Source organism: Pseudomonas sp. LBUM1655, from assembly GCF_059716085.1.
On record NZ_CP166801.1, the window covers coordinates 1,046,573 to 1,160,538 of the forward strand.

Annotated in this window: 105 protein-coding genes and 1 pseudogene (2 of these 106 running past the window's edge); 53 read left to right on the top strand and 53 right to left on the bottom strand. The window is 59.1% G+C overall.

Annotated features, from left to right (window positions below; all coding sequences use genetic code 11):
* Positions 1-988, top strand: partial view of a sulfate adenylyltransferase subunit CysN gene (cysN, locus tag ACA074_RS04530; protein WP_187676797.1) — the 3' portion only. 911 nt of this gene lie to the left of the window's left edge; 988 of the gene's 1,899 nt are visible here — the last part of the coding sequence; its start codon lies beyond the left edge, outside the window; it ends in the stop codon at positions 986-988.
* Positions 989-1,185: 197 nt separating this feature from the next.
* Here cysN and yihG read toward each other — a convergent pair whose 3' ends face one another.
* From yihG to ACA074_RS04545, 3 genes are read right to left on the bottom strand one after another with little or no spacing between them, the layout of a single operon-like run.
* Positions 1,186-2,091: a 1-acylglycerol-3-phosphate O-acyltransferase, YihG family gene (gene yihG / locus ACA074_RS04535; protein ID WP_497678512.1), complete on the bottom strand. Its 906-nt coding sequence runs from the start codon at positions 2,089-2,091 to the stop codon at positions 1,186-1,188.
* The gene (gene pta, locus ACA074_RS04540; RefSeq protein ID WP_489879224.1) at positions 2,092-4,191 is read right to left on the bottom strand and encodes a phosphate acetyltransferase; all 2,100 of its coding nucleotides are present in this window, start codon (positions 4,189-4,191) and stop codon (positions 2,092-2,094) included.
* 60 nt (positions 4,192-4,251) lie between these two features.
* Complete coding sequence (locus ACA074_RS04545; RefSeq protein WP_187676800.1) at positions 4,252-4,578, bottom strand: DUF3565 domain-containing protein; 327 nt, start codon at positions 4,576-4,578, stop codon at positions 4,252-4,254.
* On the opposite strand from ACA074_RS04545, the gene ACA074_RS04550 reads away from it, so the two are divergent.
* The 3 genes from ACA074_RS04550 (at position 4,547) to ACA074_RS04560 (ending at position 6,900) form a co-directional block, all read left to right on the top strand.
* A complete protein-coding gene (locus tag ACA074_RS04550) occupies positions 4,547-5,032 on the top strand; it encodes an FKBP-type peptidyl-prolyl cis-trans isomerase (RefSeq protein WP_187676801.1) in 486 nt (161 codons plus the stop codon). The two genes, ACA074_RS04545 and ACA074_RS04550, sit on opposite strands and share 32 nt — an antisense overlap.
* A 124-nt stretch (positions 5,033-5,156) precedes the next feature.
* Complete coding sequence (locus ACA074_RS04555; RefSeq protein ID WP_187676802.1) at positions 5,157-5,639, top strand: glutathione peroxidase; 483 nt, start codon at positions 5,157-5,159, stop codon at positions 5,637-5,639.
* 157 nt (positions 5,640-5,796) lie between these two features.
* On the top strand, positions 5,797-6,900 hold the full coding sequence (locus tag ACA074_RS04560; protein ID WP_187676803.1) for an NADH:flavin oxidoreductase: 1,104 nt from the start codon (positions 5,797-5,799) through the stop codon (positions 6,898-6,900).
* A 126-nt stretch (positions 6,901-7,026) separates the two neighbouring features.
* Here the strand turns inward: ACA074_RS04560 and ACA074_RS04565 are convergent, their stop codons facing one another.
* Together ACA074_RS04565 and cysZ are read right to left on the bottom strand one after the other, a co-directional pair.
* Positions 7,027-8,226: a glycosyltransferase family 4 protein gene (locus ACA074_RS04565; protein WP_497678513.1), complete on the bottom strand. Its 1,200-nt coding sequence runs from the start codon at positions 8,224-8,226 to the stop codon at positions 7,027-7,029.
* A gap of 40 nt (positions 8,227-8,266) precedes the next feature.
* Positions 8,267-9,019 carry a sulfate transporter CysZ gene (cysZ, locus tag ACA074_RS04570; RefSeq protein WP_187676805.1) on the bottom strand — a complete coding sequence of 251 codons (753 nt, stop codon included), beginning with the start codon at positions 9,017-9,019 and terminating at the stop codon, positions 8,267-8,269.
* Positions 9,020-9,330: 311 nt separating this feature from the next.
* On the opposite strand from cysZ, the gene trxB reads away from it, so the two are divergent.
* Positions 9,331-10,293: a thioredoxin-disulfide reductase gene (gene trxB, locus ACA074_RS04575; RefSeq protein ID WP_497616475.1), complete on the top strand. Its 963-nt coding sequence runs from the start codon at positions 9,331-9,333 to the stop codon at positions 10,291-10,293.
* Positions 10,294-10,395: 102 nt separating this feature from the next.
* Here trxB and ACA074_RS04580 read toward each other — a convergent pair whose 3' ends face one another.
* The 6 genes from ACA074_RS04580 to ACA074_RS04605 all read right to left on the bottom strand — a co-directional run bounded on the left by ACA074_RS04580 (position 10,396) and on the right by ACA074_RS04605 (position 13,402).
* Positions 10,396-10,734: a HopJ type III effector protein gene (locus ACA074_RS04580; protein WP_497678514.1), complete on the bottom strand. Its 339-nt coding sequence runs from the start codon at positions 10,732-10,734 to the stop codon at positions 10,396-10,398.
* Complete coding sequence (locus ACA074_RS04585) at positions 10,727-11,023, bottom strand: DUF1244 domain-containing protein (protein WP_187676807.1); 297 nt, start codon at positions 11,021-11,023, stop codon at positions 10,727-10,729. Before ACA074_RS04585 ends, ACA074_RS04580 begins: the two co-directional genes overlap by 8 nt.
* Before the next feature lie 68 nt (positions 11,024-11,091).
* Positions 11,092-11,463 (bottom strand): dihydroneopterin triphosphate 2'-epimerase, encoded by a 372-nt coding sequence (gene folX / locus ACA074_RS04590; RefSeq protein ID WP_053117178.1) that lies wholly within the window; start codon positions 11,461-11,463, stop codon positions 11,092-11,094.
* Entirely contained in the window at positions 11,464-12,024 is a 561-nt protein-coding gene (gene folE, locus ACA074_RS04595) for a GTP cyclohydrolase I FolE (protein ID WP_187676808.1), read from the bottom strand.
* 21 nt (positions 12,025-12,045) lie between these two features.
* Positions 12,046-12,756, bottom strand: a complete 711-nt coding sequence (folM, locus tag ACA074_RS04600; RefSeq protein ID WP_497616479.1) for a dihydromonapterin reductase — start codon at positions 12,754-12,756, stop codon at positions 12,046-12,048.
* A gap of 70 nt (positions 12,757-12,826) precedes the next feature.
* Positions 12,827-13,402, bottom strand: coding sequence for a putative antibiotic biosynthesis monooxygenase (locus ACA074_RS04605; RefSeq protein ID WP_305441452.1), 576 nt, complete (start codon positions 13,400-13,402; stop codon positions 12,827-12,829).
* Between the two features lie 187 nt (positions 13,403-13,589).
* On the opposite strand from ACA074_RS04605, the gene ACA074_RS04610 reads away from it, so the two are divergent.
* Positions 13,590-14,549, top strand: coding sequence for a MerR family transcriptional regulator (locus tag ACA074_RS04610; protein WP_401267918.1), 960 nt, complete (start codon positions 13,590-13,592; stop codon positions 14,547-14,549).
* 3 nt (positions 14,550-14,552) lie between these two features.
* Here the strand turns inward: ACA074_RS04610 and ACA074_RS04615 are convergent, their stop codons facing one another.
* Both ACA074_RS04615 and ACA074_RS04620 read right to left on the bottom strand, forming a co-directional pair.
* Complete coding sequence (locus ACA074_RS04615) at positions 14,553-15,158, bottom strand: hypothetical protein (RefSeq protein ID WP_187676812.1); 606 nt, start codon at positions 15,156-15,158, stop codon at positions 14,553-14,555.
* Positions 15,159-15,212: 54 nt separating this feature from the next.
* Positions 15,213-15,689, bottom strand: a complete 477-nt coding sequence (locus ACA074_RS04620; RefSeq protein ID WP_187676813.1) for a PAS domain-containing protein — start codon at positions 15,687-15,689, stop codon at positions 15,213-15,215.
* Positions 15,690-15,842: 153 nt separating this feature from the next.
* Here ACA074_RS04620 and ACA074_RS04625 point away from each other — a divergent pair, with 153 nt between their 5' ends.
* Entirely contained in the window at positions 15,843-16,298 is a 456-nt protein-coding gene (locus tag ACA074_RS04625) for a flavodoxin (RefSeq protein WP_497678515.1), read from the top strand.
* Here the strand turns inward: ACA074_RS04625 and ACA074_RS04630 are convergent.
* Entirely contained in the window at positions 16,288-17,175 is an 888-nt protein-coding gene (locus ACA074_RS04630) for a LysR family transcriptional regulator (RefSeq protein ID WP_401267915.1), read from the bottom strand. The two genes, ACA074_RS04625 and ACA074_RS04630, sit on opposite strands and share 11 nt — an antisense overlap.
* A gap of 98 nt (positions 17,176-17,273) precedes the next feature.
* Here ACA074_RS04630 and ACA074_RS04635 point away from each other — a divergent pair, with 98 nt between their 5' ends.
* The 9 genes from ACA074_RS04635 to ACA074_RS04675 all read left to right on the top strand — a co-directional run bounded on the left by ACA074_RS04635 (position 17,274) and on the right by ACA074_RS04675 (position 31,409).
* Positions 17,274-17,660, top strand: coding sequence for a CidA/LrgA family protein (locus ACA074_RS04635; protein ID WP_497678516.1), 387 nt, complete (start codon positions 17,274-17,276; stop codon positions 17,658-17,660).
* Positions 17,650-18,336, top strand: coding sequence for an LrgB family protein (locus tag ACA074_RS04640; RefSeq protein ID WP_497678517.1), 687 nt, complete (start codon positions 17,650-17,652; stop codon positions 18,334-18,336). Before ACA074_RS04635 ends, ACA074_RS04640 begins: the two co-directional genes overlap by 11 nt.
* Before the next feature lie 131 nt (positions 18,337-18,467).
* Positions 18,468-19,250: a class II aldolase/adducin family protein gene (locus ACA074_RS04645; protein ID WP_187676818.1), complete on the top strand. Its 783-nt coding sequence runs from the start codon at positions 18,468-18,470 to the stop codon at positions 19,248-19,250.
* A complete protein-coding gene (locus ACA074_RS04650) occupies positions 19,250-20,152 on the top strand; it encodes an alpha/beta fold hydrolase (RefSeq protein WP_187676819.1) in 903 nt (300 codons plus the stop codon). The genes ACA074_RS04645 and ACA074_RS04650 overlap by 1 nt, the downstream gene beginning before the upstream one ends.
* A 159-nt stretch (positions 20,153-20,311) precedes the next feature.
* Complete coding sequence (locus tag ACA074_RS04655; RefSeq protein WP_497678518.1) at positions 20,312-21,223, top strand: SDR family oxidoreductase; 912 nt, start codon at positions 20,312-20,314, stop codon at positions 21,221-21,223.
* Between the two features lie 523 nt (positions 21,224-21,746).
* Entirely contained in the window at positions 21,747-23,540 is a 1,794-nt protein-coding gene (locus ACA074_RS04660; protein WP_489879216.1) for a DUF1302 domain-containing protein, read from the top strand.
* A 23-nt stretch (positions 23,541-23,563) separates the two neighbouring features.
* On the top strand, positions 23,564-24,931 hold the full coding sequence (locus tag ACA074_RS04665; protein ID WP_187676822.1) for a DUF1329 domain-containing protein: 1,368 nt from the start codon (positions 23,564-23,566) through the stop codon (positions 24,929-24,931).
* 139 nt (positions 24,932-25,070) lie between these two features.
* Positions 25,071-27,626, top strand: a complete 2,556-nt coding sequence (locus ACA074_RS04670; protein ID WP_497678519.1) for a LuxR C-terminal-related transcriptional regulator — start codon at positions 25,071-25,073, stop codon at positions 27,624-27,626.
* A 288-nt stretch (positions 27,627-27,914) separates the two neighbouring features.
* Positions 27,915-31,409 carry a dermonecrotic toxin domain-containing protein gene (locus ACA074_RS04675; RefSeq protein ID WP_497678520.1) on the top strand — a complete coding sequence of 1,165 codons (3,495 nt, stop codon included), beginning with the start codon at positions 27,915-27,917 and terminating at the stop codon, positions 31,407-31,409.
* Between the two features lie 28 nt (positions 31,410-31,437).
* On the opposite strand, the gene ACA074_RS04680 is transcribed toward ACA074_RS04675, so the two are convergent.
* Positions 31,438-32,226: an IclR family transcriptional regulator gene (locus ACA074_RS04680; RefSeq protein ID WP_489879213.1), complete on the bottom strand. Its 789-nt coding sequence runs from the start codon at positions 32,224-32,226 to the stop codon at positions 31,438-31,440.
* A 165-nt stretch (positions 32,227-32,391) separates the two neighbouring features.
* On the opposite strand from ACA074_RS04680, the gene hmgA reads away from it, so the two are divergent.
* The 4 genes from hmgA (at position 32,392) to ACA074_RS04700 (ending at position 37,174) form a co-directional block, all read left to right on the top strand.
* The gene (gene hmgA, locus ACA074_RS04685; protein ID WP_187676826.1) at positions 32,392-33,696 is read left to right on the top strand and encodes a homogentisate 1,2-dioxygenase; all 1,305 of its coding nucleotides are present in this window, start codon (positions 32,392-32,394) and stop codon (positions 33,694-33,696) included.
* Positions 33,697-33,699: 3 nt separating this feature from the next.
* Positions 33,700-35,004: a fumarylacetoacetase gene (gene fahA, locus ACA074_RS04690; RefSeq protein ID WP_401267889.1), complete on the top strand. Its 1,305-nt coding sequence runs from the start codon at positions 33,700-33,702 to the stop codon at positions 35,002-35,004.
* Positions 35,005-35,016: 12 nt separating this feature from the next.
* Positions 35,017-35,652 (top strand): maleylacetoacetate isomerase, encoded by a 636-nt coding sequence (gene maiA / locus ACA074_RS04695; RefSeq protein ID WP_401267886.1) that lies wholly within the window; start codon positions 35,017-35,019, stop codon positions 35,650-35,652.
* Between the two features lie 151 nt (positions 35,653-35,803).
* Positions 35,804-37,174: an MFS transporter gene (locus tag ACA074_RS04700; RefSeq protein ID WP_497678521.1), complete on the top strand. Its 1,371-nt coding sequence runs from the start codon at positions 35,804-35,806 to the stop codon at positions 37,172-37,174.
* Positions 37,175-37,225: 51 nt separating this feature from the next.
* Here ACA074_RS04700 and ACA074_RS04705 read toward each other — a convergent pair whose 3' ends face one another.
* Positions 37,226-38,029: a transglutaminase family protein gene (locus ACA074_RS04705; protein WP_497616500.1), complete on the bottom strand. Its 804-nt coding sequence runs from the start codon at positions 38,027-38,029 to the stop codon at positions 37,226-37,228.
* Between the two features lie 185 nt (positions 38,030-38,214).
* On the opposite strand from ACA074_RS04705, the gene ACA074_RS04710 reads away from it, so the two are divergent.
* Complete coding sequence (locus tag ACA074_RS04710; RefSeq protein WP_497678522.1) at positions 38,215-39,234, top strand: Leu/Phe/Val dehydrogenase; 1,020 nt, start codon at positions 38,215-38,217, stop codon at positions 39,232-39,234.
* A 145-nt stretch (positions 39,235-39,379) separates the two neighbouring features.
* On the opposite strand, the pseudogene ACA074_RS04715 reads toward ACA074_RS04710, so the two are convergent.
* Positions 39,380-39,634: pseudogene (locus ACA074_RS04715) on the bottom strand (YebG family protein); the annotation flags it as partial.
* Between the two features lie 337 nt (positions 39,635-39,971).
* Here ACA074_RS04715 and ACA074_RS04720 point away from each other — a divergent pair.
* The gene (locus tag ACA074_RS04720) at positions 39,972-40,472 is read left to right on the top strand and encodes a phosphate-starvation-inducible protein PsiE (protein WP_187676832.1); all 501 of its coding nucleotides are present in this window, start codon (positions 39,972-39,974) and stop codon (positions 40,470-40,472) included.
* Here ACA074_RS04720 and ACA074_RS04725 read toward each other — a convergent pair.
* On the bottom strand, positions 40,469-40,786 hold the full coding sequence (locus ACA074_RS04725) for a DUF3509 domain-containing protein (protein WP_187676833.1): 318 nt from the start codon (positions 40,784-40,786) through the stop codon (positions 40,469-40,471). The genes ACA074_RS04720 and ACA074_RS04725 overlap by 4 nt on opposite strands.
* Before the next feature lie 244 nt (positions 40,787-41,030).
* Positions 41,031-42,407, bottom strand: coding sequence for an L-serine ammonia-lyase (locus ACA074_RS04730; RefSeq protein ID WP_497678523.1), 1,377 nt, complete (start codon positions 42,405-42,407; stop codon positions 41,031-41,033).
* A 135-nt stretch (positions 42,408-42,542) separates the two neighbouring features.
* Here ACA074_RS04730 and ACA074_RS04735 point away from each other — a divergent pair, with 135 nt between their 5' ends.
* Entirely contained in the window at positions 42,543-43,490 is a 948-nt protein-coding gene (locus ACA074_RS04735; RefSeq protein WP_187676835.1) for a LysR substrate-binding domain-containing protein, read from the top strand.
* 200 nt (positions 43,491-43,690) lie between these two features.
* Entirely contained in the window at positions 43,691-44,095 is a 405-nt protein-coding gene (locus ACA074_RS04740) for an HPF/RaiA family ribosome-associated protein (protein WP_401267877.1), read from the top strand.
* Positions 44,096-44,165: 70 nt separating this feature from the next.
* Here the strand turns inward: ACA074_RS04740 and fecA are convergent, their stop codons facing one another.
* The 3 genes from fecA to ACA074_RS04755 all read right to left on the bottom strand — a co-directional run bounded on the left by fecA (position 44,166) and on the right by ACA074_RS04755 (position 48,007).
* Positions 44,166-46,499, bottom strand: coding sequence for a TonB-dependent Fe(3+) dicitrate receptor FecA (gene fecA, locus ACA074_RS04745; protein WP_497678524.1), 2,334 nt, complete (start codon positions 46,497-46,499; stop codon positions 44,166-44,168).
* Between the two features lie 90 nt (positions 46,500-46,589).
* Positions 46,590-47,522 carry a FecR domain-containing protein gene (locus ACA074_RS04750; protein ID WP_497678525.1) on the bottom strand — a complete coding sequence of 311 codons (933 nt, stop codon included), beginning with the start codon at positions 47,520-47,522 and terminating at the stop codon, positions 46,590-46,592.
* Positions 47,519-48,007 (bottom strand): sigma-70 family RNA polymerase sigma factor, encoded by a 489-nt coding sequence (locus ACA074_RS04755; RefSeq protein WP_489879203.1) that lies wholly within the window; start codon positions 48,005-48,007, stop codon positions 47,519-47,521. Before ACA074_RS04755 ends, ACA074_RS04750 begins: the two co-directional genes overlap by 4 nt.
* Positions 48,008-48,184: 177 nt before the next feature.
* On the opposite strand from ACA074_RS04755, the gene ACA074_RS04760 reads away from it, so the two are divergent.
* The 6 genes from ACA074_RS04760 to ACA074_RS04785 all read left to right on the top strand — a co-directional run bounded on the left by ACA074_RS04760 (position 48,185) and on the right by ACA074_RS04785 (position 54,584).
* Positions 48,185-48,490: a DUF3649 domain-containing protein gene (locus ACA074_RS04760; RefSeq protein WP_305441490.1), complete on the top strand. Its 306-nt coding sequence runs from the start codon at positions 48,185-48,187 to the stop codon at positions 48,488-48,490.
* Entirely contained in the window at positions 48,487-50,073 is a 1,587-nt protein-coding gene (locus tag ACA074_RS04765) for a PepSY-associated TM helix domain-containing protein (protein WP_497678526.1), read from the top strand. Before ACA074_RS04760 ends, ACA074_RS04765 begins: the two co-directional genes overlap by 4 nt.
* Positions 50,073-50,399, top strand: coding sequence for a DUF3325 domain-containing protein (locus tag ACA074_RS04770; protein ID WP_187676841.1), 327 nt, complete (start codon positions 50,073-50,075; stop codon positions 50,397-50,399). The genes ACA074_RS04765 and ACA074_RS04770 overlap by 1 nt, the downstream gene beginning before the upstream one ends.
* Before the next feature lies 1 nt (position 50,400).
* Positions 50,401-50,967, top strand: a complete 567-nt coding sequence (locus ACA074_RS04775; protein ID WP_401267868.1) for an RNA polymerase sigma factor — start codon at positions 50,401-50,403, stop codon at positions 50,965-50,967.
* Positions 50,964-51,953, top strand: a complete 990-nt coding sequence (locus tag ACA074_RS04780; protein WP_497616517.1) for a FecR family protein — start codon at positions 50,964-50,966, stop codon at positions 51,951-51,953. The genes ACA074_RS04775 and ACA074_RS04780 overlap by 4 nt, the downstream gene beginning before the upstream one ends.
* A gap of 201 nt (positions 51,954-52,154) precedes the next feature.
* On the top strand, positions 52,155-54,584 hold the full coding sequence (locus ACA074_RS04785) for a TonB-dependent siderophore receptor (protein WP_497678527.1): 2,430 nt from the start codon (positions 52,155-52,157) through the stop codon (positions 54,582-54,584).
* A 143-nt stretch (positions 54,585-54,727) separates the two neighbouring features.
* On the opposite strand, the gene ACA074_RS04790 is transcribed toward ACA074_RS04785, so the two are convergent.
* Positions 54,728-55,603 (bottom strand): helix-turn-helix domain-containing protein, encoded by an 876-nt coding sequence (locus ACA074_RS04790; RefSeq protein WP_401267861.1) that lies wholly within the window; start codon positions 55,601-55,603, stop codon positions 54,728-54,730.
* Positions 55,604-55,742: 139 nt separating this feature from the next.
* On the opposite strand from ACA074_RS04790, the gene ACA074_RS04795 reads away from it, so the two are divergent.
* On the top strand, positions 55,743-56,645 hold the full coding sequence (locus ACA074_RS04795; RefSeq protein WP_187676846.1) for a DMT family transporter: 903 nt from the start codon (positions 55,743-55,745) through the stop codon (positions 56,643-56,645).
* 19 nt (positions 56,646-56,664) lie between these two features.
* Here ACA074_RS04795 and ACA074_RS04800 read toward each other — a convergent pair whose 3' ends face one another.
* From ACA074_RS04800 to ACA074_RS04815, 4 genes are all read right to left on the bottom strand, one after another.
* Positions 56,665-57,174, bottom strand: coding sequence for a DUF2165 family protein (locus ACA074_RS04800; protein ID WP_489879197.1), 510 nt, complete (start codon positions 57,172-57,174; stop codon positions 56,665-56,667).
* A 148-nt stretch (positions 57,175-57,322) separates the two neighbouring features.
* On the bottom strand, positions 57,323-58,297 hold the full coding sequence (locus ACA074_RS04805) for a 2-hydroxyacid dehydrogenase (RefSeq protein ID WP_497616525.1): 975 nt from the start codon (positions 58,295-58,297) through the stop codon (positions 57,323-57,325).
* A 684-nt stretch (positions 58,298-58,981) separates the two neighbouring features.
* Positions 58,982-59,356 (bottom strand): DUF6124 family protein, encoded by a 375-nt coding sequence (locus tag ACA074_RS04810; RefSeq protein ID WP_497678528.1) that lies wholly within the window; start codon positions 59,354-59,356, stop codon positions 58,982-58,984.
* A gap of 412 nt (positions 59,357-59,768) precedes the next feature.
* Positions 59,769-60,737 carry a LysR family transcriptional regulator gene (locus tag ACA074_RS04815; protein WP_103305180.1) on the bottom strand — a complete coding sequence of 323 codons (969 nt, stop codon included), beginning with the start codon at positions 60,735-60,737 and terminating at the stop codon, positions 59,769-59,771.
* 193 nt (positions 60,738-60,930) lie between these two features.
* Between ACA074_RS04815 and ACA074_RS04820 the strand changes: the two genes are divergently transcribed.
* The 4 genes from ACA074_RS04820 (at position 60,931) to ACA074_RS04835 (ending at position 65,919) form a co-directional block, all read left to right on the top strand.
* Positions 60,931-62,430, top strand: coding sequence for an efflux transporter outer membrane subunit (locus ACA074_RS04820; protein WP_497678529.1), 1,500 nt, complete (start codon positions 60,931-60,933; stop codon positions 62,428-62,430).
* A gap of 208 nt (positions 62,431-62,638) precedes the next feature.
* On the top strand, positions 62,639-64,831 hold the full coding sequence (locus ACA074_RS04825; RefSeq protein ID WP_497678530.1) for an FUSC family protein: 2,193 nt from the start codon (positions 62,639-62,641) through the stop codon (positions 64,829-64,831).
* On the top strand, positions 64,821-65,021 hold the full coding sequence (locus ACA074_RS04830) for a DUF1656 domain-containing protein (protein WP_007914106.1): 201 nt from the start codon (positions 64,821-64,823) through the stop codon (positions 65,019-65,021). Before ACA074_RS04825 ends, ACA074_RS04830 begins: the two co-directional genes overlap by 11 nt.
* A 25-nt stretch (positions 65,022-65,046) precedes the next feature.
* On the top strand, positions 65,047-65,919 hold the full coding sequence (locus ACA074_RS04835; RefSeq protein ID WP_497616533.1) for an efflux RND transporter periplasmic adaptor subunit: 873 nt from the start codon (positions 65,047-65,049) through the stop codon (positions 65,917-65,919).
* A gap of 112 nt (positions 65,920-66,031) precedes the next feature.
* On the opposite strand, the gene ACA074_RS04840 is transcribed toward ACA074_RS04835, so the two are convergent.
* From ACA074_RS04840 to ACA074_RS04850, 3 genes are all read right to left on the bottom strand, one after another.
* Positions 66,032-67,033, bottom strand: coding sequence for an SEL1-like repeat protein (locus ACA074_RS04840; protein ID WP_497678531.1), 1,002 nt, complete (start codon positions 67,031-67,033; stop codon positions 66,032-66,034).
* A gap of 241 nt (positions 67,034-67,274) precedes the next feature.
* Entirely contained in the window at positions 67,275-68,099 is an 825-nt protein-coding gene (locus ACA074_RS04845) for an SDR family oxidoreductase (protein ID WP_497678532.1), read from the bottom strand.
* 35 nt (positions 68,100-68,134) lie between these two features.
* Positions 68,135-68,599 carry a multidrug transporter gene (locus ACA074_RS04850; protein WP_187676855.1) on the bottom strand — a complete coding sequence of 155 codons (465 nt, stop codon included), beginning with the start codon at positions 68,597-68,599 and terminating at the stop codon, positions 68,135-68,137.
* A 163-nt stretch (positions 68,600-68,762) separates the two neighbouring features.
* Between ACA074_RS04850 and ACA074_RS04855 the strand changes: the two genes are divergently transcribed.
* A complete protein-coding gene (locus tag ACA074_RS04855; RefSeq protein ID WP_497678533.1) occupies positions 68,763-71,621 on the top strand; it encodes an RHS repeat domain-containing protein in 2,859 nt (952 codons plus the stop codon).
* A 73-nt stretch (positions 71,622-71,694) separates the two neighbouring features.
* Here ACA074_RS04855 and ACA074_RS04860 read toward each other — a convergent pair whose 3' ends face one another.
* From ACA074_RS04860 to yaaA, 13 genes are all read right to left on the bottom strand, one after another.
* On the bottom strand, positions 71,695-73,146 hold the full coding sequence (locus ACA074_RS04860; protein ID WP_489879190.1) for a mannose-1-phosphate guanylyltransferase/mannose-6-phosphate isomerase: 1,452 nt from the start codon (positions 73,144-73,146) through the stop codon (positions 71,695-71,697).
* Between the two features lie 209 nt (positions 73,147-73,355).
* On the bottom strand, positions 73,356-74,012 hold the full coding sequence (locus ACA074_RS04865) for an alginate O-acetyltransferase AlgF (RefSeq protein ID WP_401267830.1): 657 nt from the start codon (positions 74,010-74,012) through the stop codon (positions 73,356-73,358).
* Between the two features lie 14 nt (positions 74,013-74,026).
* Positions 74,027-75,202 (bottom strand): alginate O-acetyltransferase, encoded by a 1,176-nt coding sequence (locus tag ACA074_RS04870; protein ID WP_401267827.1) that lies wholly within the window; start codon positions 75,200-75,202, stop codon positions 74,027-74,029.
* Between the two features lie 10 nt (positions 75,203-75,212).
* The gene (locus ACA074_RS04875; RefSeq protein WP_497678534.1) at positions 75,213-76,778 is read right to left on the bottom strand and encodes an MBOAT family O-acyltransferase; all 1,566 of its coding nucleotides are present in this window, start codon (positions 76,776-76,778) and stop codon (positions 75,213-75,215) included.
* A gap of 285 nt (positions 76,779-77,063) precedes the next feature.
* Positions 77,064-78,188 carry a mannuronate-specific alginate lyase gene (locus tag ACA074_RS04880; protein ID WP_497658706.1) on the bottom strand — a complete coding sequence of 375 codons (1,125 nt, stop codon included), beginning with the start codon at positions 78,186-78,188 and terminating at the stop codon, positions 77,064-77,066.
* 8 nt (positions 78,189-78,196) lie between these two features.
* Positions 78,197-79,657 (bottom strand): alginate O-acetyltransferase, encoded by a 1,461-nt coding sequence (locus tag ACA074_RS04885; RefSeq protein WP_497678535.1) that lies wholly within the window; start codon positions 79,655-79,657, stop codon positions 78,197-78,199.
* Positions 79,658-79,667: 10 nt separating this feature from the next.
* A complete protein-coding gene (algG, locus tag ACA074_RS04890; protein WP_497678536.1) occupies positions 79,668-81,239 on the bottom strand; it encodes a mannuronan 5-epimerase AlgG in 1,572 nt (523 codons plus the stop codon).
* Positions 81,240-81,265: 26 nt separating this feature from the next.
* Positions 81,266-82,753 (bottom strand): alginate export family protein, encoded by a 1,488-nt coding sequence (locus ACA074_RS04895; protein ID WP_187676863.1) that lies wholly within the window; start codon positions 82,751-82,753, stop codon positions 81,266-81,268.
* Positions 82,750-84,156 (bottom strand): alginate biosynthesis TPR repeat lipoprotein AlgK, encoded by a 1,407-nt coding sequence (gene algK / locus ACA074_RS04900; RefSeq protein WP_401271345.1) that lies wholly within the window; start codon positions 84,154-84,156, stop codon positions 82,750-82,752. The genes ACA074_RS04895 and algK overlap by 4 nt, the downstream gene beginning before the upstream one ends.
* Before the next feature lie 9 nt (positions 84,157-84,165).
* Positions 84,166-85,335 (bottom strand): alginate biosynthesis protein Alg44, encoded by a 1,170-nt coding sequence (locus ACA074_RS04905; protein WP_305441517.1) that lies wholly within the window; start codon positions 85,333-85,335, stop codon positions 84,166-84,168.
* A gap of 35 nt (positions 85,336-85,370) precedes the next feature.
* Entirely contained in the window at positions 85,371-86,852 is a 1,482-nt protein-coding gene (alg8, locus tag ACA074_RS04910) for a mannuronan synthase (RefSeq protein ID WP_221729949.1), read from the bottom strand.
* 98 nt (positions 86,853-86,950) lie between these two features.
* Complete coding sequence (locus ACA074_RS04915) at positions 86,951-88,267, bottom strand: nucleotide sugar dehydrogenase (protein WP_489879184.1); 1,317 nt, start codon at positions 88,265-88,267, stop codon at positions 86,951-86,953.
* Positions 88,268-89,078: 811 nt separating this feature from the next.
* Complete coding sequence (yaaA, locus tag ACA074_RS04920) at positions 89,079-89,858, bottom strand: peroxide stress protein YaaA (protein WP_497678537.1); 780 nt, start codon at positions 89,856-89,858, stop codon at positions 89,079-89,081.
* A gap of 265 nt (positions 89,859-90,123) precedes the next feature.
* Between yaaA and ACA074_RS04925 the strand changes: the two genes are divergently transcribed.
* The 6 genes from ACA074_RS04925 to ACA074_RS04950 all read left to right on the top strand — a co-directional run bounded on the left by ACA074_RS04925 (position 90,124) and on the right by ACA074_RS04950 (position 95,273).
* Positions 90,124-91,248: a polysaccharide deacetylase family protein gene (locus ACA074_RS04925; protein ID WP_187676869.1), complete on the top strand. Its 1,125-nt coding sequence runs from the start codon at positions 90,124-90,126 to the stop codon at positions 91,246-91,248.
* A gap of 337 nt (positions 91,249-91,585) precedes the next feature.
* A complete protein-coding gene (locus tag ACA074_RS04930; RefSeq protein ID WP_187676870.1) occupies positions 91,586-92,980 on the top strand; it encodes a PhoH family protein in 1,395 nt (464 codons plus the stop codon).
* Between the two features lie 131 nt (positions 92,981-93,111).
* On the top strand, positions 93,112-93,585 hold the full coding sequence (gene moaC / locus ACA074_RS04935; RefSeq protein ID WP_187676871.1) for a cyclic pyranopterin monophosphate synthase MoaC: 474 nt from the start codon (positions 93,112-93,114) through the stop codon (positions 93,583-93,585).
* Positions 93,582-93,824 (top strand): molybdopterin converting factor subunit 1, encoded by a 243-nt coding sequence (gene moaD, locus ACA074_RS04940; RefSeq protein ID WP_497678538.1) that lies wholly within the window; start codon positions 93,582-93,584, stop codon positions 93,822-93,824. Before moaC ends, moaD begins: the two co-directional genes overlap by 4 nt.
* A gap of 3 nt (positions 93,825-93,827) precedes the next feature.
* Positions 93,828-94,280: a molybdopterin synthase catalytic subunit MoaE gene (gene moaE, locus ACA074_RS04945; protein WP_187676873.1), complete on the top strand. Its 453-nt coding sequence runs from the start codon at positions 93,828-93,830 to the stop codon at positions 94,278-94,280.
* A gap of 216 nt (positions 94,281-94,496) precedes the next feature.
* Entirely contained in the window at positions 94,497-95,273 is a 777-nt protein-coding gene (locus tag ACA074_RS04950; RefSeq protein ID WP_187676874.1) for an ABC transporter substrate-binding protein, read from the top strand.
* A 123-nt stretch (positions 95,274-95,396) separates the two neighbouring features.
* On the opposite strand, the gene ACA074_RS04955 is transcribed toward ACA074_RS04950, so the two are convergent.
* From ACA074_RS04955 to ACA074_RS04975, 5 genes are all read right to left on the bottom strand, one after another.
* Entirely contained in the window at positions 95,397-96,023 is a 627-nt protein-coding gene (locus ACA074_RS04955; protein WP_401271366.1) for a helix-turn-helix transcriptional regulator, read from the bottom strand.
* Between the two features lie 93 nt (positions 96,024-96,116).
* A complete protein-coding gene (locus ACA074_RS04960; RefSeq protein ID WP_497678539.1) occupies positions 96,117-97,244 on the bottom strand; it encodes an NAD(P)/FAD-dependent oxidoreductase in 1,128 nt (375 codons plus the stop codon).
* A 46-nt stretch (positions 97,245-97,290) separates the two neighbouring features.
* The gene (locus ACA074_RS04965) at positions 97,291-98,235 is read right to left on the bottom strand and encodes an ornithine cyclodeaminase family protein (RefSeq protein ID WP_497678540.1); all 945 of its coding nucleotides are present in this window, start codon (positions 98,233-98,235) and stop codon (positions 97,291-97,293) included.
* Between the two features lie 138 nt (positions 98,236-98,373).
* Complete coding sequence (gene rhlB, locus ACA074_RS04970) at positions 98,374-99,864, bottom strand: ATP-dependent RNA helicase RhlB (RefSeq protein WP_401271375.1); 1,491 nt, start codon at positions 99,862-99,864, stop codon at positions 98,374-98,376.
* Positions 99,865-99,973: 109 nt separating this feature from the next.
* Positions 99,974-100,630, bottom strand: coding sequence for an alpha/beta hydrolase (locus ACA074_RS04975; RefSeq protein ID WP_497678541.1), 657 nt, complete (start codon positions 100,628-100,630; stop codon positions 99,974-99,976).
* A gap of 468 nt (positions 100,631-101,098) precedes the next feature.
* On the opposite strand from ACA074_RS04975, the gene ACA074_RS04980 reads away from it, so the two are divergent.
* From ACA074_RS04980 to ACA074_RS04995, 4 genes are all read left to right on the top strand, one after another.
* Entirely contained in the window at positions 101,099-102,130 is a 1,032-nt protein-coding gene (locus ACA074_RS04980) for an amino acid ABC transporter substrate-binding protein (RefSeq protein WP_187680050.1), read from the top strand.
* Between the two features lie 66 nt (positions 102,131-102,196).
* Positions 102,197-103,378, top strand: coding sequence for an amino acid ABC transporter permease (locus tag ACA074_RS04985; protein ID WP_187680049.1), 1,182 nt, complete (start codon positions 102,197-102,199; stop codon positions 103,376-103,378).
* Between the two features lie 10 nt (positions 103,379-103,388).
* Positions 103,389-104,486, top strand: a complete 1,098-nt coding sequence (locus ACA074_RS04990) for an amino acid ABC transporter permease (RefSeq protein ID WP_497616564.1) — start codon at positions 103,389-103,391, stop codon at positions 104,484-104,486.
* 13 nt (positions 104,487-104,499) lie between these two features.
* Positions 104,500-105,264 (top strand): amino acid ABC transporter ATP-binding protein, encoded by a 765-nt coding sequence (locus tag ACA074_RS04995; protein WP_003221897.1) that lies wholly within the window; start codon positions 104,500-104,502, stop codon positions 105,262-105,264.
* A gap of 54 nt (positions 105,265-105,318) precedes the next feature.
* Here ACA074_RS04995 and ACA074_RS05000 read toward each other — a convergent pair whose 3' ends face one another.
* On the bottom strand, positions 105,319-105,801 hold the full coding sequence (locus tag ACA074_RS05000; RefSeq protein ID WP_401271382.1) for a type II toxin-antitoxin system MqsA family antitoxin: 483 nt from the start codon (positions 105,799-105,801) through the stop codon (positions 105,319-105,321).
* Positions 105,798-106,109, bottom strand: a complete 312-nt coding sequence (locus tag ACA074_RS05005) for a type II toxin-antitoxin system MqsR family toxin (protein ID WP_489879179.1) — start codon at positions 106,107-106,109, stop codon at positions 105,798-105,800. Before ACA074_RS05005 ends, ACA074_RS05000 begins: the two co-directional genes overlap by 4 nt.
* Before the next feature lie 166 nt (positions 106,110-106,275).
* Here ACA074_RS05005 and ACA074_RS05010 point away from each other — a divergent pair, with 166 nt between their 5' ends.
* The 5 genes from ACA074_RS05010 (at position 106,276) to ACA074_RS05030 (ending at position 110,270) form a co-directional block, all read left to right on the top strand.
* The gene (locus ACA074_RS05010; protein ID WP_401271385.1) at positions 106,276-106,935 is read left to right on the top strand and encodes a FadR/GntR family transcriptional regulator; all 660 of its coding nucleotides are present in this window, start codon (positions 106,276-106,278) and stop codon (positions 106,933-106,935) included.
* Positions 106,925-108,229: a CynX/NimT family MFS transporter gene (locus ACA074_RS05015; protein ID WP_497678542.1), complete on the top strand. Its 1,305-nt coding sequence runs from the start codon at positions 106,925-106,927 to the stop codon at positions 108,227-108,229. Before ACA074_RS05010 ends, ACA074_RS05015 begins: the two co-directional genes overlap by 11 nt.
* A 208-nt stretch (positions 108,230-108,437) precedes the next feature.
* A complete protein-coding gene (locus ACA074_RS05020; protein ID WP_187680046.1) occupies positions 108,438-108,908 on the top strand; it encodes a nuclear transport factor 2 family protein in 471 nt (156 codons plus the stop codon).
* A gap of 39 nt (positions 108,909-108,947) precedes the next feature.
* Positions 108,948-109,250 carry a GIY-YIG nuclease family protein gene (locus ACA074_RS05025; protein WP_102356429.1) on the top strand — a complete coding sequence of 101 codons (303 nt, stop codon included), beginning with the start codon at positions 108,948-108,950 and terminating at the stop codon, positions 109,248-109,250.
* An 84-nt stretch (positions 109,251-109,334) separates the two neighbouring features.
* A complete protein-coding gene (locus ACA074_RS05030) occupies positions 109,335-110,270 on the top strand; it encodes a glutathione S-transferase family protein (protein WP_497678543.1) in 936 nt (311 codons plus the stop codon).
* A gap of 51 nt (positions 110,271-110,321) precedes the next feature.
* On the opposite strand, the gene ACA074_RS05035 is transcribed toward ACA074_RS05030, so the two are convergent.
* Positions 110,322-110,672, bottom strand: a complete 351-nt coding sequence (locus ACA074_RS05035; protein ID WP_401271394.1) for a glutaredoxin family protein — start codon at positions 110,670-110,672, stop codon at positions 110,322-110,324.
* Positions 110,672-111,676 (bottom strand): nucleoid-associated protein YejK, encoded by a 1,005-nt coding sequence (gene yejK / locus ACA074_RS05040; RefSeq protein ID WP_497678544.1) that lies wholly within the window; start codon positions 111,674-111,676, stop codon positions 110,672-110,674. Before yejK ends, ACA074_RS05035 begins: the two co-directional genes overlap by 1 nt.
* A gap of 396 nt (positions 111,677-112,072) precedes the next feature.
* Here yejK and ACA074_RS05045 point away from each other — a divergent pair, with 396 nt between their 5' ends.
* Positions 112,073-112,354, top strand: a complete 282-nt coding sequence (locus tag ACA074_RS05045) for an HU family DNA-binding protein (RefSeq protein ID WP_003221909.1) — start codon at positions 112,073-112,075, stop codon at positions 112,352-112,354.
* Positions 112,355-112,484: 130 nt separating this feature from the next.
* On the opposite strand, the gene rlmF is transcribed toward ACA074_RS05045, so the two are convergent.
* Positions 112,485-113,504, bottom strand: a complete 1,020-nt coding sequence (rlmF, locus tag ACA074_RS05050) for a 23S rRNA (adenine(1618)-N(6))-methyltransferase RlmF (protein ID WP_497678545.1) — start codon at positions 113,502-113,504, stop codon at positions 112,485-112,487.
* Positions 113,505-113,682: 178 nt separating this feature from the next.
* On the opposite strand from rlmF, the gene ACA074_RS05055 reads away from it, so the two are divergent.
* Positions 113,683-113,966 (top strand): IS3 family transposase gene (locus ACA074_RS05055; RefSeq protein WP_497678207.1); it runs 927 nt beyond the window's last position. Within the gene, positions 113,683-113,966 belong to an annotated coding region that runs on past the window's edge; the region does not span the whole gene.

Genomic DNA, 113,966 nt, shown 5'->3' on the forward strand with positions numbered 1-113,966 from the left:
AGCGGTGACGCTGACCATGGAAGACGAAATCGACATCTCCCGTGGCGACCTGCTGGTGCATGCCGACAACGTGCCGCCGGTTACCGACAGCTTCGAAGCGATGCTGGTGTGGATGGCTGAAGAGCCGATGCTGCCGGGCAAGAAATACGACATCAAACGTGCGACCAGTTACGTGCCGGGCTCCATCGCCAGCATCGTCAACAAGGTCGACGTGAATACCCTCGAAGAGGGCCCGGCGAGCGCGTTGCAGCTCAACGAAATCGGCAAGGTGAAGATCGCGCTCGATGCGCCGATCGCCCTCGACGGTTACGAGAGCAACCGCACCACCGGCGCATTCATCATCATCGACCGTTTGACCAACGGCACCGTCGGCGCTGGCATGATCGTCGCTCAGCCACTGGCTCACGGTACGGCTTCGCACCACGGCAAACTGGCGCATGTTGCCACTGAAGAGCGCGCTCAGCGTTTCGGCCAGCAACCGGCCACCGTGCTGTTCAGCGGTTTGTCGGGCGCGGGCAAGAGCACGCTGGCCTATGCGGTCGAGCGCAAGCTGTTCGACATGGGCCGCGCAGTGTTTGTGCTGGATGGTCAGAACCTGCGTCACGACCTGAATAAAGGTCTGCCACAGGATCGCGCCGGCCGTACCGAGAACTGGCGTCGTGCAGCTCATGTGGCGCGTCAGTTCAACGAGGCGGGCCTGCTGACGCTGGCTGCATTCGTTGCACCAAGTGCTGAAGGTCGCGAGCAGGCCAAGGAGCTGATTGGCAAGGAGCGTTTGCTGACGGTTTATGTGCAGGCTTCGCCGACCGTCTGTGCCGAGCGTGATCCGCAAGGGTTGTATGCGGCGGGTGGCGATAATATTCCGGGTGAATCTTTCCCGTATGACGTGCCGCTGAATGCTGATCTGGTGATTGATACCCAGTCGCTGACGCTGGAAGAAAGCGTCAAGCAAGTGCTGGATCTGCTGCGTAAGCGTGGCGCGATTTAAGCACTGAAGCAGCGACAAGCTTCCAGTTTCAAGCCGCAAAAAAAGCCCGCCGATGAGTGATCATCGGCGGGCTTTTTTATTCGGGCATACGGCGATCAAAACTGTGGGAGCGAGCCTGCTCGCGAAAGCGTTATCTCATTCAACATCTTTGCAAGCTGATCCACCGCTTTCGCGAGCAGGCTCGCTCCCACAGGGGGTTAGTGTTTGGCTGGATATTCGCGGTGCATTTGCTCCAGCAGCGCATCCTTGTCCAGCCACAGCTGGTTGATCCAGCCCTGGAACTGCAGGCGATATTCGCCGTCCTGGTCGTAGTTCTTGCCGATGAATTGCTGCGGGATCTTCAGCTCTTCAAAGTGCACCACTACGTCCCGCACGTTGCCGCATAGCAGGTCCCAGAATCCCGGACGCCCTGCCGGATAATGGATGGTCACGTTGACGATCGATTCCAGCTGTTCACCCATGGCATCGAGCACAAAGGCAATGCCGCCGGCCTTGGGCTTGAGCAGGTATTTGAAGGGTGATTGCTGTTGAGCATGCTTGCTTTCAGTGAAGCGCGTGCCTTCGACGAAGTTGAAAATCCCCACGGGGTTGTTGCGAAACTTCGCGCAGGTCTTGCGGGTGGTTTCCAGGTCTTTGCCTTTTTTCTCCGGGTGCTTTGCAAGGTAGGCCTTGGAGTAGCGCTTCATAAACGGGAAGCCCAGCGCCCACCAGGCCAGACCGATCACCGGGACCCAGATCAGCTCCTGCTTGAGGAAGAATTTCAGCGGCTGGATGCGGCGGTTGAGCACGTATTGCAGCACCAGGATATCGACCCAGCTCTGATGGTTGCTGGTGATCAGGTACGAGTGCTTGTATTCCAGGCCTTGCAGACCGCTGAGGTGCCAGCGGGTGCGGCGCACCAGGTTCATCCACCCTTTGTTATTGCTGATCCAGGCTTCGTGGGTGTGGCTCATCAGCCATCCGGCAACGCGCTGGGTGATCGCGAACGGCAGGGCCTTGATCAACGCCACACAAAACAGAAACGAGCAGAGCAGAATCGTGTTGAGCGCCAGCAGTAGTGAGGCGATTACACCGCGCAGCGGTGCAGGTAGAAAGTCCAGCATTTACACATCCATAGGTCGGTTGGCGGCTTGAATCGCGGTGAGTGCGATGGTGTAGACGATGTCGTCGACCTGCGCGCCGCGCGGCAGGTCGTTCACCGGTTTGCGCAGGCCTTGCAGCATCGGGCCTAGGCTGACGCAGTCGGCGCTGCGCTGCACGGCTTTGTGGGTGGTGTTGCCGGTGTTGAGGTCGGGGAACACGAACACTGTCGCGCGACCGGCGACCTGGCTGTTTGGCGCCAATTGCCGGGCCACGGTTTCGTTGGCGGCGGCGTCGTATTGCAGCGGGCCGTCGATCAGCAGCGAATGCTGTTGCTCGTGGGCGAGCAGGGTGGCTTCACGCACCTTTTCGACTTCTTCGCCCGTGGCTGATTCACCGCTGGAGTAGCTGATCATCGCCACGCGCGGGGTAATGCCGAACGCAGCCGCCGAGTCGGCGCTTTGCAGGGCGATCTCTGCCAGTTCGGCGGCGCTTGGGTGCGGGTTCATCACGCAGTCGCCGTAGACCAGCACTTCTTCGGGAAACAGCATGAAGAACACCGAGGACACCAGCGTGCAGCCCGGCGCCGTTTTAATCAGTTGAAGGGCCGGACGGATGGTGTTGGCGGTGGTGTTGATCACACCTGAGACCAGCCCGTCGACTTCGTCCAGCGCCAGCATCATGGTGCCGATCACCACGGTGTCTTCCAGTTGCTGCTCGGCCATCGGCGCGTTGAGGCTTTTGCTTTTGCGCAGGGCGACCATCGGTTCGACGTAGCGCTCACGGATCAGATCCGGGTCGAGGATTTCCAGCCCCGGCGGCAACACGATGCCCTGAGCGCGGGCTACGGCTTCGACGTCTTCGGGTTTGGCCAGCAACACGCAACGGGCAATCCCGCGTTCCTGGCAGATCGCCGCCGCTTGCACGGTGAACGGTTCGCTGCCTTCGGGCAGGACGATGCGCTTGTTCGCGGCCTGGGCACGCTGGATCAATTGATAGCGGAACACTGCTGGCGACAGGCGCATTTCCCGTGGCGTGCCGCAACGCTGATGCAGCCAGTTGGCATCGAGATGGCTGGCGACGAAATCGGTGATGATCTCCGCGCGCTCACGGTCGTCGATCGGGATTTCCTTGTTCAGGCCGTTTAGCAGATTGGCGGTGTCGTAAGAGCCTGTGCTCACCGACAACACTGGTAAACCGGCCTGCAAGGCACCTCGGCACAAGTCCATGATGCGCGGATCGGGCAGGGTGTCGCTGGTCAGCAACAGGCCGGCCAGTGGCACGCCATTAATTGCGGCGAGGCTGACGGCGAGGATGATGTCGTCGCGATCCCCCGGCGTTACCACCAGCACGCCGGGCTTGAGCAACTCGACAGTGTTGCGCATGGTCCGTGCGCAGATGATGATTTTGGTCATGCGCCGGGTTTCGTAGTCGCCAGCGTTGAGCACTTGCGCGCCCATCAGGTCGGCGACGTCGCGAGTACGGGGCGCGTTGAGTTCCGGCTGGAACGGGATGCAGCCGAGCAGGCGGAAATCACCGCTGCGCAGAAGTGGCGAATGTTCCTTCAGACGCGCGGCGAAGGCGTCCATGCTCTCGTCGGTCTTGACCTTGTTGAGGATCACGCCGAGGACTTTCGGGTCTTTCGGGCCACCGAACAACTGCGCCTGCAGTTCGACGCGGCCGGAGAGTTCGGCGAGCACTTCGTTTTCCGGCGCCGAAACCAGGATCACCTCGGCATCGAGACTTTTGGCCAGATGCAGATTGACCCGCGCGGCGTAACTGGCGCTGCGGGTCGGCACCATGCCTTCAACCACCAGCACGTCTTTGCCGACGGCGGCCTGCTGATACAGGGCGATGATTTCTTCGAGCAACTCATCGAGCTGACCGTCGCCGAGCATCCGCTCGACATGGGCAAGACCCAGCGGCTGCGGCGGTTTCAGGCCGTGGGTGCGCGCCATCAGCTCGGTGGAGCGCTCAGGGCCTGTGTCGCCGGGATGCGGCTGGGCAATCGGTTTGAAGAAGCCGACTTTCAGCCCGGCCCGTTCAAGCGTACGCACCAGCCCGAGGCTGATGGAGGTCAGACCCACACCAAAATCGGTGGGTGCGATAAAAAAAGTTTGCATGCGAATTCTCTAAGGGTGCATGGCAATGGCTGCCGTCTATAGCTGACGATCTGCCGAAATTCAGTCGCCAAGGTTATCGCTAACCGAGCCTTGTGCGCACCAACCGCAGGCAAAGGGTTGGCCTATTTTTTCAATACGTTGCGCCGGGTCCAGCACCCACGCTCGCGATTGCCATGGCGGCTGATGGCGCAGGTGTTGGGTGTGGCCGCAGGAAAGCTCGACCACCCAGTGACCGTCTTCGTCCTGATGGAAGCCGCTGATCGTCGAATCCCGTTTGTCCGGGTTGTGTTCGCTTTCGCGCGATTGCTTCGCTAAACTTGGCCTTTCTATATTCTTATGCAAAAGGTCTCGCCCCATGCTGATCGCCGCCAATAAGGCTGTCTCCATCGACTATACCCTGACCAACGACGCTGGTGAGGTCATCGACAGCTCCGCCGGCGGCGCTCCGCTGGTCTACCTGCAAGGCGCAGGCAACATCATCCCGGGCCTGGAAAAAGCTCTGGAAGGCAAAGCTGTTGGTGACGAGCTGGACGTTTCCGTTGAGCCAGAAGACGCTTACGGCGAATACGCTGCTGAGCTGGTCAGCACCCTGAGCCGCAGCATGTTCGAAGGCGTTGACGAGCTGGAAGTCGGCATGCAGTTCCACGCTTCGGCGCCGGACGGCCAAATGCAAATCGTCACTATCCGTGACCTGGACGGCGACGACGTGACTGTCGACGGCAACCACCCTCTGGCCGGTCAGCGCCTGAACTTCAAAGTGAAGATCGTTGCTATCCGTGACGCCAGCCAGGAAGAAGTCGCTCATGGCCACGTCCATGGCGAAGGTGGCCATCACCACTGATTTTCTGCGCTAAGCTTTTGAGAACTGGAGAGGCGCCTGCGGGCGCCTTTTTAGTCCGCGGCTGTCCTTGGTGGCCTCGCCAAGTGGCTGTTTCGAGTAGAACACGGGAATCCTGGAGTTCGTCATGAGTGCTTTTCACGACCTTAAGTTGACAGCCCTGGATGGTCAGGAGCTACCGCTGGCGCCCTTCAAGGGCCAAGTCGTGCTGGTGGTCAACGTCGCCTCCAAATGCGGCTTGACCCCACAGTATGCGGCGCTGGAAAACCTCCATCAGCAATTCAAAGGTAAAGGCTTCAGTGTGTTGGGCCTGCCGTGCAACCAGTTTGCCGGTCAGGAACCAGGCACCGAACAGGAAATTCAAGAGTTCTGCAGCCTCAACTATGGCGTGACGTTCCCGTTGTCGAGCAAGCTCGAAGTCAACGGTCACGACCGTCATCAGCTCTACCGTCTGCTGGCGGGCGAGGGCGCGGAATTTCCCGGTGATATCACTTGGAATTTCGAAAAGTTTCTGCTCGGCAAGGACGGCCGGGTGCTGGCCCGGTTCTCGCCGCGCACGGCGCCGGATGATCCGACCATCGTGCACGCGATTGAAAAAGCGTTGAGCTGAAACACGAAAATCGCAGCCCTTGAGCTGCGATTTTTTTTTGCCTGCCTTTTGTCCCTTAATCATTCAGATCAATAGTGCTATCGCGTTGATGTCTTCACGCATATTATCGCCGTCATATGGTTTTATGCCCTCGATAACGTTTTTGTGGAGCCTTTCGATGCCCGTTCAAGCCTTGTTCAAACCGTTCCACCTCGGTGCCCTCGAACTGCCGACCCGTGTGGTCATGGCGCCTATGACCCGTTCGTTTTCCCCGGGTGGCGTACCCAACTCCAAGGTCATCGAGTACTACCGCCGCCGCGCAGCCGCGGGTGTGGGCCTGATCATCACCGAAGGCACCACTGTCGGCCACCAGGCATCCAACGGCTATCCGAACGTCCCGCAGTTCTTTGGTGAAGCGCCGTTGGCCGGTTGGAAAAAAGTGGTCGATGCCGTACACGCTGAGGGCGGCAAGATCGTTCCGCAACTGTGGCACGTCGGCAGTGTTCGTCGCATCGGCACCGAGCCGGACGCCAGCGTGCCGGGTTATGGCCCGACGGAAAAACTCAAGGATGGTCAGGTCGTCGTGCACGGCATGACCAAACAGGATATCCAGGACGTCATCGCCGCGTTCGCTCAAGCGGCCAAGGATGCGCAAAGCATTGGCATGGACGGCGTCGAAATCCACGGCGCCCACGGTTATCTGGTCGACCAGTTCTTCTGGGAAGGCAGCAACCAGCGCACCGACGAATACGGCGGCAGCCTGGCCAACCGTTCGCGTTTCGCCATCGAACTGATTCAAGCGGTGCGTGCGGCGGTCGGAGAAGGTTTCCCGATCATCTTCCGTTTCTCGCAGTGGAAGCAGCAGGACTACACCGCGCGTCTGGTGCAAACACCGGAAGCGTTGGGCGAGTTCCTCAAACCGTTGTCCGACGCAGGTGTGGATATTTTCCACTGCTCGACTCGCCGCTTCTGGGAACCGGAATTCGACGGCTCCGAGCTGAACCTGGCCGGATGGACGCGCAAACTGACAGGCAAACCGACCATCACTGTCGGCAGCGTCGGCCTGGATGGTGAGTTCCTGCAGTTCATGGTTAACACCGACAAGGTTGCTCAACCAGCCAGTCTGGAGAACCTGCTGGAGCGTCTGAACAAAGAGGAGTTTGATCTGGTGGCGGTGGGCCGTGCCCTGCTGGTCGATCCGGACTGGGCGCTGAAAGTACGCGAAGGGCGTGAGCAGGACATTCTGCCGTTCAGCCGTGAGGCGTTGATGACGCTGGTTTAACGGGCGCTCTCACTGACGCTATCGCGAGCAGGCTCGCTCCTGCCATTGACCGTGTTCTTCCTTATGAAATGCGATCAATGTAGGAGTGAGCCTGCTCGCGATGACGCCTTCACTGTCAGTAAAGATTCAGGGCAATGTCTGAGCATTCGGCACCACCTGCTCCCCCACACACGCCCCCCGCAAGTGACTTTCAAACTGCTCAATGATCGCCGCCCACCCTTGGCGACTCGCATGCTGCCGGGCATTCAGGCGCACGCAACGTAACGTTTCTTCTTCCTCAAGCAACCACGCCGCCGCATCGCAAAACGCTTCTTCATCGCCGGGCATCGCCAGCACGCCGTTGTAGCCATGGCGAATATGCTGCGCCGCTGCTGCCTGATCGTAAGCGATCATCCCAAGTCCTGAGGCCAGTGCTTCCAGCACGACGTTGCCAAAGGTTTCGGTCAGGCTCGGAAACAGAAACACATCGCCCGACGCATAGTGCGCCGCCAACGCTTCACCGCGCTGTGAGCCGCAGAAGATCGCGTCGGGCAGATCCTTTTCCAATGCCATTCGTTGCGGCCCGTCGCCGACCACGATCAGCTTCAGATTGCGCTGTGGATAAGTGCTTCGCAGTTTTTCGAAGCTGCGTTTGAGCAAGCCAAGGTTTTTCTCCGGCGCGAGCCGTCCTACATGAATCACCGCAATGTCTCGCTCGCCCAATCCCCATTGCTCACGCAGAGCGTTCAAACGCTTGGCCGGATGAAACAACTGGCTGTCCACACCTCGGGACAGTAGCGCCAGACGCTCGAAATGCCGACGCTCCAGCTCCAGGCGCTGGCTCACGCTCGGCACCAGCGTCAGCGCCGAACGGTTGTGAAACCAGCGCAGATAGTGCGTCAGCATGCGGGTCAACAGACCAAGGCCGTACTGACTGGTGTATTGCTGGAAATTCGTATGAAAGCCGCTGACTACCGAGATTCCCAGTCGCCGTGCTGCCCGCAACGCCGACAAACCCAGCGGCCCTTCAGTCGCGATATACAGCACATCCGGGCGCTGGCGCTTCCACCGTCGTAGCAGTTTATGCATCGACGATTGACCCCATTGCAGCCCAGGATAGCCCGGTAACGGCCAACCCCGGCACAGCAGCAGGGCGTCGTCTTCATTGCGCTGTGGATCGTCGGCCTGACGTGGACGCACCAATTCGACCTGATGCCCACGTGCGCGCAATCCATCGCACAGGCGGCCAAGGGTGTTGGCCACACCGTTGATTTCCGGTGGGAAGGTTTCGGTGATCAGAGTGATGTGCAGAGCTGTCGTCATGACCTCAGTGTCGGCTGAGGCCATGTCGTGCTTGTGACATTCGGATGATGGATTTGTGACGGGTCTAGCGCTGAGTCACCAGATTCTCGGCACCACGCTCACGTACCCAGAACAAAGTCGCTCCGGCCACGGCGGCGGGCATCATCAAGATGTTGACCACCGGAATCAGCAGCACCAGATAAACGATCCCGCCAAAGCTCATGCTCTGCCAGCGTTTCTGCCGCAGCCAGGCGAGCATTTCGTTCCAGCCCAGTTTGTGGTTATCCGCCGGGTAGTCGATGTACTGGATCGCCATCATCCACACGCCAAACAATAGCCACAGGGGCGCGGCGATGATGTTCACTACCGGGATGAACGAGAGAATGAACAATCCGATCGCACGCGGCAGGAAGTAGCCAAGCTTGCGCATTTCTCGGGCGAGGGTACGCGGGACCATCGCGATCAGTTCGCCCCAGCTGAACGCCGGGAAGTCATCGGTGCCGCGTACCACCACTTCGACCTTTTCCGCGAGGAAGCCGTTGAAGGGCGCTGCAATGATGTTGGCGAGCATGGTGAAGCTGAAAAACACCATCAGTGCGACGAGCACGACAAACAGCGGCCACAGGATGTAGCTGAGAAAGCTCAGCCATTCGGGCAGCGACGGCATCAGCGTATCGACCCACAGGCTGAACTGGTGGCCGGCCAGATAGATCAATCCGACGAACAGCACCAGGTTGATGGCCAGCGGCAGCAGCACAAACAATCGCAGGCTGGGGCTAAGGACCAGTTTGAGGCCTTCGCGCAGGTATTGCGGGCCGGACAGAACAGGGGCGGGCATAAGGTGCTCCGAGCAAGGGAAAACGCGCCGACCTTACCGACTTTGCAATGGCTGCGAAAGCGCGGCAGAGTGATCGACATCCACTGTAACAAAGACGTCCATCTCGTCAGTGTGTCGGCATAGAGACCACCTATGAGCTGGATTGTTAAACCGTATTTCCTTAATCTTGCCCCCCTCGATACGCTGCACCCAACTTTTTACAGGACTGTCGAGCTCATACCTTCCCCAAGGTTATCCACGGTCCTTTTTTATTCCCGCCGGCAGTCCGGCGTTCCGCGCCAGTTTTTCGGCCCGGTCAACAGGAGCAGGTCATGTCTGAAGTCCGTCATTCGCGAGTGATTATTCTCGGTTCCGGCCCTGCCGGGTACAGCGCTGCGGTCTATGCCGCCCGTGCCAACCTCAAGCCACTGCTGATCACCGGCATGCAGGCTGGCGGTCAGCTGACCACCACCACCGAAGTCGACAACTGGCCGGGCGATGTTCACGGTCTCACCGGCCCGGTGCTGATGGAGCGTATGCGCGAGCACGCCGAGCGTTTTGAAACCGAGATCGTCTTTGATCACATCAACGCCGTGGACTTCGCTTCCAAGCCGTACAGCCTGACTGGCGACAGCGCGACCTACACTTGCGACGCCCTGATCATCGCCACCGGCGCCAGCGCTCGTTACCTGGGCCTGCCGTCGGAAGAAGCGTTCATGGGCAAAGGCGTTTCGGCCTGCGCGACCTGCGACGGTTTCTTCTATCGCAACAAGCCTGTTGCAGTGGTCGGTGGCGGCAACACCGCTGTTGAAGAAGCGCTGTACCTGGCCAACATCGCCAGCACCGTGACCCTGATCCACCGTCGCGAAACCTTCCGCGCCGAGAAGATCCTGATCGACAAGCTCAATGCCCGTGTGGCTGAAGGCAAGATCATCCTCAAGTTGAACGCCAATCTGGACGAAGTCCTGGGCGACAACATGGGTGTGACCGGTGCGCGTCTGAAGAACAACGACGCCAGCTTCGACGAGATCAAAGTCGACGGCGTGTTCATCGCCATTGGCCACACCCCGAACACTTCGCTGTTCGAAGGTCAGTTGACCCTCAAAGACGGTTATCTGGTAGTGCAGGGCGGCCGTGACGGCAACGCCACCGCGACCAGCGTTGAAGGCATCTTCGCCGCCGGTGACGTGGCTGACCACGTTTACCGTCAGGCCATCACCTCGGCTGGCGCTGGCTGCATGGCGGCACTGGACACCGAGCGTTACCTGGACGGTCTGCAGAACGCTTCGTTCTAAGATCGCAGGCATAAAAAAACCGGCTTCGGCCGGTTTTTTTATGTTCATTCAAATGTGGGAGCGAGCAAGCTCGCTCCCACAGGGAATGTAATGGGGCTGAGATTAGCGGCGGGTCAGGGGCGGCGCGGTGAACTTCACACCGGCCAGACCACTAGCGATCAACGCACGAATATTGCCGTGATCACTGCCCTCAGGCGTGGCCACCACCGAACGGTAATGTTCGCCAAACGCCAGCAGCGCTTCCTCATGGCTCAAGCCTTCCAGCAGCGCCAGACCCAGGGTCTTGCACGAACCTTCGTTCTGCCCGGCGGCGTTTTCCACGCCACCGTTGTTGAATGCCTGAGGCTGGTAGTCGTAACCGGCGGCTATGAAGGCCAGGGTGTCGGCGAAAACGTGTTCGCCGCTTTTGAGGCTGGCGCGCAGGGTGTTGAGATCACTCATTGGGTTTTCCTTTGGCGAACGCTGCTTGTTGTTCGGCGTTGGCTTCTTGCTGAAACTGGGCTTTCCACTCGGCGTACGGCATGCCGTAAACCACTTCGCGGGCGTCGTCGAGGCTGACTTCGATCTGACGTTCGTCGGCTTCGGCCTTGTACCACTTCGACAGGCAGTTGCGGCAGAACCCGGCAAGGTTCATCAGGTCGATGTTCTGTACGTCCTTGCGGCTGTCCAGGTGCGCAACCAGCCGGCGGAAGGCGGCGGCTTCGAGTTCGAGGCGTTGTTGCTCGGTCATGATGGGCTCTGTGCAGTCAATACGTGGCGCGGATGATAAAAGTCTGGCGACCAATGCGCCAGACTCGCTCAGCGGCTGGCGGCGAGGGTGATCGACACCGATTCGGCAAAACGCAGCGCGTGCGGCTTGTCGACTTCGACTTCGGCGTACAGCACTGAACCGTTGCTCATCACCAGGTCGAGCAATTCCTGAGTCAGTCGTTCAAGCAGCGCAAAGCGGTTGCCCTCGACGTGGGCGATGATCGCCTTGGTGATGGTGCGGTAATTGAGTGCATGGTCGATGTCGTTATCACGCACCGCTTCCTGCGCGGCGTACAGAATGGTGACGTTGATCAGCACATCCTGCTTGTTGAGGATCTCGTCCTCGTTGATCCCGATAAAGGTGCGCAAGCGCAGATCCTTGACCCGGATGCGCGCCATTCCCGGTTGAAGTTGTGGCATTTATTTGCTCCGTCCAATCAATTGCAGGAACTCCTGGCGGGTGTTGCTCGAGTCGCGAAAAGCGCCAAGCATGACCGAGGTGTTCATGGTCGAATTCTGTTTCTCGACACCGCGCATCATCATGCACATGTGTCTGGCCTCGATGACCACGGCGACGCCGGCGGCATCAGTGACCTGTTGCACCGCATCGGCGATTTGCCGGGTGAGATTCTCCTGGATCTGCAGGCGTCGGGCGAACATGTCCACCAGTCGCGCGATCTTCGACAACCCCAACACTTTGCCGGTCGGAATATACGCCACATGGGCCTTGCCGATGAAGGGCAGCAGGTGATGTTCGCATAACGAGTACAACTCGATGTCCGCGACGATGATCATCTCATCGCTGTCCGAAGCAAACAGTGCGCCATTGACGATCGCGTCGACGCTCTGCTCATAACCGTGACACAGGTATTGCATGGCCTTGGCCGCACGTACCGGAGTGTCGAGTAATCCTTCGCGGTCGGGGTCTTCACCGAGGCCGATGAGGATTTCGCGGTAATTCTCGGGCAGGGAGCGGGTCATGGAACATCCTCGCGGGCGGGGTTATTTGACGTGCCGCCCGCCGTTGACGGTCAGGGTCGTGCCGGTTACATACGGGTTATCGAGCAGATAGCGCAGGCTTTGGTAGATCACTTCGCTGCCGGGTTCGATGCCCAGCGCGGATTTGGCCAGTGCCTTGGCGCGGTACGCCGCGTCGTCGTCGGGATTGAACAATAGCAGGGCCGGCGCGATGCCGTTGACCTTGATTGCTGGCGCGTAGCGGGCGGCGAAGGACAGGGTCAGGCTGTCGAGCCCGGCTTTGCTCGCGCAGTAACCGATGTGCTTGCTGCTGCCCTTGCGGGTGACATCGTCGCTGATGTGGATGATGTCGGCGGGCGTCGATTGCTGGAGCAAACCGGCGCAGTGCAGGTTGATCAGGTAGGGAGCGAGCATGTGAATGTTGAACATGCGGCTGAACGCTTCGGCTTCACTGTCCGGAGTTTCCGCCAGCCATTCGGAGGCGTTGTGCACGATCGCCCGCAGGCTGACGGTGAGGGTTTTCAATTCAGCGATGAATGCCAGGATGGTCGTTTCGCTGGAAAAGTCTGCAAATACACCAACGGCACCCAGATCCCGCAGCATTTGCACGCCGGGACGTTCGCTGCGGTAGGTGAAGATCACCGGGTGGCCGTCTTCCAGCAAACGTTGCGCGCAATGCAGACCGACGCGCTGGCCGGCACCGGTGATCAGGATCGGGGCGCAATTTGTGGTCATGAGTGGCTCGCATCGCGGTTGGAGCGAAACTATACCAGCGACGCGTGCCGTGGAACTACGGCGGCTTGCCTTAACGATTTTGTGTTGACGGCGTAACAGGCAAGGGGCGCGTTGGCGCACCGTTCAACCAGTTCGCCAACAACCGTGTCGACAAGGGAATAAAGAAGTAAACCATCAGTGGCGTCAGGCAGGCCGTGCTGATCAACACCCGTGGCAACAGACTCATGTCTGCGAGGAGCGGGCCGAGGACAAAGTTGAACAGCAGTGATACCGGAAAGAACGCCAGCCAGATCGCAACGGCCTGTTTCCAGCGCGGCGGACGTGCACCGATTGCGCCCGTTCCGAACCAGCCCTCGATGCCGCTGACGCGGTGTTCTTTCGGGTGTGCAAACAGATCGCTGCCACGGTCCAGCCACGCTGTACGCGAAGCCGAATGCTCCCACGCATGCAAAGTCTGCTCATCGACAAAGCGGAAAATGATCTGGAATTCGTTATCGCCGGGCGGCGGGGCGAGCACGCCGGAGCCCAGATAGCCAGGAAAGTCGGTGGCCAATTGTTCGCCTTCGCGCAGCCAGATGATCAGATCCTGATAGCGGCCATCGGCGACGCGGCGCGCGACCATTAGCGTAACGGGTGAAGTAGACATTATGTATCTCCGTATCTCGGTGCGTCGCTCCGGGTAGGAGTTTCGCCTGACGCAGGCCGGGGTAGTGGCTTGCGTATTTCAACTAGCAAGGATTATTCCTTATTTTCCTGATTAAACCAGTGGCTTTCGTCGCAGATCATCGCGGGGTTAGAATAGGATCCAAGCCCACAAGGACGTTGAACGTACTATGCCTGTCATGACGGACGTCAGCCCTGCCTCGCAGGCATCTGTTGCGCTCGAGCGCGAAGATCTTTTCCCCATTCGGGAAGTTTCACGGTTGACCGGTGTCAACCCGGTCACCCTGCGCGCTTGGGAGCGACGCTATGGTTTGATTCAACCGACGCGCACCGAAAGTGGGCATCGTTTGTATTCGATGTCAGATATCGAGCGCGTTCGCAGCATCGTCGATTGGATCGACCGAGGTGTGGCGGTCAGCAAGATTGGCAAGATCCTCGCTAAAACCGAACCGCTGAAGGTGCTCGCACACATCATCCCCGATGATTTGGTGCAGGCCGACTACCAGCAATGGCAGCACCAGTTGCAACGTGCGGTCAGTGCTTTCGACGATTTCGAACTGGATCGGGTTTATGGTCAGATCTTTTCTTCGTACGCTTTGCCGGTCGTGTTTCAAGACATCTTGATGCCGCTCTGGCGGCAATTGCTGCAGCGTCAGGAAGCCTTTGGGCAAACCAGTGAGTGGCTGTTTCTCGATGGATACCTGCGCGCGCGAGTGCTGCAGCGAATCATCGTTCTGCGCGGCTCACAGCCGCGCAAGATCATTGTCAGTGCCCTGGCCGGTCAGTGCCGCGAACTTGAATTGCTGGTGGCAGCGCTGTTTCTCAGTAGCAGCGATTCGGGCGTGCGGGTGCTCACCACCGGCCAGCCGTTCGATGAGTTGACGCTGGTTTGCGAGAAAATCAAGCCACAGGCTCTGGTGCTGTTTTCCAATCACGCACCGGCTGCGGAATTGCCACGGCGTTTGAATCGGTTGGCCTTGAGTCTTGATTGTCAGTTGCTGCTGGCGGGGGATGCATCCGATCTGGCACAGGAAAGCCTCAGCGGAACTTCGATTGGTTGTGTTGGCAACGAAGGGGCGACGATGCGTCAGCGTCTGATGCAGATACTGGCAGGCAAGCTCGATACCTGAGGCTCAGGTGTGCAGGGCGGGATGGGTCAGGCGGTGTTGTTGCAGAATGAACTGGCGCAGGCGTTCGGTTTCATCCGCATCGCTTTGGCTCAGTTCGTAGGCGTAGAAACCGCTTTCGGTTTCCCGTTCGAATTGGCCGCGCAGTGAAATCCGCTCATAGCCGGAAGGGCTGAACCACAACGCGAAATGCTTGGGGGGTTTGGTCTTGTTGCGCATTTCCAGCAGTACGCCTTTGTGCGAAACCTCGTGAACCCACATCGTGCCCGGTTGGCCTTTGGCGTTTTCCAGCGCCACCGGCTCTTCGAGGGTAAGCCGCCATGGGCGCACCATCGGGCCGTCTTCGTAAATGCTCGGCACGCCGAGGCGCAGGTGTAGCGCATGAAACTCGTCTTCCACCAAGTGCAGTGGAAAAGTCATCTGTTGATTTTCGAAATTGGCCTGAATGGTGACTTGCTCATGAGCGGCCAGGCGCGTGAGCAAATCACGGATCTGCGAACCACCATTAACCAATAGACTCGACGTCGCATCCCGCACGTTCAATTGCGGGTTGTGCTGCATGGTCTGGATGAAATCCAGCTCATCCTGGGTCAGGAGGGCGTCGCGTTGCATGGTGCGCTCGAAAGTAATAGTTACAAAGTCATTGGTGATTGTAGTTACTGACCATCAGTTCGCTGTTTTGTTTGCGCCGTTCGTCGCTTTCAAGGCAGCCAGTTCACTTTGCAGGGCCGCGACCTGCGCCTCCAACTGCGCCACTCTTTGCTGTGCCTTGACCTGAACGGTCACGTCCTTTTGTACCCCGATAAAGTACGTCTGCCCGTCATCGGCGTTTTTCACCGTTGACACCGACAGTTCATTCCAGAACGGCGTGCCGTCCTTGCGATAGTTGCGCAGGATTTCCCGGCATGAACCATTGCGGCGCAGTGTTTCGCGAATCAGCTCCAGACTTTCTTGATCCCGGTCTCCGGCCTGCAGAAAGCGGCAGTCCTGATAGAGAATTTCCTCGCTGGTGTAACCGGTCATGCGTTCGAAGGCCGGATTGACGTAAATCAGGATGTTGTCCTGTTCACCTTCCTTCTCCGCGACCACAATTCCGTCGTTTGATGCGTTGATTACCAATTGCAGCAGACTGGCGTTGATCATCTTTGAATCCTTTCAGAGTTGTCAGTGGCAGGCATTTTAAAAGATCAGTGGAAGCTGTCTACAGGTCAGCAATGCGCATTGAGAGCCAATCGCAACTTCTTGGCTCAGGCTGTTAATATCGCCGCTCATTTTTTAAGTTTCAGGATCAGATTGATGAAAGTCGCCATCCTCTCCGGTTCGGTCTACGGCACCGCCGAAGAAGTCGCCCGCCACGCCCAGAACCTGCTGAAAGCCGCCGGCTTTGAAACCTTCTACAACCCGCGCGCCAGCCTGGCCGATATCCAGTCTTTCGCGCCTGAAGCGTTTCTCGCGGTGACTTCTACCACCGGCATGGGCGAATTGCCGGACAATCTGCAAGCGCTGTATTCGACCATTCGTGATCAATTGCCGGCCGCCTGGCGCGGTTTGCCGGGCGCAGTGATTGCCTTGGGCGATGCCAGCTACGGCGATACCTTTTGCGGTGGCGGTGAGCAAATGCGTGAACTGTTCGCCGAGCTTGGCCTGCGTGAAGCGCAGGACATGCTGCGTATCGACGCCAGCGAAAGCGTCACCCCGGAAACCGACGCCGAGCCTTGGTTGGCGCAGCTGATCGATACACTCAAGGGTTGATCGGCCGCTCGCGCACCAGGGCCAGCCAGGCTTGTGCAGCGTTCGACAGATAAGCGCCCTGACGCCAGATGAACGCGATGTCCCAGCGCAAATAGTCCGGCGCTCGCAAGGTCAGGCGCACCACGCCGGGTCGCACCAGGCCGCGCGCGACCACGCTGGGCAACAGCACCACGCCTTGCCCGGCAGCCACCAGTGCCGCGAGAAAATCCGCTTGACCACTGCGTCCACCTTCTTTGGGTGTGAAACCCAGTTGCTGACAGGCCTGCAGCAAACGGTCGTTGAGCACAAAGCTGCGCTGATACAGCAGAAACGGCGTGTCGGCCAACTCCTCCAGACCAATCTCACCCCGTGTCGCCAATGGGTGATCCATCGGTAACAGGGCGTCGAGTTTCTCGTCGCAGAACGGCTGAAAGTCGAACTGTGGATCTTTCGGCAACAGGCTGCCGCCCAACTCCAGTTCACCGCTCAACACCGCTTGCTCAATGTTGCGACTACCCCCCTCAAGCAACTGAATGCTGATGTTCGGGTAGCGTCGGCGGTATTCGGCAAACAGTCCGGCAAACAGTGCATCACTGCCCAGCAGTGGCAAACCGAGGCGTAATTCGCCACGGGCCAGATGACTGAGGTCGTCCAGTTCAACGAGCAACTCATTGCGTAAGCGCAGCATGCCTTCGGCCCGTTGCAGTACCACGCTGCCGGCGGCGGTCAGGCGCAACTGTGAACCCAGCCGTTCGAGCAACGGCGTGCCGAGGCTCTGTTCCAGTTGCGCAACTTGTTTACTCACCGCCGATTGACTGATGTGCAGGGTTTTCGCGGCTTGAGTAAACCCGCCCTGATGCATGACTTCGACAAAACTGCGTAGTTGTTTGAATTCCATTCGCCTGATTCCGTTTTGGAATGGCTTTGAGTCTAACAATTCGCTTCGGGGATGGGAGGTCGCTTCGTAAAATGAGCTCCAGTCAGGAGCAAAACCATATGAACGTCGCCACCCTTAAGTATCTTTCCCGTTTATTCGCCGAGCTGGCCGTGTTGCTCGGCCTCTACCTGCTCGGCTGCCAACTCGCCACGTGGCTGGCCCTGCCGATTCCCGGTGGCGTGATCGGCATGGCGCTGTTGCTGCTGACGTTCGCCTTTGGCTGGATCAAACCCGCAGCGCTGCAACTGGGCGCAGGCTTACTGATGGCCGAGATGTTGCTGTTTTTCATTCCGGCGCTTATGAGCCTGCTGGATTACGGCGCGCTGTTGCGCAATGACGGCTGGCGGATTCTGCTGGTAATCGCCGCCAGCACATTGATGGTGATGCTGGTGACGGCGTTCACCGTGGAGTTGGCTGTCCGCATGAGGCGTTCCCATGAAGCTTGAACTGATGCCGATGTTCTGGCTCGCCTTCACCCTGTTGACGTACCTGTTCAGCCGCTGGATTTATCGCCGCACCGGGCGATACCTGTTGTCACCGCTGATTCTGGTACCGGTGCTGCTGCTGGCGCTCGCCGTGCCGCTGCACACTGCTTACGCCGAATATTCGAGCAACACCCATTGGCTGATGCTGGTGCTCGGGCCAGTCACCGTCGCCTTCGCCGTGCCGATCTGGCAGCAGCGGCGCCTGCTGATGCGACACTGGTCAGCATTGCTGCTGGGCATGGTGGCCGGCAGTGCGGCATCGATCGGCACTTCGTTCGTTCTGGCCAAGGCATTGGCGCTGGACAGTTCGGTAACGATGTCACTGGTGCCGCGTTCGATCACCACGCCGTTCGCCATGCCGCTGGCGCAGGACTTGGGTGGAGTGCCGGAATTGACCGCAGTGTTCGTGATGTTCACTGGCGTATTCGGTGCGATGCTGGGTGGCGTGCTTTTGAAGTGGTTGCCGTTGCGCAGCGCCTTGGCGCGTGGCGCGCTGTTCGGTGTCGGCGCGCACGGTGCTGGTGTCAGTCGGGCGCATGAAGTCGGCGGCGAAGAAGGCTCTGTGGCGGGTCTGGTGATGGTGTTGACCGGGTTGCTCAACCTGTTCGCCGCGCCGTTGTTGGCGTCGTTGCTTTGACCTGGATCCAAGGTGTTTGCGTTGCTGACCCGCTCAGTCATCAAGCTGGCTGGCAATGCAACTACGCGATCGACTGCGCCTGACTAGACTGCACAGACGTGTAAAACAAGAAGAACGCAGAGGTGCATACAGTGAGCGTAGCCCCCGTCCAATCGTCCCTTAATGTCAAAGACCAGGTCAGCGCCGCGGAATGGCAGACCCGAGTCGATCTCGCCGCCTGTTATCGTCTGGTCGCATTGCATGGCTGGGACGATCTGATCTTCACCCATATTTCCGCCAAGGTGCCGGGCACCGAAGATTTCCTGATCAATCCGTTCGGCCTGATGTTCCACGAAATCACTGCGTCGAGCCTGGTGAAAGTCGATCAGGCCGGCAATAAACTCATGGACAGCCCTTACGAAATCAACCCGGCGGGTTACACCATTCACAGCGCCGTACACGAAGTACGGCACGATGTGGTTTGCGTGCTGCATACACACACGGCCTCGGGTGTGGCGGTGTCGGCGCAGAAGCAGGGCGTGTTGCCGATTAGCCAGCAATCATTGTTCGTGCTGTCGAGCCTGGCCTATCACGGCTATGAAGGTGTTGCGCTTAACCACGAAGAGAAGGCGCGCTTGCAATCCGACCTGGGCGAGAACAATTTCCTGATGCTGCACAACCACGGTCTGCTGACTTGTGGCGGCACCATCGCCGATACCTTTCTGATGATGTTCACCTTCCAGCGCGCCTGCGACATCCAGGTGATGGCGCAGACCGGCGGCGCTGAACTCATCGCCATCGAACCGCAGATTCTGGCGGGCGCCAAGGCGATGATCGCCGGCGTCACCAAAAGTGCTCAAGGCATGGGTGGCGCGCTGGCCTGGCCGGCGCTGCTGCGCAAACTCGATAAACAAGACCCCGGATATAAACTCTAATGCCTCTTGCCGAGATTCCTCTGTGTGTCTGGCGCAAACGCAGCCAGACGTTTGTCTTTCGTGGCCAGCCGATCCGTTACTGGACGACGGGGCAGGGCGAGCCGCTGCTGCTGATCCACGGCTTCCCGACCGCCAGTTGGGACTGGCATTACCTGTGGCAGCCACTGGCCCAGCGTTATCGGGTGATCGCTTGCGACATGCTCGGTTTCGGCGATTCGGCCAAACCGGTCAATCACAGCTACAGCCTTCTTGAGCAGGCCGATCTGCAACAGGCGTTGCTTGCACATTTGCAGGTCGAGCAACCGGTGCACATCCTCGCTCACGACTATGGCGATAGCGTCGCGCAGGAACTGCTCGCGCGGCATTACGAAGAGCAGATCGAGGTTGCCAGTTGCGTGTTTCTCAACGGTGGGTTGTTCCCGGAGACCCATCGCCCCGTATTAATGCAAAAACTGCTGCTCAGCCCATTGGGCTGGATGATCGGCCGCGCGTTTACCCGCGACGCGCTGGTGAAAAGCTTCCGCCAGATCTTCGGCCCGCAGACCGGCCCAAGCGAAAGCGAACTGGATGATTTTTGGAGCCTGATCGACAGCAATCACGGCCCGCGGATCATGCACAAACTGATCGGCTACATTCCTGAGCGCCGCGTGCAACGTGACCGCTGGGTGGCGGCGATGCAGCGCGGTGAAGTGCCGTTGCGGGTAATCGATGGTGAAGTCGATCCGATCTCTGGCGTTCACATGGTCGAGCGTTACCGCGAACTGATTGCCGATGCAGACACCGTGCTGTTGCCAGGCATCGGCCACTATCCGCAGACCGAAGCGCCGGCGCAGGTGCTCAAGCATTACCTGGCGTTTCGCGAACGCTTCGTGCTGCCACCGCGCAAAGTAGCGTGTTCCTGAAAGGTCTATAGATCGCAGACGGCGGCGATCTATTGATCTGGCTCCGCATCATCCCCCAGCCTTATCGCGCACCATTCAGCCCCAGCCGTGTTTGTTGTGACCGAAAGCCCCGTGCCTGACACTCGGAGAACTGTCCCTGGGCCTGCTGGAGTTGCCGTGATGAATGAGTCTGTGCGTTTCGAAGATAAAGTCGTAATCGTCACCGGAGCCGGTGGTGGCCTCGGACGCGCACACGCATTGTTGTTCGCCAGACAGGGCGCCAAAGTGCTGGTCAATGACCTCGGCGGCTCCACTCAGGGCGAAGGCGCCAACGCTTCTGCGGCCGACCGAGTGGTCGCGGAAATTCGCGAAGCCGGCGGCATCGCCGAAGCCAACCACGACTCGGTCACCGACGGCGACAAACTCGTACAGAACGCTCTCGACGTCTTCGGCCGTGTCGACGTAGTGGTCAACAACGCCGGGATCCTGCGCGACAAGACCTTCCATAAAATGGAAGACGCTGACTGGGATCTGGTCTATCGCGTTCACGTCGAAGGCGCCTACAAAGTTACCCGCGCCGCGTGGCCGCACCTTCGAGAGCAAAACTATGGTCGCGTGATCTTCACGGCTTCCACTTCAGGCATCTACGGCAACTTCGGCCAGTCCAACTACGGCATGGCCAAGCTGGGTCTGTACGGCCTGACCCGTACGCTGGCCATCGAAGGCCGCAAGAACAACATCCTCGTCAACGCCATCGCGCCAACCGGCGGCACGCGTATGACCGAAGGCCTGATCCCGCCGCAAGTATTTGAGCAACTGAAGCCGGAACTGGTCAGCCCGTTGGTGGTGTACCTGGCGAGCGAGCAGTGCCAAGAGACTTCCGGGCTGTTCGAGGTCGGAGGTGGCTGGATGGGCAAAGTGCGTTGGGAACGCAGCTTGGGCGCCGGGTTTGATCCACGGGTTGGATTTTCGCCGGAAGATGTGGCGGCGCATTGGCAACAGATTTGTGATTTCGAAGGCGCGGCGCATCCGAAGGACAATATCGAGGCGCTGAAGGAAATGATGGCGAATTTGCAGAAGTATTCGCTCTGATTTCTGCGCAGCAACCGACAGGGCTCAGTCGAGCCCTGCCATCTCCCCGCTAAAATCTCCCTTCCCGGCAAAATCCATCACCCATAAAAAAGGCCGCTGCAAACGCAGCGGCCAAGGTAAGACGTTGGATCAAGGAGCTACAAATCAACGTCAGTGAACACCAGGGTGATCAACCGAACACCTTCGATTGATCTGAAATCTGTCAGCAATGGCCTGATTTACTCAGTAGCCAAGGCTAGGGGCTTTGCGGCGTATCCCGTGAAAGCCCGCTCAGAATACGGATTTGAATCTGTAGGAAAAATAGCGATTCCGGACATGCACTGTTACGGGGCATGCAACAGTGCCTCGCACCATGCGTTGCGCTGATGATCAACTATCCAGCCGACTCATGACTCGCGCAAAGCCCCGCTCCGCAAAGCCATTCATCCTTTCGAGTGACAACACGAATACCTCCTTGGTGCGCTTATCGACCCGTTCGCCCGGCAGTAGGGTGGGGCCTTCTGTCACTCACCGGGGAAGACGCATGACAAAAACAACAATGCGCGCCATCTTCACACCGCAGGCGCTGGCAGCCGCGGTGGCTCTGGGTTGCTGTGCCCAGGCGCAGGCGGTTTCGTTCAACATCGGGGAAATCGAGGGCACGTTCGATTCGTCGCTGTCGGTGGGGGCGAGTTGGGGCATGCGCGATGCCGACAAGTCGCTGGTCGGCACGGTCAACGGTGGTACCGGGCAATCCTCGACCGGTGATGACGGGCGCTTGAACTTCAAGAAGGGCGAGACCTTTTCGAAAATCGTCAAAGGCATTCACGATCTAGAACTGAAGTACGGCGACACCGGTGTGTTCGTGCGTGGCAAGTACTGGTACGACTTCGAACTCAAGGATGAAGACCGCGAGTTCAAACAGATCAGCGACAAGGGCCGCAAGGAAGGCGCCAAGTCGTCCGGTGCGCAGATTCTCGATGCGTTCGTCTATCACAACTATTCCATCGGCGATCTGCCGGGCACTGTGCGCGCCGGCAAACAAGTGGTCAGTTGGGGCGAAAGTACTTTCATCGGCAACTCGATCAACAGCATCAACCCGATCGACGTCTCGGCGTTCCGGCGTCCCGGCGCGGAGATCAAGGAAGGCCTGATTCCGGTGAACATGCTGTTCGGTTCGCAAGGCCTGACGGATCAGTTGACCGTTGAAGGCTTTTATCAACTGGAGTGGGACCAGACCGTACTCGACAACTGCGGCACGTTCTTCGGCGTCGATGTGGCAGCGGACGGTTGCAACAGCGGCTACACCGTCGGCAATCCGGCGATTGCGCCGTTGGTGCCGTTGACCACGGCATTTGGTCAGGGCATTCAAGTCACCCGCGAAGGCGTAGTGATCCCCCGTGGCGGCGACCGCGATGCGCGGGATTCCGGGCAGTGGGGCACGGCGTTGCGCTGGCTGGGTGACGACACCGAGTACGGCCTGTACTTCATGAACTACCACAGCCGCACGCCAACAGTGGGCACCACCACCGCAGGGCTTTCGACCCTGGCGGCATTGCCGGGCATGGTCGGCATCGCCAACGGTCTTGCGCCCGGCAGCGGGTCCGGACTGGCGCAGAGCGTGATGCTCGGGCGCGGTCAGTACTACCTTGAGTATCCGGAAGACATTCGTCTGTACGGTGCGAGCTTCTCCACCACATTGCCCACCGGAACGGCATGGACCGGCGAGATCAGTTATCGGCCCAACGCTCCGGTGCAGGTCAGTACCAACGACCTGACTCTGGCGCTGCTCAATCCGATTGCCGGCGGCGCGGCTTCGCCGATCGCGACGACGCCAGGTTCCGACAACAAGGGTTACCGACGCAAAGAGGTCACCCAGATCCAGAGCACTCTCACGCACTTTTTCGATCAGGTGTGGGGTGCTCAACGCCTGACTCTGGTCGGTGAAGCAGCGGTGGTGCGGGTCGGTGGTCTGGAGTCTCGCAGCAAGCTGCGTTACGGCCGCGACTCGGTGTACGGCCAGTACGGTTTCGGTGGCGATACCGACGGCTTCGTCACCTCGACTTCGTGGGGCTACCGCGCCCGGGCGATCCTCGATTACGCCAACGTGATCGGCGGGATCAACCTCAAACCCAACCTGTCGTGGTCGCATGACGTCGCCGGTTACGGCCCCAACGGTTTGTTCAACGAAGGTGCGAAAGCGATCAGCGTCGGCGTCGATGCCGATTACCGCAACACCTACACCGCGAGCCTCAGTTACACCGACTTTTTCGGCGGCGATTACAACGTCCTCGAAGACCGTGACTTCGTGGCCCTGAGCTTCGGCGTGAACTTCTGATCTGCCCGAGAAGGATGAAAGCAATGCGCAAAATGATTCTGCAATGCGGTGTGCTGGCCCTGAGTCTGTTGGCGGCCAACGTGATGGCGGCAGTGTCGCCGGATGAGGCAAACAAACTCGGCACCAGCCTGACCCCGCTCGGCGCCGAGAAGGCCGGCAACGCTGACGGTTCGATCCCGGCATGGACCGGTGGCATCCCGAAGAACGCCGGTGCGGTGGACAGCAAAGGCTTTCTCGCGGACCCGTTCGCCAGTGAAAAACCGTTGTTCACCATCACTGCGGCCAACGTCGACCAGTACAAGAGCAAGCTTTCCGACGGCCAGGTAGCCATGTTCAAACGCTACCCGCAAACCTACAAGATCCCGGTTTATCCGACCCACCGCACCGTCGCCGTGCCGCCGGAAATCTACGAGTCGGCCAAGCGCAGCGCACTCAACGTTACCAGCATCAACGACGGCAACGGCCTCGCCAATTTCACCGGTAATCGCTATTACGCTTTCCCGATTCCGAAGAATGGCGTCGAGGTGTTGTGGAACCACATCACCCGATACCACGGCGGCAATCTGCGCCGAATCATCACCCAGGTCACGCCGCAAACCAACGGCAGCTACACGCCGATCCGCTTCGAAGAAGAGATCGCCGTGCCGCAACTGATGAAGGATATCGATCCGGAAAAAGCCGCCAACGTGCTGACCTTCTTCAAGCAGTCGGTGACCGCGCCGGCACGGCTGGCCGGCAACGTGCTGTTGGTGCACGAAACTCTCGATCAAGTGAAAGAACCGCGTCTGGCGTGGATCTACAACGCCGGGCAGCGCCGGGTACGCCGCGCTCCGCAAGTCGCATATGACGGCCCGGGCACCGCCGCTGATGGCCTGCGTACGTCGGACAACTTCGACATGTTCTCCGGAGCACCGGATCGCTACGACTGGAAACTGGTCGGCAAGAAGGAAATGTACATTCCCTACAACAGCTACAAACTCGATTCGCCGAAGTTGAAATATGACGACATCGTCAAGGCCGGGCACATCAATCAGGATCTGACCCGCTATGAATTGCACCGGGTCTGGGAAGTGATCGGCACGGTCAAGCCGAGCGAGCGACACATCTACGCCAAGCGCCACATGTACATCGACGAGGACAGCTGGCAAGTGGCGCTCGCCGACCACTACGACGGTCGCGGGCAACTGTGGCGCGTCGCCGAAGGTCACGCTCAGTACTACTACGATCACCAGGCTCAGGCCTACACCCTCGAAGCGCTCTACGACATCATTGCTGGCCGATACATTGCCCTGGGGATGAAGAACGAAGAGAAGCACAGCTTCGAATTCGGCTTCGAAGCCAAGGCTGCCGACTACACGCCATCGGCCCTGCGTGCCGAGGGGGTGCGGTAACGTTTCGGATACATCGACTGAACAAAAGGCGACCGCACGGTCGCCTTTTTTATGGCCGCCAATCAGCGTGCTGAATACTTATCAACAAGCGGTTTGGAGAGGGCTAGGGTGAGCCAACAACTATAAAAAGGTTCAACCGATGACCGCCATGACGCCGTGTCTGGATCGCCCCGGATTTCTGCCCAGACTGTCCGCCCATCATCAGGCACGCTCGCGATTGAGCGAGCCGTTGCTTGAGTCGATGGCGCGGGTCAGGCTGATCTGCGCTCCTGCGGGCAGTGGCAAGAGTGCGCTGCTTGCCGAGTGCCTGCTGCAGGCGCCGCCACGCTGCGAGGTCGGCTGGTTGCCGTTGGCAGGCGCGGCATTGAGTACCAGTGAATTTTGTCTGCGACTGGCGCAGGCGTTGGGGCTGGCCGAAACAACGGAGTCCGCTCTGGTCGCTGCGCTGAGTCGCTGGTCGAGGCCGACCTGGCTGTTTATCGATGACTACTGCCGCCTGCCGGATCCAGCGCTGGACGCGTTGCTTGATCGGTTATTGACGGTCAGCAGTTCTGCGTGCGTCTGGTGGATCGGCACGCGTAGACGCCCGCAATGCAACTGGCCACGCCTGCTGCTCGATGATGAACTGTACGAGTGCGAAAGCCCGACGCTGGCGCTCACGCAAGCAGAAATTGCCCATGCGCTGAAGCACTTGCCCGCCGAGCAGGCGAGCGACCTGTCCGCGCGAATCTACCAGCGAACCGCAGGCTGGTGCGCCGGGGTCCGCATGGCGCTGTTGCGCAAATGCGATTGGTCGCAGACAACTGAACCACAGCAACGCGTCGATACGCTGCTCGACTACCTGCAACATGAACTCTTCAGTGGCCTCACGCCGGAACTGACCGAAGTCTGGCGCGTGCTCGCACAAATGCCGCGCTTCAATGCTCAACTGTGCGAGCACTTGTTCGGCGCCGGGGAGGGGGCTGTACACCTGCGCACATTGCAAATGCTTGGCTGCTTTATTGAGCCCTGGAATGATTCTGCGGACTGGTCGCACATTTTTCCGCCGCTGTCTCGCGTCGTGCGCGAGGAACATTGGCCGTCGCGCCGTACATGGCATCGACGCGCCTGTCAGTGGTTCAGTGCCGCACGGGATTGGCGCTCGGCATTTGAACAGGCGTTATTGGCAGAAGAATATGAAGCCGCAGTCAGCCTCCTGCAGCACTTCAGCTTCGAGCAGTTGTTTGAAGAGCAAACCGTCGTGTTATTGGTGCAGTTGCACGAGCAACAAGGTGTGGAGTTGACCCTGAGCACCCCGCAACTGGTCGGGCTGATTACCGCTGCGTTGCTCTTTGCCGGTCGTTTCGAACAGGCAGCGAAATGCATCGGGCACCTGGGGCGGTTCATGCCGCAGCCTTCGCCAGCGCTTGAGCGGCAGTTGATTGCGCGTTGGCAAACGTCGCAAGGCTGGTTATTGCATTTGGAAGGGCGGATGGAGTCCGCTCATGAACACTTTTCGCAAGCGCTGGAGGTACTCGATCTCGAGAACTGGATCGCTCGGGTGATGTGTTTGTCAGGGTTGACCCAGCAGGCTCTGTTGCGCGGGGAGCTGGATCTGGCCCACGCGCTGAATCGCCAGGCGCTATGTCTGGCGCGGGCGCAAGGCTCGCTGGTTTTCGAAGCACTGCTTGAACTCGATCACGGACAATTGCTCGAGCAGCGCGGCGCTGCACCTCGGGCTGAAAGTCTGCTGGCGGGCGTGCATGATTTGCTCGCCCGGCAGCCGAACCGGCTGAGCCCTTTGCTGGGACGGATTGCCTTGCGTCGCGGGCGCCTTGCGCTGAGTCAGGGGCTGGATGCCTCGGCGGCTGCGTTTTTCCAGTCGGGGCTGGACGATTGCAAGCGCAATCAAGACAAGCGGGTTTTGTATGGTTATCTGGGACTGGCGCAACTGGCTGCCAACGAGGCAGATTATCAAAAGGCGTTCGTATGGCTGCGTGATGGTGAGCGTTTGATGCAGCAAAGGCAGATTCCGGAAACGGTTTATCGGGGAGTGCTGTTACAGGTCAGCAGCCTGTTCTGGTTACAGCAAGGACGTCCCGAGCTGGCATGCGAGGCCATGACACGTCTGCTGCGACACTATCAAGGATCGGATGCCTTGCAGGCACCGCCGGCGACACTTGAGCTGATTCCGCGGGTTGAGTATTTGCTGATCCTTGCACAAGTTGGGCTGCGTACGGCGCTCAATCCGATCGGTCGTCTCCAGCTTTTGCTGGAGGCGGCACATCAACGCAAAATGCTTGGGCTGGAAACCGACCTTCATCTGGTGTTGGCCGAGGCTGCCTTTATTCTAGGCGATCAGCTTTCGGCGCGGCGTCACTTACAGAAGGGGCTGGAAATGGCCAGTCACCATGGTTTGCATCAGGCGTTACGTGAACTGAAACTGCGTCAACCTGATTTGTTGAAAGAATTGAATAACAAGGTCGTAGATTCGCCCAGTGCCAGGAAACTGATTGATAGCGGTCTGCTCAGTCTCCGCGAGTTGGAAGTTTTAGGTCTGATCGCCAAGGGATATTCAAATCAACAAATTGCGGATCAGTTGTTTATTTCTCTACATACGGTAAAGACCCACGCCAGACGCATACATGGAAAGTTAGGTGTCGCACGACGAACTCAGGCGGTGGCGTGTGCCAAGTCAATGGGTATGGTGTTGTAGTGTTTTTGTTACATGTAATTTTTAGAAAGGGATGGGTTTGCTCTTTGTAATAAAGAAGACTGAATGTAAGCGTCAAGGTCTGGTGGTAGGCGGATTTTAGTTGTTGGCGGTGTCGGTATGAAGAAATAATTAATTTGTATTATTTATTCTGAATGTTTGGTTTTGGTCGTATACAAGATTGGAAAAGTATTCTGAGTATCTTTTCGATAAGTGCCCGGTTTAGTTTGAATTAGCGAAGCAAATGTCATTCGGATATTTGTAAGTATCAAACTGATAGGGTGTTTCGAAATGGAAGTTCGTAGTCTTGATGAGTCTGGATTTGGCAGATTGGGTGAGGCACTGGCCGCACTGTCGGATCACTTGAAGGGCGTGCCTGCATTTGATTTTATTTTACGTGCCTGTTTGAAGCGTGCACTTGGAGAGTTCGCGCCAGGGATCGATGAACGTCTTGTTCACATCAATGTTCGTGGCAATGTCAAACCGAAGCAAATGGAGCCGGTAGGAGGTTTGTTTCATGTTTTGAATGACTGCCTACAGCGTGGCAGGGCACCGACGTACGATGCGCAGTATTACGCGATTTATGATCGCCCGCTTTCAACCGATACTCGAAATATATACCCTGCGGTCTCTCTGGCCTCTGTGGAGAAACTGCTGACGCACCTGTTTCGAAACTTGCCAGACTACTATGTTGCTGCGCTACAAGAGTACTGGGCAGGAAAAGACGAAAGTAAGGGGCAGTTTTCCCTTCCTAGAAAAATGACCTTGGGCGAGCTTCAGGCCAATCTCTTTCTAAATGAACTTGAAGTTCTTGCTGATGAGGGCGCTATCAGCCGTGAGGAGCTTCAACGCATCCGCTATAGGGTTCAACCGGGTTCGCGCGGCTCATGGTATGGCGTATTTATCGGCAGCCGAGGGGACGCTTATAGCGAGCAACGTTCAATGTTCGCCATCCCGCTCGAAGCGCCCGTCAACGATGAACTTGTTCCTCGGGCCGATACGGCGATAGTGCTCTACTCCCCGACCCATGGCGTCGAAAAATTCTCTTCCTCTGCTCAGTTGCATCAGACGCTGGAGCAACGCTTGATGTCAGGTGACAGTCGTGAGGTGTTCTTGCAGTCGCTCGCGATCAATGAGCGAGAAACATTCCCGACCGCGCCTGAATTTCGTTATTTGAAAGTTGAGGCCGATCTGTTTGCACGCATCAGCGATAACGGGATTGAGAAATCTTGCGCTGATGTTGTGAAACAGCTGGCTCGGTTCACAGATCCGGATTCGGATTTTGTTTCGGTTGTTGCGTCGGTGACGTCTGCACAGTCTCTACCAGACATTCCTCGTCTGGCGAAGGCTCGCCAGGCGGTACTTCTGCGCCAAGCGCAAAGAAACCGGTGGCCGGTCTGGTTAAAAAATGCCGGTTCGACGAATCAGGAAGTTTATGAGGCATTGCAACAGCGCCTGCTTGAAAGCGAGGTTCAATACCATGAAGTAACCAAGGGGTTCGCATCGCTCAAGGACTTTGCAAAAAATGAAGTGGAAGCATTCATTTCGCCGGGTAAGGACGTTCGGATTGACCCCGATAGCATCTTCGTCAATATCCGAAATGTGTTGAAAGTAACGAATGGCCAACAGATTGAGACAAAGGAGCGCAAGACGCTCACTCAGGCGTTCATGTACGGCGTGCATGATCGAGGCGGTCAATATGAGATTGCTGTAGAAAATCAGCCGTTTAACCCAAAATTTACGCCTTCCAATCTGATCAATTCGATCATTTCGCTGAATGTGCGTAACCGGTATAACGACGCGCGGCAAGCGGTCTACTCCAAGCGTGAAGTTTTCGACGCTCTTCGAGAAGTTCAAGGCAAGAGGACGGCGCTGTCGATATTTAGCGCGGTTCGGCAAAAGCATGTGAGCTCGCGTGCCAATGACATGGTCAATCGCTATAACTTTGGTGATCTGTCTTTTATGTCCGGGGAGATCAAGCTCGGTGCGAAATATGAAGCGTTCAAAGACTTGAGGTATTTTGCACAAAAGCTTAATCGCGAAGACTTCATCGTGTTGTATGCGCCGGGTTTTCCATCCGGACAAGAGTGGTTTGAGTTTCCCAATTCAAGACAGTTAAGGAATGAATTATTAGCATGGGTCCAGGACGATGAAATTTGGGAGTATTTGAAGGGTCAGGCCGTTCTGTCTGATGTAAACAGAATGGTGGCTGAAGTCACAGGGGATAGTTGGACTCTACGGTGGATTGGCCAATCGAGCTTTGAATTCCCGTTCACTACTGAAGACTACCCGTTGGAAAATGCGGTAAAAAATATCCTCAGTTGGGAAGCGAAACAAATTGAAGCCTTCACACCTCAGTGGTTCAGGAAAGCCTCGGTGGAGGAACAAGGGTTATCCGTTCGACTGCATACAGAACTCAAGGCTATTCAGAACATTGCAAAAGACGATCTGAAAATCGTGCCTTTCAAGGAGTTTGCTCGTGATCTGGTGATGAAGACATTCGCCCAGTACTGGGATCGAAAGGGACTTAAAGTTCCTGTCTTCGATCCGGAAAATGTAAGGGTCAAAATTAATAATGTTCCAGAAATGACGCTCACCAATCTGTTCATCCAGTGGCAGACCTGGCGTAGTGATGTTTCGATTTTTGAGAAAATTCTGAGTGCCGTCGTTCCTGGAGTCTCCATAGCAATAGGTGAGTTAAGAGATTACCTTCGAACTGCCAAATTCAGCGGTTCGGTTCCACGAGCATTAAATGTACAGGTCATCAATGATCTTATTGATCTTAAGCCCGGTGAACTTTATGAGGCGTATCTTGAAAAACAATTCATCTCGACCCCACGTCGTGCTCTGAAAGAAGTTTTTTACCGAGAGCTGAAACAGAACGAAATGCTCACTGCAGCCCTGGCCCAGAAAATCAGGCGCACGATATCCAATGAGGATTTCAATTGGTTGAAAGCGCTTATCGATGGTCTTGATAGAAATAGTCCCGGCACTGATTTATACACAGTAGGCGCTCAATCCGTGCCGGACGTGGGCGTTTATCATTTCACCTTGGAAGGCAGGAAAATTCACGGCGCTTATATCTTTAGTCGCCAGTTTAACGGGCGGCTGCAGTCTGTTGTTTATACGCCGGGTACCCATGACGGGAATGATTTCTTCCCTGTCGAACAGTTGTCGGCGCGGCTTGAAGATTCCGCCTTTAAAGGCCATGTTTTACGAATGGTCAGTCTTGAAGATCAAAAGGCTGTCAAACAACTCACAGATAAGTACAAAAGCGGCGGCACACGCGAACGGCCGCCCGTGCTGTACAACGCGTATGGGGTTGGCAACGAGTTCAAACACGAGTACGTCGCCCTGGTAAAGCGTTTCATGGCTGACGTGGATTATCAAACCACCAGCACTTGGGAGGCGGTCTGGGTCGATGCCAAGATTTTGATTGGTGTCGCTTTGGATGTTGTCTCGTTGTTCGTGCCTCCAGTAGGCGCGGTGGTGAGTGTACTGCGAATCGCCTATACGATCGTTGAGGGGATTTCGGCCTCACTGGACGGCGATAAGGAAGCAGCCAATGCTTACTTTGCCAGTGCCTGGAGGGCGGCCATCATGTTTTATATCGGCAAGATCTCTGGCGTCGGCAACTCTGTCAGCGCGTACGGACTACTGTCTCAGATCAAGGATTATGCAGACCTGCTCTCGGATGTAACCGGTGTCCCCGTCGGCATCAGCTATGTGACCGCAGTCGCCGTAGCGCCTCACAGAGTGGAAAGCACCACCCGACTGATCGGTTGATCCAGTAATCGAAGCGCCGGCTACTCTTTCAGGACGCTGGCGTCTCGAATCCCATCCGCCAACTCACGGCCCGCGTCGCAGCCAACAACCGCTGCGCCGCCGGGCCGTTTTCGTCTGCGTGGAACAACGAGGTCGGGCCGACGATGGTCAGCACCGCAGCGACTTGTCCAACGGCGTTGAACACCGGCGCCGACAAGGCATCCACGCCCGGCATCAACAAACCATGCACATGATGCAGACCGCGCTCGCGGATCTGTTCACACAAGGTTGCGTAAACCTTTTCATCGGCCAGCGGATGGTCGGCGACGGCGATTTCCTGCTCGCGCAATTCGTCTGTTTCCCGATGTGGCAGATAGGCGCTGAACACCAGTCCGGTCGAGGAACTGAGCAGCGGCAGCACCGAGCCCAATTGCGTCACCACCGTCACCGCACGCACGGCCGGTTCGATGTGCACCACGGTCGCACCCTGATTGCCCCACACCGCCAGGAAGCAGGTTTCGTTGAGTTCGTCGCGCAATTCGGCCAGCGGCAGGGCGGCGACTTTCAGCACGTCCATACTGTTGAGGGCGGCCAGGCCAACGCGCAGCGCTTCACGGCCGAGGCCGTAATGGTTGGTGGCGGGGTTCTGCTCGGCAAAACCCGAGGCGATCAACGCCTGCAGATAACGATGCACTTTGCTCGCCGGCATCTGCACATGTTCGGCCAGACGCGACAGCGACGTGGCTGGCGACAACTCGGCCAGGGCCTTGAGGATGTCGGTGCCGACTTCGGCGGAGCGGACTTTCTGTTTGCCGTTGCTGTCGCTGGTTTTTTCCATGGTGCTGCCGGGATCCGAAAACGAATGGGCGTCTTTATAGCTTGACGCTGGATAGCGAGCAAATTACGTTATGCGTAATCGAATTACGATAATAACAACCCCGGCGTGCCGAAACCTCTGAGCCAGAGCGATGGGCCACTGCCGACTCCCTGTTCAGGAGGCTCCATGAACCTCGATTCAACCGCGTCGACGCTGGCTTATCAGTCCGGCTTCGGCAACGAATTCAGCTCTGAAGCGTTGCCCGGCGCGCTGCCTGTTGGTCAGAATTCCCCGCAAAAAGCCCCATACGGCCTCTATACCGAATTGTTCTCCGGCACTGCGTTCACCATGACCCGCAGTGAAGCGCGACGCACCTGGATGTACCGGATTCAGCCGTCGGCCAATCACCCGGCGTTCGTCAAGCTGGAGCGGCAACTGGCGGGCGGCCCGTTGGGTGAAGTGACCCCCAATCGCCTGCGGTGGAACCCTTTGGACATCCCGAGCGAGCCGACCGATTTCATCGACGGCCTGGTGAGCATGGCGGCCAACGCCGGTGCTGAAAAACCCGCCGGGATCAGCATCTACAACTACGCCGCCAACCGCTCGATGGAGCGTGTGTTTTTCAACGCCGACGGCGAACTGCTGCTGGTGCCGCAACTCGGGCGTCTGCGCATCGCTACTGAACTGGGTGTGCTGGAAGTGGCGCCGCTGGAGATCGTCGTGCTGCCGCGCGGTTTGAAATTCCGCGTCGAACTGCTCGATCCGCAGGCGCGCGGCTACATCGCCGAGAACCATGGCGCACCGCTGCGCCTGCCGGATCTGGGACCGATCGGCAGCAACGGTCTGGCCAATCCGCGCGACTTCCTGACACCGGTCGCCGCTTACGAAAACCTGCAACAACCCACCACGCTGGTGCAGAAATTCCTCGGCCAATTGTGGGCCACCGAACTCAATCACTCGCCGCTGAACGTGGTCGCCTGGCACGGCAACAACGTGCCGTACAAATATGATCTGCGCCGCTTCAACACCATCGGCACGGTCAGTTTCGATCACCCGGACCCGTCGATCTTCACCGTATTGACCTCGCCGACCAGCGTGCACGGTCTGGCCAACCTCGACTTTGTGATCTTCCCGCCGCGCTGGATGGTGGCCGAGAACACCTTCCGTCCGCCGTGGTTCCACCGCAACCTGATGAACGAATTCATGGGCCTGATCCAGGGCGAATACGACGCCAAGGCCGAAGGTTTCGTGCCCGGCGGCGCCTCGCTGCACAGCTGCATGAGCGCCCACGGCCCGGATGGCGAGACCTGCACCAAAGCGATCAACGCCGATCTCAAACCGGCGAAAATCGACAACACCATGGCCTTCATGTTCGAGACCAGTCAGGTGCTGCGCCCAAGCCGTTTTGCCCTCGACTGCCCGCAACTGCAATCCACTTACGACGCCTGCTGGGCCACGCTGCCCGCCACGTTCGACCCGACCCGGAGATAACCCATGACTCAGAATTCCATCACCCGCAGCTGGGTCGCTTCGGCCAACGGCCACGCCGATTTTCCGTTGCAGAACCTGCCGTTGGGCGTGTTCAGCGTTGAGGGCTCCGAGCCGCGCAGTGGCGTGGCGATTGGCGAACACATCTTCGATCTGCAAGTGGCGCTCGAGGCCGGTCTGTTCGACGGCGTCGCTCGCACGGCGGTTGAAGCCATGCACGGCGGTCAGCTGAACGCGTTCTTCGAGCTCGGTCGTGAGGCGCGTGTGGCCTTGCGCGAACGTCTGCTGGAACTGTTCAGCGAAGGCAGCACCCTGCGCGGCAACATCGAAGCTCAAGGCGCAAAACTGCTGCCGTTGGCCGCCGATTGCCAGTTGCATTTGCCGGCGCGCATCAGCGACTACACCGACTTCTACGTCGGCATTGAGCATGCGCAGAACGTCGGCAAACTGTTCCGCCCCGACAACCCGTTGCTGCCTAATTACAAGCATGTGCCGATCGGTTATCACGGTCGCGCCTCCACCGTGCGCGCGTCCGGCACCGACGTGCGTCGCCCGAAAGGCCAAACCTTGCCGGCGGGTGCGAGCGAGCCGACCTTCGGCCCTTGCGCGCGTCTGGACTACGAGCTGGAGTTGGGGATTTGGATCGGGCAGGGCAACGAGATGGGCGAGTCGATTGCCATCGGTGATGCCGCCGAACACATCGCCGGTTTCTGCCTGCTCAATGACTGGTCGGCCCGCGATATCCAGGCCTGGGAATACCAGCCGCTGGGGCCTTTCCTGTCCAAGAGCTTCATCACCAGCGTCTCGCCGTGGGTGGTCACCGCCGAAGCGCTGCAGCCGTTCCGCACCGCACAACCGGCGCGTCCTGAAGGTGATCCGCAGCCGCTGCCGTATCTGTTCGACAAGCGCGATCAGGATGGCGGCGCCTTCGACATCGAACTGGAAGTACTGCTGCTCACCGAAGCCATGCGCGAGCAGAATCTGCCGGCGCATCGCCTGACCCTGAGCAACACCCGTTACATGTACTGGACCGTAGCGCAAATGGTCGCGCACCACAGCGTCAACGGCTGCCAGTTGCAGGCCGGCGATCTGTTCGGTTCGGGCACTTTGTCCGGCCCTGAAAACGGTCAGTTCGGCAGCCTGCTGGAAATCACCGAGGGCGGCAAAAAGCCGATCGAACTGGCGTCCGGCGAGGTGCGTAAATTCCTTGAGGACGGTGACGAAATCATCCTGCGCGCACGCTGCGCCCGCGACGGTTTTGCCTCCATCGGCTTCGGCGAATGCCGCGGCAAAGTGCTGGCGGCGCGCTGACAGGAGCGGCTCATGGATCTCTATACCTATTACCGTTCGACCTCGTCGTATCGGGTGCGGATCGCGCTGGCGCTCAAGGGCCTCGACTATCAGGCGTTGCCGGTCAATCTGATCGCGCCGTCCGGTGGCGAGCATCGGCAAGCGGCGTATCTGTCGATCAATCCGCAGGGGCGGGTGCCGGCCTTGCGTACCGATGATGGCGAGTTGCTGATCCAGTCGCCGGCGATCATCGAGTATCTGGAAGAACGTTATCCACAGATGCCGCTGTTGCCCGAAGACCTTGCTGCCCGCGCCCATGTGCGTGGAGTGGCGGCGGTGATCGGTTGCGATGTGCATCCGCTGCACAACGTCAGCGTGCTCAATCGGCTGCGTCAGCTGGGGCACGATGAACCGCAGGTGGTGGAGTGGATCAGTCACTGGATCAGCCAAGGCCTGGCGGCGGTTGAGCCGTTGATCGGCGACAGCGGCTTCTGTTTCGGCGAGTGGCCGTGCGTGGCGGACGTTTACCTGATCCCGCAGTTGTATGCGGCAGAGCGGTTCAATGTTTCGCTGGAGGCTTACCCGCGTATTCGTCGCGTTGCGGCGTTGGCTGCCGAGCATCCGGCGTTTATCAAGGCGCATCCCGCTAACCAGCCAGATACACCGTAATACCCCCTGTGGGAGCGAGCCTGCTCGCGAATGCTGAGTGTCAGCCACCATTCATTTACCTGACACACCGCATTCGCGAGCAGGCTCGCTCCCACAAGGTTCGGCGTTGATCCACGCAAAAAAACCATAAAAACAAAACAGGAACCTTGCGATGCACAACCAGATTGCCAGCTTCCGGGCGGCACTCGACGCCCGTCCTGTGTCCCGCTATCAGTGGTTGCTCTTGATCCTGCTCGCGTTGTTGCTAGTCACCGACGGCTATGACGCCCAAGTGCTCGGTTATGTGGTGCCGGCACTGGCGCAGGACTGGGGGTTGGAAAAGTCAGCGTTCGGCCCTGTGTTCAGCGCCAACCTGCTGGGCCTCACCATTGGCTCTCTCGTCGTCACGCCACTGGCCGACCGCTTCGGCGTGCGCCGCATCCTGCTCGCCTGCGTACTGATTTACGCGAGCCTGACGGTGCTGATGGTGTTCGCCGATTCTCTGAATTCGCTGATGATCGCGCGCTTCATCTGCGGGATCGGCATGGGCGGCGCAATGCCCAGCGCCATGGCATTGATGTCGGAATATTCGCCACCGCGCCTGCGCACACTGATGGTCACGCTGGCCGCGTGCGGCTTCTCGTTCGGCGGTGCGGCGGGTGGTTTTGTTGCGGCGGGGTTTATCGATCAATTCGGCTGGCAAGCGGTGTTTCTCGCCGGCGGTGTGACGCCGTTGCTGCTGTTCCCGTTCCTCTGGTGGATGCTGCCGGAATCCTTGCCGCGTCTGCTGCGTGATGCCCCGCCGTATGCGCGGCTGCGCAAAGTCACCGCGCGGATGCTGCCCGACTGGCAACCGCCAGCCGCCTCCGTTGAACAGAACGAGCAGGAGCAGGGCAGCAAACTGACCGTGGTCGAGTTGTTCCGTAACGGCTACGCGCGGCCGACCTTGCTGATCTGGGCGACGTTTTTCGTCAGCCTGATTTTGCTGTACTTCATGATCAGTTGGCTGCCGTCACTGTTGCTGGAAAGCGGCCTGAAACTCAACGAAGCCAACCTGGTGACGTCGATGTTCCTGTTCGCCGGGACCCTGGGCGCGATCTGCATGGCCTGGTTCGCCGACCGCTTGAAACGCAAGGTGCGTCTGTTATCCGCCGTGCTCGCGTGCGCAGCGTTGTGCACAATCCTGCTGGGACTCAATCACGACAACCCGCGTTATCTGGTGGCCTGCGTGTTTGCCGCAGGCTTCTGCATCATCGGCGGGCAACTGACCCTGAATGCGTTCGCCAGTAACTTCTATCCCGCGCATGTACGCGCCACTGGCACCGGTTGGGCGTTGGGGGTAGGGCGTTTCGGTTCGATTCTTGGGCCGCTGTTCGGCAGTTTGCTGTTGGCGATGCATATTCCGGTGGAGCAGATTTTCTTCTTCTGCGCGATTCCGGCCGTAATCGCCGCACTGTTGATCATTCAGGTGCGCTCGCCTGCTGAAATCACAGCGATCACTGTGGGAGCGAGCCTGCTCGCGAAGAACGAAAACGCGGTTTGACTCATGGACCGAGGCGCCTGATTCGCGAGCAGGCTCGCTCCCACAAGGGGATCAGTGGACGACGGAATTGGGCGGCAAGTGTCCCAGTCTTTCGGTCAGGCGCAGACGCTGGATTGGATCGTCGCTGAGCAACAAGGCATGTTCCAGATCGAAACGCTCGGCATTCGGGCAATCCAGTTTTTGATACAGACTGGCCCGAGCGAGGTAATCGGCGGCACCGGCATCACCCAGTTCCAGCACACGTTCGGCATCGATCAGCGCAGCAATAAAGTCGTCGTGACTCGAGTGCAACTGACGAAGGTTACGCGACAGGCGCTGGAGCATCTGCACCGGTGTGGCGGTCAGTAGATGCTCGGCATTGATTTTCATGTGCGCCCCATATTGGCGCTGCAACAGTTCGCGACAGTCATTGGGATACAGGCGTCGACCACCGCACGGATCAAGCAAGTGATCGGCGCCGGGCACCCTTAGCAGGAAGTGCCCGGGGAAATTGACCCCGACCAGTGGAATCTCCAGGGCGCGAGCCAACTCCAGGGCAATCAAGGCCAGTGCCAACGGTTGTCCGCGGCGGGTTTGCAAGACTTTATGCAGCATTGCAGCCTGCGGGCGCAGCGGCAGGAAGTCATCCTGGGCGAATCCCAGATCAGTCATGCGCCGCAACAACGGCTGCGCCAGTTCACTCACCGGCAGCATCGGCAAGCCGAAACTGACCCGCTGCTGCAGATCCTTGAAGTCTTGCAGCAGCGTTTGGGGATCGATAGCTTTTTCGTGCTCGGCCGCCATCCACAGCGCGGCTTCGAACAGCGCGGGCGGGGAGCGGTGCAGACACTCGAAAAAACGTTGGCGCGGACTCATTGAAATCTCCGGGGAATGCCTCGTTTTAGCCCCGTCCGTGCCATTCGTCCAGTGTCTGGCAACTCGGGCCCGGGGTTATGCCGCAAAGCCATCATCGCCATCGATGCTTATTCCGGTGCGCTCCAGCAATTTTCGGGCGCAAGCCTATACTGGCGTTCTACAAGAAGTGATTCGGGAGCCCAACGATGTTTGCGCTCATGCAAAGCACTCGCCTGGAATCGCTGCACCTGAGCGTTGACCCGGTTTCCGGGTTGAAGGCGGTCATAGCCATTCATAACAGTCGTCTGGGGCCGGCCCTGGGCGGGTGCCGTTACCTTGCCTATCCCAATGACGAGTCGGCCGTCGAAGACGCTATTCGTCTCGCCCAGGGCATGAGCTACAAAGCCGCGTTGGCCGGATTGCCTCAGGGCGGTGGCGTTGCGGTGATCGTAAGACCGGTGCACGTGGAAAACCGTGGCGCACTGTTCGAAGCCTTTGGTCGGTGCATCGATCAGCTCGACGGCCGCTACATCACCGCTATCGACAGTGGCACCTCGGTGGCGGACATGGATTGCATAGCCCAGCAGACCCAGCATGTCACCAGCACCACGTCGGCGGGCGATCCTGCGCCGCACGCAGCGATGGGCGTGTTTGCCGGGATTCGTGCAACCGCCATGGCACGGTTGGGCAGCGACAATCTCGAAGGTTTGCGTATCGCCATTCAGGGTTTGGGCAATGTCGGTTTTGCGCTGGCCGAGCAACTGCATGCCGCCGGGGCCGAACTGCTGGTCAGCGACATTGACCACGGCAAGGTGCAACTGGCGATGGAGCAGCTCAACGCTCACCCGATCGCCAACGATGCGTTGCTCAGTACGCCCTGCGACATACTTGCGCCGTGTGGCTTGGGCGGGGTGCTCAACAGCCACTCGGTCACGCAATTGCGCTGCTCGGCGGTGGCGGGCTCGGCGAATAACCAACTGACGCATCTGGATGTGGCTGATCAATTGGAGCGGCGCGGAATTCTTTATGCGCCGGACTATGTGATCAATGCCGGTGGCCTGATTTATGTCTCGCTGAAACATCATGGCGAGGAACTGACCACCATTACCGCGCACTTGTCGAAAATCAGTTCACGGCTGACCGAAGTGTTCGCTCATGCGCAGGCGGAAAAACGCTCGCCAGCGCGGGTGGCGGATGAGTTGGCGGAAAGGGTTTTGTATCGGTAGGTTTCGAAGGCATGAAAAAGGCCCTGAGTCGTACGACTCAGGGCCTATTCAATTCGGGCATAAATTACTTCGCCGCTTTCGCTGCTTTGGCTGGTTTCACCGGCGCTTCAGCAGATTCCTCGACCTCGGCTTTTTCGACCGGCTCAGCCGGCGCATTGATCAGCTCCGACAATGCATCAGGCTGGCTCTTGAACGCCCGGGCGAACACATCGCGGTTCTTCGCCATGTAAATCCCGGCTTCTTCCACTTGCTGTTCAGTCAGCGACGGAACGGCTTTTTGCAGCACATCGGCCAAGTATTCGGCCAGTTCGAGCATTTTGTCATGACGGTCAGCTTCGGCTTTATCCATGAACAAGCGCTCCAGATCTCGGCTGCTGCGGTATACCACTTCGACGGCCATTCACCACCTCACATGCCTTCACATTAGTTGTCTTTGCGACCACTGTATTTATATACAGCGAAAAGGATAAGCGAATCCCTGCGCTTTGGGTAGTGGCTTTTCAATGTAGACCGGATTTGGAGTTTGTCAGATCGACCGTGTCGCCTTCATTCGCGAGCAAGCTCGCTCTCACAGGGGCGGGTGCGAGACCGAGAGTGCGACCAAACGCCACGGCGCGGGTTTTGCGGCGTCTCGCCATGATGCGTGGCCCTGTTTCTGCATGAAATCAGGCGCGTGAAGAAAAACCGTCACGTCCAACACGCATCATCCGCTCGCATCGAGCTAAGGAAACATCATCGTGAAAATCAACTGGGCCGAGAAACTGCGGCAAAACGTGCATCAACTGGCCGAGTCTCTGGGCAATCTGTTCGTCGAGACCTTCCACTACCTGGCGCTGTTCGCCATCGGTGCGGTCACGGCGTGGGCGGCGGTGATGGAGTTTCTCGGGATGCTCGAAGTCGGGCATATCAAGATCGATGACATTCTGCTGCTGTTTATCTATCTGGAACTGGGGGCGATGGTCGGGATTTACTTCAAGACCAACCATATGCCGGTGCGTTTCCTGATCTACGTGGCGATCACTGCGCTGACGCGGCTGCTGATCTCCAACGTCTCGCACCACAATCCGCCGGACATGGGCATCATTTATCTGTGCGGCGGGATTCTGCTGCTTGCGTTCGCGATTCTGGTGGTGCGTTACGCCTCGTCGCAATTCCCTTCGGTGAAGATTGAACACCCGCAACGCAAGATTGGTACGGGGTCCGGTGAGCATCCCGAAGTCGAGAAGGGCGAGCTTTAAAGTCCGGCGGCTTGCCGGGGCTGGCCGATGACTTTTGGCGGTGGCGGGGTCAGCCCGTCGCCGCTGGTCATGGCTTCGAGGATCGCCATGGCGCTGTGGCCCTGTTCGATGGCGATGCCGAACTGAATGCTTTGCACCAGACGCTTCAAGCGTGTGGGGTCGTTGCGCTGTTCGGCGCTGATCATCCGTTTGGCCACGATGCGGCCGCTGTTGGACAGAGTCAGCATGATGCTGCCGTCCAGGCCCTGAATGCTCAGGTTGATCTGATAGTCCGGCGCGAAGGCATCGGTAATGATCTGAAAAGGGTTGTCCATGATGCGTCACCGCCTGATTGAACGTGCAGTTGTTGACCGGCCGTGATCTGGTTGGTTCGCCCCTCCAGACCACCGGCCATTCCGTGGCCATATCGCCATTATCGTGTTGATCAGGTGTAGCAAGGGCTATGCCGGGAATCTTGTCGGACAATGGATACGGCATAAAAAAGGCGAGCCCATGGCTCGCCTTGTTTATTTGTGGCCCGTTTCAGGGCGCGTGACCGCTCACAGTGCAATCAGCCGGTCAGCATTCCACCCAGTTCACCGCCAAGCCGCCCCTTGAAGTCTCTTTGTATTTGTCGTGCATGTCGGCGCCGGTATCACGCATGGTGCGGATCACCCGGTCGAGGGAAATGAAGTGGTTGCCGTCGCCGCGCAGAGCCATTTGCGTGGCGTTGATCGCCTTGACCGCCGCGATGGCATTGCGCTCGATACACGGCACTTGCACCAGGCCGCCCACCGGGTCGCAGGTCAGGCCGAGGTTGTGTTCCAGGCCGATTTCGGCGGCGTTTTCCAGTTGTTCCGGGGTTGCTCCGAGCACGTCGGCCAGGCCGGCAGCAGCCATGGCGCAGGCCGAACCGACCTCACCCTGACAGCCGACTTCGGCGCCGGAGATGGACGCATTTTTCTTGCATAAAATGCCGACGGCGGCCGCGCCCAGGAAGAAATTGACGACGTCATCGTCAGACGCATCCGGGTTGAATTTCATGTAGTAGTGCAACACCGCCGGAATGATCCCGGCGGCACCGTTGGTCGGCGCGGTCACCATGCGTCCGCCAGCGGCGTTTTCTTCGTTGACGGCAAGGGCGAAGAGGTTGACCCACTCCATTGCCGACAGCGTCGAGCTGATGACATTCGGCTTGCCGATTTCCAAGAGACTGCGATGCAATTTCGCTGCACGGCGCGGGACATTCAGACCGCCGGGCAGAATGCCTTCGTGGCGCAGGCCTTGTTCGACGCACTCTCGCATCACCGACCAGATGTGCAACAGACCTTGACGGATCTCAGCGTCGGAGCGCCAGGCGCGTTCGTTGGCCATCATCAATTCGGAAACACGCAAATTGTGCTGTTTGCACAGCGACAGGAGTTCGGCGGCGCTGGAAAAGTCGTACGGCAACACCACGTCACCGGCCGGTGATACACCGGACTCGGCTTCTGCCGCTTCGATAATGAAACCGCCGCCCACCGAGTAGTACGTCTGCGTGAACAGTTCGGCGGTTTCGCCAAAGGCTGTCAGAGACATGGCGTTGGGGTGGTAGGGCAGGTTCTCGTCCAGCAACAGCAGATCGCGTTGCCAGTTGAAGGCGATCGAGCGTCCACCCGCGAGGGGCAGTTGGCCGGTTTCGCGCAGTTGCTGGATACGTGGCTCGATGGTCGACGGATCGATGCTGTCTGGCCATTCTCCCATCAGGCCCATGACCGTGGCGCGGTCGGTGGCATGGCCGACGCCAGTGGCCGACAGCGACCCGTACAAGCGGATTTCCACACGACCTACGTCGTTCAACAAGCGTTCATCGGTCAGCGCCTGAGCGAAGGTTGCAGCGGCGCGCATCGGGCCGACGGTGTGGGAACTGGACGGGCCGATGCCGACTTTGAATAGATCGAAAACACTGATAGCCATGCTAAACCCTTACAAGCAATGGAGTAGGAATCGCTGCCATTTTTTGTCGGACAAGCGCAATGTCGGCGATACTGCCTGCCTCGGTCTGACGTGACCAACGAAACTTCCTAAGACAGCCTTTAGCAGGACTAAACAATGAGTCGTCAATTGCATGCTCAGACCTACGTCTGGCTGCAGGTGTTTTCCTGTGCCGCGCGGCACTTGTCGTTCACCCGTTGTGCAGAAGAACTGCACATCACGCCGGGTGCGGTCAGTCAGCAAATCCGCCAATTGGAAGAGCGCCTCGGTTTCCGTCTGTTTCATCGCCGTGCGCGTGGCGTGGAATTAAGCGCGCAAGGGCAGCGACTGGCGATAACAGTCAACGAAGCTTACGGCAGCATCGACGCCGAGCTGCGCCGACTCGATGCCGGGATGATCAGCGGGATTTTGCGGGTGCGTTCGATTCCGTCATTCCTGAGCAAATGGCTGACTCCACGCCTGCCTCGCCTGCAACAGCGTTTTCCGGATATCCAGTTGCGGCTGGTGGCCGAGGACAGCAGCGTGCCTTTACATGAGGGCGACTTTGATCTGGCGATCGACCTGAACGACGGCAGCTATCCGGGGTTGTTATCCACAGCCTTGCTCGACGAGCAGATTTTTCCGGTGTGCGCGCCGAGCCTGCTACGTGGACGTCCACCGCTGCATGGCCCGGCGGATCTGGTGCATTTCCCGTTGTTGCACGACATCACCGCCTGGCGTGGCAGTTACGAATATGCAGAGTGGGAATTCTATTTGAACGCGATTGGCTTCGAAGGCGCCGACGTGCGGCGGGGGCACACGTTCAATCGCAATCACCTGACCATCGAAGCGGCCATCGCCGGCATGGGCGTGGCGATTGCCCGGCGCACGCTACTCAATGATGAGCTGGAGCGGGGCGCATTGATCGTGCCGTTCGGGCTGTCGGTGCCCAATCATAAACGTTATGTATTGCTGTATGCGCCAGGGGCGTTGAGCCATCCGGGCGTGCGTGCGGTGCACGATTGGCTGGTGGAAGAGGCGGGGATTTTTCGCAGTTTGCACCCGCTGAACGACGGGCAATTGTGAGCGAATTTTGCAGAGTGACGAGGCGACCCAACTCCCGACCTTACCAGCGCTTTGCCCGGTTGTCCGGCTTTTTTTGCGAATGAAAATTTTTCTTTTTTCAGGGGTTGAAATGTTTGGCAGTCGGGCCGATTGTTGTAATCAAGGGGTCACGAAATCCTGTTCAAGGCCTCTTGCGAGCTAGCTGAAATAAGGGATGAACTATGCAAATCCAAGTCAACAGCGATAACCATATTCAAAGTAGTCAACGACTGGAGGAGTGGGTACGTACAACCATTGAGAGCACGCTCGAACGTTATGAAGAAGACCTGACCCGTGTCGAAGTCCACCTGAGCGACGAGAACGGTGACAAACCAGGTCCCCATGACTTGCGCTGCCAACTGGAAGCGCGGCCAAAAGGCCATCAACCGATTTCCGTCACCCACAAAGCCGATTCGCTGGAACAGGCGATCGATGGTGCAGCCGAAAAACTGGAACACGCGCTGGAGCACCTGTTTGGCAAATTGCGCGGCAAACCACGCGCCGCTGTGGTGCCATTTAGCAAGGCGAATGACGCACTGCTGGAGCAAGAGTTTCTCGAGAATGAACAGGCAGCGATCAACAGTTGATGCGCTGATTATTTAATCACCCAATGAGAACTGGCCTGCTGATGCAGGCCCGTTTTGTTTTCAGTGGTGGTCAAAACGCCACAGAAGTCTGCACATACACCGTCCGCGGTTCCCCCACGTATTTACCCTTGTTGTTGTCATCGAACGAACGCGTGAAGTATTGCGTGTTGAAGATGTTCTTTACCCCCACCGCCACATTCAGATCCGACAACTGCGGGCCGAAGTCATAGCCCGCGCGACTGCTGAACAGCATGTAGCCCGGGATCTTGCCGGTGCTGCCGTCGGCGCTTTCTTTCGAGGTGTTGGCGTTGTCGGCAAACTGATCGCTCTGGAAGCTGCTGTCCAGATTCAACTTCCACGGCCCCTCGGTGTAACCGACGCCAAGCGTGCCTTTGTGTTTCGAAGAGAACGGCACGCGATTGCCTTTGTTCGGCCCGTCTTCGCGGATGGTCGCATCGACGTAGGCGTAAGAGGCGTAGACATCGAAACCGGCCAGCGCCGGACTCAAGTCGTCCAGCGCATAGTTGACGCTGGTCTCGATGCCTTGATGGCGGGTTTCGCCGCGAGCGATCACCGAATCATTGGTCTGGTTACTTTCGTATTGGTTGTCGAAGTTGATCAGAAACGCGCCAATCTCTGCGCGCAACGCGCCGTTGTCGTAACGGGTGCCGAGTTCCCAGGTACGCGCCTTCTCCGGTTTCACTTCGCCGCTGCTCACGCGGTTGGGCATCTGGCTGTACTGCACGCTGCCGAACGAACCTTCGGTGTTGGCGTACAGGTTCCAGCTGTCAGTCAGGTGATAAAGCACGTTCAGTGCTGGCAGCGCGGTGTTGTAGTCGCCCTTGTATTTGACGTTGGTGAGGTTGTTGGTCTGCTGCGACTCGATCATTTCGTAGCGCACGCCCGGAGTGATCGTCCACTTGCCGATGTCGATACGGTCGTCGACGAAGAACGCATTGGCTTCGGTGCCGCCGCGCGTATCGCGGTCGTTGCGGCTGTCGGTGGTCGGGTATTGATTGCTGGCAATCGGCGTGCGGTAGCGCAATTCGTGGCCGGCCTCGTTGATGTAGCGATAGCCGACGCCGACTTCATGGCTGGTCGGGCCGAGATCGAAGCCCTGGGCGAAACGCGTTTCAAAGCCGCGCACCCAATACTCGCGTGGCGACAGCGAGAGGAAGGTGCCTTGATCCAGATAACCGCTGCGCAAGGTTTTGGTGAAGAAGGTGTTGGCGGTGAATTCGCGGCGATCTTCCTGATAGCGATAGCCGAAATTGAACATCGTGCGCCGGCCCCAGAACTGGTCTTTCGGGCGCGTGGATTGATACGGATCGGCATCGTAATCAGCGACGTTCAGGCCTCCGGGCATGTCAGCCTTGCCTTCGTAATACTGAGCCATGGCGTTGAAACTGTTGGCCTCGTCGAGCTGGTATTTGCCCTTGAGGATCAGGTCGTCGATCTCGGTATCGCTGTGCTCACGCCAGTCGCCGCCGCGAGTGCCGGAGTACAACAAAGCCCCGCCCAGACCGTTCTCGTTGGTGCCGCCGGCCAGCAGATTGGCGCTGGTCTTGAAGCCGTCGTGGCTCGACGACGGACTGGTTTCCGTCTGGAAGCCGCCCTTGACCGTCGGCTCGTCGGGAATCGCCCGGGTCACGAAGTTGACCACGCCACCGACGTTCTGCGGGCCGTAACGTACCGCGCCGCCGCCGCGCACCACGTCCACCGCATCCATGTTGCCCATGCTGATCGGCGCGAACGACAGTTGCGGTTGACCGTAAGGAGCAAAGGGCACCGGGATGCCATCCATCAACACCGTCGAGCGTGCGGCGAGACGTGGATTGAGACCGCGAATGCCGAAGTTCAGCGCCATATCATGGCTGCCGGTGCCGTTGTTTTCCGGGGCGTTGACGCCGGGAATGCGGTTGAGCACATCGCGCGCCTGGGTGGCGCCCTGGCGTTCAAAATCTTCGCGGCGGATCACGTCGCGAGCGCCAGGATGTTCGAAGACGTTGATTTGCTGCGCATCACCGAGCCAGTCGCCGACCACTTTGGAGGTGTCCAGCTCCAGCGCTGCGTTACCTGCCGGTTGCAGGCTGAAAGCGTTGTCGCCCTCGGCGCGCGCTTGCAGGCCGGTACCTTCGAGCAATGCGTCAAGACCTTGCTCTGGCGTGTAACTGCCTTCCAGGCCGCGGCTTTGCACGCCACTGGTGACTTGTGAGCCGAAAGAAATCAGCAACCCGGCTTCGCGGCCAAATTGATTGAGGGCGTTTTCCAGCGACGACGGCGCAATGTGATAAGCCTTGGCATCGGCAGCCAGCGCGACGGGCAGGGCGCTGAAACTCAGGCTGGCGCCGAGGACGAGGTTGCGCAGACTGCGGGCCAGCGGCGTGAGGCGGGTGGGGTGCATGTCGTATGATCCTGAGAAGGTTGAATCAAGGGGGCTTTCCTTCTCTGTCACGCCAGATCTGAAAAACGGCTCATTTGTTTTTAAGTATTTTCAAACCCGTGCTTCGACACTGACCCAGTAGCGGGTAAATCGCTTCACGTTCACCGGCAAGCTGATTTCCAGCAGGTCGAGAATCCGCTCGCTGTCGTCCAGTGGATAAGTCCCGGAGATCAGCAGATCGGCGACCTTCCTGTCGCAATTGAGCTGCCCGCGACGGTAGCGTCCCAGCTCATCGAGGAAATCACCGAGGCGCATGTGCGCGGCGACCAGCATGCCGTCGACCCAAGCGCCGCTGTTGGCGTCCAGTGATTTGGGTTCACTGACAGCGGTCGCGGTAAAACTCAGTTGTCGGGCGCCAGGCAGCAGCATTGGCGCGCGTGCGTTGCTGGTCAGTTCGACTCGACCTTCGAACAGCGCGACGTGCGTGCGATCGGCAAACTGACGTACGTTGACGCGCGCGCCCTGGCTTTTCAGTACACCCTGCGCGGTGCGTATCTCGAATGATTGCGAGGCGCTCAGGAGCATTTCGCCTTCCAGCAAACGAATCAGCCGCTGCCCGCTATCTAAATCCACTGAACTGGCCGTGTTGAGGTGCAACTGGTCGCCCGCACCCAATGCTATTTTGCGTCGCTGACCCACCGGGCTGCGGTAATCGGCGAGCAGCGGCGGCAGCGGATTGTGCTCGCGCATGCCCCAGGTAACGGCGGAGCCGGCGCCAAGAATCAGCAACAGTTTCAGTGCCTGACGGCGGCCGCCGGACTTCGGCCCGTTCAACGCCGCGTGCGCCAGCGGCGAGGACACGCCGCGCAAGCGCTGGTTGACTCGCGCGATGTGCTCCCAGGCGCGGCGGTGTTCGCTGCGCGCGTCCAGCCACTGTTGCAACGCCTGTTGCTGGCGCGCGCTGAACGCGCCTTGCTGCATTTCCAGCAGCCAGCTCACAGCCTGTTCGGCCACTTGTGCGGAGAAATCCGGGGCGCGGTTCACAGGGCGAAATAGCAGCGCATCGCCGCTTTGTTCAGATGGCGTTTGACCGTGGCCACAGAAATGCCCAGTTCAGCGGCGATCTGCGGATAGGTCAGGCCATCGACTTGCGCCAATAGAAAGGCGCGTTTGACCAGCCGTGGCAAACCGTCGAGCAGTTGATCCAGCTCCATCAGGGTTTGCAGGATGATCGCTTTGTCTTCTTCCGACGGCGCCACTAATTCCGGCATCTGCGCCAGGGTGTCGAGGTAGGCGCGCTCCAGATCCTGCCGGCGGTAGTGATTGCACAGCACGCGCTTGGCAAGGGTGGTGAGAAAGGCGCGCGGCTCGATGATCACCGGTGCTTCGCGGGCGGTCAGCACTTTGATGAACGTGTCTTGCGCCAGATCCGCCGCGCTGTCCGGGCAGCCGAGTTTGCGCCGCAACCAGCCGGTCAGCCAGCTGTGGTGGGCCTGATAGAGCGATTCGACGGGATGGGCGGACGGCAACGGTATTACTCCGGGCGCACTGTTTGTACGTTAGAGAACAAGAACTGTTCGCATTGTAGGGGCGTCGGAGGTTGGCCGGCAATCAGATGCTTTTGCGTATGAGAATATTTATCATTAATATTGCTCGCCTGTTGGTTCGGCTTGTCGGCCGGACGTTTTCCGTTTCAGGGTCGAAACATGAAAGCCAAACTCGCCACGCTCCCCATGTCCTATCGTCTTGCCGTCACCTCGCGGGTGCTGGCAGCGGTGTTTGGCGGCTATCTGGTTGCTGCGCTGGCCAGTGTCACGCTGACGATGTGGTTGCCCTTGAACCGTGCCGAAGCGGTGGTGACCGGCATGACTATTTCCTTTTTGGTCTATCTGGTCGCGGTGCTTTGGTGTTTCGCCTGCCGCACCGCCTGGTCGGCGTGGGTCGGTTTGCTGGTGCCGAGTGTGATTCTGGCGACCGTCTCCGGCGCCGCGCGCGGATTGGGTTACGCATGAAAGAGGGTTTCCGTCAGGCGATGGCCTGGTTGCACACCTGGGCCGGACTGGTGTTCGGCTGGTTGTTGTTCGCGATTTTCCTGACGGGAACTCTGGCCTATTTCAAGGACGAAACCAGTCACTGGATGCAGCCGGAAATCCCTGCGCGGCCGATCAATGCCGAGGCGAGCCTGACGCTGGCCCAGGATTATCTGCAACAACACGCGACGGGCGCCTCGCGGTGGCTGATCGACCTGCCCGACGCCCGCGACCCCGGCCTGACCGTTCGCTGGCAACAAGCCCCGGCGAAACCCGGCGAGCGTGGCCGCTTCGAATCCAGAACCCTCGACGCTCAAACCGGCACCGAAGTGCAGGGCCGCGAAAGCATGGGCGGCGAGTTCTTCTACCGGTTCCACTTCCAGCTGCAAATGCCTTATCCGTGGGGCCGCTGGCTGGCGACGATCGCCGCGATGGTGATGTTCGTCGCGCTCATCACCGGGATCATCACCCACAAGAAAATCTTCAAGGACTTCTTCACCTTCCGCCCGCGCAAAGGTCAGCGTTCGTGGCTCGATGGGCATAACGCCGTGGGCGTTTTGGTGCTGCCGTTTCACTTGATGATCACCTACAGCAGCCTGGTGATCTTCATGTCGATGGTCATGCCGGCTAGCATCCTGGCGTCCTACGGCGGCGACACGCGCAAGTTTTACGATGAGGTTTTCCCGGCCTCGAAGACGCCGGAGCGAGCGAATGTTGCTGCTCCACTGGCACCCATGGCGCCCTTGTTGGCCAAGGCCAGCGAGCAATGGGTCGGTGGCCACACCGCGCGGCTCTCGGTGAGCAATCCCGGGGATGAAAATGCCTCGGTGGTGCTGTCGCGCGCCGGCGATCGTGTGGTTCACGATTTTGGCAGCGCAGTGACTTTTAACGGTGTCACTGGGCAGATGCTCAGCAGCACGCCGGATCAACCGGTGGCGATGGCGGTGGACGGCGCTTTCTATGGTCTGCACATGGGCCACTTTGCCGGGCCGGTGTTGCGTTGGTTGTACTTCATTTGTGGCTTGGCGGGCACGGCGATGATCGGCACCGGACTGGTGATCTGGCTCGGCAAACGTCAGCTCAAACACGCCAAGAGCGGTGTCATGCCGTTCGAGTTGCGGCTGGTGGAAGTGCTGAACATCGCCAGCATGGCCGGGTTGGTGTCGGCGGTGGCGGTGTTCTTCCTCGCCAATCGGCTGCTGCCAGTGGATCTGGCTGGACGCGCAGATTGGGAAGTGAATGCGTTCTTCATTGCCTGGGGTTTGAGCGCGGTGCATGCGTTATTGCGTACCGGGCGCAAGGCGTGGATCGAGCAGCTTGTGCTGGGTGCCGCGCTATTTATCGCGGTGCCACTGATCAATGCGCTGACCACGCCGTGGAATCTCGGCGTAACGCTGGCGCAGGGTGATTGGGTACTCGCCGGTTTCGATCTGACATGTCTGGCTACCGGTGTTTTCCTGGCTTGGGCCGCGTGGAAGATGCAGCGTGCCGCCACCACGGTCAGGGTCAAAAAAACGCCCCGCGAAACGCACCGGCCGATCACGCTTGAGCAAGGGACAAACTGATGCTGCTGGCGCTTTTGCTTTGCTACGCCGGGTTCACGGCGCTGTGCCTGTCGATGCCTCGGCACCACGATGAATTGCTTGGCCACAAACCTTCGCCGCGACGCCGTCACGGCCTGACGCTGGCGGGTTGGTTGCTGCTGGGCTTATCGATTTGGGCGGCCGTGACGGCCAATGGCTGGAGTTTCGGGCTGGTCGACTGGTTTGCCGTGCTGATGCTCAGCGCATTGGCGCTGGTGCTGTTGCTGCCGTATCGCCCGCGTCTGGCATTGGCGCTGGCCGGGGTCAGTCTGTTGGCCAGCCCGGTCGCGGCATGGGCGCAGTGCTGAAGTGCTGATCGGTCTGCCTCCGGAATCCCGCGACGACGAGCCGCGCGGGGCGCGTGCGCATTTTCTGCAGGTGTTCCTGTCCCAACGTTCGCAGATGGAAGCGCTGGTGAACCGGCGTGTCGGGTGCCGGGCGACGGCGGCGGATCTGGTGCAGGATTTGTTTCTGCGGTTCTGGCGTCGGCCCTTGGTGCAAGTCGAGGAGCTCAGCACCTACCTGTTGCGCTGCGCCGGCAACATCGCCATCGACCATCTGCGCAGCGAAAGCACGCGGGTGCGCGTCAACGAAGGCTGGCAACCCGACGCACCGGACAGCCACTGCAGCGAGCCGCAAGCCGCGCTCGAAGCCGGCAATGATCTGCGCCATGTCGAAGCGGCCTTGCGTGCCTTGCCCGAGCGCACCCGGCAGATCTTTTTGCTCAATCGTATCCACGGCCGCAAGTACGCGGAAATCGCCAAAGCCATGGGCCTGTCCCAAAGCGCCGTGGAAAAACATATGATGCGCGCCCTCGAGGCCTGCAAGGCCAGCCTGCGCGAACCCGCGCCACGCACGCCATGGAAAGCACCGTGAAGCACATCGACCGCGTCAACCCGACGCCCGCTCAGGAACAGGCCGCTTTTGCCTGGCTGAGCCTGTTGCATGACCGGCCGAGTGCTGGCGATCAACTCACCTTCAGCCACTGGCTGCGCGCCGACCCGGCCCACGCTGAGGCTTACGCACAGGCGCAAGTGGTCTGGGAGTTGAGCGAAGGGCCGGCGCGGACCCTGGCCGATGAGGAGGCCTTGGCGTTGCAGGGTTATCTCAATGCGATGGATCGTCCGCGTCGTCCACAGCTCTTGCGCTGGTCCGGCGCGCTGGCGATGGCCGCGTGTCTGCTGTTGATGATCAGTCTTGGCACGGGTTGGCAGCCGCAGCGCTGGATCGATGATCTGGGCGCAGATTATGTGTCGGCACCTGGCGAGATCCGCACCGTGACATTGGCCGATAAAACGCAGGTGACACTGGACGCCGACAGCGCCATTGCGGTGAATTTCAGCCATGGCGAGCGTCATGTGCAGTTGCGTCGCGGCGCCGGTTTTTTCAGTGTCACCCACACTGGCGAGCCTTTCGTAGTCGAGGCCGAAAAGGGCCAGGCGCGGGTGCTCGGGACGCAATTTGAAGTGCGTCTGCAAGACCATGGCGCGCAGGTCACGGTGTTGTCCGGGCGGGTTGGTGTGACGGCGGATCGCGGTGCAGCGCAGCAGATTCTTACGGCCGGCCAGCAAGTGGCTTACGGCGATGGCGAGGCGGAAAAACTGCACGCGGTGGACAGCGAAGCGCAACTGGCCTGGCGTCAGGGTTGGCTGACTTACTACAAGTCGACGCTGGCGGATGTGGTGCAAGATCTTCGTCGGTATTACCCGGGACGAATTGTGTTGCTCAACGACGAGTTAGCGGCGCGCAAGGTCAGCGGCAGTTTTCCGAGCAAGGATCCGCAGGCTGTGCTGAGTTCGTTGCAAGGGGTGATGGGGTTTGAGCAGCATCGGATTTTAGGGCAGTTGATTATTTTGCGCTGACATTAAAGTCAAAAGATCGCAGCCTTCGGCAGCTCCTACATGGGATGGGTGTACCCCTGTAGGAGCTGCCGAAGGCTGCGATCTTTTGCTCCTGAAAAATATTTTCAAAATTGTGGTGAGGTAAACCCGAGCCCCATCCGTGTAGTGACTGAAACTGCGAGTCATTCGCATCCGTTGCGGTTCTACACAGGTCATTGAGCAATGAAGTCCAGGGCAAAATCGGGTTCGGTCAAACAGTGGTTGGGCGCTCAAGCGTTGAGTTTTTCCGCATTGGCGTTGCTGCCGATGAGCGTGGCGCTCGCCGCTGAATCCGTCAGCAGCCAGGCGCAAAAGCAGTTCAGTTTCTCCCTGGCCACCAAACCGCTGCCCCAGGCCCTGAGCGACTTCAGCCGCGTTACCGGGCAAAGCGTGGTCTACACCGATGAAGCGCCGTACGGCCTCACCGCGCCGGCCGTCAACGGTCAGATGAGTGCCGAGCAAGCGCTGCAACGTCTGCTCAGCGGTTCCGGCCTGAGCTTCCGCCGTACCGACAGCCACACGCTGGCGCTGGAGCCACAACCCACTGCCGGTGCGCTGAATCTTGGCGCGACCACCATCACCTCGATGCGTGACGAGTCCATGAGTTACCAGCCGCCGCAAACCAGCTCGGTGATGCGCTCATCGGCCTCGCTTCAGGAAATCCCGCAGACCGTCAATGTCATTCCCGCACAAGTGATCCGCGATCAGGCGCCGCGCAACCTTGATGACGCGCTGGCCAACGTCAGTGGCATCACCCAGGGCAACACCTTGGGCAGCACGCAGGATTCGGTGATGACCCGCGGCTTCGGCGATAACCGCAACGGCTCGATCATGCGCGACGGCATGCCGATCGTGCAGGGCCGAGGCATGAACGCCACGGTTGATCGCGTCGAAGTGCTCAAAGGCCCGGCGTCTTTGCTCTATGGAATTCAGGACCCGGGCGGGGTGGTCAACCTCGTCAGCAAGAAGCCCGAACTTGAGCAATACAACGCGCTGACCCTGCGCGGCTCGACCTATGGCGAAGGCAAGAACGGCAGTGGCGGCACCTTCGACAGCACCGGTGCGCTGGGTGAATCCGGGTTCGCTTATCGCCTGGTACTGGATCACGAAGACGAGGATTACTGGCGCAACTACGGCACCCATCGCGAAACCCTGATCGCCCCTTCTCTGGCTTGGTTCGGCGAGCGCACGAAGCTGTCGTTCGGCTACGAGCATCGCGAATTCCTCACGCCGTTCGATCGCGGCACGGTGATCGATCCGCGCACCAACCATCCGCTGAACATCTCGCGCAAGGAACGTCTCGACGAGCCGTTCAACGACATGGAAGGGCGTTCGGATTTGTATCACTTCGAGGCCGATCACGAACTCAACGATGACTGGAAAGCCCACTTCGGCTACAGCTGGAACCGCGAAACCTACGACGCCAGCCAGGTACGCATCACGGCCATCGACACCAATAAAGGCACGCTGACCCGCAGCATGGACGGCACCCACGGCGCGATCAGCACCGACCGTTTCACCACTGCCAGCCTCGAAGGCAAAGTCAACGTGTTGGGCATGCAGCATGACCTGGTGTTCGGCGTCGACGACGAGTACCGCAAGATCTACCGCGCCGACCTGATCCGCCAAAAAAGCCTGACGACCTTCAGCTACACCAACCCTGTGTACGGCCGCGAAGTGGAGGGCACCACGGTCAGCCCGGCAGACAGTGCCCAGACCGATTTGCTGCGCAGCGATTCGGTATTTTTGCAGGACTCGATCCACCTCAACGACCAGTGGATTCTGGTCGCCGGCGGACGCTTTCAGGAGTACGACCAGTACGCCGGCAAAGGCGTACCGTTCAAGGCCAACACCGACAGCAATGGCCAGAAATGGGTGCCGCGCGCAGGCCTGGTGTATCGCTACACCGACGAGCTGTCGTTCTATGGCAGCTACACCGAATCGTTCAAGCCCAACTCGACCATTGCCCCGCTGAGCGGCAGCAGCACCGTGCTCGACGGGAGTATTGCGCCCGAAGAAGCCAAGTCGTGGGAACTGGGCGCACGGCTGGATATGCCGGGGCGCATCACCGGCAACATCGCGCTGTTCGATATCAAAAAGCGCAACGTGCTGGTGGCCAACTCCGAAGGCCCGACGACGATTTACAGCGCTGCCGGTGAAGTGCGTTCGCGCGGTCTGGAAGTGGACATGACCGGTCAGTTGAGCGACCGCTGGAGCATGATCGGCAGCTACGCCTACACCGATGCCGAAGTCACCGAAGACCCAACTTACAAGGGCAAACGCCTGCAAAACGTGGCGAAGAACAGCGGCTCATTGTCGGCGGTTTATGACTTCGGCAGCGTGATCGGCGGCGATCAACTGCGCATCGGTGCCGGAGCACGCTATGTCGGTGAGCGAGCAGGTAACGCGGTGAATGATTTCGACCTGCCGAGCTACACCGTGGCCGATGCCTTCGCTACTTACGACACCAAAGTCGAAGGGCAGAAGGTCAAGTTTCAGCTCAACGTGAAGAACCTTTTTGATCGCACGTATTACACCTCGGCGGCGAGTCGGTTCTTTGTGTCGATGGGGGATTCGCGGCAGGTTTCGCTTTCCAGCACCCTGGAGTTCTGATCCACAACCGCGTCATCGTTCATCGCTGGCAAGCCAGCTCCCACAAGGTTCTGGGTCGAGCACATATTTCTTGAGCGACTGAAGACTTTGTGGGAGCTGGCTTGCCAGCGATGAGGTCCTGACAGACAGCGAAAATCACTGATCTAACGCAAAAACGCCTGCCGATACTCGCCGGGCGTCCCGCCTAAAACCTGCTTGAACCGATTAGTAAAATGACTCGCACTGGCAAACCCGCACGCCAGTGCAATCTCCCCCAGCGGCAACGCGGTTGCGCGCAACAACTCCCGCGCCCGGCTCAAGCGTCGTGCCAGCACATACTGATGCGGCGGCAGGCCGAAGCTCACGCGAAACATCCGCGCAAAGTGGTATTCCGACAACGCACACAACCCGGCCAATTGCCCGAGGCTGATCGGCTCGGCCAACTGTGCGTCGATGAATTCCACCAATTGCCGACGCTGGTGCGGCGCCAGTCCGCCTTTCAAACGTAAACCCTGCCGGGCACCGACCTGACTGAGCAAGGTATGGCTGATCAATTCATGGGCAAGGCTGCTGGTCAGCAAACGCTCGGCGGGTTCGTCCCAATTCAGCGTCAGCAACTGACGAAAGCGTTGTGCCTGTTGCGGGTCTTCGAGAAAGGTCTGCTCACGCAACTGCATCTCTCGCGGCTCGCGATCGAGCAGCGTGACGCAACCGAGGGCAAACTGTTCGGCGCTGAAATACAGATGCGCCAGGCGAATATCGCCATTGATCACCCAACCCGATTCGTGATCCGCCGGCAGGATGCACAGCTTGTCCGGCCCGCCCTTTTGGCCCGGCTGACCGCGCCGAAACGTACCGGTCCCGCCAGCGATGTAGCAGGACAGGGTGTGATGGCTCGGCGCTTCGTATTCCTGCGCATCGTGATGATTGGTCCACAGAGCCGCAGACAAGCCGTCACCGAGCTCGGCGCTGTGCACAAGGCGTGCGTTCGGCGAGCGGTTAAGTGCTTGAAAGACTTGCAGCGTATCGATGGCGGCCATGATCGGTTCTCTTCAACGCCTTGCATCCTACTCCGTAGCCCCGGCGCTGCCAGCCTGCCGGGCGACAAAAGCGCAAGTTTATGCAAGCGCTTGCCGCCTGCCGAAGCAGACACTCAAGGCCTATCAAGGAGTGTTCGTCATGAATCTGTCGTTGTATCTGTTGACCGTGCTGATCTGGGGCACCACCTGGATTGCCCTGAAATGGCAACTGGGCGTGGTGGCGATTCCGGTGTCGATCGTCTATCGCTTCGGCCTCGCGGCGTTGGTGCTGTTTGTTTTGCTGTTGCTCAGCCGTCGCTTGCAACCGATGAACCGGCGCGGCCATTTGATCTGCGTGGCTCAGGGCTTGTGCCTTTTTTGCGTCAACTTCATGTGCTTTCTCACCGCCAGTCAGTGGATTCCCAGCGGTCTGGTGGCGGTGGTGTTCTCCACCGCAACCTTGTGGAACGCGCTCAATGCGCGGGTGTTCTTCGGCCAGCGAATTGCTCGCAATGTGCTGATGGGTGGGGCGCTGGGCTTGTTCGGTCTGGGCATGTTGTTTTGGCCGGAGCTGGCCGGTCATCAGGCCAGCCCGCAAACCTTGCTTGGCCTGGGACTGGCCCTGTGCGGCACCTTGTGTTTCTCGGCGGGCAACATGCTGTCGAGCCTGCAACAGAAGGCTGGTCTCAAGCCGCTGACCACCAACGCCTGGGGCATGGCCTACGGCGCGGCAATGCTGACGGTGTGGTGCCTGGTCAAAGGTATTCCGTTCGACATGGACTGGTCGCCGCGTTACGTCGGTGCGTTGCTGTATCTGGTGATTCCGGGCTCGGTGATCGGTTTCACCGCGTACCTGACGCTGGTCGGGCGCATGGGGCCGGAACGAGCGGCTTACTGCACGGTGCTGTTCCCGGTGGTGGCGCTGAACGTCTCGGCGTTTGCCGAGGGTTACCAGTGGACAGCTCCGGCGCTGGTCGGTCTGGTATTGGTGATGCTGGGTAACGTGCTGGTGTTTCGTAAACCGAAAGCGGTGGTGCCGCCGGTGCAGGGGAAGTTGGCTTGAAATAAACGAGCGCTGAACTTCAGCGCTCGACTTTCAATGTGATGTAAATCATTACCGGGAATATGAAATCAACGATGTGGCGTGCCCAGTCCTTGGCATTCCATGATTGTGAGGTGTCCATGTCAAACCATTCCACACCCACGGTTTGCAGGCAAACGTAATAAATAAAGATCGCCGCCAGTATGCCCATGATCGAGAACTTTTTTGCCTCGTGGAATATTTCGGCGGAGGCGTTGATGTTGCGATAGAGCTGATAGGTGCCTATCAGGCACAACACCGTATACGTGACTTCCAGTGTGATGATGAACCAGTAGATCCGGTGATGAATCATCGGCGATTCGATGGCTCGGTACTTGATGGTTTCACTGGCAGTGGTGGTGTCCATGCTCAGGATATGGGCCACGTAAGTGTAGTTTGAGTCATAGTCGGTGAAATTGTGGATCATCACCAGCAGACCAAAGAAACTGATGTAAGCCATCAATATAACTTTGCTGTAGCGGATAAGTTTGTCGGTTGTCAGGGTGTTCAAGGTTTAGGCTCTCCATAGCGCTTGCCGATCATTCGACAGCCGGGAGGAGCTTATAACGCTGTTGTTTAATTTGGTTTGTTGTTCAATTTCAAGTTGTGTATGGCGATAACTAACGGGCAAGTGCGATGTTGCACTTGCCCGTATTTTTTTATCCGCGCCAGACTTGCGGGTTGACCAGGTCCTGCGGGCGTTCGCCGAGCAGCGCGCTGCGCAGGTTGGCGAGCGCGCGATTGGCCATGGCTTCGCGGGTTTCATGGGTGGCGGAACCGATATGCGGCAAGGTCACAGCGTTTTTCAGCTGGAACAGTGGCGACTCGGCCAGCGGTTCTTTCTCGTAGACGTCCAGGCCGGCACCGCGAATCTGATTGTTTTGCAGTGCTTCGATCAGCGCGGGTTCATCGACCACCGGGCCGCGGGAGATGTTGACCAGAATCGCGCTCGGTTTCATCAGGGCCAGTTCGCGATGGCTGATGAGGTGGCGGGTCTTGTCGCTGAGGGGCACCACGAGGCAAACGAAATCGGCTTCGGCGAGCAGTTGGTCGAGGCTGCGAAATTGCGCGCCGAGTTCTTGTTCGAGGTCGCTCTTGCGGCTGTTGCCGCTGTAGATGATCGGCATGTTGAAGCCGAACCGGCCACGGCGGGCGACGGCGGCACCGATGTTGCCCATGCCGACGATGCCGAGGGTTTTGCCGTGCACGTCACAGCCGAACAGTGGGGCGCCGACGCTGGCTTGCCATTGGCCGGCCTTGGTCCAGGCGTCGAGTTCGGCGACGCGGCGGGCGCTGCTCATGATCAGGGTGAAGGCGAGGTCGGCGGTGCTTTCGGTGAGCACGTCCGGGGTGTTGGTGAGCATGATCCCGCGTTCGTTGAAGTAGTCGAGGTCGTAGTTGTCGTAGCCGACGGAGACGCTGGAGACCACTTCGAGTTTGGCGGCGGTTTCGAGTTGGGCTTTGCCGAGTTTGCGGCCGACGCCGATGAGGCCGTGGGCGTGGGGCAGGGCTTCGTTGAATTGAGCGTTGATGTCGCCGTTTTTTGGGTTGGGGACGATGACGTCGAACTCTTGTTGCAGGCGTTCGATCATTGGGGGGGTGATGCGGCTGAAGGCCAGGACTGTTTTTTTCATTGGGCTTGGGCTCGGCTTTGGCTTTCTGATATTGCCAAGCAAGCTAACATTTCTTTGTGGGGTTTGGCTTGTCTTGGCGGCCTCTGGGCCGACCAGGCTTTGGTGGGGTGGGGTGAATATCCGTTTTGTTTGTGATGGCGGCTTGAGGTTTCGCCCTTACGGCGACTCACTTTTTTTACAAACGCCTAAAAAAAGTAAGCAAAAAAACGCTTGCTCCTACGTACGGCCCGCTCGCTGGGGCTCGGGGTGCCTTCGCTGCGGGATCCATCCGGGGGCATCGCCTCCGGTTTGCTTCGCTGCACCTCCTCTCGATGTGTTTGGCTTCGCCAAACGGCGCTTCGCGCCTACCCCCCGGATAAATCCCTCCACTCAGCCTTCCGACGTCGCCCGTGGATCAAGATCAAGAGCTGCAGCCGAGCTAACGCTCATCCTGTTGAGTGGTAAGGAGCGGGTGGTTGGGTTTTGGTTTGTGTTGGATTCGCCCCTCACCCCAGCCCTCTCCCGAGGGAGAGGGAGCTGATTTTTGGGCTTTTCGGAATGTTGATTCGACTCGGTATTCCAAGTCGGCGTAGCTCATCCAGACACCTCGGTCAGTCCCCTCTCCCTCTGGGAGAGGGTTAGGGTGAGGGCAGTTCCAGAGGCTGTTTGAGTTTCAGCAGCATCCCCGGACTGTCCCAGCAAACTTCAATTGCGTGGCGCGGGTTGGGGGATGTCGACGTTATCCAGTACGCGATTCACCGCCAGTTCCGCCAGCATGATGATCTGCTGAATCGCCAGAATCGTACGTCGCTGCGGGAGGTCGACGTAGGCGGCGATGTCGCTGGACATGAGGCTGGCTTGCGCCAGTGATTCGCAGGCGTGGACGAGGAGGCTTTCGTTGTCTTGGTCCGGTGCGACCTGGAACATGGTGCTGGGTTTGTGGAAGCGCAACGTCAACTCGTTGGGTTTGAAGTAGTGGTCGAGCGCTCGCTCGGCGGCTTCGTGGAATTTCTTCGAGCCGGAAGATTCGTAGGGGGAGGTGTTATCCGCTTCGGGCGGATTTGGTGTTGGCTTTTTCATGGGGAACATACTCATGGCAAGTTGTCTTGAAGCCGCCACTTTTCGTTTTCCAGACGTAAGGGTGGCAGCCGTGCGCGGACTGGAAAAACCGGCCCAACTCACCAAAACCGGCAGGCCCAAGGGCCTCCCGCGCACAGCCGCCATAACATTGCGAGCAGAAAAAGCGCCGCAGTATGCCATGAGCTTTGGTAGTTGAAATCGGGTTTTCCAGACCTGGTCGCTGATTCGTCAGCGACACCCAAAGCCTATCCACCGCACTTCCGACGGACAACCTTCAAAACACGTCGGAAACTTCCGCGAAAAGCCCGAAATGTAGGAGCTGCCGTAGGCTGCGATCTTTTGATTTTTAAACATCAAGGTCAAAAGATCGCAGCCTGCGGCAGCTCCTGCAGGTTTCACGGTGTGTTGAAAATCAGTTGGCGACGCGTGCTCCGGCGAGGCTGCCGCTGAGTTCGTAGGCGGCCAGTTCTGCCTGATGTGCCGCGAGGATTTCCGGCAGTGAGCCGCGCAGGTATTCGACCCACGTCTTGATCTTTGCATCAAGGTATTGCCGCGATGGGTAGATCGCGTACAGGTTCAGTTCCTGCGAGCGGTAGTTGGGCATTACCCGTACCAGCGTGCCATTGCGCAGCCCTTCGATTGCCGCGTACACCGGCAACACGCCAACGCCCATGCCGCTGGTGATCGCGGTTTTCATGGCGTCGGCGGAGTTCACCAAAAACGGCGAGCTGTTGATGGTGACCATTTCCTGGCCTTCAGGGCCGTCGAAGGCCCATTTTTCCAGCGGGATCACCGGGCTGACCAGGCGCAGACAGGCGTGGTTGAGCAGGTCGCTGGGTTTTTGCGCGCAGCCGTTGGCTTTCACGTAGGCCGGTGAGGCGCAGACGATGCTGTAGGTGATGCCCAGGCGTTGCGAGACGAAACCGGAGTCCGGCAGTTCGCGGGCCAGCACGATGGAGACGTCGTAGCCTTCATCGAGCAGGTCCGGCACGCGGTTGGCCATGGTCAGGTCGAAGGTGACGTCCGGGTGGGTCTTGCGATAGCGGGCGATGGCGTCGATGACGAAGTGCTGGCCGATGCCGGTCATGGTGTGGACTTTCAACTGGCCGGCGGGGCGGGCGTGGGCTTCGCTGGCCTCGGCTTCGGCTTCTTCGACGTAGGCCAGGATCTGCTCGCAGCGCAGCAGGTAGCGTTTGCCGGCTTCGGTCAGGGCAATGCGTCGAGTCGTGCGGTTAAGCAGTCGGGTTTGCAGGTGGGCTTCCAGGTTGGAGACCGCGCGCGAGACGTTGGCGGTGGTGGTGTCGAGCTGCACGGCGGCGGCAGTGAAGCTGCCGGCTTCGGCCACGCAACTGAAGGCGCGCATGTTTTGCAAAGTGTCCATGGGGTGCTCTCAAGGGAGATGGCAAATTGTGACACGAAGTTTCAGGGGCTGAGACCCCCGACCAAGGGATTATCTCGTTAACGGTAACAAAGATTCACAGGATTCCCAGCTTATCGCCGTTCAGGGCGCCCCATAGAATTGCGCCGATCCACACCACTCCTCGCCATATCCCTTCTTTCAGGAATTCGCAGCTGTGCCGCGTCGCATCAACAGAGCGCTTTTGCCGCTCAGTGTTCTGGCTTTTTCCCTGGCTCTTGGCGGCTGCATTTCAACCGAAGGTATTGCTCCGCAGGGCAACGCGCTGGAGGCCAATGATTTGGCCACCGACGACGCCATCGCCCACGCTGCCCGTGACGCCAACTGGCCCACCGCGCAATGGTGGCAAGCCTACGGCGACCCGCAATTGAACCGCTGGATCGACCTCGCCGTACAAGGCAGCCCGAGCATGGCCATGGCCGCCGCGCGAGTGCGTCAGGCCAAAGCCCTGGCCGGTGTCGCTGAAGCGGCCGAGTCGTTGCAGATCAATGGCGAGTCGACCCTCAAGCGTCACAACTGGCCGACCGATCAGTTTTACGGCCCGGGCGAATTGGCCAACACCACCACCTGGGACAACAACGCGGCGCTGGGTTTCAGCTACGCCCTCGACCTCTGGGGCCGCGAAAGCAATGCCAGCGAACGGGCGGTGGATCTGGCGCACATGAGCGCCGCCGAAGCGCGATTGGCGCAGTTGGAATTGCAGAACAACATCGTGCGCGCCTACATCGAGTTGTCGCTGCATTACGCCCAGCGCGACATCGTCGCCGCGACGCTCAAACAGCAACAGCAGATTCTTGAGCTGGCGCAGAAGCGTCTGGACGGCGGGATCGGCACGCACTTTGAAGTCAGCCAGGCTGAAACGCCGTTGCCGGAAACTCATCGGCAAATTGATGCGCTGGATGAAGAGATCGCCCTCAGTCGCAATCAACTCGCCGCACTGGCCGGTCAAGGTCCGGGTGCAGGCGCGCAGTTGCAGCGTCCGACGCTATCGCTTGGCGCGGCGCTGAAGTTGCCGTCGGCACTGCCCGCTGAACTGCTCGGTCAGCGTCCGGACATCGTCGCCAGCCGCTGGCAAGTGGCGGCGCAGGCGCGCGGGATCGAGGTGGCGCATGCCGGTTTTTATCCCAACGTTGATCTGGTCGGCAGCCTCGGCTACATGGCCACCGGCGGCGGCGCGCTGGAGTTTTTGACCGGCAAGAAACTCACCTACAACGTCGGGCCGGCGATCTCGTTGCCGATCTTCGACGGCGGGCGCTTGCGTGCCGAACTGGGTGAAGCGTCGGCCGGTTATGACATTGCCGTGGCGCATTACAACCAGACGCTGGTCAATGCGCTGAAGAACATCTCCGACCAGTTGATCCGCCGCGAGTCGATGGACAAGCAGCAAGGCTTCGCCGCCGAGTCCGTGGCCACGGCGCAGAAGACCTACGACATCGCGATGATCGCCTATCAACGCGGCCTCACCGATTACCTCAACGTGCTCAATGCGCAGACGCTGTTGTTCAAGCAGCAGCAAGTGCAGCAGCAGGTGCAGGCGGCGCGGTTGAGTGCACATGCGCAGTTGGTGACGGCGTTGGGGGGTGGCCTTGGTGCCGGCAACGATGTGCCAACTGCCGAACAAACACAAGCCCCGAAAACCCCGGCTCTCCTGCGGTGAACCTGAACCCGAGGATGGTGAACTCCTGTGGCGAGGGGATTTATCCCCGATGGGCTGCGCAGCAGCCCCAACACCTGCAAACCGGTTCTGCCTGGCACACCGCATTCGCTTTTCTTGGGGCCGCTTTGCAGCCCATCGGGGATAAATCCCCTCGCCACAGGAATTGTGTGATTCACAGATTTTTTCTTCATTCATTGAGCAAGATTTAATGACTCCCTTGCCCGCACCACTGCGCTGGCTCTACTCCCTGGAATGGCGCCGCGGTTTCTTTGACTGGGCGCGCAGTGATGGCGTGACTTGGGTCTACATCTTCAAGGTGTTGCTCGCCGCGTTCCTCACCCTGTGGCTGGCGATGCGTCTGGAATTGCCGCAACCGCGTACGGCGATGATCACCGTGTTCATCGTCATGCAGCCGCAAAGCGGTCAGGTGTTCGCCAAGAGTTTCTATCGCTTCCTCGGCACCCTGGCGGGGTCAGCGATGATGGTCACGCTGATTGCGCTGTTCGCGCAAAACACTGAACTGTTCCTCGGCTCGCTGGCGATCTGGGTCGGTATCTGCTCGGCCGGTGCGGCGCGTTGCCGTAACTTCCGCGCCTATGGTTTTGTCCTCGCGGGCTACACCGCAGCGATGGTCGGTTTGCCGGCGCTGGCGCACCCGGACGGTGCGTTCATGGCAGCGGTGTGGCGGGTGCTGGAGATCTCGCTGGGGATTATCTGCGCCACGGTGGTCAGCGCCGCGATCCTGCCGCAAACCGCCAGCGCGGCGATGCGCAACGCCTTGTACCAGCGCTTCGGGGTGTTCGCTTTGTTCGTCACCGATGGCTTGCGCGGGCGCAGCAAAACCGAATCCTTTGAAGCGAGCAACGTGCGTTTCATCGCCGAGGCGGTGGGGCTGGAAGGGCTGCGCAGTGTGACGGTGTTCGAAGACCCGCACATGCGTCGGCGCAATGGTCGCCTGAGCCGTTTGAACAGCGAGTTCATGGGCATCACCACGCGCTTCAATGCCTTGCATCAGTTGCTCGAACGCTTGCGCGGCAATGATGAAGAACTCGTTGTGGCGGCGATCAGACCGGGCTTGCAGGATCTGGCCGAAGTGCTCGACGGTTTCAGCGGCCGGGCACTGACCAGCCCCGATGCCGCGCGGCTGGCGACGGCGCTGGCGACCTACAAGGATGGCTTGCCGGCGCGAGTGCGCAGCCTGCGCGCAATCTTTCAGGAGAGTGAACCGAGCGACGCCGAGCAGCTGGATTTCCACACCGCGTATGAGTTGCTCTATCGCTTCGTCGACGATCTGCACGGTTACGCGCAGACCCACGCCTCCTTGGCCGATCATCGCCACGAACGCGAGCGCTGGGACGAGCCGTTCACCCCGCAAACCAACTGGTGGGCGGCGGCCGCTTCGGGGATTCGCGCCTCGTTCATCCTGATCGTGCTGGGCAGTTATTGGGTCGCCACCGCGTGGCCGAGCGGCGCGACAATGACCCTGATCGCCGCCGCCACCGTGGGCCTTTCCGCTGCCACGCCGAACCCGAAACGCATGGCCTTTCAGATGGCTTGCGGCACATTTCTCGGCGCGTTGATCGGCTTCGTCGAGATGTTTTTCATCTTCCCTTGGATCGACGGTTTTCCGCTGCTGTGCGTGATGCTCGCGCCGGTAATCGTACTGGGTTCTTTCCTCACGTCGCGGCCGCAATATGCCGGTGTCGGTCTCGGCTTGCTGATCTTCTTCAGCACCGGTTCGGTGCCGGACAACCTCACGATTTATAACCCTTACACCTTCATCAACGATTACATCGCCATGGTCATGGGCATGCTGGTGTGTGCGGCGGCGGGGGCGATTATTCTGCCGCCCAACAGCCGCTGGTTGTGGCGACGGCTGGAGCAGGATCTGCGTGGGCAAGTGGTCTATGCGATCAGCGGAAAACTCAAGGGGCTGGCGTCGAGTTTCGAGAGCCGTACCCGCGACTTGTTGCATCAGGCTTATGGTCTGGCGGCCGGTGAGCCGAAGGTGCAAAAGAGCCTTTTGCGCTGGATGTTCGTGGTGCTGGAAGTCGGCCACGCGATCATTGAATTGCGCAAGGAGCAGGCGATTCTGCCGGTGCACCCGGCCTATGCCGAATCGCAACCGTGGCGTCAGGCAATCCGTGTGATGGGCCGGGCGTTGGTGCGGCTTTTTCTGCAACCGAACTCAAGCAATCTGGAGCGCGCTCTGGTGGCAGTCGATCATGCGATCAGCCGTGTCGCCGCCACTGACGAACCGTTCGCGCCGCACTTCGATACCTCGGCCCTGCGCCGGGTGAAGAGCTATCTGCACTTCATTCGCACCTCGTTGCTCGACCCGCAATCACCGCTTGGCGCTTTCGCACACGCCAAGCCTGAAGGACTTGCCCATGCCTCGTGAAATCGCTTTCCACGGTGTGTACATGCCGACCATGACCCTGATGTTTTTCATCGCTGCGGCATTGGCCTGGGCGGTGGATCGGTTCTTGTCGGGCTTCGATCTGTACCGCTTCTTCTGGCACCCGGCGCTGCTGCGCCTGAGCCTGTTTACCTGTCTGTTCGGCGCGATGGCGCTGACTGTTTACCGTTGACTCTCTATCTCTGAAGAAGGCTCTGATGAAAAAGTTTTTCAGCCTGCTCGCGACCTTGCTGGTGCTGGCCCTTGCGCTGTGGATCGGCCGGACTTTGTGGGTGCATTACATGAACACGCCGTGGACCCGCGACGGTCGGGTGCGCGCGGACATCATCAACGTCGCCGCCGACGTCACCGGTGAAGTGATCGACGTGCCGGTGCGTGACAACCAATTGGTGAAGAAGGGCGATTTGCTGATGCAGATCGACCCCGAGCATTACCGCATCGCAGTGAAACAGGCGCAGTCGCTGGTCGCTTCACGCAAGTCGACGTGGGAGATGCGCAAGGTCAACGCCCATCGCCGCGCCGATCTGGACAATCTGGTGATCTCCAAGGAAAACCGCGACGACGCCAGCAACATCGCCGACGCCGCGCTGGCCGACTATCAGCATGCGCAGGCGCAACTGGAAGCCGCCGAACTCAACCTCAAACGCACCGAAGTGCGCGCGGCGGTGGACGGCTACGTGACCAACCTCAACGTGCATCGAGGTGACTACGCGCGCATCGGCGAAGCGAAAATGGCCGTGGTGGATATGAATTCGTTTTGGGTCTACGGCTTCTTCGAAGAAACCAAACTGCCGCACGTTCGCGTTGGGGATAAGGCCGACATGCAGTTGATGAGCGGCGAAGTCCTGAAGGGCCACGTGGAAAGCATTTCACGCGGCATCTACGACCGCGACAACCCGGAAAGCCGCGAGCTGATCGCCGACGTCAACCCGACGTTTAACTGGGTGCGCTTGGCACAGCGAGTGCCGGTGCGGATTCACATTGATGAAGTGCCGGAAGGTGTTTTGTTGGCGGCGGGGATTACTTGTACGGTGGTGGTAAGGCAGGACGACATCAAGTCATCAGACTGAAGAAGGCTTTTGTGGCGAGGGAGCTTTCTCCCGCCGGGCCGCGAAGCGGCGCCAAACAACGTGAGCGCTGCGCACTCAAGCGGGAGCGAGTTCCCTCGCCACAGGTGTGGGTTTATCGGTAGAACTTGTCGACCACCCGCAGTCCGGACTCGATGGTTTCGTCGACCGTTAACTGTTTGTCCTTGATGAGGCTGACGATGCGCGGGTCATTGGCGATATTTGCGCCAGGCATTTTCAACTTGGCAGCGCGATCGATCACGATGTAGATCAGCACGTGATCACGGTTCCTGATGAATGGCAGGTCCATGGCATCGCCGATCGACTGCTTCATGTAGGCATAACGTTCGGCGGACGTCAGCCCCTTGAAGGTATCCGGATAGTCCTGATAGATCTGGGCGGAGTAGCGGGCGACGTCCTCTTCCCGCTCTTCGGCGGCTTTGGTTGCCTTGCTGGCGACCTGGGGGACGAGTTCGCTGTAGCGTTTCTCACCCTTGGTAATTTGCTCCGGGGTCATCCGGGTTTTGACGGTTGCATCGGCGTGGGTGTCATCTGCATCGGCCATGACTTTGCTCCACGCGTACGCTTCGATCAGGTTGCCTTGTTCTTCGTACTGCTTGACCAGCTTATCCTGGGCATCGGGATAACCGTGCTGTGAGGAGCGCACCAGCCAGCGCGTGGCAAGTGCGGCATCTTCCTTCGCCCCGGCGATGCCGTACTTGTACGATTCGTACATGCCGTACTCCGCACACCAGTCATTTTGCATGGCCGCGTAGGCCGTGTAGTTGAAGGCTAAGGTGCGTGTTTGCTCGTTGGCCAGGTCACCATTCTGGCGAATCATTGAGGAGAGGTAGCAAAACGCGCGAGGGTGTTTCGGCGCCGCCATGGCCAGGCAGGTTTTGGCGATATCGCGCGCGCCGTCTTCGTACATCAGCAAACCGGTCCCGAACACAATGTCGCTGTCCATCTGCGCATTGCAGTATTCGTTCGCGGTGACGGTCGGCAACAGGTCTCGCGCGGTCAATTTCGGCAGGGTGTCGTTGAGGGGCACTTCTTGAGTGGCGCAGCCCGCCAGCAAGGTGAGCAATACCAAAGGCAGTACGTTGGAAACTTTCAAAAGTTGTTCCTGAGCTTAGTTGAAGCGTGAGAGCAGGTCTCGCGTCAGACAGGCCAACAAAGCAGCGGCTGTTCCAGGCAGGAACAGCCGGGGGAGGGTTGTATCAGTGTTCAGCAATTCCCTTGCTTCGATGCGTGCGCCAGCGATTCCATGCGCTATCGGGTTCACTTGAAGCGGCGGGCGCTTCAAGTGCGGCGCATTCTACGTGGAACGGCTGGTTTGGCAATTTCACCGAGGTAAATCAGAGCTGGCCGTGCAAGCCAAACCGCTTCATCAACGTCGATTCCAGCAAGCCTTTGGGCAGCAGCGTCGCTAACAGCGGCAATGCCCGGCTACCATTGCCGATGCGAATCAGCCGTGGCGGTTTGCTCTGCTGCACAGCCTTCAGCAGCACAGCAGCAAACTCAAGGGCCGGCGTTGGTTTGTCCTGCGACGCCTTGGCCCGCGCGCGGATCCCTTCTCGCAACGGAAACCACGGCGATTGTTCATTGATCAACTGCTCAGCCTCATGCCCGGCATTCTTGGCGAAGCTCGATTGAATCGCCCCTGGCTGCACTTCCATCACGCGAATGCCGAACGGCGCCAGTTCCATGCGCAATGCATCGCTCAAGGCATGCACTGCTGCTTTCGAGGCGCAATAGGCACCGGCGAACGGTGTGACCAATACGCCGGAAACACTGCCAATGTTCACGACCAAGCCCTTGGCCCGGCGCAACACCGGGAACAGTGCGCGGGTGACGCCGACAATCGAGAACACATTGGTTTCGAACTGGCGCTGCATGGCCGGCACGCCGCCGTCGAGCAGCGGGCCCATGGCGCCATAACCGGCGTTGTTGATCAGCACGTCGAGACCGCCGTGTTGCTGGTTGATCCGCTCGGCGAGTTGTTCCAGCGCCGCGTTGTCATTGACGTCGAGTTGCACGGCGGTGAACCCGGCTGTCGCCAGCAATGCGACATCTTCAGCCTTGCGCGCACTGGCCCAGACTTCATAACCGGCGGTTTTGAACGCATCGGCGAGGGCGCGGCCGATGCCGCTGGAACATCCGGTAATCAACGCAACGGGCATGGCGCATTCCTTGTGCAAAAGAGTGGGGAAGGGGATCAGTCGGAGAAGCTGCCCTGCAATCGCTCGGCGCGAAACTCCAGGGTTTGCGGGCGATAACCGGGACGCAGCGGCGGCATCGGCAAGCAGTCTTCCCAATTGCCGCCAGCCTGCAATTCGCCGGGGCCGCGGTAGCGCGGGGCGCTGTATTGATTGTCGGCCAGATTGACGGTGTCGCCCGGTGCATAGGCTGCAATGCGCCAGCGCAGTTCGGTCAGCGGCACGCTGTTGCCGTTGTTCATCTTCAATTGCAGCGGACGATCCGCCGGACACTGCTCGGGCGCATAGCTGATACGCAGTTCAAGGCGCGCCAGTTGTTTGATCTCGCGGTTGTCCAGCCACACCACCCACATGGCAACGAGGCCGAGGCCGATGGCGGCTGCCACCGAGACGGGCAAGGCCTTGGCCGGATAGCGCAACAACAGGATCAGCCAAGTGAAGACCAGCAAAACGCCGATGAACATGTGTGAACGCTCCTTGAACTCGTGACCCACATCCTACCGAAGGGTTGCCGGAATGGACATTCGCGTATCAGGCCATTGTGCCATTGGTCGGAACTGTAATTTCTGACAGTAGGCATCAATGCCCAGTCGCTGCTGAGATACCCCCACGCAACGGAGCAAAAATATGGGCATGCACAGCAAAACACCGACGCTTTCAGTGAGCGACCCGCGTGGGCTGCCGATCCGTACAGTCGACTACTGGCGCGCCGAGTATCCTGGCGCCGCTCAGACTCTCGTGCACCGCACCTTTCATGACGCGGCGGGGCGTGCTGTCGACCAGTGGGATCCACGTTTGTGGGCGCTGCAAATGAGCGATCCTCTGACGCCGGCCAGTCTGGCCATGGTTTATCTGTTGAACGGCCAAGTGCTGCGCACGGACAGCGTCGATGCCGGTACGCAGGTTGCGTTGCACGGTCTCGGCGCGCAAGTGCTGCTCGAGTGCGACAGTCGTGGAACCCGTCGCGAAATCCGGCACGATTCGTTGCTGCGCCCGGTGGCCGTGTTCGAAGAAGGCGAATCGCAGCCGCAACGGTGCGTCGAGCGCTTTGTTTATGGTCAGCCCGGAGCTGGTGAACCGAGCCGCAACCAGCTCGGCCAGTTGATCCGCCACGATGACCCGGCAGGCAGTGTGTTGTTCGAACACTTTGCGATCAGCGGCCAATGCACAGAGAACACCCGGCACTTCATGCAGAACCTCGTGACCCCTGATTGGCCTGAGCCGGTTGATGAACGCATGAAGTTGCTAGAACCCGGCGAGGGCGCGACGAGCCAATGGCATTTCGGGCCGCTGGGTCAGGTACTCCGACAGGTGGATGCGCGAAATAATCATCAGGGGATCGAGTTGACGCTCGATGGACGTTTGCGGGCCAGTTACCTGCAGTTGAAGCATCAGTCCGAACCTCAAACACTGGTCAGCGATATCCGTTACAACGCTGACGGGAACGTCACGCAGGAACGGGCGGGAAACCGCGTATTGACGACATTGCGCTATCGAGCTGAAGACGGCCGTTTGCAAGTGCGTCAGGCCGAGAACAGCGACGGCGAAATCTTGCATCATCTGGTCTACGACTATGACCTGATGGGCAATGTGCTGAGCATCGAGGACAAGGCACTGCCGATCCGCTATTTCGCCAATCAGCGCATCGATCCGATCAGTCTCTTTATCTACGACAGTCGTTACCAGTTGCGCGAGGCAACTGGCTGGGAGGCGGGTGCTGCGAGCCAGGGACCCGCGACGCCCGGACGAGCCGATCCGGGCGCCGTGAGCAATTACCGCCAGAGTTATCGATACGACGAGTCCGGCAATTTGCTGGAGCTGACGCATGTTGGCGCGCGTAATGGTCGCAAGCTGCGCGCCGCGCGATTCAGCAATCGCTGTTTGCCTTACCGCGCCGATGTACCGCCCACGGAAGAGGAAATCGCTGCGGCGTTTGATCTGCGTGGCAATCTGCGAGCGCTCGAGGCCGGGCGATCACTGACGTGGAATTTGCGCAATCAGTTGCAATCGGTCACGCCGGTCGAACGTGCCGGCGGACGCAATGACCTTGAACACTATTGTTACGACGGCGCCGGTCAGCGTGTGCGCAAGACGCGTTTATTGCAGACAAATGCCCGTGGTGTCGTTGCCCAGGTGCGCTATTTGCCTGGACTGGAGTTGCGCAGTGACACAGGCAACGTAGAACAACTGCAAGTGATCACCGTCGAGGGGGCGCTCAACAGCGTGCGGGTCTTGCACTGGCAAAGCGCACCGCCAAACGGTTCCAACGACCACTATCGGTACACCTTCACTGATCATTTGGGCTCGACCAGCCTGGAGTTGGGTGAGGATGCCCGCGTCATCAGCCAGGAAACCTTCCACCCGTTCGGCGAGACGGCGTGGAGCAAGGACACCGAAGTCAGCTACAAAACCCTCCACTATTCGGGCAAGGAGCGTGATGCGACCGGGTGTTATTACTACGGTTATCGCTATTACATGCCTTGGTTGCAGCGATGGCTCAACCCTGACCCGAAAGGCTTTATTGACGGGCCGAACCTGTACCAGATGGTCGGTAACTCTCCCATGAGGCATGTTGACAGCGATGGCGGCGGGAAAAGCGATACGTCTACGTCAGCGCTGGCTGACAGCGCGCAAAAGCAGAAGGCACTGCTGGACTCGGTCACCTCGGCAGCGGCGGATGTCAGAAATTCGTTGCTCAACCACACCCAGGCACGACACCGGTTTCAGGCGTTGGCCAGGCGAGTCGGTACGCAACTGATCAGCAGCGCGGTCAGCACGGGGGCGCAAGCCCTGGGCGGCGCGGCTGGCACTGCATTGGGCGGGGCATTGGGGCCGGGAGCGGCCGTGCTTGGAGGGAAACTGGGTACGAAGCTCGCCGGCAAGGCAGCGGATGCAGCAATCGACAAGGTCGTGGACACCTATCAGTTGAACCGCCCTATCAATTTCAAGGGCAGCGAACTGAATCCCAAGGCTTTCGTTGAAAGCGTCGAGCCGAAAAAATCGCTCAGTCTTGCCACAGTGAAACTGGAACTGGCAGCACATGATCCGCGTGCTTCCGACGGTCGATCACGACTGGTGAAAATGGCGCGCGCCAAGGTTGAGGACAAAGTGATCTCGGTAGTCGCCGACACGTTGGGATCGCAGACCCCGGGACTGATCCGGACAGGAAGGGAGTTCATCCATGCATCGCAGGGCTTGAATGCAGGGACGTTGAGTGACACCTACGAACATATTTCGGCAAACATCGACATGGTGTCGTTCAGGACGCAAGCGATATTGACCGAGCTGGCGACGGTCGGCGGCTCAGACACTGAACTGCTGGAAGCGGTCTCCGAATTATCAATGCAGACCTTCAGTACCGTTCAAACGCTCAATCGAACCCAGGATTTCATTGGGCTGATCTCGCCCACACCCTACGCCGGCAGACAGCAATCGCTGGGGGGGAGCACCCGGCCCAAACTGACCCGACAACATTCGCAGGGCTAAAAAAGCCCCCGACCAACCCGCTGCGGATAGGGGACGCAGTGGGCTGGGCGAGGGCTTCTGTCTTGCGGATCGTTTACTGCGCGATGGTCTTCACCGACACGCCGCGTTCGATCGGGGTGGAGCGGCCGTAGATATCTTCGAAGCGTTCGATATCGTCTTCACCCAGATACGAACCCGATTGCACTTCGATGATTTCCAGCGGGATCTTGCCCGGGTTGCGCAGGCGATGCACCGAGGCGATCGGGATGTAGGTCGACTGGTTTTCGCAGAGCAGGAACACGTTGTCGTCGCAGGTCACTTCGGCGGTGCCGCTGACCACGATCCAGTGTTCGGCGCGGTGGTGGTGCATCTGCAGCGACAGGCATGCGCCCGGTTTGACCGAGATGTGCTTGACCTGGAAGCGCCCGCCCATGTCCACCGAGTCGTACGAGCCCCACGGACGGTAGACCTCACAGTGGTTCTGGGTTTCGCTGCGGCCCTGTTCGTTAAGGGTGTTGACCATCTGCTTGACGCCCTGAACCTTGTCCTTGTGGGCGATCATCATGGCGTCCTTGGTTTCGACCACCACAATATTTTCCAGACCGATCACCGACACCAGTTTGCCGTTGCCGTGGATCATGCAGTTCTTGCTGTCCTGGATCACCACGTCGCCTTTGGTGACGTTGCCGTTGGCGTCTTTCTCGTTGACTTCCCACAACGACGACCAGCAACCGACATCGCTCCAGCCGGCGGTCAGCGGCACGACGCAGGCGCGCTGGGTTTTTTCCATCACGGAATAGTCGATGGAGTTGTCCGGGCAGCAGGCGAAGGTGGCTTCGTCCAGTGTGACGGTGTCGGCGTCCTGTTCGCTGCGCTCAAGGGTCAGCAGGCAGGTGTCGTAGATGTCCGGATCGTGCTTTTTTAGTTCTTCGAGGAAGCGGCTGGCGCGGAACAGGAACATGCCGCTGTTCCAGTAGTAGCCGCCGGACTCGACGTATTCGGTGGCGCGTTTCACATCCGGTTTTTCGACGAAGTGCGACACGCGGCTGACGCCTTCGGGCAGCAGCGAATCAGCGGTGGACTTGATGTAGCCGTAACCGGTTTCCGGTTTGGTCGCCGGCACGCCGAACAGCACCATTTCGCCGTTTTCGGCGGCGACGGTGGCCAGGGCCAGGGCGCGTTGCAGGGCTTTCTGGTCTTCGAGAACATGGTCGGCCGGCAGCACCAACATCAGTTCGTCACGACCTTCATTGACCAGCATCATCGCGGTCAGGGCCACGGCCGGCGAAGTGTTGCGGCCGAACGGTTCCATCAGGATGCGCTGGCATTCGAGCTTGCGGTTGGCCAACTGCTCGTTGACGATAAAACGGTGATCCTTGTTGCAGACCACGATCGGCGTGTCCATGCCTTCGAACACCAGGCGTTCCAGGGTTTGCTGGAACAGGGTGTGTTCGCCGGTCAGGGCCAGGAACTGTTTAGGGAATTGCTTGCGCGAAAGCGGCCAAAGACGTGAACCGCTACCACCTGACAAGATCACCGGAATCATATTGTTTACTCCATAAAATCGATTTGGTTAGAGGCACGAACGTTGTGTCGTTTCACTCTTGTTTTTGTCTCGTACCGAGAGGCCACCGCATTCCCCCTGTAGGAGCTGCCGAAGGCTGCGATCTGTTGATCTTGATCTTTAAAAGCAAAGTCAAAAGATCGCAGCGTGCCGCAGCTCCTACAGGGATCAGCGTCTCATCGGAAAATTGATTAGCGCGTCGACACCGGGCGTTTCACCCAGACTGGCGACAGGCTGCTGCCCGAACCGGTGACGTACAGCACTGCTGCTTCACCGCGCTCCAGGGCAACCGGCTTCACGTCGCCGACTTTCTTGTCGCCTTCGTACAGCGCCAGGCTGACTTTCACCGGGTTGATTTCACGTTCGCCACGGCCTTTGGCTGCCACGTTCGGCACCACGTCGGTCTTGCCGTCGGCGGTCTTCAGGGTCAGCGGCTTGTCGCTGAGGTTCTGCACACGCACCAGGGATTTCTGCTTGTTCTTGAACGGTGGCTCTTCGATCAGTTGCGGCGCGCCGGAAGCGTTGTTGACCAGGGTGTAATAGTGATCACCGGCGAGTTTTACCGGCAGGGTCTGGCTGCCGACCTTGGCGCTGTAGTCGCCGCCCGGCATGAAGCTGAAGTCGCTGCTGGCCAGCGGCGCAACGTCGCTCAGGTTGGTGCTGCCGACGGTGGCGCTGACTTCAGCGTTGCTGGCGTTATAGATGCGCACGAAGCTCGAGCCTTTCGGGGCGGTCGGGCCGTAGAGGGCGGCGTCGCCACCGGCGAAGGCAGGTACGGAAAGTACGCTGAGGCCAGCAACCAGTGCGAAGCTTTTCACGAGACTTTGATGCGTAGTAGTGAAAGTCATGGTGTACCTCTCTTTCAGTTTTGCGCCCGGTCGGGCGTCTCGGATTTAGTGTTTGCAGCTACGTTTTGTTGGCGTGCGCCGGCTTGTTTGAGCTCTGCGACCCACTGCGGGTCGGCGTCACCGATTTCGTTGTTCACAGGCAGATATCGTTCAGGAAACTCCCAGATCAGCACCTGTGGCGGGCTGTTCTTGAAGTCATCGCTTTTCAGGTAGCTGAGCATCGGCAGGATCGGGCCGTGGCCGTCTTCGGCGTAATTGACCACGTCGCTGTGCAGCGCTTGTTTCAGCGCACCGACGAAGTTCCAGTTGGGGTTGGCGCTGTAGCTGGTACCGATCAGTGCGACCGGTACTTCGCTGTTGGCGAACAGCGCGTCGTCACCGGCAGGCTGATCGCCAGCGGCCACGGTGTTGCGCTTTTGCAGCGGTTCTTGCGCCGGCATCAGGTTTTCGAACAGCGGGTCCAGCGGCAGGAACAGGCGCAGGTCGCCCTTGTGCGTGACCTTCTCGGCAGGCGTGGTGACAAAGCGCTGCGGCTCGCCGCTGAGCGGGAACTTGTCAGTGATGGTTTTCGCCAGGGTGTTGGCCGCAACCTCGGCGCCCTCAGGCGTCCAGTGCGTGTCGGTGCGCAGGAACACTTGCTGACCGTTCTGCTTGGCCTGTTGCAATGGCTTGAGCAGGTCAGGGGCGAGGATCTTGTCCGCCGCAACGCGGTTGTGGAAATCCTCATAGAGGTTGGCGTGGATGCTCGCCGGTTTCACTTCACCCAGGTGTTCCGGGTACAGGCGAACCTTGGCCGGCACAATCGCCATCACCAGTTTCACGCCTTTCTCTTTGAGGGTCTGGCGTACGCCTTCGACCAGCGCGTAGTTACCTTGCAGGTTCAGCTCTTCGTTGACGATCGGGTTGAATTCCTCATCGCTGTATAACCACTGATCGCGACCGAGCACGACGCCCGGACGACCTTCGTTGAACAGTTTGAAATCCAGCGCAGCCCAAAGGTTTGTGCCCAGGCGCTTGATCGGAAACTCTTCGTCATAGTGGGTTTCCACGGCTTTGGTCCATCGGCCGTTGAGCACCGTGGCGTCGGCGTTGGTGCTGAAGCCGAAGAAGCTGCGTACCGACCACAGACCCAAGACCAGCAGGGTCACCAGGAACAGGGCGATGTAGAAGATGCGTAATGAGCGGGTCATGTCAGATCCCTCAGAACTGGAAGTAAAGGAACGGCGAGAAGCTTTGCGCCGAGAGTTTGAGAATCGAGGCGATGAACAGCAGCAGAATCGCTGCGCGCATTGCGTAGCGCGACCAGTCAGCCGTCCAGTAGGCCGGTTGCACCTGGGCGTCAACGCCGACGGTGTAGCCAGGCTCGTGGATGCTCGCCGGGTTTTCGCCGGGGGCTGCCTTGATCATTCCAGGGGTTGCAGCGGCCGGGCCGTCGGCTTCGACATCGACCGCAGGCTTGGTTTTGACCGGTGGCTGATGGGTGTACAGATCACGCAAGCCGAAGAACGCCAGCGTCACGTAAGCCACCACCAGCGTCGCCACTTGCAGACCGGTAAGGCTGGCCTGATTGAGTTCCGACAGCGACCAGTCACCGAAGCTGAACATCGCGCCGTACATGCGCCCGGCAACGTGCAGGTTCTCGGCACGGAAGATCACCCAGCCCATGACCACCAGCAGGAAGGTCAGCGCCCAGCGGATCGGGTTGAGGCTGCGCGGCGAGGTGTTCAGACCCAGCGCTTTTTCAATCGCCAGCCACATGCCGTGCCACGCACCCCAGACGATGTAAGTGATGTTCGCGCCGTGCCACAGACCACCGAGGAGCATGGTCAGGAACAGGTTGCGATAGGTCATCAGCGTGCCTTTACGGTTACCGCCGAGGGTGATGTACAGGTAGTCACGCAGCCAGGTCGACAGGCTGATGTGCCAGCGGCGCCAGAACTCGGTGATCGACTGGCTGATGTACGGCTGTTTGAAGTTTTCCATGAAGCGGAAACCCATCATCAAGCCCAGGCCGATCGCCATGTCGCTGTAACCGGAGAAGTCGAAATACAGTTGCGCGGTGTAGGCCAGTGCGCCGAGCCAGGCATCACCCGTGGTCGGGTTTTGCAGGGCGAAGCAATGGTCGGCCACGACAGCGAGGGTGTCGGCGATGAAGACCTTCTTGATGAAACCCTGCATGAACCGTGTGCAGCCCTCGGAGAATTTGTCGAGGGTGTGCGTGCGGTTGTTGAACTGGTCGGCGAGGTCGCGGAAACGCAGAACCGGGCCGGCAATCAGGTGCGGGAAGATCGCCACGAAGGCCGCGAAGTCGATCAGGTTGCGCGTCGCCGGGGTGTCACCGCGATACACGTCGATGATGTAGCTGATCGACTCGAAAATGTAGAACGAGATACCGATCGGCAATAGCACGTGGGTCAGGATGAACGGCGACAGACCGACCGAGGTCATCATCGCGTTGATGCTGTCGACACCGAAGTTGGCGTACTTGAAGTAGCCGAGGATGCACAGATCCACTGCCACGCCGAGCAACAGCCAGCGTTGCGCCGGTTTGGTCCGCACGCCGGCAGCACCGACTTTCAGGCCGATCCAGTAGTTCCACAACGTGACGGCAGCGAACAGCGCCAGGAAGTCCACCCGCCACCACGCATAGAACACGTAGCTGGCGAGTAGCAGCAGCAGATTGCGATAACGAATCCCGCTCAGGTAGTACATGCCGAGAAAGATCGGCAAGAACAGAAACAGGAACACGTTGGATGAAAATACCATCCCGATCTCTCCATGTTTGAACCAACAGTCAAGGGCCAAAGCCCCCCCAAACCCCCCGTGGTAGTGGAGGGGTGACACAGTGCTTGCTTGAGGTCGGAGCTGGCCGTCAGACCGCGCCCCTCACCCCCCGCCCTCTCCCGGAGGGAGAGGGAGCCAGATCTCCATGGTCTTCAGAAAAGGAGATCGGCTCGATATTTCAGGTCGGCGAATTTCTGAAAAGCACCTCGTTCAGTCCCCTCTCCCTCCGGGAGAGGGTTAGGGTGAGGGGCTTTTGCTCTTCGCCTTTCAAGAACCCTTGTTGCCCTTTTCATGGGACGGGTCGTAGACCTTGGTCAAATCCCCGCCCAGGCGGAAGGTCTTGAACGGCTGCATGCCGCGCTTCTTCTCGATCACATCGGCCGGGCAGGTGTAGAGCGTGCAGAACGGTTCGAGCCAGGCGAATTTCATGTCCTCTTTCAAGTCGGTCATGTCCTGCTTCTTGCCGTTCTTCTCTTCGAATTCGTCCGGGTCTTTCACGCCGGCCAATACGCGATCACCCAGACGCTTCAGCGCGCCGTTGTTTTCCTGACGCAAATCCACCCCGTTGACCTGAGCGAAACTGGCGATCATTGCCAGCGGCGGCAGGGCGTAGTTGTGATAGGCGAGGGCGCGTTGCTGGCGCTTGAGTTCGTTCGGCAGGAAACCGTCAGCATCGACTTGATTCACGCCGACCTTGTATTCCTTCACCGCCCAATCAAACAGGTCACGGCGGTTGGTGGCGATGGACGTCGCCATCACCGACCAGGCTGCCCAGTACGAGTGGTTGTTGGTTTTTTCCAGCGGCAGGTTGTCCCAGTCGCTGACCACCTGATCGGCCATTTTGCTGAACCACGCTTCGATCTCCTGCGCCTCCTGCTGGTGTTGAGCCAGTGGGTGCGAGTCGGAGAACTTCAGGCGAATGTACGAAGAGGCCATGCTGCCCAGCGCCCATTTGCGCATCGATTTGCCGGTGTGGTTGAAGTCTTTCGACATCAGCGCATCGGCCTTGGCCCACGCGGTCAGCCAGTTCAGCGTGCAATCGAGCTGCTCCGGGCGACCATCACGCATGAACTGCATGACGCGTTTGGCGGTACCGCGTTCCAGCGTGGTGATGTCTTTGGTGGTGTCGCGGAAGGCTTTTTCCGACTGCACGTTCAATGTCGAACGGGCCTTGTCCGAGCCTTCGTATTTGCTGCGAAATTGCAACGCGCCGGTGTACGGCGTCGGCATTGCATCGCAGCCTTCGCTTTTGTCGCCGGTCTTGAATTTATCCACAGGCGCGAAGTAGCCCTGAGGTGGACGCAGTGGTGCGGCGGCCTGCGCGGTGCCGGCGAAGATCGCCAGCCCGAGCAGCGTCGGCGCTAAAAGAGTTTTCAGTTTCGAGTTTCGCATAGCAGACCTCATTGCCCGACCTGAGCGGTTTGTTGCCCAGCGCCCGGGAATACGTTGCGTTTGCAGATTTTCGCTTCGACTTTCTGTGGCGCGGCGCCGGCTTCTGGCCCTTGGACTTCGACCGCCAGCAGGTTTTGCGAGGCCCAGTCTTCGTCCGTGCGCAGCTCAAAGGCGAAACGACCGTCGGTGTCGGAGGTTTCCGGTTTCTCGATCTTGATGTCCTCGTGGCGACCGTTCATGTACCAGAGGGTGGCTTGCAGGGTTTTCACCGAGGTGTCGGCGAAGCGGATGTCGACCTGATGGCTGCTGTTCTGCAGGTTCAGGTTCTTGCTGTTGACCATCAGTTCTTGTTTGCTGCCCGGCTTCAGCATGGCGCTGCCGGTCATCTGTGCATCTTTGCCTTCGCAGCCGTTGTCGAGCAGGGCCATCATCTGGCGATAGATGGTTTCCTGATCAAGGCGATACAGCGGCGAGAATTCCCAGATGAGAATCTTCGGTGGAGTCTTCTGGAATTCGTCGCTGCCCAGGTACTGCAACATCGAACCTTCCAGACCACCGCCGGGGAAGGCGACGTTGAGAATGTCGGCGCCGATGGCCTCTTCTAGGAAGCCGGCGAAGTTGTAGTTCTTGCCGCTGTGCGATGTACCCACGAGGGTGATTTGCGGGTTGCCGGAATCACCGAACAGATCGCCGTCACCGGCTTCGCCCTTAGGCTCGGTGGTGAACTGGTCCATGTACTGGATCGCATAACTGGTGCCGCACAGTTGCCCGGCCATGTTGTGCAGGGTGCCGGTCTTGCCCATGCGCCCGGACTTCTTGGTCTCGAACTCACGCTTGGGAATGTCGGCGAAGGCCGGGATCTGCTTGACCTTCTCGGCGACGATTTTCGCGGTGCGCTGGGCGCCGTATGGCGTCCAGTGTTGATCGCCGCGGAAGTAGAAGTCGTGGGCGGGCAGGGTGTCCGGCAGCGATTCGTTGGTCAGTGGCGACAGGTCCGGCACCACGTAACCCATCTTGGCGAAACGGCCGAGCATGGTCTTGTAGTTGCCCAACGCCTTCTCGTAATCGAATGCGGCTTTTTCCTGCGGGTTGAGCTTGTTGCGGTTCACCAGGCCACGGGTCGGCTGATAGACGATCACCAGCTCGACGCCTTTGCTCTTGAACGCATCGTGCAGTTGCTGCATGCGCTTGTAGCCGGCCGGGGTGGTGTTGAATTCGGTGCGCAGGTCTTCCTGGGTACGGAACAGCCAGTCGCCCTGGGCCTGCACCAGCGTGGTGAAGTTCTGCTGATAACGCGTGGTGTAATTCTTCGCGTCGTGTGCTTCAGGGCACAGGTTGCAGCACGGATCGGCGGTGAACTTCGGCGGGGTAGCACCGGCAGCCTCATCGGCACGGGCGCCATTGCTGGCCACCAGAATGCCCACGGTCAGGGCCGACAGGCTGAGTAATTTGATCAAGTGTGGGTGCATAAAATTATCCTCAGTCCTGCATTTCTGTCTGGCGTTCGACAGGGTCGATCAGCACGGCTTTCTGCTGGCGCACCAGCAAGTCGAGAATTTCATCCTGGCGCTCGCCGAGGATGCCGTTGAAGCTGATGCCGCTGGATTTGGTCGGCGCCAGCATCGATACGCGGTACAGCTCGACGCTCAAAGGCGAGTCGATCGACAGCGGGCCGCTGCCGTTGGCCGCCAGTTCACCGCCGACCACGATCAGCGACACTTGCGCGTCGAACGGGTCGAGCTTGATGTCGCGGTCGGTGTCGGTCAGGTCTTTGATGTGGCCGTAGACGCCGGTCAGACCGTTGGCCATGGCGATGTTTTCGTAGAGGCGAATGTTCACGCTGTTACGAATGCGGATGCCGTGGCGCTTGTTGCTGATGACCTTGTTGCCCCACAGCAGATTGTCGGCAGACTCGTAGAGGGTGATGCCGTCGGTGTGGTTCTTGTAGATCTCGTTGTAGGCAATGATGTTGTTGACGCTGTTACGGTCGATCACCAGGCCCGAGAGGTGGTTGTCATAGCTCTTGTTGTTGAAGATGAAGCTGTCGTTCACTTCCCTAGAAATAATGATCCCGTGCTTCTTCTTCGTGCCGTGCACAGTGTTCTCGGCAATGATCAGGCCGTGGGAACGGTCGTGCGGGTCGATGCCGTAGACGATGTTGTCTTTGTAGGTGTTGCCCTTGACCACAAAGTCGCGGGTCTCGTAGCAGTAGAAGCCGTACCACATGTCCGAGAACTCGGAGCCGACGATCCAGCCGGTCGGCTCGGAACGCTTGAGCACCTTGGCCATGTTCGGCGTGTACTGGGAAATACTCACCCCGTAGGACTTACTGTTGGCGTAACCGAAACTGGCCATCTTGCTGTTGACGATGTAGGTCTCGGTGCCGCCCCAGGCGAGCAGGAACGGACGGAATTCTTTCGGCGAACGGAACGTCGCCGGGCCGTTTTCCTTCTCGCGCCAGCCAGTGACTTTGGTGTCACGCACAAACAACTGACCGTCGTTGACCAGGAACGAACCGGCCTCTTGGGACAGACGCAATTCCTGGGTCTGGCCGTCGATTTCGAGGATGCCTTTACGGCCAACCACGATCGGCAACTTCGACAGGTACACGCCCGGCGAGGTCTCGCTGAAATACTGCTTGGGCAGTTTCTGCGCCAGCTCCTTGAGGTTGATGTAACCGTCGTCGACGAAGATCGCCTGCGGGATGCCATGCTGACGCACCACCCATTCGACCATCTTGTTGTCGCCGCCGATGAAGTCCTTCAGGGCGTCTTCCTGCATCATCCGGCGCACGCTGACCTTGCCCGCTTTGCTGCGCACGATTTTCGCGGCGGCGGCTTCGGCGGTGTAGCCGGAGATGTCCGGCAGTTTTGGCGCGGCCAGGTTCAGCGCCTCGGTGGGTGCGCTGCTGACGGTGTAGGTCTTGGCTTGCTGCAACTCTTTGGCGGTGGTCACAGGCTTGGCCGGTTCCACCGTGGCGAAGGCACCAGCCGAGGCCAGCAGCATTGCGCCGGCCAACAGGCTGAGCGAGCCTTTCCTTGCATGATTCATGTCGGGCACTCCCTTCGCGGTTTGCATCAGAAGCGCCAGATCACGTCGATGAACGCGCGGTGCATGTACGAATCAACCTGGCTGCCATAGGCGTCGCCCGGCTTGAACACGCCGCCACGGAATCGCACCAGTGCCGAAGGCTCGTCGATCGACTGGCTCAACGCCGCCGGCAACAGGCCTTGCTTGAAGTACTTGGTGACGACCAGGTCCATCTCCTGACCCAGATCCTTGTTGCCGTCCTGAAGTGGCAGCGAAGTGCTGGAGAGGATGGCGCCGGTCACGTCGTCGGTGTTGTTTTCCACGGCGTTGATGCCATTGCTGCCGACAGGTTTGCTGCCGTCGACGCGCCAGAACTTGTGATAGATCAGGCTGGCGTCGTACTCGTCGTTGAGCATCCACGAACCGAACAGGGTGGCGGTCTGCATGTTGTTCATTTCGCCACGGAAGGCTTCGCCGAAACGGTGTACGCGCGAACGGGTACCGGTGTAGTTCGAGCGATTGCTTTCCAGACCGGTCTGTTCGTAATCGGCGCTGGCGCGGGCATAGGCGGCACCGACTTGCCATTGCGGGTCGAGGCGCAGACGCACACCGATGTCGGTGGCCCAGCCGTCGACGTCATCGCTGCGCTTGGCTTGCGCCGGGCGCGAACCATCGGCGTTCAGCGCGTTGACCGTGTCGCGGTCGCCGCTCATGCCGGTGATGCTGCCCCAGTAGTTGACGGTGTTGGTGTTGCGCCAGTTGTAGGCATCGCTGTCGGCGGTGAGACCGAGCCAGCTGATGTCGCCGTTCTCTTTCTTGTCCAGCGAATCAGCGGCAACACCCGGCTCCGGATAATCCAGTTTGCCGTCATCGTGGGTATGGTGACCGCGAATGCCGACCCAGTTACCCGGTGTCCACTGGTAAGCGGCATCGGCGTAGGCGTGCAGGCGATCCTTGTCTTTCGGTGCCAGCTCTTTGAGGTCGGTGCGGTATTCGCTGAAGCGTTCGGCAACACCGACGTTGGCGCGCAACAGGGTGGTGTCGAAAGTCCAGTTCAGCGCTTCGATGTTGGTGTCGCGCCATTGGCCGTCGTCATTGCGCAGGCGTTGGCGACCGAACTTGAGCATTTCGCCCGGGTAAGGGGTGAGGCCGCTGTAGCCGACCCAGAACTCACGCATCGCCAGGTAGTTTTTCTTGGTCTTGCGATCACCGTTGTCGGTGGTCTGGGTGCCGTCGCTGTCGGACTGCTGCAGGGTGTCGGTCTCGATGATGTCGGTCGAGGTCACGGCCTGGCCCATGGCGTAGGCGCTCCACGCGCCGCTTTCGCCGTAGACCCACGGACGCAGATCGAGGCCGACACCGTTGACGTCGCCGCCACTGGCGGTGCCGAGGTCGCGGTCGTCTTCGGACTGGCCGGTGATTTTCACTTCGAGGCCGAAGTTTTTGCTTTCAGTCATCGCAGCCAGTGTCGGGCAAGACCAGATCAGCGCGAAAGTGAGGCCAATGCCGGCCTTCACGAATGGATTGAGCTTCATAGTTTTTCCTCGCCGTCTTCTTCTTGCAGGGCGTGCAGTTGCAGCGTGTTCTGATTCAGGGCGCCACGGCTGGCCTGTTCCTGTCGCAGCAGGCGCTGGGCTTCGGCCAGACGCTCGGGCGGCAACTGGGCAGCGATAGTCGTCGCCAGTTCATCGGCTTGCGGGGTGTTTTGCGCCTTGGCCAATTGGCTGAATACATAGGCGTTGAGCGGGTCGGGCTTGGTGCCCTTGCCTTGGGAAAACAGCTGGGCGATGGCGAAGTCGGCGCTGTTCTGGCCGTTGCGCGCAGCGGTCAGCAAATGGTCGAGAGCCTTCTGCGGATAGACCTTGCCCAGATAACCACGGCGGTAGATCTGGCCGAGGTAGTAATCGGCAGCGACTTCACGGCCCACGGCTTTCTGGAAATGTTCTTCGGCGACTTTGGCGTCAGCCGGAACCATTTTTCCTTCGTAGTAAAGCTTGCCCAGCAACAGCTCGGCGCGCGGCTGGTCGGCGGCGCGGCCGTTGTCCAGGTACTTCATCATCTGGTCGACGTCGCCCAGTTCCGGGTAGTCGTAAAGCAGTTGCGCGAGGGTCACCCACGACGCCGGGTAGCCTGGAGCAATCGGCTCAAGTAAAGACTGTGCGGTTTTTTCGTCGGTCTTGCCCAGGGTCGAATCGGCCAGTACACGGGCAACCGAATCGACGCGTTGAGCGGTGACGGTGCCACGGCTGTAACCGGCCTGCATCTGCTTGATCAGCTCAGCCTGTTGCTCAGGCTGGGCACGTTTCTGATAGACCGTGGCCAGTTCGACATAGCAAATGTCGGTGGTGTTGAGCGCGGCTTTGCAGATCTTTTCCACGTCATCCAGATGCTGGTCGTAGGTGCCTTGAGTGCGATACAGCAGCACTTGCGCGAGACCTGCTTCGGGGTAGCCGGATTTGCGCCACTGGTCGATCTGCTGCTGGGCGTTGATGTTCGGGAAGCTGTGCGGGTATTGCAGGTACAGCATCGCCAGCGGGATCAACGTATTGCCTTCTCCATTGGCGGCGGCTTTTTTCAGCAGGGTCTCGGCTTCGTGGTGCTCGGCTTCGGTGGAACCGGGTTTGGCCACCAGCAAGCGACCGAGACGAGCCTGAGCACGAGGCGAAACGCTGGCCGCTGCGCGATAAGTCGCTTCGGCCTGTTTCATTTGCGCAGGATCGCGGCTGTCGACCTGAATATCGGCGAGGCCCACTTGCGCTTCGCTGTAACCCAGATCGGCCAGTTGCTGGTAGTTCTGCGCGGCGGTGGCGGTGTCGCCACGCTTGAGCGCTTCGTTGGCCAGACGCTGATCGGGCAGGCCGGCGCAACCGGCCAGGGCAATTGCCATGGCCAGGGTCAGCGGAACCGGCAGGATTCTGATTGGGCTAGTCACAGGCATGTCCTCGACTTAAAGACCGGCAGCCATGGCTTTGTCGATCAACCAGTTCAGGTTCGGGCCACGGTCGCTGTTCACTTCCACCGGACGGCCGGCGAGGCTGCTGTCGAGCGACTCGTCAGGCTTGATCTGTACGCGGATATCGGAAGACAGGTCGGCGCTTTTCAGGCTGGTGCTGCTGACGATCTTGCCGGTGCGGATCTTGTCTTCGCCGGCGATCTGGAAGCTCACCGGGGTGCCCGGACGCACGTCGCCGAACTGGCGATAGGAGAAGCGTGCTTCCACATTCGCCTCGGTGTTGCGCGGTACCAGTTGGAAGATCACATCGCCCTTGCTCGCGTATTGACCGTCGGCCACCAGTTGCTGGGCCACGGTGCAATCGCACGGCGAGGTCAGGGTGCCGGTCATTTGCTTGCCGAACAGTTCTTCAACCTTGGCCGGGGACAGTTGGTCTTCTTCCAGATGCCCTTTGAGCACGTCGAGCATGCTGGTGCTGAAGGTCGCCAACGGTGCGCCTTTGGCGGCGACGCCGTCGGACTTGACCAGGCTCTGCACGGTGCCATCGCGCGGCATGGTGATGTTCATGCCCGGTACGCTGACAAGGCCCGCCTGCGCATGGCTGACGAAGTACATGCCGTACACCGATTTGAAGATGAAACCCGCCGCAACCAGGCCGACCGCAAAAATACCGGCACTGAACGTCACTGCTTTCAGACGCCCGAACGGGGTCATGCCGCTGCCGCCATCCTTGACCTTGCGCGCCTTGGTGAAGTTGTCGCGCTGCAGGGTCGCCAGTACTTCACCCATGCTGACGATGTCGCCGGCCAGGTGCGAAGTGATCAAGTGGCGCAGGGTGGAAATGTCCTGCGGCTCAAGGTTCTGGAACTGGCAACCGGCACGGCCGGTCTGGCGGTCGAAGGAGCGCACCTGCAGTTCAACGTCCATGGCCAGGCCGAGGTTGTCGATGACGAATTGCAGGCGGGCCTTGTACACCTCGCCGATGGTCAGCGGCATTTGCCCGGCGTTGAACGCCAGACCACCGGCGGACAGGTCGAGGACCCGTGCTTCCATTGGCGTCCGGTCGGGGCCGAAGAAACGCAGCTTGGCCGGGATTTTCACTCGGGCGTGTTGGCGCTGGGCTTCGGATTCATGCACTACGTTGGCGTTGACGGCGGTATTCATAGGGGCGATTTCCTTGTTAATTCAATAGGGGCGGGTCAGACCATCATCAGCAGCACGGCGACGAAAATGCTGCCGGCGGAGAAGGTCATGGTCCGAGACGACCAGGTGTTGAACCAACGTTGAAAGCTGGCGAGATCACGGGTCAGGGAAGTGGGTTGGCGAGTCCAGGATTGTTGGTCGAGGCGGAAGAACACGTAGATCTTCACCAGCGCACCGACGATCTGGTTGTAATAAAGAATCGCCGGGTAGGCCGGGCCGATCCGGTGACCGGAGCAGGACAACAGCAGGGTCAGAATCAGGCGGGTGATGCCGATCCACAGCAGGTAAACCAGGATGAACGCGGTGCCGTACTTGAAGCTGGCGATGATCGCCACGGTCAGACCGAGCAGCGACGTCCACATCGACACGCGCTGATCGAACAGCACCACCGAGGTGAAGGCGCCGAGGCGTTTCACACCCAGGCCCAAGGCGCGGGAGTTCTGTCGCAGGTTGTTGCCGTACCAGCGGAACATCAGTTTGCGACTGGCCTTGATGAAGCTCTTTTCCGGCGGGTGTTCAACGGTGTTGATCGCCGCGTCAGGCACGTAAAAGGTGTCGTAACCGAGACGCATCAGGCTGAACCAGCTCGACTTGTCGTCGCCGGTCAGAAACTTGAATCGGCCCAGACGCCAGTGCTGCAGCGAGTCGCTTTCAACGTCGGCGATGAACTCCGGGTTGGTGACCACGGTGGCACGGAACACCGACATGCGCCCGGTCATGGTCAGCACGCGCTTGGACAGGGCCATCGAGCACATGTTGATGTGACGCTGGGCGAAACGCAGCTTGTGCCATTCGCTCATGATGTAGCCGCCGCGTACTTCGCAGAACTCGTTGGTGGTCAGGCCGCCGACATTGCCGAACAACTGGAACCACGGCACGGTCTTGCGCACGGTGCCTTCGCCGAGCACGGTATCGCCATCGATCACGGCCACTACGGCGCGGTCGTCTGGCAGGTGACGGGAGATCGCGCGGAAACCGTAGGCCAGGCCATCACGCTTGCCGGTGCCGGGAATGCGCACGAAGTCGAGTTTGACTCGCTCAGGCGGATTCATCCGTGCCCACAGCGCCTTGACCAGCAGCTCATCGGACATTTCCACGATCGAGCAGACCACGGTGGTCGGCAGTTCGCAGTCGATGGCTTCGCGGATCACCGAGCTGTAGACCTGCGCAGTGGTCAGCGCGTCGATACGGAAACTGGTGACCATCAGAAACACATGCGACGGATCTGCCGCTTTACCCAGCTTGCGCACTTTACGGCGCAGGTGCGGGTAAACGATGTAGAGGAAAATCATGCCGCGCACAAAGTGCGTTGCACCCATCGAATAGCGCCAGATACCCACGGCGCCAATCAGAAAAATGAAGTCCTTCGACTCGGAGTCGAATGTGGACGTGGGCAGCATCAAGGCCAGGCCCATCAGCAGACTGAGATAAAAAAGCCAGCCGGCGGATTGCAGAAAAAAATGTTTGAGCTTGGTCATCAACGTCATCCGAAGGTGAGAAGGCTTCAAGCCGCAAGCTTCGAGCTGCAAGCGAAACGCTTTGGCTGGCAGCTCGAGGCTTGTCGCTTAGGGCTGCGTTACCAGCAAATGCCTTCGGTGCGCGTACCGGTGTCGGTGGCTTTGGCCATGAAACCGACCAGGTCGATGACCTGTTTGCCGTGCGGTGCTTGCTGAGCCAGCGCGCGGAATTTCTCGTCGCGGTTGCCGAGGATGATCACGTCGGAGTTGTTGACCACCGAATCGAAGTCCGCGTTGAGCAGGGACGACACGTGCGGGATTTTCGACTCGATGTAGTCCTTGTTCGCGCCGTGAACACGGGCGTACTCGACGTTGCTGTCGTAGATGCTCAGGTCGTAACCCTTGCCGATCAGCATTTCTGCCAGCTCTACCAGCGGGCTTTCGCGCAGGTCGTCGGTGCCGGCCTTGAAGCTCAGGCCGAGCAGGGCGACTTTGCGTTTGTCGTGGCTTTCAACGATGTCGAAGGCGTTCTGCACTTGCGATTCGTTGCTGCGCATCAGCGAGTTGAGCAGCGGTGCCTCGACGTCCAGGGAACCGGCGCGGTAGGTCAGGGCACGCACGTCTTTTGGCAGGCACGAGCCGCCGAACGCGAAGCCCGGACGCATGTAGTACTGGGACAGATTGAGGGTCTTGTCCTGGCAGACCACGTCCATCACTTCACGGCCATCGACGCCGACCGCTTTGGCGATGTTGCCGATCTCGTTGGCGAAGGTCACTTTGGTCGCGTGCCAGACGTTGCAGGTGTACTTGATCATCTCGGCGACAGCGATGTCCTTGCGGATGATCGGCGCGTCGAGTTCTTCGTACAGCGATTGCAGAACGTCGCCAGAAGCCTTGTCGAACTCGCCGATGACGGTCATCGGTGGCAGGTCGTAGTCGGCGATGGCGGTGGATTCACGCAGGAACTCAGGGTTGACCGCAACGCCGAAATCAACGCCAGCCTTCTTGCCGGAGCAATCTTCGAGGATCGGGATGACAACGTTTGCGACAGTGCCCGGCAGTACGGTGCTGCGCACGACGATGGTGTGGCGGGTGGATTTTTCACGCAGGACAAAACCGATCTCGCGGCATACCGCTTCGATGTAGTTCAGTTCCAGGTCGCCGTTCTTCTTGCTCGGCGTACCGACGCAGATCATCGACAGATCGGTGTCACGAATCGCCTCGGCGAAGTTGGTCGTGCCACGCAGGCGACCGGTCTGAATACCCTGTTGCAGAAGTTCGCCCAGGCCCGGTTCAACTATCGGCGATTTACCGGCGTTGATCATGTCGATCTTGTCTTTGGCAACGTCGACGCCAACCACGTCATGGCCCCGTGCAGACAGGCAGCCGGCACACACTGCGCCAACGTAACCCAAACCAAATATGCTGATGCGCATCGCAATTACCTCTGTATATATCAGGCCGTTAGAGGGCCGGAGTTAATGGTGTTCAGCGTTCATTAGTGCACTCGAAAGTGCGGCATACAGGCGCCACAATGCCGTGTGCAGGCATACTAAGTTTCGAGTGTCTAAATAAGTGCACTCAAGATGTGCGCAACCAGGCTTTGTTGTTATGACTTGCCCTGTTTTGCAGCCAATCTTCATGTTTGAAGATCTTGGTGCAGTCGTTTTTACGCGCTTGATGTCAGGTAGAAGCCTTTAAAATCAAGCGGTTGGGTGCTCAGGCGAGCACGTTTATAGGGGCGCGGTCATGGCCTTGCAGGGGATATTAATGGTGCGTATCTCCTGTCCATCAAGTTGTTTTCAGACTGGTTAGTCATCTAGGCAAGTTGCTGTGACAACTTGGTTACATGACTATCGACCCTGCGTAAGTTATCTCGTACAAACTCGGCGAGAATCGTTACCGGTGGTATGAGCTATGCATTTGGACGAAGTTCCTGCCCGCTCATCGCGAAATCTGAAATTTCTTGAAATATTGTCCTAGATGGCACTAGTCTCAATTTGATAGCACTTTCGTTTTCGACCTTTATTAACAGGCGAATAATCACATTAGATAGTTTTGTGCCACTACGGTGAAAAAATTTAGGTGCCACTACTGAAAAAAAAGATCAGTGTCGAGTGAAACTAATATTAGAAAAGATGGGGATATTTTTTTGGCGCCATAAAAATGGCAAAAACAGGCGGGGGATTTTTGACATCGTGCGACCTGCACGACTCTTTATAGAAAGAGTCGTGCAACGGGCATGCTTTATTCGGGGGCGTGATCGCGCAAAAACACCAGATTGTCCGGTTTCGATTGCTCGGCGCTGTAGCGATAACCCTGCACATCGAACTGCTTGAGCTGGGCTGGGTCGTTGATGCGTTCCTGGATCACGAAGCGGCTCATCAAACCACGGGCCTTTTTCGCGTAGAAACTGATGATCTTGTACTGACCGTTTTTCAGATCCTTGAAATCGGCATTGATGATTCGCGCATTCAACGCGGTGCGTTTGACAGCAGAGAAGTACTCGTTGGACGCCAGGTTGAGCAGCAAATCATCGCCTTGCTCGGCCAATGCTTCATTCAGCCATTCACTGATGCGCGTGCGCCAGAACGCGTACAAATCCTTGCCGCGCGCGTTGGCCAGTTTGGTGCCCATTTCCAGGCGATAGGGTTGCATCAGATCCAGCGGGCGCAGCAGGCCATAAAGGCCCGAGAGCATGCGCAGGTGTTTTTGTGCGTAATCGAAATTCGCTTCACTGAAGGACTGGGCGTCGAGACCGGTGTAGACGTCACCCTTGAATGCGAGCAGGGCCTGCTTGGCGTTTTCCGGGGTGAAGGCTGGCGTCCAGCTGCCGAAACGTGCGGCGTTGAGCCCGCCGATCTTGTCTGAGACGTGCATCAATTCGCTGATCTGCGCTGGCGACAGCTCACGCAATTGCTGAATCAGCTCCTGAGAGTGGTCGAGGTATTGCGGCTGGGTGAAGCGCTGGGTCGCCGGCGGTGTTTCGTAATCGAGGGTCTTGGCGGGGGAAATCACCATCAGCATGAAGTCGTCTCCTTTAATCGTGGGGGCGATTCTAGGGGGTTGTCGGTGTTGACTCCAGCTATCAAGTCCATAGGTGATCGACGGCTGGCCCCAATCCCCCGTGGGAGCGAGCCTGCTCGCGAAAGCAGTGCATCAGTCGACTTCGATGGCGGATCTGAATCCGTATTCGCGAGCAGGCTCGCTCCCACATGGGAATCTGTGTTGCTGAGGGAACTGTGTGGGATCAGCTATAGTGCCGCCCGGGTTTTGTTACGGAGACATCCCATTGCGCATTGTTCTTTTATTCACCGCGTGGCTATTGAGCTTCGGTGCCGTTGCGGCGCCGGGCGATGTGGCGACGCTGGATCGCAGTACCTGGCCGGAGCAACTGAGCAGCCCTACGCTGTTCGACGTGGCATCGCGGGCGGAAATCCTCATGTTCGCCCGCGGTCTGCTGGGCACCGAGTCGATGGACGAAGCCGCCCTGGCCCAGCGCCTGGGGCTGCGCACGGTCAATATCGACGCGGTTAATAGCCTGCGCCAACGGCTGTGGCAGCGTCTGCTGGCCAACTACAACTTCGCTCAGCAGAGCTGCGATCAGGACGCCTCGTTCTGCTTCCTCGTCGAAGACTTGCCGACTCTGCGCGAGCAAGCCGCCAAGTTCGTGGTCAGCGATGACAGCTATTACACCAAGTGGGCCGAGCCAAGCCGGATCTTCCATTTGCTCTATCTGGACGAGTTGATGCGCAAGGCTGCGCTTTCGCCTCAGAACAGCAACGAATTCGATCGTTTTGGCGACTACGAGCGCAACGGCGAGGAAATGCATGACCGGCTGTTTCTGCTGACCTTCGACAGCGCCGCCAACGTGCAACCGGACAACACCGACTGGCTCACCGAGTACCTGCGCAAGGCGAACATGAGCGGCACGTTCTTCATGCTTGGCAAGGATATTCAGGCGCGGCTGGGTGACCGTTCGGTGAGCAACCTGCAAGCGGCGTTTTCGCAACAATGCGTCGGCGTGCAGGGTTGGGAGTTCCGTTCCCACAGCCATTGGCAGGACTGGCAGGACTCGGTGCGGCGCAGCGCTGATCTGGTCAGGAACAAATTGCCGGAAAACTACGTGCCGCTGTTCCGCCCGCCGGATGGCCAGCGCCGCAGTGACGCACAAGGTTTCTTCAATAGCCAGGGTCTGCAAGTGGCGTTGTGGGACATCGACGCCCAGGATGGCGCGGGCAAACTCAAGGGGCCCCAGAGCGCGCAGCGGGTGCTGACCCTGATGCTGTTGTGGCGCCATGGAGTGATCAATTTCAACATGAAGCAGGATGCGGTGAAGACCGCGATGCCGTGGCTGATCACACAAACTGCGCAAAGTGGCATCGGCTGGGAGGATTGTCAGGACGCGTTTCGCTGAGAAACGGCAAAAGCCCGGAAACATTGGGCTTGGGGTGATTTTTTCAGAGGTTTCAGTGCAGGTGGACTTCCGACTCTAACGGGGGCAGGGCGGTCCGCCAAGGGCTTTTCGTCACTTTGCAAAATAAACTTAAAAAAACCGTCAAAGTGCTTTTTTATGTCATGGGTTTTGGAGTATTACGAAGACAGACCGCCGAAACCTGCAACACAGGTGGCGTCTTCCAAGACCCGTTTGTTTGCAGTCACTTGAATCTCCGCAGGTGAGATTTCGGCAGTCACTTCGAGGCGCAGCACCGCCAAGGTATTGCGTCTACTGGCTCTGACATAGGTGACCGAGTATGGATGATCACGGACGTAGCCCTTCCTCCAACCAGCCAATCCTTTATGTACTCGATACCAACGTATTGATTCACGATCCAAACGCCCTGCTTAATTTCGAAGAACACCACGTCGCGATCCCGATGACCGTGCTTGAGGAGTTGGACAAGCTCAAGAGCGGACATCACAGCGTTGCCGCCGAATGCCGTCAGGCCATCCGGCTGATCGACAAGACCCTGGGTGACGCCTCCCCCGAGGACGTCGAACTGGGTGTGCCGATCCAGCGCGGCAAGAGCGGGCCGAAGGGCTTGCTGTCAATTCTGATGAGCAAAAAGGCCGAGTCGAACCTGATTCTGCCCGAGCACCTGAACGACAACAAAATCATCAACCAGTTGATCGACCTGCACACCCGTGATCCGCAGAAAGCTGTGGTGCTGGTCACCAAAGACATCAACATGCGCCTCAAGGCGCGCGCCTGCGGGATCGCGGCCGAGGACTACAGCACCGACCAACTGGTCGATGACGTGTCCCTGCTACCCAACGGCTACCACAACATGACCGGTTCTTTCTGGGACCGCGTGAGCAAGGTCGAAACCCGTCAGGACCACGGCCGCACCTGGCATCAGGTGCAACTGATCGACAACCTGCCGGCGGTACACATCAACGAGTTCATCATTGACGAACAGGGCTTTGTCGGCTGGATCAAGGAAATCCAGGAAGACAAACTGCTGATCCTCGACCTGCATCAGGAACCGCTGCTGCACCAGGAAGCCTGGGGCCTCAAGCCGCGCGACATCTATCAGAGCCTGGCGCTGTACGCACTGCTTGATCCGGACATCCATCTGGTCAACCTGTCCGGCGCTGCCGGTTCCGGTAAAACCATCCTGGCGCTGGCCGCTGCGATCGAGCAGACCATGGTCAGCAAGCGTTATCGCCGCATCATCGCCACCCGCAGTGTGCAGGGTCTGGATCAGGAGATCGGCTTCCTGCCGGGCACCGAAGCGGAAAAAATGGAGCCTTGGCTCGGCGCCATCACCGACAACCTCGAAGCCTTGCACATGGATGACGAAAACACCCATGGCAGCGTCGACTACATCCTCAGCAAAGTGCCGTTGCAGTTCAAATCGCTCAACTACATTCGCGGTCGCAGCTTCCAGCAGAGCCTGATCCTGATCGACGAATGCCAGAACCTCACGCCGCACCAGATGAAAACCATCATCACCCGTGCCGGTGCCGGTTCCAAAGTGGTGTGCCTAGGCAACCTGGCGCAGATCGACACCCCTTACCTGTCCGCGACCAGCTCCGGGCTGACCTACCTGACCGAACGCTTCAAGGATTTCCCCAACGGTGTGCACATCACCCTGCAAGGGGTGCCTCGCTCAATCCTGGCCGAATACGCCGAATCGCATCTGTAATCCTTCCAACAGAACCGGGCGGCCCAACATCCGCCCGGTTTTTTATGCCCTATACGAAGAACGCCATATTCAAGCGTGCGGAAATTTGACCCGCAGGTTTACAATCCCCGCTCCTGATCAGGAGTAATCCCGTGCTGACTCATCTCGATTCCCAAGGTCGCGCCAACATGGTCGACGTCACCGAAAAAGCCGTGACGTTCCGTGAAGCGACGGCCCAAGCGCTGGTGCGCATGCTCCCCGAAACTCTGCAGATGATCGTCAGTGGCGGCCATCCCAAAGGCGACGTGTTTGCCGTAGCGCGTATTGCCGGCATTCAGGCGGCGAAGAAAACCAGCGATCTGATTCCCCTGTGCCATCCGCTGATGCTCACCGGCGTCAAAGTCGAACTCAGCGCTGAAGGCGAAGACGCCGTGCGCATCGTCGCCCGTTGCAAACTGTCCGGGCAGACCGGCGTCGAGATGGAAGCGCTGACCGCTGCCAGCGTCGCTGCGCTGACTATCTATGACATGTGCAAAGCCGTGGATCGCGGCATGACCATCGAAAGCGTGAAGCTGCTGGAGAAGGTCGGTGGCAAGAGCGGTCACTTCCAGGCGGAGCAACCATGAACGTGACCGTGAGGTTTTTTGCCCGTTACCGTGAAGCACTGGGTGTTGATTCGGTAAAGGTCGAAGGCGATTTCGCCACTGTTGATGACGTGCGCGCTTTGTTGGCCAAGCGTGATGGCGCCGAGGTGTTGAGCGAACAGAACTTGATGTGCGCGCGCAACGAAGACCTCTGCCAACTCGATGAGCCTGTTACCGATGGCGACGAAGTGGCGTTCTTCCCGACCGTGACCGGAGGCTGAGCCATGGCAATTCGCGTGCAGGCCAAGCCGTTCGACCCGGGTGCTGAAGTCAACGCAATGCATGCGGCCAATGTCGGCGTCGGCGCGGTGGTGAGTTTTGTCGGCTACGTGCGCGACTTCAACGATGGCCTCGATGTGGCCGGCATGTTCCTCGAGCACTATCCGGGCATGACCGAAAAGGCCCTGGGCAAAATTGCCGTCGAAGCCGAGCAGCGCTGGCCATTGTTGAAGCTGGAAGTGCTGCACCGCATCGGCGCGCTGGAACCGGGCGAGCCGATTGTCTTTGTCGGCGCCGCCAGTGCCCATCGCCAGGCAGCATTCGATGCCTGCGCTTTCGTCATGGACTACCTGAAAACCCGTGCGCCGTTCTGGAAGAAAGAAAACACCAGCGACGGCCCGCGCTGGGTGGAAGGGCGCGACAGTGATCATGCGGCGGCGGATCGCTGGAACAAGTAAGTCCTGTTGTTTCACCAAAAAGATCGCAGCCTTCGGCAGCTCCTACAGGGTGTACGACATCCCAATGTAGGAGCTGCCGAAGGCTGCGATCTTTTGCTTTTTCTGCTGATTGACGATCCATACATTAAAGTCCAGTATGGATTTACAAGTACAAAATCACCGTTCAGCTCTTTCTTCTGTCTTGCCAAACCAACAACAACCCGCGAGAGAACGAACATGAAGAAACTCCCCCTCATCACCGGTCTGGCCCTGAGCCTGCTGGCGTGCACCAGCTCGTTTGCCGCCGAGAAAACTCTGCGCATCGGCATCGAAGCCGCTTACCCACCCTTCGCCTCGAAAACCGACAAAGGTGAAATCGTCGGTTTCGACTACGACATCGGCAACGCCCTGTGCGCGCAGATGAAGGTCAAATGCGTGTGGGTCGAGGGTGAATTCGACGGTCTGATTCCTTCCCTGAAAGTGAAGAAAATCGACATGGCGCTGTCGTCCATGACGATCAACGAAGACCGCAAGAAGTCAGTGGATTTCACCCACAAGTACTACTTCACTTCGTCGCGACTGGTGATGAAGGACGGCGCCACGGTCGATGACCAGTACGCCAGCCTCAAGGGCAAGAACGTCGGCGTACAGCGTGCGACCACCACCGACCGTTATGCCACCGAGGTGTTCGAACCCAAGGGCGTCAACGTCAAGCGCTACAGCAACAACGAAGAAATCTACATGGACTTGGCCGCCGGGCGACTTGATGCGATTTTCGCCGACACCATTCCCCTGAATGATTTCCTCACGATGCCGCGTGGCAAGGGCTATGCGTTTGTCGGGCCGGAGTTGAAAGATCCGAAATACGTCGGCGAAGGGGCGGGGATTGCGGTGCGCAAGGGCAATTCCGAGTTGGTCAGCCAGTTAAATGGCGCGATTGATGGCATTCGCGCCAGTGGCGAATATCAGAAGATTTCCGAGAAGTACTTCAAGTCCGATATCTACGGCGACTGATAGTCCGCCATCGCTGGCAAGCCAGCTCCCACATTGTCTGCGTCGAGCACAAATATGTGATCACCGCAGAACCTGTGGGAGCTGGCTTGCCAGCGATGGGGCCAGAAAAATCACCGCAGATTTTCAGCCCTTCAATTCCTTCAAATGCTTGTACACCGTCGCCCGCCCCATGTTCAGCACGTTGGCCACATAGTTCGAGGCGCTCTTGCCCTTGAACGCGCCCTCGGCGTGCAGCGCCAGCACCAGTTCGCGTTTGTGATCGCGGGTCAGCAGATTAAGGCTCAGTTGTCGTTCGCGCAGCCACGCATGCAGGAAGGTGTTGATGCGCTCCTGCCAGTCATCGCGAAACAGTGAATCCGGTTGTGGAATCAGTTTGCTGGGCGAGAGAAACAGATCCAGCGCAGCCTTGGCATTTTCGAACAGCGAAATATTCAGATTGATGCACAGCACCGCCAGCGGATGGTCTTCGCTGTCGCGCAAGACTGTGCTCAGACTGCGAATTTTCTGGCCATCCCAATTGAGTTTTTCGTACGGGCCGATATTTCGCTCGCTGACGTCTTCGCTGAGCATGTCTTCCAGCGATGACTCGTCGCCGATCTCGCGTTTGGACAAGTTGTTGGCGATGTAGTCGACCTTCTGCGTGCGCAAATCGTGCAGCACCACTTCGGCGTGAGGAAAGAACAGCGTGGCGATGGCGTCGGCGATGGCACGGAAGTTATCCATTGCCGGGTCGAATTCGGGGGCGGTCATGACAGTGGAGCTCCAGGCAGCGTCAACGCCTCCGTAAACAGGAGGCGCTGCGAGTGTGCCGCAATCCGTTGGGCGCGTCATCCGGACGGCGGATCAGGCGAGGCGGGCAGGGGATAGCATGCTGCTGTCCAGCCCGAACTGGTGCAGGTGCTCGGGTAGCGGTTCACCGCGCACCAATGCCGCACTGGCCTGGCCCATTGCCGGTGATGTCTGTATGCCGTAGCCGCCCTGCGCCGCTACCCAAAACAGCCCCGGCACCTGCTGATCGAAACCGCTGAGCAAGTCGCCGTCGGCGACAAAATTGCGCAGGCCGGCCCAGGTGCGGGTCGGGCGGCGGATGGTCAGGGTCGTGGCCTCCTCGATCTGGTAGATGCCCGTGGCAATATCCAGTTCTTCCGGCTGCACATCGTGGGGTTCGACCGGGTCGGCGTTGGCCGGCGAGCCGAGAAACATGCCCGCATCGGGTTTCATGTAGAACGATTCGTCGAGGCTGACCAGCATCGGCCAATGGTGAATATCCACGCCTTCGGGTCCGGCAAAAATGAATGCGGCACGGCGTTTTGGTTGCAGGCCCAGCGATCGGGCGCCGGCCATTTCACCGACCTTGTCGGCCCAGGCGCCGGCGGCGTTGATGATCACCGGAGCGCTGAACGTCTGGCCGTTGGTCTGCACATGCCAAATACCGTTGGCGTCGCGATCAAGGCTCACCACCTGGCAATCGGTATGCACTTCGCCTTTATTGCGACGGATACCGCGCAGGTAACCCTGATGCAGGGCGTCGGTGTCGATATCGCAAGCCGTCGGGTCGTAGATCGCGCCGTGGACTTTTTCCCGGCGCAGGATCGGCAGGCGCGCGCAGGCTTCGTCGGCGCTGAGCAGTTGCATCTGTGGCACCGTGGCTTTGGCGCTGAGGTACTGGTTATTCAGTTCGGCGGCGTCACCGGTGAAGTCCACGGTCATTTCGCCGCGCGGGGTCAGCAGCGGGTGCTCGCAGAAGCCGGGCGGTGGATTGTCGAAGAACTCACGGCTGGCCTGGGTCAGCGCGCGTACTTGCGGTGTGCCATATGCGGCGGTGAACAGTGCGGCGGAGCGTCCGGTGGAGTGATAGGCCGGATGGGATTCACGTTCCAGCACGATGACTTTGGCGTGCGGTGACAGCCAGAAGCCGGTGGAAGCGCCAGCAATTCCGCCGCCGATGATGATGAAATCTGCCTGGCTCATGAAAATCTCCAAGGGTTACGAGAACTTGTGTAGGGGATTCGAGGTGTTAGCGCTGTAATTGGTAAACCGCATTCGCCAGGGCAATGTCTTCAAGACCCAGACCAATGGAGCGGAAAAACACGTGACGGTCGTAACCGGGCCGCTGCACTTTCTCGCTGAGCAGATCCGCGAGGTCGCCGATGATCGAATCCTTGTCCCAGCCGTGCTGCTCGGCGGCAATCAACATCTCACCCGCCGAACCCGGCGTGGTCAGACGATAGTCGCAGAACACCTGCATGTCGCTGAGGCTCTGCGGTGGCACTTCATGGGCGCGTGGGGCGTTGGTGCTGATCGAGGTGATCAGTGCCGGTTTGCTCAGGGTGGCCGGGTCGAGCACGGGGCCTGCGGACGAGGTGCAGAGCATGATCACGTCGGCATCGGCTATCGCCGCTTCACGGCTGTCGGCGATCTTCAGGTCTGGAGCAATGGTTTTCAGCAGAGCCTGAGTGTCACGGTCTTCGGTCAGCGAAGGCGAGTACAGGCTGATGCTCTGCCAGTCGCGCAGTGATTTCACGTAGTGCAGGTGCGCTTGGGCGACCTTGCCGCTGCCGATGATTGCCAGTCGCTTGGCATCGCTCGGGGCGAGGGCGTCGACGGCCACAGCCGTGGCGGCGGCGGTGCGCGCGGTGGTCAGCTCGCCCGCGTCGCAGAGCAGTAGCGGCTGGCCGGTCTGCATCGACATCAGCAGCGTCCACGCGGTGACGAGTGCGCCTTGCTCGCGAACGATGTACGGCGAAGTCTTGACCCCGTACACGCCGTCCTCGGCCAGCACACCCAGATAATTAATGAAGTCGCCTGCCCCTTGCGGGAATTCCACCCGTTGCTGCGCCGGCTGCACCGCGTTGCCGGCAGCGAGGTCGCGGAACAGCTTGCGCAGGATTTGCGGCACGTCAATCCGTGTCAGCAGCTCATGGGCCTGGGTTTGGTCGATCACGTAGGGCGTACTGGACATGTCAGGCTCCGGAAGTGAAATCTAAACTAATTTGTCCATTATGGACTTTTAGTTTTATCGGGCAAGCACCTGTTGAAAAATCCGGACGAAAAAAAAGCGCAGTCCGTATCCGGCTGCGCTTCTTTTTTATGACGTCGTTTACTGCGGACGCGCGCGCTCAACCGCGCGCAACAAATGCGTTGGCGGCGTTTCACAGCTGATCTTGCGGCCCAGCTTTTCTTCGATGGACGGCAACTGGTAGGAGTCGTCCTCACCGGCGAAGCTGATCGACACGCCATCGGCGCCGGCACGACCGGTACGGCCGATGCGGTGCACGTAGTCGTCCGGGACTTCCGGCAGGGTGAAGTTGATCACATGGCTGATGCCGTCGATGTGGATGCCGCGACCGGCAACATCGGTAGCGACCAGCACGCGAATCTTGCCTTCGCGGAAGCCTTCCAGGGTTTTGATGCGTTTGTGCTGCGGGACGTCGCCGGACAGTTGCGCGGCGTTGATGCCGTCACGCACGAGGCGTTCTTCGATGCGTCGCACTTCGTCCTTGCGGTTGGCAAACACGATCACCCGTTCCCAGCCGTTATCGTTGACCAGGTTGAAGAGCAGTTTGTACTTGTCGGCACCGGCCACGGCATAGATGTGCTGTTCGACGTTTTCGTTGGCGACGTTCTGCGACTCGATTTCGACGATCGACGGGTCGGTGGTCCATTGCTTGGCCAGGTTCATTACGTCTTCGGTGAAGGTCGCGGAGAACAGCAATGTCTGACGTTCGCTTTTCGGCGGGGTCTGGCGAATGATCTGGCGTACTTGCGGGATGAAACCCATGTCGAGCATGCGGTCGGCTTCGTCCAGCACCATCACTTCGACCATGTCCAGGTGCACGTCGCCGCGCTGGTTGAAGTCGAGCAAGCGGCCCGGCGTCGCGACGAGGATGTCGCAGTGGCGCGCTTCGAGGTGCTTGAGCTGCTTGTCGAAGTCCATGCCGCCCACGAACGTCATCACGTTCAGGCCGGTGTACTTGGTCAGGTCGGCGGCGTCTTTGGCGATCTGCACCACCAGCTCACGGGTCGGCGCGATAATCAGGGCGCGGGGTTCGCCCATGTAGCGCTCTTTCGGCGGCGGCGTCTGCAGCAATTGGGTGATGATCGAGATCAGGAACGCGGCGGTCTTGCCGGTGCCGGTCTGGGCGCGACCGATGGCATCTTTGCCGGCGAGGGTGAAACCCAGCACCTGCGCCTGGATCGGCGTGCAATACGGGAAGCCCAGGTCCTGGATGGCGTGCATCAGTTCCGGAGACAGTTTGAAATCGTGAAAGCGGGTTTTGCCTTCCTGCGGCTCGACGGCGAAGTCTTCGAGTTTCCACGGGATGACCGGTGCCTTTGGCTTCGGTTCGCGGCGAGGCCTGGCCGGTTTCGGCGCTTCGCTGTGCACGCTTTCTGCAACAGGAGCAGCAGATGAAGGGGCGACGGCGGCCGGTTGTGACTCTTGTTTCGGTGCCGCTACGGTAGCGGGGCGGTCGGCCTGGCGGGCATCGCTGCGATGGCCGGGGGCGTGCGACGGCGCACTGGGAACTGGCGCGAGCTGCTCAGCCTCGCTTTTACCGAACATCTTCTTGAGTGCTTTGAGCACGGTCATCTCATCAATTGGTTAAGGAATGTACGCCGGCCAGTGTAATGCAAGAAACGGGCGCGGCGTAGGGGGAGGGATCAAAGGGGATTGCCGAGGGAAAAAACAGCCCGCGTGATCAGCGCAGGCGTTCGCTCAGCCACACGCCGATGTCGCGAATTTCTTCGGGTAACACTTCGTGCTCCATTGGGTATTCCTGCCATGTCACGGTGACACCATGAGCCTTCAGATACTCATAGGCGGTACGCCCCATCGAGTTCTGCACCACGTTGTCGAACTGACCGTGCAGCGACAGCACCGGAATGCGCTGCTGGCTGGCGGACAATTCCAGTTCATCGCTGAAAGTCGGCGCGTACGTCGACAGCGCCAACACACCACCCAATGGCCCCTGCCATTTCAAAAACGCAGTGTGGAACACCACAGCGCCGCCCTGGGAAAAACCTGCCAGGAAAATCCGCGAGGCGTCTATTCCGCAGGCCCGTTGCTCTTCGATCAATTCGATGATGCGGTCGGCGGACGCTTCCAGCTCATCGCGGTCGATCGCCCGCGCCGGGCTCATGGCCTTGATGTCGTACCAGCTCGGCATGGCATATCCGCCATTAATAGTCACTGGACGGGTCGGCGCCTGCGGCAGGACAAAGCGCGTGCTGAGCAGGCTTTCCTGCAACGCTTCAGCCACCGGCAGGAAATCGTAACGATCGGCGCCGAGGCCGTGCAGCCAGATCACGCAGGCATCTGCGGGCTTAACAGGCTGAAGAATCAAGGGCTCGGTCATGGTTGCTCCAAATATGTGCGGGCGCTCTCATTGAGTGCGTGATTCGAGTGCGCGTCCGGGTGATCCGTTAATTAGATGTCGCAAGGGTACAAGTTTTGCTATTGACCTGTCGCTGAACCGCTTCCGGGGCCGGTGTGGTACGGGCTTTGCTATGGAGGACATTGTACGAAGCGTCCTACGGGTGTCGGTAACACTATCAGTGTACGACTCGCGACGGGATAGCAACGAATCCGGTGATGGATGTTCGCCAATGGCCGCTACGGGCTTAGCGAACGTGAAAGGGCTACAGCCCGTTCGGCCGATTGGTGAGAAGTGAGTTGTCCATGATGTGGATTTTCTCCTACTAGACTCATAGCGAAGGTCCTACGTCGGTTGACCCTAAAAAAAGCCAACACGGGTCAGCAATGCCTCAAAAGGGTGCGACTGGACTCAAGCTCCGACACAACAAGAGCAAAACTGGAGGTTTGAATGAAGATGTTGAAATCCACTCTGGCGATCGTGACTGCAGCAACAGTTCTCGGCGTCAGCGGGTTCGCTCAGGCGGGTGCAACCCTGGATGCCGTGCAGAAGAAAGGTTTCGTGCAATGTGGCGTGAGCGACGGTCTGCCGGGCTTCTCGGTACCGGACGCTACCGGCAAGATCCTCGGCATCGACGCTGACTTCTGCCGCGCAGTGGCCGCTGCCGTATTCGGCGACGCGACCAAGGTCAAATTCAGTCAGTTGAACGCCAAGGAGCGCTTCACCGCGCTGCAGTCCGGCGAGATCGACATCCTGTCGCGCAACACCACCATGACCAGCTCCCGTGATGCGGGCATGGGCCTGAAATTCCCGGGCTTCATTACCTACTACGATGGCATCGGCTTCCTGGTGAACAACAAGCTGGGCGTGAAGAGTGCCAAAGAGCTGGACGGCGCAACCATCTGCATCCAGGCCGGTACTACCACCGAGCTCAACGTTTCCGACTACTTCCGCGGCAACGGTCTGAAATACACCCCGATCACGTTCGACACCTCCGATGAAAGCGCCAAGTCGCTGGAATCCGGTCGTTGCGACGTACTGACCTCGGATAAATCCCAGCTGTTCGCCCAGCGCAGCAAACTGGCTTCGCCGAAGGACTACGTGGTTCTGCCGGAAACCATTTCCAAGGAACCACTGGGTCCAGTGGTGCGTAACGGCGACGACGAGTGGCTGGCCGTGGTGCGCTGGACTGGCTACGCCATGCTCAACGCTGAAGAGGCCGGCATCACTTCGAAGAATGTCGAAGCCGAAGCCAAATCGACCAAGAATCCGGACGTCGCTCGTATGCTCGGTGCTGACGGGGAATACGGCAAAGACCTGAAACTGCCGAAGGACTGGGTCGTGCAGGTCGTCAAGCAGGTCGGCAACTACGGTGAAGTGTTCGAGAAAAACCTCGGCAAGAACACTCCGCTGGAAATCGACCGTGGCCTGAACGCCCTGTGGAACAACGGCGGCATTCAGTACGCACCACCAGTGCGCTAATGGTTCTATCACCCGGCGGGCCAACCGCCGGGTGATGTTCTTGTTCCATTTTTTCCGGGGCACTTCATGCAAAATTCAATCGGCGCACCAAAGCAGAGGCTTAGCCTCAGCGATCCGCGAGTGCGCGCCTGGGTATTTCAGATCGTCACTATCGTGGCCGTCGTCTCCCTGGGCTGGTTCCTGTTCGATAACACACAAACCAACCTTGAACACCGGGGCATCACCTCCGGCTTCAGCTTTCTGGAGCGCAGTGCCGGGTTCGGCATCGCTCAAACCCTGATCGACTACACCGAAGCGGACAGCTATGCCCGCGTGTTTGTGATCGGTCTGCTCAATACATTACTGGTGACCTTCATCGGCGTGATCCTGGCGACTCTGCTGGGTTTCATCATTGGTGTCGCGCGTCTTTCGCCGAACTGGATCATCAGCAAGCTGGCGACCGTGTATGTGGAAGTCTTCCGCAACATTCCGCCCCTGCTGCAAATCCTGTTCTGGTACTTCGCGGTGTTCCTGACCATGCCGGGACCGCGCAACAGCCACAACTTCGGCGACACTTTCTTTGTCAGCAGCCGTGGCCTGAACATGCCGGCCGCGCTGGCGGCTGACGGCTTCGGGGCATTCGCGATCAGTGTTGTGGTGGCCATCGTCGGCGTCGTGCTGATGTGCCGCTGGGCCAACAAGCGCTTCGAAGCGACCGGTGTGCCATTCCACAAGTTCTGGGTGGGTCTGGCGATATTGCTGGTGATCCCGAGTTTGTGCGCGCTGATCTTCGGCGCTCCGCTGCACTGGGAAATGCCCGAGCTCAAGGGCTTCAACTTCGTTGGCGGCTGGGTGCTTATCCCGGAACTGCTGGCCTTGACCCTGGCCTTGACCGTTTACACCGCGGCTTTTATCGCCGAGATCGTGCGTTCGGGGATCAAGTCGGTCAGCCACGGCCAAACCGAAGCGGCCCGTTCGCTCGGTTTGCGTGAAGGCCCGACCCTGCGCAAGGTGATCATTCCCCAGGCGCTGCGGGTGATCATCCCGCCGCTGACCAGCCAATACCTCAACCTGGCGAAGAACTCCTCGCTGGCCGCCGGTATCGGTTATCCGGAAATGGTTTCGCTGTTCGCCGGCACCGTGCTGAACCAGACCGGTCAGGCGATCGAAGTGATTGCGATCACCATGAGCGTGTACCTGGCGATCAGTATCAGCATTTCCCTGCTGATGAACTGGTACAACAAGCGCATTGCGCTGATCGAGCGGTAAGGAAAAGCGCATGAGTACTCATACTTTCAAACCCGACATGCCCCCTCCGAGCAGTAGCATCGGCGTAGTGGCATGGATGCGCGCGAACATGTTCTCCAGTTGGCTCAACACCTTGCTGACGCTGTTCGCGTTCTACCTGATCTACCTGATCGTTCCGCCGATTCTGGGGTGGGCGATCATCGACGCCAACTGGATCGGCACCACCCAGGCCGATTGCACCAAGGAGGGCGCCTGCTGGGTGTTCATCCAGCAACGCTTCGGTCAGTTCATGTATGGCTACTACCCGACTGGCCTGCGCTGGCGCGTGGACCTGACCGTGTGGCTGGCAGTGATCGGCGTGGCGCCACTGTTCATCTCGCGCTTCCCGCGTAAAGCGGTGTACGGGCTGAGCTTTCTGGTGATCTATCCGATTGTCGCCTGGTGCCTGCTGCACGGCGGCGTATTCGGCCTGCAAACCGTCGCGACCAGCCAATGGGGCGGCTTGATGCTGACGCTGGTGATCGCCACCGTCGGTATCGCTGGAGCCTTGCCGCTTGGCATCGTGCTGGCGCTGGGTCGTCGTTCGAACATGCCGGCGATTCGTGTGGTTTGCGTGACCTTCATCGAGTTCTGGCGCGGCGTGCCGTTGATCACGGTGCTGTTCATGTCTTCGGTAATGCTGCCGCTGTTTCTGCCCGAAGGCATGAACTTCGACAAGCTGCTGCGGGCGCTGATCGGCGTGATCCTGTTCCAGTCGGCCTACGTGGCTGAAGTGGTGCGCGGCGGTCTGCAAGCGATCCCTAAAGGTCAGTACGAAGCGGCCGCTGCGATGGGCCTGGGCTACTGGCGTTCGATGGGCCTGGTGATTCTGCCGCAAGCCCTGAAGCTGGTGATCCCCGGCATCGTCAACACCTTCATTGCGCTGTTCAAGGACACCAGTCTGGTGATCATCATCGGCCTCTTTGACCTGCTCAACAGCGTCAAGCAAGCCGCTGCCGATCCGAAATGGCTGGGCATGGCCACCGAAGGCTACGTGTTCGCCGCCCTGGTGTTCTGGATTTTCTGTTTTGGTATGTCGCGCTATTCCATGCATCTGGAACGCAAGCTCGACACTGGCCACAAGCGTTAGGAGTTCTCTGTAAATGAGCGAAGCAATCAAAAAGCCTGTGGGTCCTGAAGGCATCATTCAGATGCAGGGCGTCAACAAGTGGTACGGCCAGTTCCACGTGCTGAAAGACATCAACCTCAACGTCAAGCAGGGCGAGCGCATTGTGCTGTGCGGCCCGTCGGGTTCCGGCAAGTCGACCACCATCCGCTGCCTCAATCGTCTGGAAGAACACCAGCAGGGCCGCATCGTCGTGGATGGCGTGGAACTGACCAACGATCTGAAGCAGATCGAAGCGATCCGCCGTGAAGTCGGCATGGTGTTCCAGCACTTCAATCTGTTCCCGCACCTGACCATTTTGCAGAACTGCACCCTGGCCCCGATGTGGGTGCGCAAGATGCCCAAGCGCAAGGCCGAGGAAATCGCCATGCATTACCTGGAACGCGTACGCATTCCGGAGCAGGCGCATAAATTCCCGGGGCAACTGTCCGGTGGTCAGCAGCAGCGTGTGGCGATCGCTCGCGCGCTGTGCATGAAACCGAAAATCATGCTGTTCGACGAACCAACCTCGGCACTCGATCCGGAAATGGTGAAAGAGGTTCTGGACACCATGATCGGCCTGGCCGAAGACGGCATGACCATGCTCTGCGTGACCCACGAAATGGGCTTTGCCCGCACCGTGGCGAATCGCGTGATCTTCATGGACAAGGGCGAGATCGTTGAGCAAGCGGCGCCGAATGACTTCTTCGATAATCCGCAGAATGATCGGACGAAGCTGTTCTTGAGTCAGATCTTGCATTGATGGTTGATGCTTGAAAACGAACCCGGCCTTGTGCCGGGTTTGTTTTTTGTGGGGTCAGGAAAAGGTCAGGGTTTCGTCTTCTTTGTGCACTGTATCCTTGAACCCTCTCAAATCTGCCCCTTCGCCCAAGGCGCGCGCATCGGTGAGCAGGTGTGGATGACGATCAAGCAAGCGCATCAGCACTATCAAAGCTTTCGGTGGGAGCGAGTCGCCGCGTTCGTATCGTGAAAATGCGTTATGTCCACCACCCGACAACAACAGCACCGCTTCCTTTTGTGACAGATGCAGCTTGCGGCGGATGCGCTTCATCTCGTTACCGATCATTTGTCGGCCAGCAATGACTAGCTCGTCGCTCGCATCTGAATAACGCTGCGCGCTATTGGGGTCGAGTATGACCTCCCCGCATGCCTGACATTCCCATCCAGACAAATCATCAAGCCGACGCTCCATCCCTTTTACGCTCATGGTTTCAGCGCGACCCTCGAAGTGCCGCATTCCTTCAGGTGCTCCGCAACTGAAGCATTGTTTTGTGTTCATGGTTTTTTCTCCTTGAAGGAGATCACCGGAGGCTCACCGCCTGAGCAATAAGTGACCTTGATGTAGATCTCCAGATCATGCGAAGTGATGTGATACACGTCTTGCCAAACCCGATGGTCGCTATAAGTCGTCATCGATTTGTACAACATCCTGTTTTGCAGTTCGAAAACGACGTCCAGCATTTCCCTGAGGCTCAGGCCCATGTCTCGACCGCTTTTGCGCGCAGTCCCTGTAAATGCGTTTATCCCAAGCCTTCTGACATCCTCCTTGATCACCACCAGGTTGTAGTGGGGTGTGTTCTTCTCCATAAGAAATCTTGAACCTCTCCCTGAAATTACCCTTAAAGGGTAATTTTGACCAATCGAAAATCCCGCTCCATGCGTCTCCGATTGACCCTAGGCGGTTGCCGTCCTACACGAGTCTGACTAACATGTCAGAAAATTCATCCTATGATTGGATGAAAGGGCGAATCCTATGTCAGAAATTTCTCCACTTATTAAGCGATCCCTGGTCGATCAGGCCTTGGATCAGTTGCGCCAGCGCATCAACAGCGGCGTCTGGCAGGTCGGCGAGCGTCTGCCGACCGAACCCGAGCTGTGCGCCGAGTTGGGCATCAGCCGCAACACCGTGCGTGAAGCAATGCGGGTGCTGGCGTTTTCCGGGTTGATCGAAATCCGTCAGGGCGACGGCAGTTACCTGCGTGCGGTGGTGGACCCGCTGGACACGCTCAAGGCGCTGTCCCGTTGCTCGCCGGAGCAGGCCCGGGAAACCCGGCACATCCTTGAAGTCGAGGCCATCGGCCTGGCGGCATTACGCCGTACCGATGAAGACCTCGCCGCGTTGCGTGAAGCGCTCGGCACCAGCGGCAGCCATTACCACGGCGATCTCGACACCTACATCGCCTGCGATCTGGTGTTTCACCGCCGTTTGGTCGACGCCGCGCACAACCCGACCCTTAGCGAGCTGTATCGCTATTTCTCCAGCATCGTCGGCGCGCAATTGCGTCAGACCCTGAACATCGTCCCGCGCCGTCAGGAAGTGTTCGACCTGCACATCGAGTTGCTTGATGCCGTCGAACAACGTGACCCGGAACGGGCCAAAGCTTTGTCGAGACAGTTGATCAATGAACCTTGAAACCGAGAAATCCATGTCCCGCAGTGATTTATCCACAACCCCCAAACGCACGGCAGAGCTTGAAGAGCTGTTGATCGATGCCGAGGCCGATGACGAACAGGTGCAGCAAAGTCACCCGCTGGTTCGGCGTCCGTGGCTCTTGTTGTTGGGGCTGATTCTGGTGGCGCTGAACCTGCGTCCGGCGCTGTCGAGCATGGCGCCGCTGCTCAGTGATGTGTCGAAAAGCCTTGGCCTGTCGGCGGCTCAGGCCGGTTTGCTGACCACACTGCCGGTGCTCTGCCTTGGCTTGTTCGCACCGCTGGCGCCGATTCTGGCGCGGCGTTTCGGTGCCGAGCGCGTAGTCCTTGGCATTCTGCTGACACTTGCTGGCGGCATTATCTTGCGCAGCAATTTCGGGGAGATCGGTCTGTTCGCTGGCAGCGTATTGGGCGGCGCCAGCATCGGCATCATCGGCGTATTGCTGCCGGGCATCGTCAAGCGCGATTTCGCCAAACACGCCGGCATCATGACCGGCGTTTACACCATGGCCCTGTGTCTCGGCGCGGCGATGGCGGCGGGTTCGAGCGTGCCGTTAAGTGAGCATTTCGATCACAACTGGACCATGGGACTCGGTTTCTGGGTGATTCCGGCGCTGGTGGCGGCTGTGTTCTGGCTGCCGCAAGTCGGGCAGAAACACGGTGCGCACAACGTCGCTTATCGGGTGCGCGGGCTGCTGCGAGATCCTCTGGCCTGGCAAGTGACGTTGTACATGGGCCTGCAATCGTCGCTGGCCTACATCGTGTTTGGCTGGCTGCCGTCGATCCTGATCGGTCGCGGTCTGACGCCGACCCAGGCGGGTCTGGTGCTGTCCGGTTCAGTGATCGTCCAGCTCGCCAGTTCGCTGGCGGCACCCTGGCTGGCGACCCGTGGCAAGGATCAGCGTTTGGCGATCATGGTGGTTATGGCGCTTACCCTTGGCGGTCTGTTCGGCTGCCTCTACGCACCGATTGAAGGGCTGTGGGGCTGGGCGATTCTGCTGGGTCTGGGGCAGGGCGGTGCATTCAGTCTGGCGCTGACGTTGATCGTACTGCGCTCGCGTGACGCTCATGTCGCAGCAAATTTGTCGAGCATGGCTCAAGGCTTCGGTTACACGCTGGCTTCGATGGGGCCGTTCGCAGTCGGCGTGGTGCATGACTGGACCGGCGGCTGGAATGCGGTCGGGTGGATCTTCGGCATCATTGGCTGTGGCGCGATCCTCGCCGGTCTTGGTGCTGGGCGTGCGTTGTACGTGCAAGTGCAAAGCGAAAAGATCTGAGTGCGCTGATTTCAAATGTGGGAGCGAGTTTGCTCGCGAAGGCGGAGTGTCAGTTGGTGGAAGTTCTGCTGACACACCGCCTTCGCGAGCAGGCTCGCTCCCACATAGGATTTGTGTGCTGCGGGTATTCGGTATGCGAATGCCGATAGTGTTTCCGCGTTTTGCAGCTTATCGTGCTGGCAATCTGTACATATTCTGGAGATTGCCCATGAGTGAAGCCCACGTTGCGTTGATCACCCGTTTCTACGAAGCTTTCCAGCGCCTCGATGCCGAGGCCATGGCCGCCTGCTACACCGATGACGTGGTGTTCAGCGACCCGGCCTTCGGCGAACTGCGCGGGCGCGATGCCGGCGACATGTGGCGCATGCTCACCACCCGGGCCAAGGACTTCTCACTGACCTTCGACAATGTCCGCGCCGATGAGCGCAGCGGCGGCGCGCATTGGGTGGCGACTTATCTGTTCAGCCAGACCGGCAACGTGGTTGTCAACGATATCCAGGCGCGCTTCGTGTTCCGTGACGGCAAGATCTGCGAGCACCACGATCACTTTGATCTGTGGCGATGGTCGCGTCAGGCCTTGGGTTTCAAAGGTCTGCTGCTGGGGTGGACGCCGCTGGTACGCAATGCCGTACGTGCGCAGGCACTCAAGGGACTGAAGGCATTTCAGGCCGGTCGCTGATAAGATCGCGGCCTGTTTCCTACACGCCTTGATCCCAAAGTGACCAGCCTTAGCGAAAAATCTGTCGATGTTGCCGAACCGGTGAGCAAGTCCTGGTTCGTCTACCTCGTTCGCGCCGCCAACGGTTCGTTGTATTGCGGGATCAGCGACGATCCCGTCCGCCGTTTCGCCAAGCATCAGAGCGGCAAAGGTGCGCGTTTCTTCCTCTCCAGCCCGGCCATGGCGCTGGTGTACACCGAACGTTGTCGCGACAAGAGCGATGCGCTGCGCCAAGAGCGGTTGATCAAAAAACTGCGCAAGAGCGCCAAGGAATGCCTGGTGGCGTCTTATCAATCTGACTGATGGGTTCCCATCAGGCAGATCTGTAGGCTGCTAAGCAAATGCGCGCTAAGCTGCCGACTCACTATTTGAGCGGCGGAGCCGAGCATGTCCGAGTTGATCCTCCATCATTACCCGACTTCTCCATTTGCCGAAAAGGCCCGCCTGCTGCTGGGGTTCAAAGGCTTGTCCTGGCGCTCGGTGCATATCTCGCCGGTGATGCCCAAGCCTGACCTGACGGCTCTGACCGGCGGCTATCGCAAAACCCCGGTGCTGCAAATCGGCGCAGATATCTATTGCGACACTTCGTTGATCGCTCGCAGGCTGGAGCGGGAGAAGGCTCAGCCGTCCTTCTTCCCCGAAGGGCAGGAAATGACTACCGCCAGTTTCGCGACCTGGGCCGATTCGGTGGTGTTTCAGCATGCCGTCAGCCTGGTGTTCCAGCCAGAATCGGTGGCGGTGCGTTTCGGCAAGTTGCCGCCGGAAGCGATCAAGGCGTTTCTGGCCGACCGTGCCGGGCTGTTCAGCGGTGGTAGCGCGACGCGTTTATCCACCGAGCAGGCCAAGCATCAATGGCCGACGATCATGGCGCGTCTGGAGCAGCAGTTGCAGCGTGAGCAGGGCGACTTCCTGTTCGGTGAGCCGTCGATTGCCGACTTCGCGTTGGCGCATCCGATGTGGTTCCTGAAGGCGACTCACGTAACCGCCCCATTGGTGGACGAATATCCGGCCGTTGCGGCGTGGTTGGGCCGAGTGTTGGGTTTCGGTCATGGCGCGGCGAGCGAAATGACCTCCGAAGAGGCGCTGGAGGTTGCGCGCAACACGACACCGGCGGCATTGCCGGATGAGCAGTTCGTTGACCCGAACGGTTTCAAGGCTGGGCAGCAAGTAGCAATTGCCGCGACGGATTACGGGGTTGATCCGGTAGTGGGAGAGTTGTTGTTTGCAGGCAGTGAAGAGCTGATCGTGCGTCGTGAGGACGAGCGTGGCGGCGTGGTGCATGTGCACTTCCCACGCTTCGGTTTCCGTATCGAAGCCAAGTAACAGCGACTAACCCTGTGGCGAGGGAGCAAGCTCCCTCGCCACAGGTGTGTGTTATTTCAAGGCAGCGAGAATCTCATCCGGATCAAACCCGCGAATCAACGTGCCATTCACGTCAATCAGCGGAATTCCGCGTCCCCCCAATGCCTCATACGCCTTGCGTGCATCGGCATCCTTCTCGATATCGAATTCCTTGAACGGAATCCCTTTGCTGTCGAGAAAACGCTTGGTCTGCTTGCAGTAGCCGCACCATTCGGTGGCGTACAACACGACACTGGCCTGAGCGCGGGTCTGCTCGGAAACCATCTGCGACGGATTGAACACGCGCTCGATCTTGCCCCAGTTCTGATAGACCACGACCACCAGCAGAACCAGCGCAACCTTCTTCAGCACATTGCCGAGCATCAGTTACGGCGCTTCAACTGATCGGTGAGTGACGTCGGCAGGCCCTTGATCATCAGGGTGCCATTCTCTTCGTCGTACTCGATCTTCGAGCCCAACAGGTGGGCCTCAAAGCTGATCGACAGGCCTTCGGCGCGACCGGTGAAGCGGCGGAATTGATTCAATGTGCGTTTGTCCGCCGGTATCTCTGGCGACAGGCCGTAGTCCTTGTTGCGGATGTGATCGTAGAAGGCTTTCGGGCGTTCTTCGTCGATCAGCTCCGAGAGCTCTTCCAGGCCCATTGGCTCGCCGAGTTTGGCCTGGCTGCTGGCGTAATCGACCAGCGTCTTGGTTTTCTCGCGGGCCGAGTCTTCCGGCAGGTCTTCGCTTTCGACGAAGTCGCTGAAGGCCTTGAGCAGCGTGCGGGTTTCGCCTGGGCCGTCGACGCCTTCCTGGCAACCAATAAAGTCGCGGAAGTATTCGGAGACCTTCTTGCCGTTCTTGCCTTTGATGAACGAGATGTACTGCTTGGACTGTTTGTTGTTCTGCCACTCGGAGACGTTGATCCGCGCCGCTAGGTGCAGTTGGCCGAGGTCGAGGTGGCGCGACGGCGTCACGTCCAGCGAGTCGGTTACCGCCACGCCTTCGCTGTGGTGCAGCAGGGCGATCGCCAGGTAATCGGTCATGCCTTGCTGGTAGTGGGCGAACAATACGTGGCCACCGACCGACAGGTTCGACTCTTCCATCAGTTTTTGCAGATGCTCGACCGCGACTTTGCTGAACGCGGTGAAGTCCTTGCCGCCCTCCATGTATTCCTTCAGCCAGCCGCTGAACGGGAATGCACCGGACTCAGGATGGAACAACCCCCAGGCTTTACCCTGTTTGGCGTTGTAGCTCTCATTGAGGTCGGCGAGCATGTTCTCGATGGCCGCGGACTCAGCCAGTTCGGAATCACGGGCGTGCAGAACTGCGGGCGTGCCGTCGGGTTTTTTGTCGATCAAATGGACGATGCAATGACGGATCGGCATGGGCTTCTCGGCTGTTGGAAGGGAGGAGGGCGGGCTCCCCCGAAAAAGCGCCCAGTGTACCGCAACCATTGGTTTTGGCGCGGGGTGGAGGGCAAATCCGGGGCAGGTGATCGCCCTTATGCAGTTTTTTAGCGATTTAGAGCAATAAAGCTGACCAAATGGGTAGCTAGAGGCGGATATTTCCCCGTCTCTGTGCTAGTTTTGCCCGGTCTTACGCGAAGTCACTGCGTTAAGCGTGCAATCAGCATTTGTCAGGTCGAACCAAACCCTGATTTCGGTATCTATAACCCCGACTCGTCGTGGTTATCGCCGAGGGTGCCAGATCCAGAAGATCGGGCTCGATGGCTGACACTGCACTCTGCAATCCATATGAATTTGATAGGGAAGGAACACTACATGGCTCTTACTAAAGACCAACTGATCGCCGACATCGCTGAAGCTATCGACGCGCCGAAAACCACCGCGCGTAACGCTCTGGACCAACTGGGCCAAATCGTTGCCGATCAGCTGGAAAACGGCGGCGAAATCACCTTGCCAGGTATCGGCAAGCTGAAAGTGACCGAGCGTCCTGCCCGCACTGGCCGTAACCCTTCGACTGGCGCTGCCATCGAAATCCCTGCAAAGAAAGTGATCAAGCTGGTTGTGGCCAAAGGCCTGACCGACGCTGTGAACAAGTAAGACGCAGCGATAAAAAAAACCGTGCTCCGGAGCGATCCGGGCACGGTTTTTTTGTGTCTGCGATTTGGCTGTACACCCTGAACCTTTGTAGGAGCGAGCAGGCTCACTCCTACAGGGGATCTGCTGTGTGTTAGCGAACCCAGCGCTCGCGACGCCAGATCTGCTGCTCGGACTTGGTCTGGAAGGTCCAGGCGACGAAGCGGCTTTGTTTCTGTCCCTGAGACATCTCAACCACCTGACTTTCCAGCACGCCGGCCTTTTTCAGCGCGATCTCAATGGCGGGCAGGTTCGAGGCTTTCGACACCAGCGTGCTGAACCACAGCACCTTGTGCTGGAACTTCGCGCTCTCGGCGATCAGTTGCGTCACGAAACGTGCTTCGCCACCTTCACACCACAGCTCGGCCGACTGGCCACCGAAGTTCAGCACCGGCAGTTTGCGTTTCGGGTCGGCGCGGCCCAGTGCGCGCCATTTGCGCTCGCTGCCCTTGGTCGCTTCATCCATCGAGGCGTGGAACGGCGGGTTGCACATGGTCAGGTCAAAGCGTTCGCCCGGCTCCAGCAAACCGATCAGGATGTGCTTGCGATTTTCTTGCTGGCGCAGCTGGATAACTTTGCTCAGATCGTTGGACTGAACGATGGCTCTGGCGGCAGCCACGGCGGTCGGGTCGATCTCCGAGCCGAGGAAGTGCCAGCGGTATTCGCTGTTGCCGATCAGCGGATAAACGCAGTTGGCGCCCATGCCGATGTCCAGCACATTGACGATCGCGCCGCGCGGGACCTTGCCGTCGTTCATGCTTGCCAGCAGATCCGCGAGAAAGTGCACGTAATCGGCACGGCCCGGTACCGGCGGGCAGAGGTAGTCCGCCGGAATATCCCAGTGTTGGATGCCATAGAACGCCTTGAGCAGCGCCCGGTTGAACACGCGCACCGCATCGGGACTGGCGAAGTCGATGCTTTCCTTGCCGTACGGGTTGGTGATCACAAACTTCGCCAGTTCCGGCGTGGTTTTGATCAGCGCCGGGAAGTCGTAGCGACCCTGATGGCGATTGCGCGGGTGCAGGCTGGCCTTTTCACGCGGCTCAACGGCTTTGGCCGGGGACGTGGAGTCAGGCTTCTTGCGCGCAGGTTTGGGTGTGCGGGGGGCGTTCATGGGCGTGGTCGATTCGGGTATGGCTGAAAGTGGCGGGTATTGTCCCACATTGGCGACGTATACGCCGGATGGTGTTTCAGGCACAAAAAAGGGAAGCCGCTGCGGGCCTCCCTTTTTCATTGCGGTGTCCCGTCCTGAATAAGGTTTACACCTTCTGACCCATTCTCAGGAGGGAGTAATGAATACGGGAGAAAGGCGCAGTCAGCGTGATTACACGCTGACCTTTAAATTGTCGGTTGTCGATCAGGTCGAAAAAGGCGAGTTGAGTTATAAAGAGGCTCAAGAGCGCTATGGCATTCAGGGTAAAACGACCGTACTGAACTGGTTACGCAGGCATGGTCGGCAGGACTGGAGTCAAGGCGCGTCCATTCGCTCCAAGAGACCCCGTTCCATGGATGAGCCCGATAAACCCCTGACACCCGAACAGCGAATCAAAGAGCTTGAAGAAAAGCTTGCCCAAGC

What these genes read in the sequence shown, in the direction of transcription:
- ACA074_RS04985 (WP_187680049.1), top strand. Translation starts at nt 102,197, where the DNA reads ATGCAAAATTCAATCGGCGCACCAAAGCAGAGGCTTAGCCTCAGCGAT.
- ACA074_RS04850 (WP_187676855.1), bottom strand. Translation starts at nt 68,599, where the DNA reads ATGTTCATCGGCGTTTTGCTGGTCTTCACTTGGCTGATCCTGTTGTTG.
- alg8 (WP_221729949.1), bottom strand. Translation starts at nt 86,852, where the DNA reads ATGACCAAGCTCAAACATTTTTTTCTGCAATCCGCCGGCTGGCTTTTT.
- ACA074_RS05045 (WP_003221909.1), top strand. Translation starts at nt 112,073, where the DNA reads ATGGCTCTTACTAAAGACCAACTGATCGCCGACATCGCTGAAGCTATC.
- yejK (WP_497678544.1), bottom strand. Translation starts at nt 111,676, where the DNA reads ATGCCGATCCGTCATTGCATCGTCCATTTGATCGACAAAAAACCCGAC.
- pta (WP_489879224.1), bottom strand. Translation starts at nt 4,191, where the DNA reads ATGCAAACTTTTTTTATCGCACCCACCGATTTTGGTGTGGGTCTGACC.
- ACA074_RS04620 (WP_187676813.1), bottom strand. Translation starts at nt 15,689, where the DNA reads ATGATCAACGCCAGTCTGCTGCAATTGGTAATCAACGCATCAAACGAC.
- ACA074_RS04825 (WP_497678530.1), top strand. Translation starts at nt 62,639, where the DNA reads ATGACTCCCTTGCCCGCACCACTGCGCTGGCTCTACTCCCTGGAATGG.
- ACA074_RS04810 (WP_497678528.1), bottom strand. Translation starts at nt 59,356, where the DNA reads ATGAAAAAGCCAACACCAAATCCGCCCGAAGCGGATAACACCTCCCCC.
- trxB (WP_497616475.1), top strand. Translation starts at nt 9,331, where the DNA reads ATGTCTGAAGTCCGTCATTCGCGAGTGATTATTCTCGGTTCCGGCCCT.
- ACA074_RS04960 (WP_497678539.1), bottom strand. Translation starts at nt 97,244, where the DNA reads ATGAGCCAGGCAGATTTCATCATCATCGGCGGCGGAATTGCTGGCGCT.
- ACA074_RS04895 (WP_187676863.1), bottom strand. Translation starts at nt 82,753, where the DNA reads ATGAAGCTCAATCCATTCGTGAAGGCCGGCATTGGCCTCACTTTCGCG.
- ACA074_RS04785 (WP_497678527.1), top strand. Translation starts at nt 52,155, where the DNA reads ATGAAGTCCAGGGCAAAATCGGGTTCGGTCAAACAGTGGTTGGGCGCT.
- ACA074_RS04880 (WP_497658706.1), bottom strand. Translation starts at nt 78,188, where the DNA reads ATGCGAAACTCGAAACTGAAAACTCTTTTAGCGCCGACGCTGCTCGGG.
- ACA074_RS04675 (WP_497678520.1), top strand. Translation starts at nt 27,915, where the DNA reads ATGGAAGTTCGTAGTCTTGATGAGTCTGGATTTGGCAGATTGGGTGAG.
- ACA074_RS04915 (WP_489879184.1), bottom strand. Translation starts at nt 88,267, where the DNA reads ATGCGCATCAGCATATTTGGTTTGGGTTACGTTGGCGCAGTGTGTGCC.
- folE (WP_187676808.1), bottom strand. Translation starts at nt 12,024, where the DNA reads ATGACCCGCTCCCTGCCCGAGAATTACCGCGAAATCCTCATCGGCCTC.
- rhlB (WP_401271375.1), bottom strand. Translation starts at nt 99,864, where the DNA reads ATGACCGTGCTCAAAGCACTCAAGAAGATGTTCGGTAAAAGCGAGGCT.
- ACA074_RS04555 (WP_187676802.1), top strand. Translation starts at nt 5,157, where the DNA reads ATGAGTGCTTTTCACGACCTTAAGTTGACAGCCCTGGATGGTCAGGAG.
- folX (WP_053117178.1), bottom strand. Translation starts at nt 11,463, where the DNA reads ATGCCACAACTTCAACCGGGAATGGCGCGCATCCGGGTCAAGGATCTG.
- maiA (WP_401267886.1), top strand. Translation starts at nt 35,017, where the DNA reads ATGGATCTCTATACCTATTACCGTTCGACCTCGTCGTATCGGGTGCGG.
- ACA074_RS04870 (WP_401267827.1), bottom strand. Translation starts at nt 75,202, where the DNA reads ATGACCCGCTCATTACGCATCTTCTACATCGCCCTGTTCCTGGTGACC.
- ACA074_RS04875 (WP_497678534.1), bottom strand. Translation starts at nt 76,778, where the DNA reads ATGGTATTTTCATCCAACGTGTTCCTGTTTCTGTTCTTGCCGATCTTT.
- ACA074_RS04735 (WP_187676835.1), top strand. Translation starts at nt 42,543, where the DNA reads ATGAGTCGTCAATTGCATGCTCAGACCTACGTCTGGCTGCAGGTGTTT.
- ACA074_RS04615 (WP_187676812.1), bottom strand. Translation starts at nt 15,158, where the DNA reads ATGCAACGCGACGCCCTCCTGACCCAGGATGAGCTGGATTTCATCCAG.
- folM (WP_497616479.1), bottom strand. Translation starts at nt 12,756, where the DNA reads ATGACCACAAATTGCGCCCCGATCCTGATCACCGGTGCCGGCCAGCGC.
- ACA074_RS04625 (WP_497678515.1), top strand. Translation starts at nt 15,843, where the DNA reads ATGAAAGTCGCCATCCTCTCCGGTTCGGTCTACGGCACCGCCGAAGAA.
- ACA074_RS04805 (WP_497616525.1), bottom strand. Translation starts at nt 58,297, where the DNA reads ATGAAAAAAACAGTCCTGGCCTTCAGCCGCATCACCCCCCCAATGATC.
- ACA074_RS04855 (WP_497678533.1), top strand. Translation starts at nt 68,763, where the DNA reads ATGGGCATGCACAGCAAAACACCGACGCTTTCAGTGAGCGACCCGCGT.
- yaaA (WP_497678537.1), bottom strand. Translation starts at nt 89,858, where the DNA reads ATGCTGATGGTGATTTCCCCCGCCAAGACCCTCGATTACGAAACACCG.
- moaE (WP_187676873.1), top strand. Translation starts at nt 93,828, where the DNA reads ATGGCAATTCGCGTGCAGGCCAAGCCGTTCGACCCGGGTGCTGAAGTC.
- ACA074_RS04885 (WP_497678535.1), bottom strand. Translation starts at nt 79,657, where the DNA reads ATGCACCCACACTTGATCAAATTACTCAGCCTGTCGGCCCTGACCGTG.
- ACA074_RS04905 (WP_305441517.1), bottom strand. Translation starts at nt 85,335, where the DNA reads ATGAATACCGCCGTCAACGCCAACGTAGTGCATGAATCCGAAGCCCAG.
- cysZ (WP_187676805.1), bottom strand. Translation starts at nt 9,019, where the DNA reads ATGCCCGCCCCTGTTCTGTCCGGCCCGCAATACCTGCGCGAAGGCCTC.
- ACA074_RS04680 (WP_489879213.1), bottom strand. Translation starts at nt 32,226, where the DNA reads ATGGAAAAAACCAGCGACAGCAACGGCAAACAGAAAGTCCGCTCCGCC.
- yihG (WP_497678512.1), bottom strand. Translation starts at nt 2,091, where the DNA reads ATGCTGGACTTTCTACCTGCACCGCTGCGCGGTGTAATCGCCTCACTA.
- algG (WP_497678536.1), bottom strand. Translation starts at nt 81,239, where the DNA reads ATGAATCATGCAAGGAAAGGCTCGCTCAGCCTGTTGGCCGGCGCAATG.
- fecA (WP_497678524.1), bottom strand. Translation starts at nt 46,499, where the DNA reads ATGCACCCCACCCGCCTCACGCCGCTGGCCCGCAGTCTGCGCAACCTC.
- ACA074_RS04655 (WP_497678518.1), top strand. Translation starts at nt 20,312, where the DNA reads ATGAATGAGTCTGTGCGTTTCGAAGATAAAGTCGTAATCGTCACCGGA.
- ACA074_RS05010 (WP_401271385.1), top strand. Translation starts at nt 106,276, where the DNA reads ATGTCAGAAATTTCTCCACTTATTAAGCGATCCCTGGTCGATCAGGCC.
- ACA074_RS04630 (WP_401267915.1), bottom strand. Translation starts at nt 17,175, where the DNA reads ATGGAATTCAAACAACTACGCAGTTTTGTCGAAGTCATGCATCAGGGC.
- ACA074_RS04740 (WP_401267877.1), top strand. Translation starts at nt 43,691, where the DNA reads ATGCAAATCCAAGTCAACAGCGATAACCATATTCAAAGTAGTCAACGA.
- ACA074_RS04660 (WP_489879216.1), top strand. Translation starts at nt 21,747, where the DNA reads ATGACAAAAACAACAATGCGCGCCATCTTCACACCGCAGGCGCTGGCA.
- ACA074_RS04770 (WP_187676841.1), top strand. Translation starts at nt 50,073, where the DNA reads ATGCTGCTGGCGCTTTTGCTTTGCTACGCCGGGTTCACGGCGCTGTGC.
- ACA074_RS04560 (WP_187676803.1), top strand. Translation starts at nt 5,797, where the DNA reads ATGCCCGTTCAAGCCTTGTTCAAACCGTTCCACCTCGGTGCCCTCGAA.
- ACA074_RS04650 (WP_187676819.1), top strand. Translation starts at nt 19,250, where the DNA reads ATGCCTCTTGCCGAGATTCCTCTGTGTGTCTGGCGCAAACGCAGCCAG.
- ACA074_RS04710 (WP_497678522.1), top strand. Translation starts at nt 38,215, where the DNA reads ATGTTTGCGCTCATGCAAAGCACTCGCCTGGAATCGCTGCACCTGAGC.
- fahA (WP_401267889.1), top strand. Translation starts at nt 33,700, where the DNA reads ATGACTCAGAATTCCATCACCCGCAGCTGGGTCGCTTCGGCCAACGGC.
- ACA074_RS04865 (WP_401267830.1), bottom strand. Translation starts at nt 74,012, where the DNA reads ATGACTTTCACTACTACGCATCAAAGTCTCGTGAAAAGCTTCGCACTG.
- ACA074_RS05000 (WP_401271382.1), bottom strand. Translation starts at nt 105,801, where the DNA reads ATGAACACAAAACAATGCTTCAGTTGCGGAGCACCTGAAGGAATGCGG.
- ACA074_RS04670 (WP_497678519.1), top strand. Translation starts at nt 25,071, where the DNA reads ATGACCGCCATGACGCCGTGTCTGGATCGCCCCGGATTTCTGCCCAGA.
- ACA074_RS05015 (WP_497678542.1), top strand. Translation starts at nt 106,925, where the DNA reads ATGAACCTTGAAACCGAGAAATCCATGTCCCGCAGTGATTTATCCACA.
- ACA074_RS04795 (WP_187676846.1), top strand. Translation starts at nt 55,743, where the DNA reads ATGAATCTGTCGTTGTATCTGTTGACCGTGCTGATCTGGGGCACCACC.
- ACA074_RS05030 (WP_497678543.1), top strand. Translation starts at nt 109,335, where the DNA reads ATGTCCGAGTTGATCCTCCATCATTACCCGACTTCTCCATTTGCCGAA.
- ACA074_RS04550 (WP_187676801.1), top strand. Translation starts at nt 4,547, where the DNA reads ATGCTGATCGCCGCCAATAAGGCTGTCTCCATCGACTATACCCTGACC.
- ACA074_RS04995 (WP_003221897.1), top strand. Translation starts at nt 104,500, where the DNA reads ATGAGCGAAGCAATCAAAAAGCCTGTGGGTCCTGAAGGCATCATTCAG.
- ACA074_RS05020 (WP_187680046.1), top strand. Translation starts at nt 108,438, where the DNA reads ATGAGTGAAGCCCACGTTGCGTTGATCACCCGTTTCTACGAAGCTTTC.
- ACA074_RS04665 (WP_187676822.1), top strand. Translation starts at nt 23,564, where the DNA reads ATGCGCAAAATGATTCTGCAATGCGGTGTGCTGGCCCTGAGTCTGTTG.
- ACA074_RS04700 (WP_497678521.1), top strand. Translation starts at nt 35,804, where the DNA reads ATGCACAACCAGATTGCCAGCTTCCGGGCGGCACTCGACGCCCGTCCT.
- ACA074_RS04930 (WP_187676870.1), top strand. Translation starts at nt 91,586, where the DNA reads ATGGATGATCACGGACGTAGCCCTTCCTCCAACCAGCCAATCCTTTAT.
- ACA074_RS04955 (WP_401271366.1), bottom strand. Translation starts at nt 96,023, where the DNA reads ATGACCGCCCCCGAATTCGACCCGGCAATGGATAACTTCCGTGCCATC.
- ACA074_RS05005 (WP_489879179.1), bottom strand. Translation starts at nt 106,109, where the DNA reads ATGGAGAAGAACACACCCCACTACAACCTGGTGGTGATCAAGGAGGAT.
- ACA074_RS04830 (WP_007914106.1), top strand. Translation starts at nt 64,821, where the DNA reads ATGCCTCGTGAAATCGCTTTCCACGGTGTGTACATGCCGACCATGACC.
- ACA074_RS04965 (WP_497678540.1), bottom strand. Translation starts at nt 98,235, where the DNA reads ATGTCCAGTACGCCCTACGTGATCGACCAAACCCAGGCCCATGAGCTG.
- moaD (WP_497678538.1), top strand. Translation starts at nt 93,582, where the DNA reads ATGAACGTGACCGTGAGGTTTTTTGCCCGTTACCGTGAAGCACTGGGT.
- ACA074_RS04730 (WP_497678523.1), bottom strand. Translation starts at nt 42,407, where the DNA reads ATGGCTATCAGTGTTTTCGATCTATTCAAAGTCGGCATCGGCCCGTCC.
- ACA074_RS04635 (WP_497678516.1), top strand. Translation starts at nt 17,274, where the DNA reads ATGAACGTCGCCACCCTTAAGTATCTTTCCCGTTTATTCGCCGAGCTG.
- ACA074_RS04760 (WP_305441490.1), top strand. Translation starts at nt 48,185, where the DNA reads ATGAAAGCCAAACTCGCCACGCTCCCCATGTCCTATCGTCTTGCCGTC.
- algK (WP_401271345.1), bottom strand. Translation starts at nt 84,156, where the DNA reads ATGCCTGTGACTAGCCCAATCAGAATCCTGCCGGTTCCGCTGACCCTG.
- ACA074_RS04585 (WP_187676807.1), bottom strand. Translation starts at nt 11,023, where the DNA reads ATGACCGAGCAACAACGCCTCGAACTCGAAGCCGCCGCCTTCCGCCGG.
- ACA074_RS04835 (WP_497616533.1), top strand. Translation starts at nt 65,047, where the DNA reads ATGAAAAAGTTTTTCAGCCTGCTCGCGACCTTGCTGGTGCTGGCCCTT.
- ACA074_RS04980 (WP_187680050.1), top strand. Translation starts at nt 101,099, where the DNA reads ATGAAGATGTTGAAATCCACTCTGGCGATCGTGACTGCAGCAACAGTT.
- ACA074_RS04765 (WP_497678526.1), top strand. Translation starts at nt 48,487, where the DNA reads ATGAAAGAGGGTTTCCGTCAGGCGATGGCCTGGTTGCACACCTGGGCC.
- ACA074_RS04545 (WP_187676800.1), bottom strand. Translation starts at nt 4,578, where the DNA reads ATGGAGACAGCCTTATTGGCGGCGATCAGCATGGGGCGAGACCTTTTG.
- ACA074_RS04565 (WP_497678513.1), bottom strand. Translation starts at nt 8,226, where the DNA reads ATGGCCTCAGCCGACACTGAGGTCATGACGACAGCTCTGCACATCACT.
- ACA074_RS04580 (WP_497678514.1), bottom strand. Translation starts at nt 10,734, where the DNA reads ATGAGTGATCTCAACACCCTGCGCGCCAGCCTCAAAAGCGGCGAACAC.
- ACA074_RS04610 (WP_401267918.1), top strand. Translation starts at nt 13,590, where the DNA reads ATGCCTGTCATGACGGACGTCAGCCCTGCCTCGCAGGCATCTGTTGCG.
- ACA074_RS04790 (WP_401267861.1), bottom strand. Translation starts at nt 55,603, where the DNA reads ATGGCCGCCATCGATACGCTGCAAGTCTTTCAAGCACTTAACCGCTCG.
- rlmF (WP_497678545.1), bottom strand. Translation starts at nt 113,504, where the DNA reads ATGAACGCCCCCCGCACACCCAAACCTGCGCGCAAGAAGCCTGACTCC.
- ACA074_RS04975 (WP_497678541.1), bottom strand. Translation starts at nt 100,630, where the DNA reads ATGACCGAGCCCTTGATTCTTCAGCCTGTTAAGCCCGCAGATGCCTGC.
- ACA074_RS04725 (WP_187676833.1), bottom strand. Translation starts at nt 40,786, where the DNA reads ATGGACAACCCTTTTCAGATCATTACCGATGCCTTCGCGCCGGACTAT.
- ACA074_RS04950 (WP_187676874.1), top strand. Translation starts at nt 94,497, where the DNA reads ATGAAGAAACTCCCCCTCATCACCGGTCTGGCCCTGAGCCTGCTGGCG.
- ACA074_RS04990 (WP_497616564.1), top strand. Translation starts at nt 103,389, where the DNA reads ATGAGTACTCATACTTTCAAACCCGACATGCCCCCTCCGAGCAGTAGC.
- ACA074_RS04640 (WP_497678517.1), top strand. Translation starts at nt 17,650, where the DNA reads ATGAAGCTTGAACTGATGCCGATGTTCTGGCTCGCCTTCACCCTGTTG.
- ACA074_RS04605 (WP_305441452.1), bottom strand. Translation starts at nt 13,402, where the DNA reads ATGTCTACTTCACCCGTTACGCTAATGGTCGCGCGCCGCGTCGCCGAT.
- ACA074_RS04860 (WP_489879190.1), bottom strand. Translation starts at nt 73,146, where the DNA reads ATGATTCCGGTGATCTTGTCAGGTGGTAGCGGTTCACGTCTTTGGCCG.
- hmgA (WP_187676826.1), top strand. Translation starts at nt 32,392, where the DNA reads ATGAACCTCGATTCAACCGCGTCGACGCTGGCTTATCAGTCCGGCTTC.
- ACA074_RS04815 (WP_103305180.1), bottom strand. Translation starts at nt 60,737, where the DNA reads ATGGACACTTTGCAAAACATGCGCGCCTTCAGTTGCGTGGCCGAAGCC.
- ACA074_RS05035 (WP_401271394.1), bottom strand. Translation starts at nt 110,672, where the DNA reads ATGCTCGGCAATGTGCTGAAGAAGGTTGCGCTGGTTCTGCTGGTGGTC.
- ACA074_RS04705 (WP_497616500.1), bottom strand. Translation starts at nt 38,029, where the DNA reads ATGAGTCCGCGCCAACGTTTTTTCGAGTGTCTGCACCGCTCCCCGCCC.
- ACA074_RS04845 (WP_497678532.1), bottom strand. Translation starts at nt 68,099, where the DNA reads ATGCCCGTTGCGTTGATTACCGGATGTTCCAGCGGCATCGGCCGCGCC.